At 28.0% G+C, this 98,330-nt stretch carries 101 protein-coding genes, 3 tRNA genes and 1 other RNA gene; 80 read left to right on the top strand and 25 right to left on the bottom strand.

Translation table 11 applies throughout. The features are described 5' to 3' along the window. The first annotated feature begins 101 nt into the window (after positions 1–101). Positions 102–176, top strand: a tRNA-Thr gene (locus J2Z25_RS15325). Positions 177–394: 218 nt separating this feature from the next. On the opposite strand, the gene J2Z25_RS15320 is transcribed toward J2Z25_RS15325, so the two are convergent. Together J2Z25_RS15320 and J2Z25_RS15315 are read right to left on the bottom strand one after the other, a co-directional pair. Further along, positions 395–1,369, bottom strand: a complete 975-nt coding sequence (locus J2Z25_RS15320; RefSeq protein WP_209741198.1) for an ATP-binding protein — start codon at positions 1,367–1,369, stop codon at positions 395–397. Next, the gene (locus tag J2Z25_RS15315) at positions 1,362–2,366 is read right to left on the bottom strand and encodes a DnaD domain protein (protein WP_209741195.1); all 1,005 of its coding nucleotides are present in this window, start codon (positions 2,364–2,366) and stop codon (positions 1,362–1,364) included. Before J2Z25_RS15315 ends, J2Z25_RS15320 begins: the two co-directional genes overlap by 8 nt. Before the next feature lie 164 nt (positions 2,367–2,530). On the opposite strand from J2Z25_RS15315, the gene J2Z25_RS15310 reads away from it, so the two are divergent. Beyond that, positions 2,531–3,619: a peptidoglycan DD-metalloendopeptidase family protein gene (locus J2Z25_RS15310; protein ID WP_209741194.1), complete on the top strand. Its 1,089-nt coding sequence runs from the start codon at positions 2,531–2,533 to the stop codon at positions 3,617–3,619. A 47-nt stretch (positions 3,620–3,666) separates the two neighbouring features. Here J2Z25_RS15310 and J2Z25_RS15305 read toward each other — a convergent pair whose 3' ends face one another. The 4 genes from J2Z25_RS15305 to J2Z25_RS15290 all read right to left on the bottom strand — a co-directional run bounded on the left by J2Z25_RS15305 (position 3,667) and on the right by J2Z25_RS15290 (position 6,625). After that, positions 3,667–4,860 (bottom strand): S8 family serine peptidase, encoded by a 1,194-nt coding sequence (locus J2Z25_RS15305; protein ID WP_008676109.1) that lies wholly within the window; start codon positions 4,858–4,860, stop codon positions 3,667–3,669. Positions 4,861–4,952: 92 nt separating this feature from the next. Continuing rightward, entirely contained in the window at positions 4,953–5,384 is a 432-nt protein-coding gene (locus tag J2Z25_RS15300) for a DMT family transporter (RefSeq protein WP_209741193.1), read from the bottom strand. 89 nt (positions 5,385–5,473) lie between these two features. Further along, positions 5,474–5,923: a dUTP diphosphatase gene (locus J2Z25_RS15295; protein ID WP_008676107.1), complete on the bottom strand. Its 450-nt coding sequence runs from the start codon at positions 5,921–5,923 to the stop codon at positions 5,474–5,476. Between the two features lie 159 nt (positions 5,924–6,082). Continuing rightward, positions 6,083–6,625, bottom strand: a complete 543-nt coding sequence (locus tag J2Z25_RS15290; protein WP_209741192.1) for a hypothetical protein — start codon at positions 6,623–6,625, stop codon at positions 6,083–6,085. A gap of 330 nt (positions 6,626–6,955) precedes the next feature. Here J2Z25_RS15290 and J2Z25_RS15285 point away from each other — a divergent pair, with 330 nt between their 5' ends. The 9 genes from J2Z25_RS15285 to J2Z25_RS15245 all read left to right on the top strand — a co-directional run bounded on the left by J2Z25_RS15285 (position 6,956) and on the right by J2Z25_RS15245 (position 13,556). Next, a complete protein-coding gene (locus J2Z25_RS15285; RefSeq protein ID WP_008676105.1) occupies positions 6,956–8,215 on the top strand; it encodes a UDP-N-acetylglucosamine 1-carboxyvinyltransferase in 1,260 nt (419 codons plus the stop codon). A 22-nt stretch (positions 8,216–8,237) separates the two neighbouring features. Then, positions 8,238–9,029: an MBL fold metallo-hydrolase gene (locus J2Z25_RS15280; protein ID WP_209741191.1), complete on the top strand. Its 792-nt coding sequence runs from the start codon at positions 8,238–8,240 to the stop codon at positions 9,027–9,029. A 24-nt stretch (positions 9,030–9,053) separates the two neighbouring features. Beyond that, complete coding sequence (locus tag J2Z25_RS15275) at positions 9,054–9,215, top strand: CxxH/CxxC protein (RefSeq protein WP_209741190.1); 162 nt, start codon at positions 9,054–9,056, stop codon at positions 9,213–9,215. A 46-nt stretch (positions 9,216–9,261) separates the two neighbouring features. Further along, positions 9,262–9,759 (top strand): SEC-C metal-binding domain-containing protein, encoded by a 498-nt coding sequence (locus J2Z25_RS15270; protein ID WP_209741189.1) that lies wholly within the window; start codon positions 9,262–9,264, stop codon positions 9,757–9,759. Positions 9,760–9,907: 148 nt separating this feature from the next. Next, positions 9,908–10,549 carry a lactate utilization protein gene (locus J2Z25_RS15265; protein WP_209741188.1) on the top strand — a complete coding sequence of 214 codons (642 nt, stop codon included), beginning with the start codon at positions 9,908–9,910 and terminating at the stop codon, positions 10,547–10,549. A gap of 226 nt (positions 10,550–10,775) precedes the next feature. Beyond that, positions 10,776–11,432: an Hsp20/alpha crystallin family protein gene (locus tag J2Z25_RS15260; RefSeq protein WP_209741187.1), complete on the top strand. Its 657-nt coding sequence runs from the start codon at positions 10,776–10,778 to the stop codon at positions 11,430–11,432. Between the two features lie 31 nt (positions 11,433–11,463). After that, positions 11,464–11,943 carry a 23S rRNA (pseudouridine(1915)-N(3))-methyltransferase RlmH gene (gene rlmH, locus J2Z25_RS15255; protein WP_209741186.1) on the top strand — a complete coding sequence of 160 codons (480 nt, stop codon included), beginning with the start codon at positions 11,464–11,466 and terminating at the stop codon, positions 11,941–11,943. Positions 11,944–12,005: 62 nt separating this feature from the next. Further along, complete coding sequence (locus J2Z25_RS15250) at positions 12,006–12,881, top strand: hypothetical protein (protein ID WP_209741185.1); 876 nt, start codon at positions 12,006–12,008, stop codon at positions 12,879–12,881. Then, positions 12,882–13,556, top strand: a complete 675-nt coding sequence (locus tag J2Z25_RS15245) for an HNH endonuclease (RefSeq protein WP_209741184.1) — start codon at positions 12,882–12,884, stop codon at positions 13,554–13,556. A gap of 40 nt (positions 13,557–13,596) precedes the next feature. Here the strand turns inward: J2Z25_RS15245 and J2Z25_RS15240 are convergent, their stop codons facing one another. Beyond that, complete coding sequence (locus tag J2Z25_RS15240; RefSeq protein WP_209741183.1) at positions 13,597–14,205, bottom strand: BglII/BstYI family type II restriction endonuclease; 609 nt, start codon at positions 14,203–14,205, stop codon at positions 13,597–13,599. A gap of 144 nt (positions 14,206–14,349) precedes the next feature. Between J2Z25_RS15240 and dcm the strand changes: the two genes are divergently transcribed. The 19 genes from dcm to J2Z25_RS15150 all read left to right on the top strand — a co-directional run bounded on the left by dcm (position 14,350) and on the right by J2Z25_RS15150 (position 29,407). Further along, a complete protein-coding gene (dcm, locus tag J2Z25_RS15235; RefSeq protein WP_209741182.1) occupies positions 14,350–15,594 on the top strand; it encodes a DNA (cytosine-5-)-methyltransferase in 1,245 nt (414 codons plus the stop codon). A 72-nt stretch (positions 15,595–15,666) separates the two neighbouring features. After that, on the top strand, positions 15,667–15,975 hold the full coding sequence (locus J2Z25_RS15230) for a hypothetical protein (RefSeq protein WP_209741197.1): 309 nt from the start codon (positions 15,667–15,669) through the stop codon (positions 15,973–15,975). Between the two features lie 65 nt (positions 15,976–16,040). After that, entirely contained in the window at positions 16,041–16,379 is a 339-nt protein-coding gene (locus tag J2Z25_RS15225; protein WP_209741181.1) for a hypothetical protein, read from the top strand. 19 nt (positions 16,380–16,398) lie between these two features. Beyond that, a complete protein-coding gene (locus J2Z25_RS15220; RefSeq protein WP_209741180.1) occupies positions 16,399–16,704 on the top strand; it encodes a hypothetical protein in 306 nt (101 codons plus the stop codon). A gap of 74 nt (positions 16,705–16,778) precedes the next feature. Continuing rightward, positions 16,779–17,405, top strand: a complete 627-nt coding sequence (locus J2Z25_RS15215) for a hypothetical protein (RefSeq protein ID WP_209741179.1) — start codon at positions 16,779–16,781, stop codon at positions 17,403–17,405. Between the two features lie 83 nt (positions 17,406–17,488). Beyond that, a complete protein-coding gene (locus tag J2Z25_RS15210) occupies positions 17,489–17,800 on the top strand; it encodes a DUF960 family protein (protein WP_209741178.1) in 312 nt (103 codons plus the stop codon). A 16-nt stretch (positions 17,801–17,816) separates the two neighbouring features. Then, entirely contained in the window at positions 17,817–18,173 is a 357-nt protein-coding gene (locus tag J2Z25_RS15205) for a hypothetical protein (protein ID WP_209741177.1), read from the top strand. Next, positions 18,174–18,311 carry a hypothetical protein gene (locus J2Z25_RS15200; protein WP_209741176.1) on the top strand — a complete coding sequence of 46 codons (138 nt, stop codon included), beginning with the start codon at positions 18,174–18,176 and terminating at the stop codon, positions 18,309–18,311. It begins immediately after the preceding gene. Positions 18,312–19,691: 1,380 nt separating this feature from the next. Then, a complete protein-coding gene (locus tag J2Z25_RS15195) occupies positions 19,692–20,003 on the top strand; it encodes a Mor transcription activator family protein (protein WP_342451352.1) in 312 nt (103 codons plus the stop codon). A gap of 2 nt (positions 20,004–20,005) precedes the next feature. Next, positions 20,006–20,284, top strand: coding sequence for a hypothetical protein (locus J2Z25_RS15190; protein WP_245173420.1), 279 nt, complete (start codon positions 20,006–20,008; stop codon positions 20,282–20,284). Between the two features lie 29 nt (positions 20,285–20,313). After that, a complete protein-coding gene (locus J2Z25_RS15185) occupies positions 20,314–21,114 on the top strand; it encodes a hypothetical protein (RefSeq protein WP_209741175.1) in 801 nt (266 codons plus the stop codon). 149 nt (positions 21,115–21,263) lie between these two features. Beyond that, positions 21,264–22,313 carry a hypothetical protein gene (locus J2Z25_RS15180; RefSeq protein ID WP_209741174.1) on the top strand — a complete coding sequence of 350 codons (1,050 nt, stop codon included), beginning with the start codon at positions 21,264–21,266 and terminating at the stop codon, positions 22,311–22,313. Between the two features lie 145 nt (positions 22,314–22,458). Continuing rightward, positions 22,459–24,963, top strand: coding sequence for a hypothetical protein (locus tag J2Z25_RS15175; RefSeq protein WP_209741173.1), 2,505 nt, complete (start codon positions 22,459–22,461; stop codon positions 24,961–24,963). A gap of 71 nt (positions 24,964–25,034) precedes the next feature. After that, entirely contained in the window at positions 25,035–25,430 is a 396-nt protein-coding gene (locus J2Z25_RS15170; RefSeq protein WP_209741172.1) for a hypothetical protein, read from the top strand. A 12-nt stretch (positions 25,431–25,442) separates the two neighbouring features. Then, a complete protein-coding gene (locus J2Z25_RS18845) occupies positions 25,443–25,571 on the top strand; it encodes a hypothetical protein (RefSeq protein WP_280916673.1) in 129 nt (42 codons plus the stop codon). A gap of 36 nt (positions 25,572–25,607) precedes the next feature. Next, positions 25,608–25,877, top strand: coding sequence for a hypothetical protein (locus tag J2Z25_RS15165; protein ID WP_209741171.1), 270 nt, complete (start codon positions 25,608–25,610; stop codon positions 25,875–25,877). Between the two features lie 15 nt (positions 25,878–25,892). After that, complete coding sequence (locus J2Z25_RS15160) at positions 25,893–26,069, top strand: hypothetical protein (protein ID WP_209741170.1); 177 nt, start codon at positions 25,893–25,895, stop codon at positions 26,067–26,069. Between the two features lie 130 nt (positions 26,070–26,199). Then, a complete protein-coding gene (locus tag J2Z25_RS15155; RefSeq protein WP_245173419.1) occupies positions 26,200–27,864 on the top strand; it encodes a recombinase family protein in 1,665 nt (554 codons plus the stop codon). Positions 27,865–27,949: 85 nt separating this feature from the next. Then, a complete protein-coding gene (locus J2Z25_RS15150) occupies positions 27,950–29,407 on the top strand; it encodes a hypothetical protein (protein WP_209741168.1) in 1,458 nt (485 codons plus the stop codon). Positions 29,408–29,616: 209 nt separating this feature from the next. Here J2Z25_RS15150 and J2Z25_RS15145 read toward each other — a convergent pair whose 3' ends face one another. Together J2Z25_RS15145 and J2Z25_RS15140 are read right to left on the bottom strand one after the other, a co-directional pair. Continuing rightward, positions 29,617–31,038 (bottom strand): restriction endonuclease subunit S domain-containing protein, encoded by a 1,422-nt coding sequence (locus J2Z25_RS15145; RefSeq protein WP_209741167.1) that lies wholly within the window; start codon positions 31,036–31,038, stop codon positions 29,617–29,619. Further along, a complete protein-coding gene (locus J2Z25_RS15140) occupies positions 31,022–33,463 on the bottom strand; it encodes a type I restriction-modification system subunit M (RefSeq protein WP_209741166.1) in 2,442 nt (813 codons plus the stop codon). The genes J2Z25_RS15145 and J2Z25_RS15140 overlap by 17 nt, the downstream gene beginning before the upstream one ends. A 269-nt stretch (positions 33,464–33,732) precedes the next feature. Between J2Z25_RS15140 and J2Z25_RS15135 the strand changes: the two genes are divergently transcribed. From J2Z25_RS15135 to J2Z25_RS15120, 4 genes are all read left to right on the top strand, one after another. Further along, positions 33,733–34,071, top strand: a complete 339-nt coding sequence (locus tag J2Z25_RS15135) for a hypothetical protein (RefSeq protein WP_209741165.1) — start codon at positions 33,733–33,735, stop codon at positions 34,069–34,071. A gap of 20 nt (positions 34,072–34,091) precedes the next feature. After that, a complete protein-coding gene (locus tag J2Z25_RS15130) occupies positions 34,092–34,397 on the top strand; it encodes a hypothetical protein (protein ID WP_032116769.1) in 306 nt (101 codons plus the stop codon). Positions 34,398–34,471: 74 nt separating this feature from the next. Continuing rightward, positions 34,472–34,960 carry a hypothetical protein gene (locus J2Z25_RS15125; RefSeq protein ID WP_245173417.1) on the top strand — a complete coding sequence of 163 codons (489 nt, stop codon included), beginning with the start codon at positions 34,472–34,474 and terminating at the stop codon, positions 34,958–34,960. Next, entirely contained in the window at positions 34,932–35,084 is a 153-nt protein-coding gene (locus tag J2Z25_RS15120) for a nitroreductase family protein (RefSeq protein WP_209741164.1), read from the top strand. The genes J2Z25_RS15125 and J2Z25_RS15120 overlap by 29 nt, the downstream gene beginning before the upstream one ends. Before the next feature lie 441 nt (positions 35,085–35,525). On the opposite strand, the gene J2Z25_RS18660 is transcribed toward J2Z25_RS15120, so the two are convergent. Continuing rightward, entirely contained in the window at positions 35,526–35,705 is a 180-nt protein-coding gene (locus tag J2Z25_RS18660; RefSeq protein ID WP_342451353.1) for a hypothetical protein, read from the bottom strand. A gap of 82 nt (positions 35,706–35,787) precedes the next feature. Then, entirely contained in the window at positions 35,788–36,609 is an 822-nt protein-coding gene (locus J2Z25_RS15110) for a glycosyltransferase family 8 protein (protein WP_008676052.1), read from the bottom strand. A 752-nt stretch (positions 36,610–37,361) separates the two neighbouring features. Here J2Z25_RS15110 and J2Z25_RS15105 point away from each other — a divergent pair. Next, the gene (locus J2Z25_RS15105; protein ID WP_209741163.1) at positions 37,362–38,108 is read left to right on the top strand and encodes a hypothetical protein; all 747 of its coding nucleotides are present in this window, start codon (positions 37,362–37,364) and stop codon (positions 38,106–38,108) included. Between the two features lie 230 nt (positions 38,109–38,338). On the opposite strand, the gene cdd is transcribed toward J2Z25_RS15105, so the two are convergent. Beyond that, a complete protein-coding gene (cdd, locus tag J2Z25_RS15100; RefSeq protein ID WP_209741162.1) occupies positions 38,339–38,758 on the bottom strand; it encodes a cytidine deaminase in 420 nt (139 codons plus the stop codon). Between the two features lie 404 nt (positions 38,759–39,162). Here cdd and J2Z25_RS15095 point away from each other — a divergent pair, with 404 nt between their 5' ends. Then, positions 39,163–39,843: a YjgB family protein gene (locus tag J2Z25_RS15095; RefSeq protein WP_209741161.1), complete on the top strand. Its 681-nt coding sequence runs from the start codon at positions 39,163–39,165 to the stop codon at positions 39,841–39,843. A 103-nt stretch (positions 39,844–39,946) separates the two neighbouring features. Here the strand turns inward: J2Z25_RS15095 and J2Z25_RS15090 are convergent, their stop codons facing one another. Beyond that, complete coding sequence (locus J2Z25_RS15090) at positions 39,947–40,384, bottom strand: globin domain-containing protein (protein WP_008676044.1); 438 nt, start codon at positions 40,382–40,384, stop codon at positions 39,947–39,949. 252 nt (positions 40,385–40,636) lie between these two features. Here J2Z25_RS15090 and J2Z25_RS15085 point away from each other — a divergent pair, with 252 nt between their 5' ends. Then, positions 40,637–41,395 carry a MerR family transcriptional regulator gene (locus tag J2Z25_RS15085; RefSeq protein ID WP_209741160.1) on the top strand — a complete coding sequence of 253 codons (759 nt, stop codon included), beginning with the start codon at positions 40,637–40,639 and terminating at the stop codon, positions 41,393–41,395. Positions 41,396–41,644: 249 nt separating this feature from the next. Here the strand turns inward: J2Z25_RS15085 and J2Z25_RS15080 are convergent, their stop codons facing one another. Beyond that, positions 41,645–44,035 carry a GxGYxYP domain-containing protein gene (locus tag J2Z25_RS15080; protein ID WP_209741159.1) on the bottom strand — a complete coding sequence of 797 codons (2,391 nt, stop codon included), beginning with the start codon at positions 44,033–44,035 and terminating at the stop codon, positions 41,645–41,647. Positions 44,036–44,434: 399 nt separating this feature from the next. Between J2Z25_RS15080 and chbG the strand changes: the two genes are divergently transcribed. The 4 genes from chbG (at position 44,435) to J2Z25_RS18920 (ending at position 48,620) form a co-directional block, all read left to right on the top strand. Beyond that, the gene (gene chbG, locus J2Z25_RS15075; protein ID WP_209741158.1) at positions 44,435–45,172 is read left to right on the top strand and encodes a chitin disaccharide deacetylase; all 738 of its coding nucleotides are present in this window, start codon (positions 44,435–44,437) and stop codon (positions 45,170–45,172) included. A gap of 237 nt (positions 45,173–45,409) precedes the next feature. Beyond that, positions 45,410–46,900: a PTS transporter subunit EIIC gene (locus J2Z25_RS15070; RefSeq protein ID WP_008676039.1), complete on the top strand. Its 1,491-nt coding sequence runs from the start codon at positions 45,410–45,412 to the stop codon at positions 46,898–46,900. A 5-nt stretch (positions 46,901–46,905) separates the two neighbouring features. Next, complete coding sequence (locus tag J2Z25_RS15065) at positions 46,906–47,559, top strand: N-acetylmannosamine-6-phosphate 2-epimerase (protein ID WP_209741157.1); 654 nt, start codon at positions 46,906–46,908, stop codon at positions 47,557–47,559. Positions 47,560–47,819: 260 nt separating this feature from the next. Beyond that, positions 47,820–48,620: a MurR/RpiR family transcriptional regulator gene (locus J2Z25_RS18920; RefSeq protein WP_142691496.1), complete on the top strand. Its 801-nt coding sequence runs from the start codon at positions 47,820–47,822 to the stop codon at positions 48,618–48,620. A gap of 73 nt (positions 48,621–48,693) precedes the next feature. Here J2Z25_RS18920 and J2Z25_RS15055 read toward each other — a convergent pair whose 3' ends face one another. Further along, positions 48,694–49,452 carry a 3'-5' exonuclease gene (locus J2Z25_RS15055; RefSeq protein WP_209741156.1) on the bottom strand — a complete coding sequence of 253 codons (759 nt, stop codon included), beginning with the start codon at positions 49,450–49,452 and terminating at the stop codon, positions 48,694–48,696. 146 nt (positions 49,453–49,598) lie between these two features. Between J2Z25_RS15055 and J2Z25_RS15050 the strand changes: the two genes are divergently transcribed. From J2Z25_RS15050 to J2Z25_RS15025, 6 genes are all read left to right on the top strand, one after another. Further along, positions 49,599–50,285: a PHP domain-containing protein gene (locus J2Z25_RS15050; protein ID WP_209741155.1), complete on the top strand. Its 687-nt coding sequence runs from the start codon at positions 49,599–49,601 to the stop codon at positions 50,283–50,285. A gap of 107 nt (positions 50,286–50,392) precedes the next feature. Further along, positions 50,393–52,210: a peptidoglycan-binding domain-containing protein gene (locus J2Z25_RS15045; RefSeq protein WP_209741154.1), complete on the top strand. Its 1,818-nt coding sequence runs from the start codon at positions 50,393–50,395 to the stop codon at positions 52,208–52,210. Between the two features lie 203 nt (positions 52,211–52,413). Next, positions 52,414–53,730 (top strand): LysM peptidoglycan-binding domain-containing protein, encoded by a 1,317-nt coding sequence (locus J2Z25_RS15040; protein ID WP_209741153.1) that lies wholly within the window; start codon positions 52,414–52,416, stop codon positions 53,728–53,730. 303 nt (positions 53,731–54,033) lie between these two features. Next, the gene (locus tag J2Z25_RS15035) at positions 54,034–54,594 is read left to right on the top strand and encodes a hypothetical protein (protein ID WP_142691501.1); all 561 of its coding nucleotides are present in this window, start codon (positions 54,034–54,036) and stop codon (positions 54,592–54,594) included. A 136-nt stretch (positions 54,595–54,730) separates the two neighbouring features. Further along, positions 54,731–56,149, top strand: a complete 1,419-nt coding sequence (locus J2Z25_RS15030) for a potassium/proton antiporter (RefSeq protein ID WP_097034397.1) — start codon at positions 54,731–54,733, stop codon at positions 56,147–56,149. A 136-nt stretch (positions 56,150–56,285) separates the two neighbouring features. Continuing rightward, positions 56,286–57,764, top strand: coding sequence for an N-6 DNA methylase (locus J2Z25_RS15025; protein ID WP_209741152.1), 1,479 nt, complete (start codon positions 56,286–56,288; stop codon positions 57,762–57,764). Positions 57,765–57,797: 33 nt separating this feature from the next. Here J2Z25_RS15025 and rd read toward each other — a convergent pair whose 3' ends face one another. After that, positions 57,798–57,962, bottom strand: a complete 165-nt coding sequence (rd, locus tag J2Z25_RS15020; RefSeq protein ID WP_008676021.1) for a rubredoxin — start codon at positions 57,960–57,962, stop codon at positions 57,798–57,800. A 130-nt stretch (positions 57,963–58,092) separates the two neighbouring features. Here rd and J2Z25_RS15015 point away from each other — a divergent pair, with 130 nt between their 5' ends. Continuing rightward, the gene (locus tag J2Z25_RS15015; protein WP_008676020.1) at positions 58,093–58,395 is read left to right on the top strand and encodes a hypothetical protein; all 303 of its coding nucleotides are present in this window, start codon (positions 58,093–58,095) and stop codon (positions 58,393–58,395) included. Between the two features lie 56 nt (positions 58,396–58,451). On the opposite strand, the gene J2Z25_RS15010 is transcribed toward J2Z25_RS15015, so the two are convergent. Beyond that, a complete protein-coding gene (locus J2Z25_RS15010) occupies positions 58,452–60,032 on the bottom strand; it encodes a DEAD/DEAH box helicase (protein WP_008676018.1) in 1,581 nt (526 codons plus the stop codon). 309 nt (positions 60,033–60,341) lie between these two features. Between J2Z25_RS15010 and J2Z25_RS15005 the strand changes: the two genes are divergently transcribed. The 3 genes from J2Z25_RS15005 (at position 60,342) to J2Z25_RS14995 (ending at position 63,681) form a co-directional block, all read left to right on the top strand. After that, a complete protein-coding gene (locus tag J2Z25_RS15005; RefSeq protein ID WP_209741151.1) occupies positions 60,342–60,839 on the top strand; it encodes a methylated-DNA--[protein]-cysteine S-methyltransferase in 498 nt (165 codons plus the stop codon). A gap of 229 nt (positions 60,840–61,068) precedes the next feature. Beyond that, complete coding sequence (locus tag J2Z25_RS15000) at positions 61,069–62,175, top strand: Fic family protein (RefSeq protein ID WP_209741150.1); 1,107 nt, start codon at positions 61,069–61,071, stop codon at positions 62,173–62,175. Between the two features lie 135 nt (positions 62,176–62,310). Continuing rightward, complete coding sequence (locus J2Z25_RS14995; RefSeq protein ID WP_209741149.1) at positions 62,311–63,681, top strand: MATE family efflux transporter; 1,371 nt, start codon at positions 62,311–62,313, stop codon at positions 63,679–63,681. Positions 63,682–63,894: 213 nt separating this feature from the next. On the opposite strand, the gene J2Z25_RS14990 is transcribed toward J2Z25_RS14995, so the two are convergent. Next, positions 63,895–64,620: a lysophospholipid acyltransferase family protein gene (locus tag J2Z25_RS14990; protein ID WP_209741148.1), complete on the bottom strand. Its 726-nt coding sequence runs from the start codon at positions 64,618–64,620 to the stop codon at positions 63,895–63,897. Between the two features lie 316 nt (positions 64,621–64,936). On the opposite strand from J2Z25_RS14990, the gene J2Z25_RS14985 reads away from it, so the two are divergent. From J2Z25_RS14985 to ffs, 7 genes are all read left to right on the top strand, one after another. Continuing rightward, on the top strand, positions 64,937–65,752 hold the full coding sequence (locus J2Z25_RS14985; RefSeq protein ID WP_209741147.1) for a staygreen family protein: 816 nt from the start codon (positions 64,937–64,939) through the stop codon (positions 65,750–65,752). A gap of 82 nt (positions 65,753–65,834) precedes the next feature. Continuing rightward, positions 65,835–65,909, top strand: a tRNA-Arg gene (locus tag J2Z25_RS14980). A 475-nt stretch (positions 65,910–66,384) separates the two neighbouring features. After that, on the top strand, positions 66,385–67,629 hold the full coding sequence (locus tag J2Z25_RS14975; RefSeq protein WP_209741146.1) for an HlyC/CorC family transporter: 1,245 nt from the start codon (positions 66,385–66,387) through the stop codon (positions 67,627–67,629). Between the two features lie 87 nt (positions 67,630–67,716). Continuing rightward, on the top strand, positions 67,717–68,160 hold the full coding sequence (locus J2Z25_RS14970; RefSeq protein WP_209741145.1) for a nucleoside deaminase: 444 nt from the start codon (positions 67,717–67,719) through the stop codon (positions 68,158–68,160). A 100-nt stretch (positions 68,161–68,260) separates the two neighbouring features. Beyond that, on the top strand, positions 68,261–69,028 hold the full coding sequence (gene lgt, locus J2Z25_RS14965) for a prolipoprotein diacylglyceryl transferase (RefSeq protein ID WP_209741144.1): 768 nt from the start codon (positions 68,261–68,263) through the stop codon (positions 69,026–69,028). A gap of 97 nt (positions 69,029–69,125) precedes the next feature. Next, positions 69,126–69,215: transfer RNA gene (locus J2Z25_RS14960), tRNA-Ser, on the top strand. Positions 69,216–69,218: 3 nt separating this feature from the next. Continuing rightward, an RNA gene (gene ffs, locus J2Z25_RS14955) (signal recognition particle sRNA large type) lies at positions 69,219–69,480 on the top strand. Between the two features lie 262 nt (positions 69,481–69,742). Here ffs and J2Z25_RS14950 read toward each other — a convergent pair. Next, the gene (locus J2Z25_RS14950; protein ID WP_209741143.1) at positions 69,743–70,228 is read right to left on the bottom strand and encodes a dihydrofolate reductase; all 486 of its coding nucleotides are present in this window, start codon (positions 70,226–70,228) and stop codon (positions 69,743–69,745) included. A gap of 4 nt (positions 70,229–70,232) precedes the next feature. Continuing rightward, positions 70,233–71,075, bottom strand: a complete 843-nt coding sequence (locus J2Z25_RS14945; protein WP_209741142.1) for a thymidylate synthase — start codon at positions 71,073–71,075, stop codon at positions 70,233–70,235. 426 nt (positions 71,076–71,501) lie between these two features. On the opposite strand from J2Z25_RS14945, the gene dnaX reads away from it, so the two are divergent. The 13 genes from dnaX (at position 71,502) to J2Z25_RS14880 (ending at position 82,771) form a co-directional block, all read left to right on the top strand. Beyond that, a complete protein-coding gene (dnaX, locus tag J2Z25_RS14940; RefSeq protein ID WP_209741141.1) occupies positions 71,502–73,121 on the top strand; it encodes a DNA polymerase III subunit gamma/tau in 1,620 nt (539 codons plus the stop codon). Between the two features lie 147 nt (positions 73,122–73,268). Next, on the top strand, positions 73,269–73,613 hold the full coding sequence (locus tag J2Z25_RS14935; protein WP_008675995.1) for a YbaB/EbfC family nucleoid-associated protein: 345 nt from the start codon (positions 73,269–73,271) through the stop codon (positions 73,611–73,613). Positions 73,614–73,772: 159 nt separating this feature from the next. Continuing rightward, a complete protein-coding gene (recR, locus tag J2Z25_RS14930) occupies positions 73,773–74,369 on the top strand; it encodes a recombination mediator RecR (protein WP_008675993.1) in 597 nt (198 codons plus the stop codon). 21 nt (positions 74,370–74,390) lie between these two features. Beyond that, positions 74,391–75,926 carry a cardiolipin synthase gene (gene cls, locus J2Z25_RS14925; RefSeq protein ID WP_008675991.1) on the top strand — a complete coding sequence of 512 codons (1,536 nt, stop codon included), beginning with the start codon at positions 74,391–74,393 and terminating at the stop codon, positions 75,924–75,926. Positions 75,927–76,004: 78 nt separating this feature from the next. Continuing rightward, positions 76,005–76,262, top strand: a complete 258-nt coding sequence (locus tag J2Z25_RS14920; RefSeq protein WP_008675989.1) for a DUF2508 family protein — start codon at positions 76,005–76,007, stop codon at positions 76,260–76,262. A 60-nt stretch (positions 76,263–76,322) separates the two neighbouring features. After that, a complete protein-coding gene (locus J2Z25_RS14915; protein WP_097034409.1) occupies positions 76,323–76,571 on the top strand; it encodes a pro-sigmaK processing inhibitor BofA family protein in 249 nt (82 codons plus the stop codon). A gap of 282 nt (positions 76,572–76,853) precedes the next feature. Then, entirely contained in the window at positions 76,854–77,039 is a 186-nt protein-coding gene (locus J2Z25_RS14910; RefSeq protein WP_008675985.1) for a hypothetical protein, read from the top strand. Then, positions 77,040–77,480 carry a large-conductance mechanosensitive channel protein MscL gene (gene mscL / locus J2Z25_RS14905; protein ID WP_008675984.1) on the top strand — a complete coding sequence of 147 codons (441 nt, stop codon included), beginning with the start codon at positions 77,040–77,042 and terminating at the stop codon, positions 77,478–77,480. 313 nt (positions 77,481–77,793) lie between these two features. Next, complete coding sequence (locus J2Z25_RS14900) at positions 77,794–78,870, top strand: pyridoxal-phosphate-dependent aminotransferase family protein (RefSeq protein ID WP_209741140.1); 1,077 nt, start codon at positions 77,794–77,796, stop codon at positions 78,868–78,870. Positions 78,871–79,009: 139 nt separating this feature from the next. Then, the gene (locus tag J2Z25_RS14895) at positions 79,010–79,915 is read left to right on the top strand and encodes a D-2-hydroxyacid dehydrogenase (protein ID WP_008675979.1); all 906 of its coding nucleotides are present in this window, start codon (positions 79,010–79,012) and stop codon (positions 79,913–79,915) included. A gap of 24 nt (positions 79,916–79,939) precedes the next feature. Then, positions 79,940–81,175: a DUF1015 domain-containing protein gene (locus J2Z25_RS14890; protein ID WP_008675977.1), complete on the top strand. Its 1,236-nt coding sequence runs from the start codon at positions 79,940–79,942 to the stop codon at positions 81,173–81,175. Between the two features lie 394 nt (positions 81,176–81,569). Then, positions 81,570–82,124, top strand: a complete 555-nt coding sequence (locus tag J2Z25_RS14885; RefSeq protein WP_008675976.1) for a rubrerythrin family protein — start codon at positions 81,570–81,572, stop codon at positions 82,122–82,124. A gap of 233 nt (positions 82,125–82,357) precedes the next feature. Continuing rightward, positions 82,358–82,771: a hemerythrin domain-containing protein gene (locus J2Z25_RS14880; protein ID WP_008675974.1), complete on the top strand. Its 414-nt coding sequence runs from the start codon at positions 82,358–82,360 to the stop codon at positions 82,769–82,771. A 53-nt stretch (positions 82,772–82,824) separates the two neighbouring features. Here the strand turns inward: J2Z25_RS14880 and J2Z25_RS14875 are convergent, their stop codons facing one another. After that, positions 82,825–83,517, bottom strand: a complete 693-nt coding sequence (locus J2Z25_RS14875; protein WP_097034500.1) for a 5'-methylthioadenosine/adenosylhomocysteine nucleosidase — start codon at positions 83,515–83,517, stop codon at positions 82,825–82,827. 407 nt (positions 83,518–83,924) lie between these two features. Between J2Z25_RS14875 and J2Z25_RS14870 the strand changes: the two genes are divergently transcribed. Continuing rightward, the gene (locus J2Z25_RS14870; RefSeq protein WP_008675970.1) at positions 83,925–84,683 is read left to right on the top strand and encodes a tRNA threonylcarbamoyladenosine dehydratase; all 759 of its coding nucleotides are present in this window, start codon (positions 83,925–83,927) and stop codon (positions 84,681–84,683) included. A 171-nt stretch (positions 84,684–84,854) separates the two neighbouring features. Here the strand turns inward: J2Z25_RS14870 and J2Z25_RS14865 are convergent, their stop codons facing one another. After that, the gene (locus J2Z25_RS14865; RefSeq protein ID WP_008675968.1) at positions 84,855–85,724 is read right to left on the bottom strand and encodes a helix-turn-helix domain-containing protein; all 870 of its coding nucleotides are present in this window, start codon (positions 85,722–85,724) and stop codon (positions 84,855–84,857) included. 177 nt (positions 85,725–85,901) lie between these two features. Between J2Z25_RS14865 and J2Z25_RS14860 the strand changes: the two genes are divergently transcribed. The 5 genes from J2Z25_RS14860 to J2Z25_RS14840 all read left to right on the top strand — a co-directional run bounded on the left by J2Z25_RS14860 (position 85,902) and on the right by J2Z25_RS14840 (position 91,602). After that, positions 85,902–86,795, top strand: coding sequence for a carbohydrate ABC transporter permease (locus J2Z25_RS14860; protein ID WP_008675967.1), 894 nt, complete (start codon positions 85,902–85,904; stop codon positions 86,793–86,795). Between the two features lie 12 nt (positions 86,796–86,807). Next, on the top strand, positions 86,808–87,704 hold the full coding sequence (locus J2Z25_RS14855; RefSeq protein WP_008675965.1) for a carbohydrate ABC transporter permease: 897 nt from the start codon (positions 86,808–86,810) through the stop codon (positions 87,702–87,704). A 15-nt stretch (positions 87,705–87,719) separates the two neighbouring features. Further along, complete coding sequence (gnpA, locus tag J2Z25_RS14850) at positions 87,720–89,879, top strand: 1,3-beta-galactosyl-N-acetylhexosamine phosphorylase (protein ID WP_111928431.1); 2,160 nt, start codon at positions 87,720–87,722, stop codon at positions 89,877–89,879. Between the two features lie 77 nt (positions 89,880–89,956). Continuing rightward, a complete protein-coding gene (locus J2Z25_RS14845) occupies positions 89,957–90,115 on the top strand; it encodes a DUF6903 family protein (protein ID WP_209741139.1) in 159 nt (52 codons plus the stop codon). Positions 90,116–90,249: 134 nt separating this feature from the next. Then, positions 90,250–91,602, top strand: coding sequence for a carbohydrate ABC transporter substrate-binding protein (locus J2Z25_RS14840; protein ID WP_008675961.1), 1,353 nt, complete (start codon positions 90,250–90,252; stop codon positions 91,600–91,602). 138 nt (positions 91,603–91,740) lie between these two features. On the opposite strand, the gene msrA is transcribed toward J2Z25_RS14840, so the two are convergent. Together msrA and J2Z25_RS14830 are read right to left on the bottom strand one after the other, a co-directional pair. Then, positions 91,741–92,211: a peptide-methionine (S)-S-oxide reductase MsrA gene (gene msrA / locus J2Z25_RS14835; RefSeq protein ID WP_097034501.1), complete on the bottom strand. Its 471-nt coding sequence runs from the start codon at positions 92,209–92,211 to the stop codon at positions 91,741–91,743. 76 nt (positions 92,212–92,287) lie between these two features. Continuing rightward, positions 92,288–92,965 (bottom strand): DUF4230 domain-containing protein, encoded by a 678-nt coding sequence (locus J2Z25_RS14830; RefSeq protein WP_209741138.1) that lies wholly within the window; start codon positions 92,963–92,965, stop codon positions 92,288–92,290. Positions 92,966–93,143: 178 nt separating this feature from the next. On the opposite strand from J2Z25_RS14830, the gene J2Z25_RS14825 reads away from it, so the two are divergent. Both J2Z25_RS14825 and glcT read left to right on the top strand, forming a co-directional pair. After that, the gene (locus J2Z25_RS14825) at positions 93,144–94,079 is read left to right on the top strand and encodes a GNAT family N-acetyltransferase (RefSeq protein WP_008675955.1); all 936 of its coding nucleotides are present in this window, start codon (positions 93,144–93,146) and stop codon (positions 94,077–94,079) included. Between the two features lie 35 nt (positions 94,080–94,114). Next, the gene (glcT, locus tag J2Z25_RS14820) at positions 94,115–94,975 is read left to right on the top strand and encodes a glucose PTS transporter transcription antiterminator GlcT (RefSeq protein WP_008675953.1); all 861 of its coding nucleotides are present in this window, start codon (positions 94,115–94,117) and stop codon (positions 94,973–94,975) included. A 48-nt stretch (positions 94,976–95,023) separates the two neighbouring features. Here glcT and J2Z25_RS14815 read toward each other — a convergent pair whose 3' ends face one another. Next, positions 95,024–95,542, bottom strand: coding sequence for a PTS sugar transporter subunit IIA (locus tag J2Z25_RS14815; protein WP_008675950.1), 519 nt, complete (start codon positions 95,540–95,542; stop codon positions 95,024–95,026). Positions 95,543–96,082: 540 nt separating this feature from the next. Here J2Z25_RS14815 and nagE point away from each other — a divergent pair. Beyond that, complete coding sequence (nagE, locus tag J2Z25_RS14810) at positions 96,083–97,522, top strand: N-acetylglucosamine-specific PTS transporter subunit IIBC (protein WP_008675948.1); 1,440 nt, start codon at positions 96,083–96,085, stop codon at positions 97,520–97,522. The last annotated feature ends 808 nt before the right edge of the window (positions 97,523–98,330 follow it).

Genomic DNA, 98,330 nt, shown 5'->3' with positions numbered 1-98,330 from the left:
CAGTAGCTCAGTTGGTTAGAGTGCCGGCCTGTCACGCCGGAGGTCGAGGGTTCGAGCCCCTTCTGAGTCGCCACTTTAAAGTGCGATAAAAATTAACATGCGCTGGCATGGCTCAACGGTAGAGCAGCTGACTTGTAATCAGCAGGTTGTAGGTTCGATTCCTATTGCCAGCTCCAGAAGACTTTAGAATTATCTAGAGTCTTTTTTGTTTTTTTGTAAGGCTATAACGTTTCGTGAGCCTCTTTTAGACCATTGATTTTACTTGATTAAGGATGTTTTTAAGATTAAATAGAAGTTTTATTTATTATTTATATATGCTCAAAAAGGGAAGTTCGAATTCGAACTTCCCTTTTTATAGGCTAATATCAAAATTTATTTTGATACATCCCTCTTTTTATTTTTTCTTTAAATTTAATTGGATCCTTATATCTTCAGAATAAAACTTATATAACTTAAAATTTCCTAGGAGTCTAGAAGAAATTCTTTCAGAATAATTCTTACTTATATCAGGTAAAGATAAGTTTGTAGAAATTAGCATCTTTTTCTTTTTTAATAATTTCTTATTGAGAAAATTAAAGAATTCTGTTGCAGAGAATTCAGTAAGTTGTTCTGCACCTAAATCATCTATTATTAATAGATCACAGTTTATTAAAAGGTCTTCTAAATTATAATTATTTTCGAATCTTATTTCTCTTAAATTTTTAATAAGTTCATCTATACTTCTATAAACAACTAAATAACCTTTATCAAGTAGCTCTTTTGCTACACAGCAACTTAGGAAAGTCTTTCCGGTTCCTGAATCACCATAAAACAACATGTTGTCATTATTTTTAGAGAAGTTTGGTATAAAGTCTCCATTTATATATTCAAGAATATTTTCAATATTTTTTCTAGGAGTGTACTTATCATCGCTTATTTTATAATTAGAAAATAAGGATAAATCAAAGTTATTAAAATTATTTAGTCTTAGTGAATCTTGTAAATCAGAGTCCTTATAGTAAAGGTTAACTAATTTATTTTTATAGCAAATACACTTTGTACTGCCGATATATCCTTGATCTTTACATTTAGGGCATCTATGATGAAGTGTTAAATATTCTTGATCATATCCATTACCAACTAAAGCTTCATACTTTTTAAATCTAAGATCAACTATTTCTTCTTTTAGATTTTTGAGCTCTAATTCATTTAAACCCTTTAAAATTGACATAGCTAAATTAAGGGATTTTTTCTGAATTAAATTATCTAATTCTAATATATCTGGATGTTTTTGCTTTATTTCATTACGTCTTTTTTCTAAGTTTTTTTCCTCTTCAAGTCGTATATTTTCATATATTAATGTTAGTTCTTTTTCATATCCTTTAATCATCATTATCCCATCCTAATAATTTCTTTTCTAAATCGTCATAATCATAGTCACGGCCTTTAAAGTTATTGAATCTTAATTTAGGCTTTTCATATGAATTTGACTTTTGATTGTTAAAATTCTTTTTAGAAGATGAATTTTTATAAGAAACTTCTTTTTCTTCAATTTCTTTTAATGTTCTTAAGTTATCTTTATTCCAACTGGATAATATTCCATCTATATACTTAAAATCAGCCCTGTTTAACCTTTGGAAGCAAATATCGCATGCTTTCTTTATTATTTCTAATGAAAAGTTATAATTTGTAGTCCATTTTTCTAACATATCTTCTTGAGGTTTCATTATATCAGTATTTCTAATTCCTAAGAATTTTAAGATTTCTCTATAGGTACCCCATTTATCCTCTGTTTTTCTTATATAATTTTGAGCATCATCAATTGTTTTTATGCTCATTTCATGCCAAGCCAAGGCAACCTTTTCTATATATCTATGATTTGTTTTTCCCTTAGAAGCACAGTACTCTATAAGTAGTAGTATAAGCTCTGAAGAAAAATTAAAGTCCCTTTTCCAGCTTATATAAGTTGTGAACTCGCTAGGGGATAGTGGTCTGCCTAATAATTTTTCTATATCTTTTAGCATACCATTGTTAGATTCATCTGAAAGCTCAGCTAATATATTAATTTCGTTCTTATCAACAGTGTTTTCAGATGAAAGATCTATAAATTCTATATCAAAGTTTCCCATTTTATCTATTGGAACTAGTTTAATTACTCCTTCTTCATTCCAGTAGTTAAGGGCATTTATTATATCAGACTCTAATAAATTTAATGATGTAGCTAAAATTGATGCATTAACACCAATTTCGCCTGTAAAATTATATTTAAGCATAAGAAGATATACTTTAATAAATTCCCCTCTAGCTTTAGGCATATATTTTTCAATAAATGCATTACTGACAGGAGTAAATTTTAAAGGCTTTGATTTAAGCATAAAAGTGCTCATATTTACATCCACCTTTCTAAGATTAATTGTATAATAAGTTAATTATAGCAAAGTGCTGAAGTAGGCTCAACTAAACTACGGAATATATAAAAAGAATATTATTTCTAAATATGGGAAAACTAATAGATGTGTTGCTTAACATTATTAATCTGAAAGGAGATTTTATGGATATCAAAGGAGACACGAGAATAATAACTAGATATGTTGTATTACTGGTATTTAGTATTATTCTAGTTATAAATATTAATTCTATTAAAGTTAGTGCAAATACAAATGGGGCATTAAATAATATTGACTTAAATAGTTCAAGATATTCTCTATCTGATAACGTATTTGAAAATTTATTTGTTGCATTAACAGGTAAGATAGATGGGTATGAAGTTAAATTAGACAATAAAGTAATAGGATATACTTCAATGGAAGATAATATAGCTAGCATAAAAGATTTAATTCTGAAGAAAGTTATAGATGAAATGAATATCAATGAGGATTCAATATTATCATTTGAAATAGGTGGTAATATAGACTTACAAGAAAGTAGATTTGATGTAGGTTTATTACAGACAAATGATGAGCTAGCTAATTATATATATAAATTATCACACGAAGCGTCGAGTAAGATTAAGCTAAATGTGAAATATACTAGCGAGGAAAATATAAAGATTCAGCCTAATATAATAATAATACCAAGTGATTCAATGTACTTAGGAGAAAGTAAGGTTGAATATGGAGAGATTGGATTAAAGAAACAAGTTAAAGAAGTCACTTATGAAAATAACAAACTAATAAAAACTAAAGTTGTTAGTGAAGAAGTAATAAAGGAACAAGTTAGTAAAAAGATATATAGAGGAACAAAAAATCCCTATGACTATGGAGTTGCTTTTTTAAGTAGTCCAACTAGGGGGGGATACATGACCTCTGGATATGGAGAGAGATGGAACTCTTTTCATAAGGGAATAGATATTGCAGGTAATACAGGGGATGATGCATTAGTTGCAATGGATGGAGAGGTTATTTATGCACAATACAATGATGGCGGTTATGGAAATTTAATAATAGTTAAGCATGAAGATAATATGGTTACATATTATGGTCATTTAAGTGACTTTTATGTTAAGGTAGGAGATAAGGTTAAAAAGGGAGATATAATAGGGGCGATTGGAAGTACTGGATTTAGTACTGGACCTCATTTACATTTTGAACTTAGAGTAGATAATGAACCGGTAGATCCTACTAATTATATTGTACAATAGTTTAATATAAAAAATTATAAAATGAAAGGTGCTTAAATTAGTACCTTTCATTTTAATATAGAGTTTATATTTATTTTTCCGTCACCTTGGCAATTCTTTGGCATATCAAGTGGTTCACATGAGACTTTTAAAAGTGAAGTTACATCTTTTGGAGTTAAATTTTCATTGTTTTCATAAATTAAAGCACAAACACCAGTTACATAAGCGGCAGCTAAGGAAGTACCACTAAATGTTTTATATGAGCTATCAAGTTTTGATGGATAAAGCTTAGTACCATCTTTTTCAGAAATGTAATTAGTGTTAGAGTTTAAAGAAACTATATCAACACATGCTGCACATAAATTAGGTTTTAAATCTTTCTTTAATGATCCTATAGATGAATAAGTATAAGGCTTTACCTTGGACGTAGAGTCATATCCTGAAACTGTTATACAGTTAGGACATAAAGCAATTCCTGTAATCGACCCATCTAAATTTTTATTGCTACCACTTGGAACTATACAAGTTATGTTTTTACTATTTACTAACGAAACCATTATATCAAAACATTTTTGCAGAAATACATTATAATGTAGAAGCTCAAATGGCAAACATAACAGTTTAATATTATGTTTTTCAGACTCTTCGAAAATCATTTCCATAGAGTGAAGTATATCAGATATATAACCCTTACCACTCTTATCAAATGCTTTATAGCAATATATATTACATCCAGGAGCGACTCCGCGATACATACCATTTGATTTTTCACCATTTCCTGCAATTATTCCAGCGGTACAAGTACCGTGGCCATTATCATCATATGGATATTTTAGTCCATTTATCAAGTCAACAAACATAGATATCCTATTATATGGAGTAACTAAATCAGGATGAGGATAAACTCCAGTATCTATGATTGCAACACCTATACCATGACCAGTACTTTTAGTTTTGCTAGATAGTCTTACTTTATTTGCAGTACTAACGCTCATGCCACATAAAAATAAATATTCATCAAAGCAAATATATTCAACTTCAGGATATTCTAATAATCTTTGAATACCTCTAGTATTTAGTCTAGCGGATATTATATTGCAATGCTTTATATTGCTAATAACTTCCCCTTTATAAGATATAATCTTCTTTATAAGGTTATCCTGAAATCTTTTATATTTAATAAGTATCCTATAATTATTATAGGGCTTTGCTAACATACAACTCTTTAAATTTGTATCTAACTTTTTATTAGAAGAAAACATACTATGCTCCTAAAATTGATTACAATATATAGTATATTAAAAGTATCAATTTTGTTAATGTTATAATTTATTATATAAAAAAAGGAGAAGTATTAACTTCTCCATTTAAATATAACTATTCCTAATATCATTATAGCTATTCCAATAAACTCTTTAAGATGGAATGATATTTTTTCGGCTCCAAATAAGCCAAATGCATCTACAACTCCAGCAGAAGCTAACTGTGCAACTAGTATTACAGCAATTCCTAATGTTGCTCCCATTGCACCAATACTTCTCATAACAGTAAAAATAATTATTACACCAAGGACACCACCGAGTAAATAGAGTTTATTTACTTCCTTCACTGCTTTAAAGCTTCCTTTTCCAAAGAACATTACAATAATTAATGTTAAAGCTAATGCAGTGGCTTGAACTATGACGTTTGTTTCCCAGGTTCCAACCTTCTCTTCTAATTTAGTATTGAATACGCCTTGCAGTGTCATAGATATTCCTGATATTATTGCATATATAATTGCTAGCATATTAAATCACCTCAGGAGTAGTATTCCACTTAAAGAAGAGAAATATGAAAAAAACTCCCTATTAATTATAGAAAGTTTTTAATTATATATTAAATAAATGATTCTTTAATTTTAGATTCTGAATAACCTAAAGTAATTCCTAAGCTAATAAAATCTTCAACAAGTGTTATATAATGATCTTCAGAAGGTGATATTATTAAATCATTTAAATCTATAAATAGATTTAAGAATTGATCGCTTAAACAATAATCATTTGGTTTAATAAGGATTTCTTCGATATGATCGTAATGTCTGTCTAAACCAAGATTAATTATATGAGAAAAGCAATCTAAATATCTTTCAAATAATATTGACTTATCCATTGGTTCATCTTCTGATATCCAATATTTATAACATTTAGTTTCATCAGCTAGATAGCTTAATTTTGTATGTAATTCTAGATGTTTTCTAGCCCAGATTTTATAGTCGCTTAAGTTATTATCAATAATGATTTTTTTATTTTTTTCTTTTTGCGATTCAAAAAAAGATATAATATTCATAAATATCCTCCTGCTTTTAAGGATTTACTATAATATATTTTACAAAAATATTTTATAAATGAAAAGTGTGGTAAACGAATACAAAAAAATAAATTTTTTATATATTAAGAAAATAAAAAAAGTGCTTAGAATAATTAAGCACTTTTTGATATTTAATATTTATAAATAAAGATTCTTTTTTAAAGGATAACTCTTTATTAATGTTTCTTTTTTGTTAGTGGAGAATTTCCATAACTCTATTCTATCAACTTTAAGAGTTTCACAATTAGATTTAAAGTTAACTTCACCATCAAATTTTTTCATATCCTTTGGAAGGTAATTAAGATTAGCTAAAGATATATGCATTGATGGTTCGTTATTACAATTCTGTGTATTAAATCCATGTAGTTTTAATGTATCACTCATTAATCTTGTAAGTCTCTTTATATACCCTACATCTTCTATCTTCATATTTAAAGTTTTGTTTGTTTCTGAAACTGAAACTTCAGTAGATAGCTGAACCTTAAAATTTTTATAAGGTTTAACTATTTTATCTACAACAACATCCAATTTATCTATATTAGGATTTTCTATTATCTCTAATGGAATATAAGGAGTTGGAGAATTCCTATTAGCTCTAAATTTTTTAGATAGATTTCTTTGTATAGGATTTAAGTTTTTATAAGATTGTTCATCAAATAATGCCACTAAATAATATTTCATAGCTTTAGCCTCTCATATCAAATTAGTCTATATTTTCATTTTATTTTATGTATTTTAAATGAATACAAACTTTGTTATAAATTATAACATATTAAAATAAATTAAAAAAGATAATATAAAGAAAAGTTGAAATATTATAAAGGTTAGGGAAAATGCTAATTGGAATAAAAAACTCTATTTCCTAAAATTATTTTTATGTTATAATGAGTATTGTAAGTTTTTTAAGAATGTAAATTAATAATGTAATTTAAGTAAATAAGTTCAATAATGGATAATAATTGAAATAATAGGAAAGATTAATATATATAAATTATGATAAGGGTGAAATGGATGGAAAAATTAGTTATAAATGGAGGCAAAGTCTTAAAAGGATCAGTTGATATAAATGGTGCTAAAAATTCAGCTGTAGCCATACTGCCAGCAGCTATAATGGCTAGTGAAGGAAAGTGCATAATTGATAATGTACCTGATATAGAAGATGTACATTGTTTGGAAAGAATATTAACTAGTCTTGGTTGCTCAGTAAATAAGTTAGATAATAACACTTTAGAAATAGATGCTACTGATGTTAGAAGTGTAGAAGCATGCACTGATGATGTAAGAAGAATGAGAGCATCATATTACTTTATTGGAGCATTACTATCAAGGTTTAAGAAGGCTAGAGTAGAACTTCCTGGGGGATGCCCTATAGGAGTTAGACCAATAGACCAACATATAAAAGGATTTGAGGCATTAGGAGCAAAGGTTACTATAGAGCATGGTGCAGTAATTGTTGAGGCTGAGAACCTTCATGGAGCAAACATATTTTTTGATGTTGTTACAGTTGGAGCAACTATAAACGTTATGATAGCAGCGACTTTAGCAGAAGGAACAACTGTGCTTGAAAATGTTGCAAAGGAACCACATGTAGTAGATGTTGCAAATTTCTTAAACTCTATGGGAGCAGATATAAAGGGTGCTGGAACGGATGTAATTAGAGTAAAAGGTGTCGAAAAATTATCAGGATGTAATTATAGCGTTATACCAGATCAAATTGAAGCTGGTACATTTATGATAGCAGCAGCAGCAACTAAGGGTGATGTAACTATAAAGAATGTTATACCAAAGCACTTAGAATCAATTGCAGCAAAGCTTATAGAAATGGGAGCTATAGTTGAAGAAGGCGATGATAGCGTTAGAGTATACGTTGAAGGAGACCTAAAAGGAGTTAATGTAAAGACTGCTCCATATCCAGGATTTCCAACAGATGTTCAGCAGCCAATGTCAGCTCTATTAAGCATAGTGCCTGGTAAAAGTTTAATATCTGAAAGCATTTGGGAAAGTAGACATAAGCATATAGATGAATTAAAGAAAATGGGTGCAACTATAAAAGTAGAAGAAAGAACAGCAATAATAGAAGGATGTAAAAATCTAGTGGGAGCTAAGGTTATAGCTACTGATTTAAGAGCTGGAGCAGCCATGGTAATAGCAGGATTAGTTGCAGAGGGCGTAACTGAAATATTAGAAATAGAACATATAGATAGAGGATATCCGCATATTGAAAATAAGTTTACTGCATTAGGTGCAGATATAATGAGAGTAGAGGAATAATATCTGCATGGGGGATGGTAAAATGAAGTTTTGCTCATTATATAGTGGGAGCAGTGGCAATAGTATATTTGTTGCTTCAGAACATGCAAAGATATTAATAGATGCGGGTTTACCAGGAAAAAAAATAGATGATGCGTTAAAAAGTATTGGAGAAAATCCAAGTGATATAGATGGGATATTTGTTACTCATGAACACTCAGATCACATAAAAGGAATAGGTGTATTATCCCGTAAATATGATATTCCTATATATAGCAATGCAGATACATGGATGGCTATGGATGGAAGTATAGGTAAAATAAAAGAGCATAATATGAGAATAATGGATAGAAGATCAACACTATCTATAAAGGATTTAGATATAATATCATTTAATATACCTCATGATGCTGTTGCTCCAGTTGGATATACTATGCATCATAATGGCAAAAAAGTTAGTGTTATAACAGACTTTGGAATATATACAGAAGAAATACGAGATAATATAAAAGATTCAGAAGTTATGTTATTAGAAAGTAACCATGATGTAAATATGCTAAAGTTTGGGCCATATCCTTATACTTTAAAAAGAAGAATACTAAGTGAAGTTGGGCATTTATCTAATGAAGATTGTGGCAAAGCAATAGTAGACTTAATTAGATATAAGCCAAATAAAAAAATAATACTAGGGCACTTAAGTGGAACTAATAATCATCCAGATTTAGCTTTAGAAACAGTTAGTTCTGTATTGAAGGAGCATGGTATAGTACCTAAAGAGGATATTGACTTAACTATGGCTAATAGGCATAGCCCAAGTAACATAATAGAAGTTTAGTTATAAGGAAGAGGATGAGTTATTATGAATAGTAAGGAAATATATGCATGTAAAGTTCATATTGATGATGCAATGGATGATTTAATCAACTATGAAGAAACCTTTCCTATTATGGAAAAGGCTAAAGAGATGAAATGTAGTTATTGTAGTGAAAATGCAGAGTACATAATTAAAGTGAATGAGTAAAAAATAATAAATTTAATATAAAACCATTAAAAAGGAGAAGGAACATATGAGTTTATATAAACAATGGACAGATATGGTAGTTGAATATGTTAAAACAAAGGGAGAACAAGCCTTTTGGAATGAGTATATGGAAATTGAAAAGGCTATATACAGAGATATATTATCAAAGCATAAGGAAAATTATACTTTTACAATTAATGATTTAGCTAATAAGCATAATACAACTCCAGAATTTATTATGGGATTCGTTGACGGAATAAACGATAGTTTAAAGAATGATCTTGATTTAGAAGCTTTAACAGATACTGATGAAATAGCATTAGATGTAGATTTAGAGAAATTATATTACAATATGTTAGATGCTAAAGCAGAATATCTATACACTTTACCACAATGGGAAGGAATCTTCTCACCTGAAAAGAGAAAAGAAATTCAAAAGAAATATAGAGAATCTATAATAGTAAGAAATGAAAATAAGATAGGAAGAAACGATCCTTGTACATGTGGAAGTGGAAAGAAATATAAAAAGTGCTGTGGAAAATAATTAAAAATTAAAGAGGCCTATATTTAAATAGGTCTTTTTTTGCTACAAATAAGTATATTTGAATATCTATTTAATAAGTTTATATTAGTTATAAAAAACACTTAATCTATTATGAATAATCTATATTATAAATATTGGGGGCAAATATATGGACAGTAATTTGAAATGGGTTAATGAGCAAAAGATAAATAGAACCATAGAAGCATTAAATAATAATAATATGAACGGATATTTAGTAAATACAAAGGAAGAATTAATAGAAAAAATAAATGAAATTGTTAAAGAAGGATCAGTAGTGTCTTGTGGTGGATCTATGTCTCTTTTTGAATATGGAGTTATTGATTATTTAAGAAGTGGAAGATATGAATTCTTAGATAGGTATAAAGAGGGATTAACTTCAGAAGAGATTACTAGAATCTTTAAAGAAAGCTTTCTAGTAGATGCATACTTTGCAAGTAGTAATGCAGTAACTGAAGATGGTAAGTTATATAATGTTGATGGTAATGGAAATAGAGTTGCAGCAATGTTATATGGACCTGATAAGGTTATTCTTTTAGTTGGAGTAAATAAGATAGTTAAGGATATTGATGAAGCTATTAAAAGAAACAGAGAAATATGTGCACCAGCTAATGCAAAGAGATTAAATAAGAAGACACCATGTGCTAAGGTAGGATATTGCATGGATTGTAAAAGTAACGAAAAAATATGTAGAGAGTTTACTGTTATAGCAAGCCAAGGTAAAAAAGATAGAATGCATGTGATATTTATTAATGAAAATATAGGATATTAGAATAATTAACAATTAGGAATTTACAATGAGATTTAAAAATAAAGATATTTATTTAAGCAGCTTATAAAATATTGATTAACTAAGAATAAATAAGTTGAAAAATTAAGAAGTGAAGGTGTATGTTGAAAAAAGTAAATTTAAATGCCGTCATTTCTTAATTTTTGTGTCAAAAATTCTTGTATTAAATAATTATATTATATAAGAATTTATAAGGCAGGAGATATATATGTTTGAGATGTTCCCTTTTTTAATTAGCAACATGATGGGTGGCATGTTCAATGGAGCTGTGAATAATAGAAATAATAATATGAATAATGGCTTCAATAATAGTTATCAATATAGTAGCTTTAATAGTGGAAGTGATATGGTTGGAATTTTTGGAGGAACATTTAGTAGTGTATTCAATCAAGTTTTTACAACTCTAATAACAAATGAAAATTTAATAAATAATATAGTTGACACAGTTTTAAATAATGACGTTGTAAATTCTGTTTTAGAAAGCATAGATGATGAATTAGATTTAGATTTTATTGACTATGGTGATAGATACCTAATAGAAGGTAAGTTAGTTGGATTTGATAAGAAAGATATAGATATAGATTATGAAGAGGATCATATAAGAATTAAAGTTAAGAGAAATCAAGTTTTTAATAATGAAAATTCAATGATTGCAGTTTTTCAAGAAGGATCTAATCTAGAAAAGAGCTTTTATGTACCAAATATTGAAGCTAATAAAATTCAAGCTGTTTATAATGCAGATGTTCTAAGAGTTTATTTAAAGAAAAGACCAGCTGTAGATAAGGATACGACAATCATAGACGTAGAAAGTTTTTCTGATGCAGATGATATTAGAGAGATAGATACCTATATAGATTTGAAATAATAAAATATATAACATATGAGGAGAAAATGGAATGAATATAACGATAATTTCAGTAGGTAAATTAAAAGAAAAATATCTAAAGCAAGCTATTGATGAATATTCAAAAAGACTAAGTAGATACTGTAAATTAGATATAATAGAACTTCAAGATGAAAAAACTCCAGATAATGCATCTGAGAAAGAAGAGTTACAAATAAAAGATAAAGAAGGAGAACTTATATTATCCAAAATAAAAGATAATATGTTTGTAATTGCAATGGATTTAAAGGGAGAAAATTTAACTTCAGAGCAATTTGCAAACTACATAGAAAGTTGTGGAGTTATGGGTAACTCTAATATTGCTTTTATAATAGGAGGAAGTTTAGGGCTATCACAAAGCGTTATAAAAAGAGCAAATTATAAGCTTTGCTTCTCTAAGATGACGTTTCCTCATCAATTATTTAGGGTTATGTTGTTGGAGCAAATTTATAGAGCATTTAGGATAATGAAGAATGAACCGTACCATAAATAAGTGAGGTTTTTACTGAAATTGTAAATATGATTTTATTAGAGATTAAGAGAGGTTATATTAATATGAATATTAAAATTGAAAAAACAATTGAATTTGAAGAATTATCTCAATCTAATTTAATTGTTGATGCAGTATATAAAAGTGGGAATAATGGTAATATGTCTGATGAAGTATTAAGTAAATTAATGATGTGTGAAAATTCAGGCGGTTTTAGAAAAAGGGGAAGTATAAATCCATTTAATTTAAATTATGTTGTATTATACTCAACTAATAAAAATAAAAATTGGATTAATAACATAGATTGGGATAATAAACGTGTTTATTATTATGGTGATAACTTAAACAATGAGACCAATATGCTTGATACTCCTAAAAAGGGAAATCTTATATTAAAAAATGTATTTAGTTATCTTAATGAAAATAATAGGGATAGAATACCACCATTTTTTATATTCACAAGTGAAAAGGGAAGAGATGTAAAGTTTAGGGGATTACTAGTTCCGGGTGACGATAGATTAGTTGAAAATAACAAATTAGTTGAAGTAGTTAATAAAGTAAATGGAAAAAAAATAAAAAATTACAAAGCTGTTTTTACTATATTAGATATTAAAGAAATAGATAGAAGGTGGATTGAAGACTTAGTAAAAGGTTATAAAAATAGTATATATGCACCATATTTATGGAATGAATGGGTAAAAAATAATAAGCAAAAGTTGAGTTGTGAAATGATTATAAATAAGAATATAGTATTAGATAATAATGATAAAGTAGTTAAGGCTAAATCACATACTAATTTTTATGAACATGAAATAATAACAATACCTGCTTCTGGAACAATAGATTTAATATATAAATATAGAATCCACGCTCACCCAATAAACGGTAATTATCCGTATAAAAAATCATTATACTATACATTTAGAGAAAAATATGGGTGAATGAAAAATATATATACTCTAAAGGGTACAGTAGAAATTTATCCACAAAATATTGATTCTATAAAAATAATAGAAAATGAAGAAATAACACTTAGAATCAAAGGATATATTGAAGAAAGATATAAATTATTTGGTTTTTCTAATGAGGGAAAATATAAGTTTTATATATTAGAAAATCAGATAGAATTACCTAATAAAATAAGAATAGCTAATCAAAATAATCATTCATATATAACTATTTCAGAGGCGTATAGCGGAAATATAGATGTAAAGCGTAGTAATAAAGATAAAATTATAAAAAAAGATGAAATAGATAATAAGATAGAAATAAAAAACATAGATAATTTTATAGAAATAGAAAATGAACAAGATTTTATTGAAGGTCAGAAATTTACAAAGCTAATAGAGAGTAAGAAAAGAAATTCTAGTATTAGACAGATAAAGCTAGATATTGCAAGAAAACAGTTAGGACAAGCTGCTTGTGAAATATGTGGGGAGAATGATGAAGTAGTTTTAGATATACATCATGAAAAAGTTAAGGTAGCAGAAATGGAAGAAAATCATACTACAAAATTATCTGATTTAAAAATTCTTTGTGCTAATTGTCATAGAAGGATTCATGGATATAAATTAACATTTACTGAATTAGTCGAAAAAAATCAATATAAAAAATAAGCTATACTTAAAATAAGTATAGCCTGTTTTGTTTTAGTATCTAAATATACTCAACAGTTTTACTAGTAGAATTTATTTTAAATGTTTCTGGAGCCTCTAACCCTATTATAATCATAGGAACTGTTAGTATATTTCTAAATGGATCTAAATACTGTAAAAACTTTTCATATGAGCCACATGAATTATCAAAATTACCAGCTGTTTTCATTGAATCTGTCGCAGTTATTATGATTCCTGCATGAGTCTGAATTGCTTTCTCTACATGATTTAGCTCGCTTGATAATACAGGTTTAATTAGATTCCAAGCAGTAGCTTCACCATGATTAAAAGCAACTTCTATGGCTATAGACTCTTTAGCAAAATCTAATGTCCACCAGTGATTTCTACCTTGGGGTCTATATATAGAGTCATTAAAAATAGCACTTTGGCGATTCCAGTTCAGTTGAACTAATCTTTGATCAATAAGTCTATTTATATCATCAGAGATGCTTTTCTTAGATTTTCTATTGTTATCATTATATGATTCTATAATATCTTGGTCAGATATGGAGTTTAACGTGTCCTTAACTTCTTCCCATAAATGAGAAAATTGTTGATCATTTTCAAAAATCGTTTGGGCATTTCTAAATGAAAATATTCTATAACGCATAATTTAATCCTCCTAGTAAAAAAAAGTTGATCTTTTCCAGTAATTAAATTATAATATAATCATAATTATTTAATCAATGTATATAGAAAGTTATTAAGGGAATAATTCGAAAAGATAAATAGCAATAGAAAGAGAGAGATGTAGATGAATAAAACAGTATGTGAATTATTTGCTGGAGTTGGGGGATTCCATTTAGGATTGAGTAAGGCTGGTGAATGGCAGGTTATATGGGCTAACCAATGGGAACCTAATAAAAGTAGGCAATATGCATATGAATGTTATACATCTCATTTTCCAGAGACTACGACATTAAATATCGATATTGCAAAAGTAAATGATGATGAAGAAAACTATCCTATTCCCAATCATACATTATTGGTTGGTGGATTCCCTTGCCAGGATTACTCAGTTGCTTCTACTTTAGCAAAAGGAATACAAGGAAAGAAAGGTGTATTATGGTGGGAAATTCAAAAGATGATTAAAAGGAAAAGACCACCATTTATTTTATTAGAAAATGTTGATAGATTACTTAAGTCACCAGCTAAGCAAAGAGGAAGAGATTTTGGAATAATGTTAACTTGTTTAAAGGAGTTAGGATATAATGTTGAGTGGCGAGTAATTAATGCTGCAGATTATGGGTTCTCTCAAAGAAGAAGAAGAGTGTTTATATTTGCTTATAGTAAAACAACAAAACTTTATAATAATGTAACAAAAAAAATATCTGATTTTGGAATAGATGACTATTTAATTAATGAAGGTTTTTTTAATAAAGAATTTAAAATTGAGGAAATTGTAAAGAAAACGAATTGTTTATTAGAGAAAGACATACTTGAGATATCAGATAATTTTTCATTTGATTTCTATGAAGCTGGAATTTTAAATAATAATGAAGTAGTATCATTTAAAATAAAGCCTAAGGTGACTCAAGCGACTAAGTTAAGAGATATATTAGAAGAAAATGTAGATGAACATTTTTATATAGGAAATGATTTAGAAAAGTGGAACTATATGAAAGGCGCTAAAGCAGAACCTAGGAAAAGTAGTACTGGACATGAGTATGTGTATAGAGAGGGAGCTGTTGCATTTCCAGATTCATTAGATTTACCTGCTAGAACTATGTTAACTAGTGAGTCAAGTAGAAATAGAAGTACACATGTAATAGAAGATCCAATAACAAAAAGATTAAGGGTACTTACACCTATTGAATGTGAGCGACTTAATGGATTTGATGATGATTGGACTAATACTGGAATGACAGAGAAATTTAGATATTTTTGCATGGGAAATGCCTTAGTAGTTGGTTTAATAGAAATAATGGGGAAAAAGATAAGTGAAATAGTTGATAATGAAAACAATGAATTGCAAGAAGTTGCAATAACTTCAAAGTAACTTATAAAAAATATAAATATATATTATAATATTGATTTATAGTAATATATTTAAGGGGATGGGAAATTGTATATAGAAAATCAACGTATAAAAATTATAGAATTTCTTCAATGGAATGATAGAAATGGTTGTTATACGGATGAGAATTGTGATTTAGAAGATATACCAAGAATGACTTATGAAGATGCAGTTAAGTATTTCTTTGGTGTAATGAATGATGATTTCTACTATAGTATAACAGATAATATTTTTGAATTATCTTATGAGGAAGTAATTAAATATGCTAAAGATAATAACTTCTATGATTTAACATATGAAAAGTTAAATCTATTAATAAATAATGATAAGCCAACAATAGAATTTTATAAAAGTTTAATTTAGGAAAACTCTTACTTGTATTTATATATACAGGTAAGAGTTTTTATATTTAGAAGGGAGAATATAGAGTGAAAAAGGTTTATAAAGAAAATCAACTACTAGAAGTAAACAATATACCATCAGAAGTAATTGAAAGTATGAAAGCAACAATATATATACTAAATGAAAACTATGGAGGGAATAGAGATATAGAATCTGACTTAGGTGGATATGTATTTATAGCAGAAAATATCGTAGATATCGAAATACTGAAACAAGATAAGTTACAAGGTTTAGTGTCAGAATATACTGATGTAATTGAGGTTATGAATGGAGAAAATTATACTTCAAGCTTATACTTGCTTTCTAGTGATTTTGCAATAGTAGTAGTAACAACAGAAGAACTTTCTAAGTTCCTACTAAAATAAGATGAGGAGAGTAAATAACATGAGTAAGAAGAGTGAAGAAAAGATAATCAAGGAAACTAAGTACTGCAAGATAATAAGCCAAGGAAAAGTTGGAGAAGGAGAGTACACATACTCAATAGAGAAAATCTACATCAAAGAACTAAAGAGAGACGAAGTAAGGTTCTGTGTCTACAAGGCAACTAGAAGAGGTGATGAAACATACATTCCAAGAAGTCTTGATGTAACAGAATTAGAACTAATAGAGTTAATAAAAGAATCAATAAACAGAAAAGTATTTTCAGAGGGATTCATTGAAATGTTAAAACAAGAAATAAGTAAAATCTAAAAGTCTTAATTACTATAAAGATAGTGATTAAGACTTTTTGCATTTAAATAAAAGTATAGAAAGAGGTAGTATAAATGTTTAATAAAGATAATGTGTTCATTACAGTTAATGAAGAAGTTTCTTCAATAATTCAGCAGTATATAATAAGAGAAATTAAGAAAGTATTAGATAAATACAAGAGTATAAAAATAGAAGAAGTAAGTAGCGTAGAAAAATTAATAAACAGTATAAGTAATAAAGAGTTAAAGGAGGAATTCCTAAATGATTGGAGTATGTCAGTAAAGATAGCAAAAGAAATTGGAGAAAATGAAGTTGATGACAGGATAATTTCTATGTACCAAAATCTAAAAGATAATGGATTAGAAGAATTATCAATAGGTCATGTTATCAATTGGTGTAATGAGTTAGATGAACAAGGCTATGTAATGATTGATGATTATAGCATAATTTATAAAAGTTCAGCTACTCTAAAAGATATTGCAATAGAATTATTAGATGATATGCTTGATGATGCGATTTATGTTGATTCATTAATAGATAAAGATTCATTAGTTGAATATTGGATAGAGCAAACGAGTAAAGAAGATGTAATAGATGACTTAATTAGAGGAAGTAATATTGAAGAGCTATTAGGACTTGCTCCAGAAACCATATATGAAGATGAATATAATAAATATTTATATTCTGAAATAGATTGTTAAGAGGTTATATCTTAGTTGATAAGGTATAGCCTTTTTACTTTTTAGATAAATATGAAAAACTAATAATAAGGAGAGAAATAAAGATGTTCAAGAAAGATAATAGATATGTAACTAGAGGTGTAAATGATGAAGTAGATATAAGATTACAACTTATAATGTGGAGTATGATTGATAAGCTAAAAGAAGAAGGAAATGTTGAACTGGATTACTTACAGGTTTTCAAGCTAAGAAAAGAAGGAAATAAGATTGTAATAAAGCAAAGTCAAGAAGTTCCTGAATACTCATGCACATATGAAATAGAGCTAGAAGATGTTCAGCTAGATGATGAGATTAAGGTGTATGTAATAGATAGTGGATCTGAAGGAAGTACTATGTTATTGCCTTGGGAGTATTGATTAGGAGATGGAGAAAATGAATACATTAAGTAAAGTAAAGACCTTTGCTTATGATAGTAAAGAACTTCTTGGAGTAATGAGGTTCGACTTCTATGATGGAAGGCTATCTAACCAATGGAATCCTAGAGAGTTAATAACTGAATTGAATAATAGAAGAGAAATAGATTTAAGAAAGTTACAACAAGAACTTAATTATATTCAATTCGAGTTGATAGATAATTTTAATAATGTAGTTAATCTATGTAATGGTACAGGTTATGATAAAGAAACTCTATTATATGTTGATTTAGAGTTAAGTAAATATGTAATCAAGCTTATACCAGTAAGAGATAGTTATTCATATATTTATACTTACTTAAAGGAGGGGAAATAGTTGAATCTTTTACTTATATTGAAGATAATAAGTGTAGTTTTAGAGCTTATAGCTTCTGGCTTATCAGAGGGAGAAGCTATAGGAACGGCATCAGCTATGTTCGGAGCGTCTAAGGATTTCATAAGAAAGTTTTTATAAATAAATTTTTATTAAGTATTCACTAGATTTTAAATAAATATTTAGTGAATGTTTTACAATTAAAAAATCTAAGAAGTTGTCTAATAATTAAGAAGTGCAAGAATTAATATATAATATCATCACAATTAAGAATAATAAATTTATTGTGATGATATTATAATAATAATAAGCTGATTTTTTTATAACAATAATAAATTACTAGAAAATATCGTTGTAATAGTAGTGTCGATGTAACGATAGTGACGATATTTTCAGAATAAATAAGATTGAGTAGAAAGAATAGAAGAAGCCTAAGTAAAGATGGAATTTATCTTGAACATAGGATAAAGAGAAAAAAGTGTAACTACAATCAATCTAACTACATCTAAAAAGCAACGATAACACATCAGAAAACAGAGATTTTAGAAAATGTGAAGAAATGTAGCCACAGGAATGAAAAACTGCGAAGAGATGGTAAATTGAATGTTTTCTAAATAAGATTGTAACAATAAAGAAAAATCAGTAAATAATAGCTCCATAACTATACAAGCTAGGATAACAAGGCATGAAAGACTATGAGATGTTGAAGGTACAGAAAATCCTAAGCTCAATAATTCCACTTAAAATCAAGGATAAGTCATAACAAATAATATGTACAGTGCAAATCTAAATTCACTCAAAAATAAAAAGAATTGAAATGATAAAACATAAAAATAATGAAACTTGGAACTAGGGAATAGGAACTAAGGACTTGGGACTTGGAAAGAGTAACGGGGGGATAGGGGGGCTAAAGCCTTATAATAAAATAAGAATTGAAATAGATTAATAAAAATCTATTTCAATAAAAAATAAAATAAATAATAAGAATGATAAGAATAAATATAATAAATAAAATTACAATAATAAGATAATTAAGAATAATACAAGTTAAAAATAATTGATTAAGAAATTTTAATAATATCAAGTAATAATTAATGATTATAACAATTAAAGTTACTGAATAATAAAGAAGATATAATAACTATATCAATTAATACTAATAGAATTAAGAAAGTCTAATAAAGTTACAATAGAGAATAAAATCATAACAATAGACAATAGATAAAAAATCTAATCTACCAATAAAGAGAAATACATCAGAAAGCAACAATAACATACTAGAAAACAGAAATTTCAGAAAGTGAAAATAAATAATAACACTCAAAATAAAAACAACAAAGAAATAGTAAATCAACTGTTTTAAATGATGTAGTCAAATATATATTATAAATCTGATTAAAGAGTTAATGTTTCTAATAAAAGAAGCATTAACTCTTTTTATATTAAATAAGTGATTTTAAAAGGAAAAATCACTTGTATTTTCAATATTATGAAAACTTTTTAAAGGAGGTAATATTTAATGTGAAAGAAAAGGAGATGATTGAAAAAGAATATATGAGTAGAAAAAGTGAAAATTATAGGGGTATCTATAAAGATATGGTTGAAGTTTTAGGACATGATATAACTCTAAAAGTATATGAGAATTATAAAGGTCAGCAGATAACATTTCCAATGAGATTATATTCAGATAAATATGTAATTGATTATTTAAATAAGAATTATGATGGAAAGAACTTAAAACAGATATCAAGAAAGTTAGGATACACGTGTAATTGGTTACAAAAAGTAATAAATAAAAATGGAATAAACAAAAATGTGAGAGGAGAGAAGTAATAATGAATATTTTTGATGCAGGGGGAATAACTACAGCTATTGCAGTAATAGCAACAATAATAATAGGAACAGGAATATTTGCATTGATAAATACGATATTTGAAATATGGTATCTAGGATTTGGTGCAATGGTTGGAGAATGGTTAGTATGTTGTGTAATAAGTGCATTTATAGTTAACTTGGTTTTCAGGAATAATACTAGGATTCTTTTCAGTCTTATGGTTCTTAATAAAAGTAGGAGCAGTAATTGCAGCTGTAATATTTATTTATCAAAAATTTAAATCTAAAAAGGATGAAGGAGATACAAAAGTTGAAGAAGGTCAATAAGATAATAATAGGAATAGTAGCAATATTAGCTTTCATAGTAATAGGGTCAATAGGTAAGTCTAATAATGAAGTAAAAGTTATTATAAATAAGGCTAAAGAGTATTTAAATAATGGAGAGATAAGCGAGGCTGAAAATGTACTTAGAGATAAAGCTGGCGAAACTAATAACAGAGAGTTTGAAAAATTATGGAGTATAGCTTATGGGTATGAGCAAGTTTCTAATAAGCTTAATCTATATGATAATATAGAGTGGGCAGAAGAAATGTTAGATAAAATTGATAATAGCTATAAAGACTATGAGCCAACAAGAGAAAAAATAGATAATTTAAAAGAAGAATTATCAGATGTAAAAAATACTAGAGAAGAATTTAAAGAAAGAATTGATGAGGTACAAAGGCTAATTGATGAAGGGAGTTATGAGAAAGCTATGGAGTTAAGTAAGGAGACTCCAGATTGGAAAAAATTAAGTCAAAAAGATAAGAATACTATGATGGATTTAGAGCTACGAGCTAGAGATTTATATTATGGACAAAAAAAGAGTGAAAAGGAAGATGAGAGAAAGAAACAAGATGAAGAATTTACTGTAGAAAAAGCAATTGAGTATGCAGAAGACTATAGTCTTAGAACTGGTTTAGATACACTTAGAGTAGAAGTTGATAAGACACCACAATATGATGAAGAGGGAAGAAAATATTATAATGTAGGAGTTTACATAATAGAGTTAGATGAATTAAATGATGCTTATAGAGTATACTCAGATGGTTCAATAAAGCGCTTAGATTAAAAAGGGGGAAACCTCTTTTTTTTTACAGAAAATATCGTCATAATCGACATTACGGTAATGTCGATATTTTTCAGTAGAAATTTGGAGCTATAAATAAGTAAGTGCTATAATCACATAGTAGCTGATGATAAGGGGGAATTTTAATAAAAATGATAAAATCAAGGCATACAGATGAAGAAAAACAACAATGTGTAAATGAATATCTAAATGGTAAAGATAAATACTATTTATCTGGTAAATATTCTACATCAATTAGAACTATTGATAGATGGATAAAGAGCAGTAACATAGATAGACTAAAATTAAGAATGATTAAAAGAGCTAAGACTATACCTGTAAAAATACAGGAAGAAATATTAAATGTTTTAAATAGTAATCCTATATGTGTTGGATTCAATATTTCTTACTGGAAAGAGTTTATGATAATTGACTATATAAAGAATAAGTACAATATTGCTATAAATAGAAGGATGGCTAAAGGTTTAATAGAAGATTCCCAAGAAGTTAATGTACTTTCATATGAAGATAAGGTAATTAACGATATAGAAGAACTAGCAGACTTAGGATATAGTATAGTGCTAGTAGATTATATAAAAATAGGTAAGATTGCAAGTCAAGAAATAGAATATAAAGATTACAAAGAAGAGATGGTAGATGTAAATCTTGTAATAGCTAGGGCTGGAGAAGATATGTATTTAGATGTAATTTTTTCAGACTTAGACATTGTAGATACAATTAATGAAGTGGTTCTAACTAAAAAGGATAAGGCAAAAAGAAGAATAATTGCTAATGATAAGTTTGAGGTATTGAAGAAGGTGTGCAATGAGGAGCAAAATGACAGAGTTGTATTTATGACAATATATGATAGAGATATGCCAAAGGTAATAAAGAAAGATAACACTATAAAATGGTATATTGTAGAAAGTGAGCTTTATAAGACTTTGACACATCCAGTTTATGAGGGTGAACATGGAAAAACAGTCATAGAATATATTGATGATAAGAATAATAGAGGAAGAGTATATAGACGATTTACAGATATAGATAATACGATAAGAGGTAAGATTGACAAATATGTCTCAAATGTAACTAGTGATAAAATAAAGTATGAAAAAAGTAGGGGAAATAATGATTATAAAAAATATAATTGTAAGAATAATGAAGAAAAGATGAGAAAATACATAAAAATACTAAAGTAAAATTATGTAAATAACATTTAAGACAGAGAAGTTCCTTCTCTGTCTTTATTTATTTCATTAATACTATGGACAATGACAATATATATGATTTAGTACATAATAATTCTTGTAGCGAGGAGAAAAAAACACTTAGGAGGACATGAAAATGAACAAGAATTATGAAGAATTTAGAAAAGAGTGCATTAAAGCTATAGAAGTTTTAGGAATCAATAATAGAGCAGTTGAAATAAGAATGCTTAAAACTAAAAAAGGTACAATCAGTGGTTACTATGAAAATAAAGAAAAACTTCTAAAAGATATTTTTAGATATGATGGAGTTAATAATATCTTCTTTACACTAAATGTATTCTCAGAAGATTTACTTGCAAGAGGAAAGGAAAGGTTAATAGAGTATGCAAGTCATACAACATCAGATTCAGAAATTACAAGAAGAGAATTCTTACTAATAGATGTAGACCCTAAAAGACCAGCAGGAGTATCTTCAACAGGTGAAGAGTTGCAATCATCAGAAATAGTATTAAGGGAGGTAGTAAGCTATTTAAGAAGTGAAGGATTTCCTGAACCAGTAATAGCTTGTAGTGGTAATGGATATCATGCCTTATATAAGGTAGATTTAGATAATACTAAAGAATCAACCCAATTACATAAGGATTTTCTTTATGCCTTGGATAGTAAGTTCAGTAATGATAAAGCTCAAGTAGATAAAACAACATACAATGCAGCAAGAATAACTAAAATGTATGGAACTATGGCTTGTAAAGGTGATAGTACTGAAAGTAGACCTCATAGAAGGTCAAGAATAGTACAAGCTCCAGATAAACTTGAAGTAGTTAATGAGGTTCTGTTAAAGAAAGTAGCAGACCTTCATATCAAGAAAAATGATAATGATAAGAAAGTAAAAAAGGTATATAGTAAGTCAATTGTGAAAGGAAGTATTAATATGGAAGAGTGGTTAAGAGATAATGGATTAAATATTTCAAAGGTAAAGGAGGAAGTTGATAGAACTGTCTACGTTCTTGAAACATGTCCTTGGAATTCTAACCATATAGATAAATCGGCTTCGATAACACAATTTCATAATGGAGCTATTAGTGCTAAATGTCATCATGATAGTTGTTCGCATGAAAATTGGAGAACGCTAAAGGAGCTCTATGAGCCGAAGGCATCTAAAAATAAATCAGAATATTCTGAAAAAGGTGAAGAAGAAGCTAAAAAGAGTCATGCAGATATAGCTATAGAACAGGCTTTAGGATATGAGGATATATTTTTTCATAACTCTGTCGAAGAAACTTTTGTAGCAGTAGATAAGGGGAATGTTTACGAAGTTCATAGATTAGAAGATAAAAAGTATCAAATGCTTTTAAGAAAGAGATTTTATGATGAACTTGGAAAAGCTATTTCTAAAGATAATATAAATCAAGCTATAGGAGTACTAGAAGCGAAGGCTTTATATGAGGGAGCTGAATTAGAAGTTTATAAGAGATGTGCAGAAGTTGATGGAGTTACTTATTATGATTTATGTGATAAGGAATCTACAATAATAAGAATTGATGAAAATGGATGGGGAGTTGATGATACTAAACAAATGTTGTTTATAAGAAAAAATAACATGGGTGAACAAGTAATGCCTATACATTATGATGATTTATTTGGGTTACTAAATAAGTATTTTAGATTTAAATCTAAAGAGGACAGAATATTACATGCAGTAAGTTTAGTAACTAGATTAATAGCAGATATTCCACATCCAATTGAAGTAATTCATGGAGAAAAAGGAGCTTCTAAAACAACTACAATGAGAATGAATAAGAGTTTAATAGACCCGTCTCCAAGAGATGTAACTTCAATGCCTAAGGCAATACAAGACTTAGCAATATCAATTAATAACACTTATATGGCTTGTTATGATAACTTAGATATTATTTCATCGGAGAGAAGTGATTTACTTTGTATTGCTTCAACTGGTGGTGTGTATCCTAAAAGAAAACTTTATACCAATGATGAGGAATCAATGATGTCTCTGAAAAGTAAGATTACCCTAAATGGAATTAATGTTGTAGCTATAAAAGCAGACTTAATAGATAGATGTATACTTCTTGCATTAGAGAGAATATCCGAAAGTGAAAGAATGGAAGAAAGGTTACTGTGGAGTAGTTTTAATGAGGACAAGCCTAAAATATTGGGAGCTATTTTAACTGCACTATCAAGAGCAAAGAGAATATATCCAACATTAAAATTAACTAAATTAGGTAGAATGGCAGATTTTACTATGTGGGGATATGCAGTAGCTGAGGCTTTAGAAATTGGAGGAGAAGAGTTTTTAAAAGCATATTTAAATAATCAAAAGAAAGCGAATCAAGAAGCTGTGGAATCTAATCCAGTAGCAACAGCATTAATTAAGTACATGGAAGAAAATTCGAACTTTACAGGTACAGTAACTAATCTATTAACAGTTCTAAATCAAGTTGCAGAAGTAGAGCAGATAGATACAACATCTAAGCTATGGGCAAAAGAACCTAATGTGTTAAGTAGAAGATTAAATGAAATGAAATCTAATCTTGAATTAGAAGGCATTTACTATGAAATAACCCAAAGAAATCATGGAAGAATAATTGATATTGTGAAAGTTCCTAAGGATATAGCAGCTTAGTTAAATATGACATTATCGGAGTTCATACTTCGATAATGTCGATAAATTCAAGATGAAAAGGAGTAAAAGTAATGGAAACTTTAAATATGATAACTGATAAGACAATAGCTTTATACATAAGAAAAAAACATAATGGAGAAAATCTTTCAACAGGATATGGTAGATTACAGTGGTTAAGATATGAACTTGAAGAACATGAAGGGAGGATAAAAACTTTTATAGATGATACTAATGAACCCTTAAAGTTAGCTAGGTTATTAGAAGAAATATTAATAGGTAACATAGATGTAGTTTTGATATGGTCTATTGAAGATATTGATGAATATATGTTTAAACACTTAGCTTTACAGTGTAAAGAAAAGAAAGTATCAATTATAAGTTTTTGTGAATCATATGAATGGATTAATGAGCAAGTGGAAATTATTGCAGAAAAATCAAAATCATTTAAAGATAAGAAAGTTGGATAAGGAGAGATAAACATGACTAAAGATAAGCAAGTAAATGAGGTAATAGATTTAATTTCAGAGATGATAATCAAGTATATGGTAGAAGAAAAGATGATTCAATTTAAAGAAACTAATAATTTAAAAAATATAGATAGAATATAGTATTAAAAATAAATATAGAAAAAGGAGTAGATATTTATGAAAAGAATACAAGTACAATTTACATGTGAAGCAAGCAGATATAATGAGTTAAAGGATAAAGCTGTATGGTTGGATTATAAGAAACAAATAGTAATTGAAAAGAATAAGAGAAGTAAAAGAAAAGAAGGATGGATTGAAAAGTTAGTAATGGAAATTGCTAATGCTACGCAATGTGATGATATAGTTTTTAATGAAACAGAGGAAAGTATAATAATAGAGTTTTATGATTGTGTATTTTTAGGAGGTATGCAAGGTGAATTTCAATAAAAATGTTATCAATCATTGAGCTATAGGGCAGAGTTAGTAGATAAAGTTATGAGAAAATTTAGAATTAAAAACTATAGCTTAACTCATATTTTTGAACCACTAGGATTAATAAAAGAAGATGAGGAAAAAACAATTTTGGATGAAAAAGATATAGTATATTCAGGAAATGATAATTTTGTTCTTCCGTTTTAGATAATACGAGTAAATAATAACGGAAATTATCGAAGTATTGATATGACAATAACAACGATATTTTCCGTTATAAAAGTAGAAGTTAAGTATATATTATAAATTTGATGATAAGTAAATGGAGGTAGTTAAAATGTTAAGTAAGAAAACATTAGTTGCAATTTATTCAAGGGTAAGTACTATTGAACAAGCTGAGGAAGGTTACAGTATAGATGAACAAGAAAGACTACTAATAGAGTGGTGTAAGAAGATGGGCTATGAAGTCTACAAGTGTTATGCAGATAGAGGAATTAGTGGGAAGAATATCAAGAGTAGACCAGCTTTAAAAGAGTTACTTAGTGATGCAGAGGAAAAGAAATTCCAGATGGTTCTAAGTTGGAAGATTAATCGTATCAGTAGAAAGCTGGAAGATGTACTAAAGATAGTTAATCTTCTAGAGAATAACAACATTTCTTTTAAGTCTTATTCTGAACCATTTGAGACTAATACTCCAGCAGGAAAAATGCAATTTCAAATAATGGCATTAATTGGAGAATTTGAGAGAGGTACTATAGCTCAAAACGTAAAAATGGGGATGTGTGCAAAAGCTAGAGCTGGTGAATGGTGTGGTGGACGAGTTTTAGGATATGATTTAGTTCAAATGGAAAAGCAACCAGGAGCTAAAAGAACTAAAACTAAACTTGTTATAAATGAAAAGGAAGCAGAAGCAGTTAGATTTATTTTTAATGAATATGGTAATGGAAAAGGGTACAAGGCTATAACGAATCAGCTAAACAAACTTGGCTATAAAACTAAACTTGGAAACACTTTTTCAGTAGGTTCTATAAGAGAAATCTTAACTAATCCTGTATATATAGGAAAGATTAGATACAATGTTAGACAGAATTGGTCAGAGAAAAGAAGAAGAAATATTAATGCTAATCCTATAATAACAGATGGAATTCATGAAGGAATAATTGATGAAAAACTATGGGATAAAGCACAAGCTATTTTAAGTTCTAAACAAGGTAAACCGTCAAGAGTTCATGATGGAGAATTTCCTCTAACAGGAATACTAAAATGTCCTAAGTGTGGAGCTGGGATGGTTATTTCAAGAACTACTAACAAGATGGCAGATGGTAGTAAAAAAAGAATAGCTTACTATGCTTGTGGTAATTGGAAGAATAAAGGTACAGCAGTATGTAATAGTAATTCAGTTAGAGCAGATAAGGCTAATGAGTATGTATTCAATAAGTTATCAGAATTGTTAACTAATGAAAAGATGGTTAAGGCTATAGTAAAAAATGTTAACAATGAAAGAGTTAGAAAGATAAATCCAGCAAAGAAAGAGTTATCTAAAATAGATAATGAACTTGAAAATCTAGATAAGAAAAGAGCTAAGCTATTTGAAGCCTATGAAGATGAAATAATAACTAAAGAAGAGTTTAGAGAAAGAAAGGCTGAACTGACTAAGAGAGTTAAGGCTTTAGAGGAAGAAAAAGCTCCATTATTAGTAACTCTTTCAGATAATGTCAATGAGGAACTACCTTATGAGCTTATTAAGAGTGTTTTAGAAAACTTTAGTAAGGTATTAACTGAAAGCTCAACAAGAGAGCAACAAAAGAAGTTACTGCACATGATAATTTCAGAAATAACAGTTAATGAGCTAAGGGAAATTGATTCAATAAAGATTAATTTAGATGATAACTTAATAAACTATTTAAGTAATGAAGAAGGGGTATCTTTAAAAGGTACGCCTTCTTCTTTTATGTTAAGGAGTGTTGGTATAAGTACATTAAACTTAGATATTGCAATATAATTTAGGAAATAAAATGTAAATTACTATATAAAAAAATCTAATATTGTTATAATATTTACTATATACAAAATATTAGGAGGTTTTTATGGAGAAGGTTAATGAAATAACAGTAATTCAAAGCAAAGATATAGAAATAACGAACATAGGAAGTATTCAAAGTTCAATAACACAATACGAAGGTAATGTTATGACTTTATTAGAATGTTGTGGGCTACCATCAGCTAATGTGCTAGTAGATGTTAAACAAAGAAAGAATGTTCTAAAAAATATAGAAAGTCCATTAGAGTTATTGGATGAAAAAAAAAGAAGTCAGGCTATGTATTTATCAAAGTTTTTAGCAGCAGTTACGGCAGGTTTGTTTGATGCTGCATTAAATTATTTATGGGATGAAACGATATTACAATTGAGGTATAGAGTTGCACAATATGATATACAATACTTTTTTGATGTTGCAGTATCATCACCAGAAAGAAGAAAAAAGTTAAATGATGTAGAAGATTTAGTGAAAATTGATGATAGTGAGTTAATTTTAGCAGCAAAAGAAATTGATTTGATTTCAGATATAGGGTACAAGCATTTGGATTATATCAAGTATATGAGAAATTGGGCTAGTTCGGCACATCCCAATCAAGTACAATTAACAGGATTAAATCTTATTTCTTGGTTAGAAACATGTATAAGTGAAGTAATGAACTTACCAGAGTCTAATGTAACAATAGAAACTAGAAAGTTATTGAACAATATAAAAAGCAATAAAATATCTGAAGAAGATGCAAGAAAAATAGGAACATTTATGATAGATTTACCAAAAGAAAAGTTAAGTGCTTTAGTTAACGGTTTCTTTGGAATATATACTAGATTAGATACCAATCAAGATGTCAGAGAAAATATACATTTATTATTACCGTTAGTTTGGGAAATAGTTGATTATAACATAAAAAATGAATTTGGCATAAAATATGCAAGGTTTGAAGCAAATAATGATAGTGAGCAAGCTGCTTTAGCTAGAAATTTTTTAGAAATAGTAGATGGTCAACAATATTTACCAGAGCCTATAAGAGCGGCAGAAATAAAAGGTGCTCTTGAAAATCTAAAATTAGCACATCATTCACCTATAGATAATTTTTATAAAGAACCAACTCATGTAAGACAATTAAAGAGATTAATTGGTACACATGGAGTGCCAAAGCAGGTAGATTATGATTATGTTATTACAATAGTTGATGCGTATTTAACTAATGGTAATGCCGAATGTTGGGATGCAGAACCAATATATAAACAGTTAATAAGTGATTTTAATCAGCAACAATTAACAATAGCTGTATTATGTTTTGAAAGTCAAATAATAACAAGCAAATTACAATTTAGTTTATGTCAGAAAAAGTATAAGAATATGATTTCAATTGTAGAAACACGAATTACATCTCCAGCTGTAAAGGAATTAATAGAAGAGATTAAGAAATTTAATGGACCGCTTGAAAAGATGAGAGATGAAAGTAGAATGAAGAAGCTATTATCAACTATAAAGCCTCTTATTAGTTAAGTTTAATAAACCTCACTTACTGCCGATATGGAGAACCGTACCATAAATAAGTGAGGTTTTCACTAAAAATAGTAAATTTTTAATATTATACCAATATGCTAAATATAATTAATAAAGTGAGACTTCCTTTATTAAAATAAGTCTCACTTTATGATGATATTGAAAATTAAATAAGATTATTTTGATTAGTTAATTAGGATTTTAAATTATTAGATATCTATAATTTTATCTATAATAATATTTTTAATTTCAATAATTTTATTAGATATCTGTTGTTTAGTGATAGATATTTTCTCAATTTCAGTTTTAATTAAATTGACTAGCTCCACTTGTCTAACTTTATCAGGAACTGGTAGTAAAAAATCATTTAGTTCCTTGCTAGATATTTTAACCATAGATTGATTTTTTCCTTTTGAGACATATTTAAAATATAATCTTCCTATAATAGAGTTTATAATATAAGCTAAATATTCCTTATTTATATCATTGTTTAAATTAATTCTTATCATTAAATCAGAAAAAATATAATCATTATTTTTGTTCGGAAGCTTAGCAATTGAGGCTAATGATACTAAATCTGGAGTATTGCCTCTACTAACAAATAAGTCTCCATCTTTAATAAAATAGTTATCGATATTTTCTTTAGTTTCGTCTGAGTATTTTAATGTGTTAAATGTCATATAAGCATTAAGATTGATACTATCTATACCTAAAACTATATTGTTTGTTGCATTGTCATCACATGTAGGTGACCAGCCATTTTGAGTAGTGATTATATATCTACCAAGTTTTTCAACACAATCACAATTTGAAAACATTTTTTCTTGTAATAAAACAACTTTATTCCACCTATAACTATTTCTTAGATTGGAATTATTGAAAGATAAAGAGTGTAAATTAGTAGTAGCATATTTTTCGGTTTCTAGTTTTTCTAGTGATTGAAAATCTATTGAAAATTCTTTAGTGAAAACTTCATTAATTAAGTTTTTAACACTTTTACAACTTTTTTTCATATCTAATATTGAACTTTCATATTTTTGTATTAAGTTTAATAAGTAATTTTGCTCATCTTCATCAAGTAGTGGTATATCTAATGACATTAAGTCTTCAACTCTTAAAAAAGAATATCCAGATACTTTATATAAATCTTCAACCATTTCTTTAATTATTATTGAAAGTATATAGGTATATACTAAAGGGTTATATTCTTTTTTTAATTTGAGTGCAATATTATTTTGATTTAACAACATTTTTTCATTATTTCTAATGAGAGCTATTTTTCCGATACTACCAACTAAAGAAATTATTATTTCATTCTGTTTTACTTTAAATTTTTCAAATTTATGATTATTATAAAATTCGTTAGGTAAATATTCTACACTATCAAAATCAATTGAAAAGTCTTCTTGGAAATTAACCCCTTTCAGCACTACAATTTTTCCTTCTGTTATAAAATCTTTTGCTTCAAATGCATATCCTTTATATGAATAATCAATAAAATACTTTAGCTTTTTAGTATTTTTATACTTTTTAGAGAAATCAGTGAGCCATTGAAAATATTTAAAATCATTTCTTAAAATATTATGACCTGATATATCTTTAAGATTTAAAGTGTTAATTTTTAGTCCCATGAGTAGTACCTCCTGCCCAATGGATGTCTCTCATATAATCAAGTATAGTTTCTTTAATACCATCATCAACTAAAATAATTCCATCTTCATTTGTACGATAAAGGTCATTTATAGCTGTCTTTTCTCCTCTTTTAGACCTCTTATATCCTACATTATCAGCTTCAGCCATAAAAATAGAATAATTAAGTTCTTTTGAAACTTCTTCAAAAACCCACCAAGTATTAACATATCCAAATTCTTTTTCTGTATCTTTATTATATTTACATAGGTCTATTAGTTCATTTTTATACTTGCTTATTAAGTCATTAATTGATAAATGTAAGTCACTATCTTCAATATATGCTTTTAGAAATCTATGTAATATATCCATTTCTTCATTTTTTGATAAATTTCTAATAGAAGGTAATTTTGACTTTTCTTTGCCTTCAGAATAGACTTTTATTAGGTTATCAACTCTAGTTCTAAGTGTTGAATATTCTTTTGAGTATTTATTCCAAATAGTATTCCAATTTTTAATTTCTTTAGAAGTCTTCTTTTGTGCAAAGAGAATACTCGTTTTTGTTTTAGTAAATGGGTCGAAAGTTAATTGAGGTAAAGAAACAATTGATTTTATATTAAAGTATTTATATATGAATAGCCTAATATACTTATTTTCAGCTGTATCGAAAATACTTTCAGGAAGAACAACTGCCAATCTACCATTTTCTCTAAGTAATTGATAGTATCTTTCAATAAATAAGTTTTCAGAATTCTTTTTATCTCCAAAAATAAAGCATTTTCCAACTTTCTTTTTAGTATCATTATCTAAGTCTACTGAGAAAGGTGGATTAGTTAGTATGAGGTCAAACTGTGAATTTACTTTGTGACCATATATTTGGTCATCATGTTCTTTATTCAGTACATTAGGAGCAGATGGTTTTATGTATTCTGAAAAAGGTAATAATCCATCACCTTTTTGTGCTCCAACAAAAATATTAGTAGAGCCATCACCGTGCAAAATCATATTAACTTTTGTTGCTGTTCCCAAATTAAAGTTTAATTCGGAACCGTATATATATTCTCTTGCCCATTTGTTTTCTCTATAATCTGGATAAAACCAGTCTGAATATATTCTATCTTGAACACTTCTACTAGTATCTAATTTATTTTTGAATCTATATTTAATATTTTCAGTAATAAACTTCATGTATTCTATAAGGAATGTTCCACTTCCAGCAGATGGGTCAATCATATAAGGAATTTCCTTATCTTTATTAATTCTTTCAATTGCAAGTTTATCAGCCTGAACAGCCCAGAGCATAAACTTTACAATATTAGTATGAGTAAAGAATTGACCTTTAGTTTGTTTAAATCCTGTTCGTATAATTCCTTCAAAGAAATCTCCTAGAATATCTTTTCCTGATAGACTATTTTTACCATCAACAAAAGAGTATTTTTCTAATTGTTGAACTGTATATTTTAATTTAGATAAAGAGAATTTTTTAGTATCAATAACATAAGATTTATTTAATTCAATATCATCAGTAATATTAAGTTTTTCTGTTAAAGCTCTTTTATATAAAGCATTAATTCTATTAAACAAAACATCATTACTTTCAAATTCATCACTTGATGATTTATCAAAAGTAAGTGACTGAAAGTCATATATATCTCCATTACTTTTTTCATCTTCATCTTGAATTTTAGCTAATATAAGATTAGTAAGTGACGAAAATATTTCATTATCATCAGTACTACCACCACCCCATAAAACATTATGCAAGTCTTTTTGTAATTTATCTAATATTTCGTTTGAAAAATTTCTCTCTAAGTCTTTTGAGCTTCCCTTTTTATATGGAGTCTTTTGAGCCTTTCCATATCTTACAGGAATAGCATCTGTAAAATCTCTTGTCTTTTCCCAATCAGAGAAAGTAGGGAATTTTTCATTATCGATTACCACACATTCATCAATAATATTTTTTTCAATCATATTTAAAGTATAAAGTATTAAGTATTTAACATTATTTCCTTCTGTTTTTTCCATTCCAGAAACTTTGAATAGTTGTTCTTCAATAGTTAAGTCTTTGTCTAAAATAGAATAGTCCTTTGGTGATTTTAATTCAATAAATAAAAAAGCATTATTATTTTCATCTCTAACAATAATATCAATTCTACTTGTTATTGTGTGTGGTCTTCCTGCTGTATATTCATGCTCAATTTCGATTCTTTCAGGTTTATAACCATATTCATTTACTAACTTAGTTAATATATAAGCTCTAACAATTTCTTCATCGCCTGAAATAGAGTTAATATCTCTTCCTTTAATTTGAGATGAGTATTTAATAGTTTTCTCTTTAAAATTTAAATTTTCAACAACTTTAATAGGTTGTAGCTGGATGTATTCAGCTATGTACTGTTTTTGTATATCTGTTAATAAAGCGGTCACTTTTTTCTATCTCCTTTACAATTTACTTTTTATATAGAATTAAAGAATACATATTATTTAGTTTATTAGATTTACATAAATCATTAACTATATTATATCAGAGTATATACTTATAATTAAATATTTACATAATAAAGAAAAGGAATAAGTAAAAAATATTATTGTATAGAAATAATTTTATAAATATATATTATAAAAATAGTATTAACTCTTACTTGAATTAAAGATATAGGCAAGAGTTTTTTATTTTCAGAAGGGAGAAATATATAATGAAGAAGATTTATTTAAAGAAACATTTAGAAGAATTAAAAGATTATCCAGTAGAAGTTATTAGGAGTATATCTGAAATTATAGAAATACTAGATGATAATTATGGAATGAATAGAAATGTAGATAATGACTTAGGTGGATATATACTTATAGCAGAAAATATTGTTGTTATCGAAACTTTAAAGCAAGATAGGTTACGGGGTCTAGTCCCAGAGTGTACTGATGTAATTGAGATTTCAAATGGAGAAAATTACACTTCAAGTTTATACTTGCTTTCAAGTGATTTTTCAATTGTAGTAGTAACAACAGAAGAACTTTCTAAGTTCCTACTAGAATAAGATAAGGAGGTTGAATAAACATGAGTAAGAAGAGTGAAGAAAAGATAATCAAGGAAACTAAGTACTGCAAGATAAAAAGCCAAGGAAAAGTTGGAGAAGGAGAGTACACATACTCAATAGAGAAAATCTACATCAAAGAGCTAAAGCGAGATGAAGTAAGGTTCTGCGTCTACAAAGCTACTAGAAGAGGTGATGAAACATACATTCCAAGAAGTCTTGATGTAACAGAGCTAGAACTAATAGAGTTAATAAAAGAATCAATAAGTAGAAAAGTATTTTCAGAAGGATTCATTGAAATGTTAAAACAAGAAATAAATAAAATCTAAAAGTCTTAATTGCTATAAAGATAGTGATTAAGACTTTTTATATTTAAATAAAAGTATAGAAAGAGGGAGTATAAATGTTTAATAAAGATAATGTGTTCATTGCAGTTAATGAAGAAGTTTCTTCATTAATTCAGCAGTATATAATAAGAGAAATTAAGAAAGTATTAGATGAATACAAGAGTATAACAACAGAAGAAATAAGTAGTGTAGAAAAATTAATAAACAGTATAAGCAATGAAGAGTTAAAGGAGGAATTCCTAAATGATTGGAGCATGTCAGTAAAGATAGCAAAAGAAATTGGAGAAAATAAAGTTGATGATAGGATAATTTCTATGTACCAAAATCTAAAAAGTAATGGATTAGAAAAATTATCAATAGGTCATGTTATTAATTGGTGTAATGAGTTAGATGAACAAGGTTATATAATGATTGATGATTATAGCATAATTTATAAAAGTTCAGCCAATCTAAAAGATATTGCAATAGAGCTATTAGGACTTGTTCCAGAAGCAATTGAAGAAGTAAAAAAAGAAATTGAAGATACATTTAGTATCAAAAAATGAAATTAATGCGTCACTTTCAGCATTAAATATGTCACTAATGGCAGAGTCTTTTGGACTAGGTGTACTATATAGTGGATTTTTCTCAGAGGTAGTAAAGTACTCACCAAAATTACGAAAGCTTTAAAATTTAATATCTAATGGCCATGTAGTTACAAAATTAGTAATTGTATATCCGGATGTAAAATATAGACGTACTACATAAAAATAAGCTGAAATTGTTAATGTAAGTAGAGAAGGAAGAAAAAATTATTATTATCTTGATTCAAAGGAGTCTCAGTAAGAAACACTAACTGAGCTTATAAATTTTATATTTACTGGAGTACAGCATATTAGCAAAGATGATTCAAGAAAAAAGTAATAAACCAGTGGAATTCTAACAATAAATTAAATGCAATAATATTAGCTTAATATTTCTGTTTAAGCAATTAATATCATAGTAAAAGGCTAGTTTTAATTTTAATACGCAATTCAACTAGCCCTTATTTTAATAGGTAACTTAATATTTAAAAATCACATTTAAATATATTCTAAAAAAACAATTTTTAAATGAGCTTGAAAGATATATTTATTTTGGGCAAATATATCTTACTCTGCCATTAGTATTTTTACCATATTCAATAGCCTCTTTTTGACATCGACAAATGCATGCCATGCAATGGTTAAAATTGTTTCCCCAATTTGGCTTTCTATTTTCAAGATGAATGTTTCCTAGTGGATAAACATTTTCACATTTTCCGCAAGAAATACAAGCGTTTGTTGAATAAAAATTTTTTTAAATTAATAAGTATTGGGTAAAAAATAACATTTTATTGTTATGATCTTTATTTTTATCTAATGGAAATCTGCATATAATGTTTATATAGCATTGCAAATCGATTATTTTGAGAGTGCTTCCAAGGTTTACTCTTACCGCAGAAATGAAGTACTACTGTATTTCTAGTAATCCAATCCATATCATAATTACCGCCACTTCTTAGAAGATAATTAGAATACTTTCGAGCATCATAATTCCAGATAGCATCATCTAAAGGAAGAGTTTGTTTTCCATACAAATAATTAAAGATATCTTGGTCTGGAAGTAAAAGCTCTTCCTTATGCTCTCTTACGCATTGAAAAATTTCTTCTACATTAACAATGGAACGTGCCTTTGTTAAATCCATAAGCATAACACCGGAATTGTAGTAATCATGATCTACTCTTAATCGGACACGATTAATATCATTTATAACTCCGGTAACCCCTACATGGGATGCAGCGGCAAATATGTAGTTTCCAAGTTCAGTTTCCCATAAAGGGCGGATTGAATTAATAATAAGGATATCCGGATCAAGATAAAGAATTTTCTTTATTGATTTCGGAAGAATAAGCGGAGCTAGTAGGCGATAATACATTTCTTGTGGATATCTCTTTGAAACAGGAGCATTTTTAAACACGGAGCGTTCTACATTTATAGATGTCATAGCCGCCCCTTGCTTTGCACAATATTCTTCAACTTCCTGTAGCATCTCCAGTGGAATCTCGCTGTGCAGTAACCAAATATGAAATGTTTCTCTTGGATTATTTAACACTAGCGATTTCAGCATCGTCTGAAACGGTGGAATATAATTTTTATCAAAGGTAACAAGTAAATCTATTCTATTAGATGACATATCTTCAATTCTCTCCTTTATTAATTATAATAATAAAAACACATACTGCTGCATAAAGAGCACAGAATATGTCACTTCTCTTTAGTGGATGAATTTGATATTTAATAAAGTTTATTCTATATTATGTTAGACTAATTATTTTTAGAGCTTTATTGTTTTCTATTTGAGCAGCTTTAATTGAATAGAAACCACTTTTACAAAGACCTAAGGCTCCCATTTTATCTGTATCAACATATTATATATACCTCTCTATGATATAAATTATAGTGACTAATATTTTACTTTTCAATATAAAAGGATTAACACTTAAACTTAACTTTAAATCAAGGGAGTGAAGGAATTTTATTAAATAATTTTAAATGATAAAATTTAATATAGAAAAGTAGTATTTTATATTGCAAGATAATGAACAAAGAGAAGTTTGAGTATGATGAATACACATATGAAAATAAATTAAATAATCTGAGTAGCGATGTTTTTAGTTGTAGTTACTTGATTAGAAATTGTAGTAACTACACTATATATAGCAGAGTAAGAATAATATTAATTATAACTGATAGATAAATCTAGGATTAATAATAATTATTGTGAGGTTAGATTGTATATTGTAAGTATAGCTGTAAATAATTATAAGAAATAGTTGATATAAATAGTGAATCAAGATAAACATATATAATAAGTATATATTTTAGAAAAGCTCAAGAATTGAGTAAATATATATTTATAAAAGAATTTTGATTAGGAGAAAATATATGAAAGAGAACTTATATGAATATAAAGAAAAAATAATGAAGTTACCATTAAAAGATAAATACACTAAAGAAGAGTTATTAATTAAAGAATTTTTAGTAGATAGTGAAAATAGCATAGAGATATATTATGCACCACATAATGAGTATTTAAATCCAAGGGCAAAGATATTTATTATTGGAATAACTCCAGGATTTCAACAAATGAGTACAGCAATTGCAACAGCTAGAAAGGAATTTGAGTTAGGGAGTGATATTAAAAAAATTCAATATAAGTGTAAGGTGGCAGGAAGGTTTAGTGGAGTAATAAGAAAAAATATAATAAGTATGTTAGATGAAATAACCTTAAATAAGGCTTTAAATATAGATAGTTGTAGTGAATTATTTAATAAAAAGGATTATTTATTACATACAATTTCTTTAATTCCTTATCCTGTTTTTGTGAAAAAGCAAAATTATTCTGGTCATACTCCTAAATTAATAAAGAGTGAATTTTTAAGGAAGTATATTTATGAAAATTTTATTGATGAATTTAATAGTTTAGACAATCATGAAGAGATTTTATTAATACCATTAGGAAGGGCGGTAGAAGAAGTCTTACTTTGCCTAGAAAATAAGGGACTTATAAAAGAGGAACAAATACTAAAGGATTTTCCACATCCTTCAGGGGCTAACGTAAATAGAGTAAAACAGTTAAAAGAAAATAAAGATAATATGGTCAATTTTATTAATAATTTTAATTTTAAATAATTAAAAAGTAAAATAATAAATATAGTGGTATAAACGGGAGGATTTTTATGACAACACCTGCTAATAATGCATAGCAAGGCTATTGCATTAAGGATCTTGCTGAAAAATATTTCTTATCAAAAAAGAGTATAGATAGAATAATCTTAAAAGAAAAGTCTAAATGATATTAAGCCATAAACTATTTTATAGTTTATGGCTTAATCTTATTTAATAGAAATTAATCAAATGATTTATTTATTTAAGTCTTTTCCAGTAAAGCCTAAAGGTAAAAGTTCTTCTAATGTATATTCTTTAAATTCATCTTTATTTTTAGCAAGATAGATTTTAAAAGTTTTTGGATCACAAAATTCTGCAATTACTTGTCTACATACTCCACAAGGAGCACAGTATTCAGTTTCTTCAGCATCTGCCATATTACCTACTATAGCAATTGCTTGAAATTCATGTTGTCCTTCAGATACAGCTTTAAAAAAAGCAGTTCTTTCAGCACAGTTTGTTGGAGTAAAAGCCGCATTTTCTATATTACAACCTAAATATATTTTACCGTTTGTACCAAGTAATGCAGCACCAACATTAAAGTTAGAGTAAGGAGTATAAGCAAATTTTTGAGCTTCATAAGCCTTTTCAACTAATAATTTTGCATCAATCATAAATTTCACCTGACACTTTCCATAATAATTCATTTATTAGCACCTACAAATAATAGTATGTATCAATAAATGGATTATTATTATAGCATTTAAAATTTAGGATGTATATAACACTTTATAAATTGAACATTTTTGTTATATAAAAAGTCATATTTATACTGTGTTTTATAGGCATAAAATGCTCGGAATAGGAAGTTATTTGAATATTATATGGAATTTTTAATAGTTTATATGTTTAATTTTAAGACGATAAAGAATAGAGGGAATGATAATATAGTGAATTTTGCAAGTGATAGCTTAAGTGAATAATTATAGCATTAATATTAAGTTTTACATAGAAATGAAAATATATATTAAAAATAAGTATAATATAATAGATAATGATTTAATAAGGAGTAAATAGAATGAAGAAGAAAGTACTAATTATTACTATAATAGCAACTTTTATGATTTCGCTTACAGCATGTGGATATAATAAGTCATCTAATGATAATAAAAGTAATAGCAGTGAGTCTATAGAGATTGACAAAGATACAAGCAAAGACTCATCTAAAGAGGCTCAACCTAAGAGTACAGATAACTTAGGTGAAACTAATACTGAAAATGTAGATAACTATAAGGGTGACCTATTGAATAATATAAAAGACAAGTCTAAAAGTGGAATGGTTATAAATAGTGAATTTAAAGCAAAAGATGGTATTATTGATGAAGTTAATAATGCTTATGGCAAGGAAGATACTTCAAACTATATAGCTGAAGCTAAAGGACTTTATTATACTTTTGAAAGTAAAAATTTAGCATTTGGATGTAATAAAGGAGATCAAATATTTGAATTAAGATCTTTTGATAAATCATTAAAAGATTTAAATTTACAAGATATAATATCATATTTTGGAGAACCACAATATGAAGTTAAAACAGAGTTGAATGAAAGAATAATTGGATATGAGATAAATTATGATTTCAAATTATTATTTGTTTTTTCATATAGTAAAAATGAAAAGGAAGTTTTAGATCACTATTCAGTTTTATATCCTCATGGAACTGTTAATAGTATGGATGATGATCCAGGTAGAGAGTGGTAGTATATTAATCTTGGATTATATAGTAAATTAGATAAAAGGATTATGGACTACCATAATCCTTTTATCATAATATAAATATATAATAAATAAGTAAATGAGTAAGTTATTGTCTTGAAAGATAAATTTTCTTTTCTACATCTATAAAGATACCTGCTAGAACTCCATAAGTTTTTTCCCAAGCATCCATAATTTCATCTGTTGCAGCATCTCCTAAAACTTGTTTAATTGCAAATAATAAGTTGCTTCCTATTATTGGATAATGTTCTTCTTTAACGCCTGCATTACAGTGAATTTCTGCAATTCTATTTACTACAGGCATAATTGCTGGTAAGTTGTCTATATTTTGCGCTGATGATAAGATAGCCATAGCTAATGCCTTAGGCTGTTCACCTGACTCTTGTCTATCCATATTGAATAATGGTTTGATTTCAGGATTTTTTTCAAACATATTTTTATAAAAAGTTGTTGTTATTTCAACTCCATGAGTTTTTAATACTGGTACTGTACTTTTAATTATATCAATTGTTTTTTGATCTAACATATTAATTCACCTTCCTAAAAATGTTAATAATAAATATTAATAAATAATACTTATCGGTTAAATAAATTCTAGCATTATAAAAAGTTATATTCAAATACTATAAAAGCTTAATAAACTTAATATTTTTGTGAAAATTAATACTATATAGTTTAAGCTTTTTTATGCTTAAGATTACAAAATAAAAAATATAATATTTTTATTGACATTAACGCAACGTAATCATTTATCATTAAGTTGTCAGGAGGTAATGAGATGGAATATACAATTAAAAAGCTAGCTGAATTAGCAGGCGTAAGTACTAGAACTCTTAGATATTATGATGAAATAGGTTTACTAAAACCTTGTAGAGTTAATTCTTCAGGATATCGTATTTATGGTCAAAAAGAAGTAGATTTATTGCAACAGATATTACTGTATAGATCGTTAGATATGAAGCTGGAAGATATACAGGATATAATATCTAATCCTAATTTTGATATTTGCCAATCTTTAATTGAACATCGCCAAAGACTTATTTCTAGACGGAATCAACTTGATCAATTGATTTTAATTGTAGAAAAGACATTAGAATATAATAAAGGAGAGATAGATATGTCAAATAAGGAGAAGTTTGAAGGCTTTAAAAAGCAAAAATTACAAGAAAATGAAGCTAAATATGGAAAAGAAATTAGAGAAAAATATGGTTCAGAGACTGTAGAAGAATCTAACAAAAAGTTTATGAATATGACTGAACAAGATTTTAAAAAAATGCAAAGTATAGAAAATGATATGTTTGAAGATTTAATTGAGGTTTTCAATTCAGGAGATTTAGATTCGGAAAAAGCTAAGGGTGTTTACGAAAAACACAAAGCTTGGCTAAGTTTTTCATGGCCTAGTTATTCAAAAGAAGCTCATATTGGATTAGCAGAAATGTATGTAGCAGATGAAAGATTTGCAAAATACTATAATGATAGAGCTGGTAAGGAAGTAGTTGCTACACTAAGGGATATTATTGTGAAGTATGCAAGATAATTAGTATTAATATTGTAAAGTTAATTCAATATATAAATAGAAGTTTAAAGCCGTAGCTATGTTAATAGATACGGCTTTTGCCGTGTAAGCTAGTAGAATCAATGGCTTAAAAGGGGGGCGCGTTTCGTTATGTCCTTTAAAATTCTAGAAGATTATATAAAAAATATAATTTTGAATTTAAGTGAGATAATAGTGAAATAGTATCATGATTTATAGATTTAATTAAATTATCTTTAAAAAATAAATTTATCAATAAGTAGCAGGTATATTATTTTTAATCAATTTCATAAAAATATCAGGAATAACAATTCTAACTTGAGGATTGTTATTTAATTTATCAACTACATGTTGAACATTATCCATAGTTTTACTCCATACATGAACATAAACAAAGGTATATGATTCTGGGGTTTTAATATTTGTATAACCCAATTCAACTCTAGAATTAATATTTTTAATTAGTTCTTCTTCATCTTCTAGGTTGTTCCAAAGTAAATCACGACAAGATACTATAGGTTTGTCGTTGGACCAAACTATTTTACCTTCGTAATTATTATTTTTTTTATAATCAAGATAAAATAGACCTTCTATGTTTGGACAGGAAGTATATTTGTCCCATAAAGAATTATCGTATAAAGCATTATCATCGATTATTAATACATATTTTTGATCAACTTCCTTAATATAGTTATTTAATCTCTGTGTATAGCTATCCAATTTAGTTTTTGGAAATTTACTAGGATATATATAGCCATTTCCAGAAGGAGAAACAATGTAGTAATCAGAATACTTCGATGAGCTTGCACTTTCATAGTATTTGTTAAATACTGTAGGTGCTAAATAATAAAGAGATGGGCTTAATGTCCAACCTAAATTAAAGTTTCCTCTATTTTTAGAGCCATACCATTTTTCTGAACTATAATTGCTTCCTAGTAGCCATTGCTGATTATCCCCATCAGACATAATGAAGGTCACATAATGGATATTATCTTCAGCTGGAACGTCATTGCGGTGCTTTTGAGTTTGTACATTAATAGGAAATGAACTCAATACGGATAAATTATAGGACCAATCTGCAGCGATGGTATCTACGCCATATTTTGAAGCTATACTTACATTATTAAACTCATCAGGGCCCCATCCTAGGCAACGAGCAATATCATCCATAGAGCTGAATATATCCTTTCTTAATGAAAAATCATTTATATCATATTCATAGAATATAAGTGATTTTGACATTATTGCATAGTCTCTTAAAGCCATTGATTTTTCGGGAGATAGCTCTATAACTGTAGTATGATTTAATCCTGAATTCCATAAACTTTTATAGGCCCAGTGTTTATCTGTATTTCTACAATCTTTAATTAGATTAGTTATTTCGTAATTTTTAACTTTAGATTCTAGGGATTCATCAATAGGTAGGGAATTTTTTAGTGATGCAAGAGAGCAGGCGTTATTGATAGAGTAAGGATTTGAATTGCTATATAATATGTAACCATTGATATTATGTTTAAAGATATTTAATAGCTTCCAAGGGTCTGATATATTTTCATAGCTAATATTATAATTTTTATTTAAGTCATCTAGCCACAGTTTGTAATCAGGTTGATTAGAAGGAAGGATATAAATTTGAAAGTCAGATTTACTCGATATAATGCCTTGAAGAGCAGAAATCATAGTCTGCTCTTCTTTGTTCATATCAGTATCAGAAATTACATATAAATATTTAGGTAAAATGCAATTTTTAATGTAATAATCATTTAAGCTATTGATAGAATTTTGATAATTCATAGAATAAGTATTTTTAGCTGTATAACTATTATAAAAATCACTTAAAAACTTAAAATGATTTCCAGTATAAAAATCTTGAGCACTTTTATCACTTATTGTTGATAATACTACTTGGCGTTTAATAATATCATCCAAGCTTACGTCTTTATAATTTTTCATAATATCGTACATTATCATAAATGTAGTAGTTCTGCCTATTCCTTCTTTGCAATGAAAGTGAAGCCAAGTATCATTAGGTAACTTACTAACAAAATCAATGAAATATTTTACCATGTCATCTGTTGGTAAATTGCCATCTGTTACAGGAATACGAATATATTGCATTCCTTTTGATTTAGCAAGTTCTTCTTCGTTTTGAACAGATTCAGGAATTACAGTATCTTTAGTATTATAAAAAGTTATAGGAGTACCGATCTTAATAGATTCTAAAAGTTTATTTTCAATGGATAAGACTTCGGGTAAACTTAAACCTTTATTAGCACTATTATTTGAGTTTTCCCAACTTACAGCTATTCCATTTATAAATCCATGAGATTCTTGTCTTAAATCAACATCTATTATAGAAAATTTATTTGGTATAGAATTTTTTATTAAAGAAAGGCCAGATTCAGAAAATTGACCACTTCCAGAAATATTCAACTTGTCTAGCCCTTTTAAGTTAATATCTTGATTTTTTGCTAGATTAGTTTCAGCAGAAATCATTCGAAAGTGATGAGGTAAAGTATTATTATTTGCAGAGTTTTCTTTTAGATTCAATTCTGAAAATGCCTTAGGATAATAGCTAATGTGTGCAAGTGAGTAGAGTATAGTTAAAAGAATTATGGAACAAAGTTTAAGAGACTTTTTCATTAGTAAACACCTCACATATACAATTATTATTTGATATATATTAGGATTAGTAACAGTAGTTTAGTTTATTCATAATAGTAATCAGGTAGCATAGAAAGATAAATACAATATTGGAAGTATTTATACAATGATGCTATAATTTATAATGTATAATATATAGTTATTTTTAAATATTAAATAAATTAAGGAAAGACGTAAATTAAATAGAATTTTAATTTGCAAAACTTAGTTGCAGTTAGAATGCTTTTATTTAAGTTAATATGTGTTAAATGGAGATTAAAGTATTTACTTACTTTTATGATTTATAAAGAATATAATAGTTATAAATTTATTTAGGTATTTAGGTTAACTTTTAATTTGTTAAGATTATTTTATATAGAAAGGGAAAGGAGAAATAGTATGAGATTAATTATAAATGCGGATGACTTTGGGCTTAGCAGAGGCGCCAATTATGGAATAATTGATGCATATAGAAATGGGGCTGTAAGGAGTACTTCAATAATGGCTGGAATGCCAGGATTTGATCATGCAGTTGAATTATTAAAGGAATGCCCAGATCTAGGATGTGGGGTGCATCTAACTTTGTCGGCATATAAACCTGTATTAAATTCACATAAAACAATTATAGATGAAAATGGATTTTTTTACAAAAGGATAAATCCAGATAAGGATATGGAGAGGTTTAGTTTAGAAGAAATATACAACGAGTTTTGCGCTCAAATTGAAAAAGTTAAAAGTAGAGGAATTGAAATAACTCATTTAGATTCACATCATCATGTTCATACATTTGAATTTCTAAAACCGGTAATTGAAAGGTTAGTAGAAAGATATAATCTTCCTATAAGAGGGGGACTACAATATGAATTAGATTATGATAAAGTAATTCCTTATGAAGGGATTTTTTATGATAAAACAGTTAGTCTAGAGGCTTTTAAAAGCTTAGAAAATAAATTAGATAAATATGAAATTGTGGAAACTATGAGTCATCCTGCATATATTGATAGCTTTATTATGGAGACAAGTTCTTATAACATAAAAAGAGTAGAGGAGCTAAAGATACTTACATCTAAAGAACTTAAGGAGTTTATTGATTCTATAGGCATAGAACTCTGTAGTTATAGGAATATTTTAAAATAGAACTTAGAACCGTATCATTAAATGTGATGCGGTTTTATTTTTTTGAATAATAAACAGTGTAATATCAAAATATAATTATAAAGAGAAAATATGCACAATAATGTGTGAAAAAAATTTTAAAAAAAATACTTGAATAAAAATAATTTTCATGTTAATATGTAAATGTATTCAAAAGAAAAAGGTTTTCAACAATAAAAAAATATAAAAATAATTTTCAATAATAGAGGAGGCATATAAATGTTTAAACAGTTACAAAAAATTGGAAAAGCCTTTATGTTACCAATTGCTATATTACCAGCAGCTGGTTTATTACTTGGTATAGGGGGAGCTTTATCAAACCCTAATACCGTACAAGCTTATCCATTCTTAAATATTTCTTGGTTACAAGGAATTTTCTCAATTATGTCATCTGCAGGAGATGTAGTATTTTCTAACTTAGCACTTATTATGTGTATAGGTCTTTCTGTGGGTCTTGCTAAGAAAGATAAAGGTACTGCTGGTCTAGCAGGTGCAGTTTCATTCTTAGTTATGAATGCTTCAATAAAAGGAATGATTACAGCTTTTAACCCAGCAGTTGAATCAATAGATACTGGTGTTGTTGGAGCTATAGTAATTGGATTAACGGTATCATATCTTCATAATAAATATGGAAACATTCAATTACCAGCAGTTTTAGGATTCTTTGGAGGGTCAAGATTTGTACCAATAGTTTCTTCATTCTCAGCAATTTTTATTGGGGCAATATTCTTCTTAATATGGCCAACATTCCAAGGCTGGTTAGTTTCAGCAGGTAATGCAATAGCTGGATTAGGACCAATAGGAACTTTCTTATATGGATTCTTGCTAAGATTAACAGGAGCCGTTGGATTACATCATATGATTTACCCATTATTCTGGTACACAGAATTAGGTGGAATTGCAACAGTTGCAGGTCAAACTGTTACAGGAGCTCAGAATATATTCTTTGCACAATTAGCTGATCCAAACCATACTGGATTATTTACAGAAGGAACAAGATTCTTTGCAGGACGTTTTGCTACAATGATGTTTGGATTACCAGCAGCATGCTTAGCTATGTATCATTGTGTACCTAAAGCAAAGAGAAAATTAGTTGGTGGATTATTCTTAGGAGCAGCAATAACATCATTTGTTACAGGTATAACTGAGCCAATCGAGTTCATGTTCTTATTCGTTGCACCATGGTTATATGTAGTTCACGCATTCTTTGATGGATTATCATTCTTTATAGCGGATATACTAAATATATCAATTGGTAATACATTCTCTGGTGGATTAATAGACTTCACATTATTTGGAGTTCTTCAAGGCAATGATAAAACAAACTGGATATATGTATTAATAGTAGGAGTAATTTGGTTTGCATTATACTACTTCACATTTAGATTCTTAATAACTAAGTTTAATGTTATGACTCCAGGTAGAGAAGCAGATAGTGAAGAAGTTAAGGTTGTAACAAAAGATAGTATGAATGAAACAGCAACTCAAATTTTAGAAGCATTAGGCGGAGAAGAAAATTTAGATGATGTTGATGCATGTATAACAAGATTAAGAGTAGCTGTAAAAGATGTAAGTAAAGTAGATAAGGATAGAATTAAAGCTTTAGGAGCAACTGCTGTTTTAGAAGTTAAAGGCGGAATTCAAGCAATATTTGGAGCAAAAGCAGATCCATTAAAGCAAAAAATAAATGAAATTATAGGGAGAGAGTAATAAGAGTGAAAGTAATAGATAGAGGATTAATCGTATCATGTCAAGCACTAGAAAATGAACCACTACATAGCTCTTATATAATGAGTAGAATGGCTGTAGCAGCTAAGGAAGGTGGAGCTATAGGTATAAGAGCCAATAGTGTTCAAGATATTGTTGCTATAAAGAAAGAAGTTGATTTACCTGTAATAGGTATAATAAAAATAGATTATGAAAATATGAAGCCATATATAACTCCAACAATGAAGGAAGTTGATGAGCTTGTTGAAGCCGGAGCTGATGTTATAGCTTTAGATGCTACAATAAATCAAGATGAAGAATTTTTAAAGGAAATCTTTAAAAAGTATCCTTCTCAAAAATTTATGGCAGATATATCAACTATAGAAGAAGGCTTAAGAGCTGGAGAGTTAGGATTCCATTATGTTGGAACTACTTTAGTTGGATATACAGAACATTCTAAGGGAATGAATAATTTTGAAGTGTTAGAAGCTTTAATAAAAGATTGTAAATCAGAAGTAATAGCAGAAGGAAACTTCGATACTCCTGAAAAGGCAAGACTTGCTTTAGAAAAAGGAGCTTGTGCTGTTGTAGTTGGTAGTGCAATAACAAGACCACAATTAATTACAAAGAAATTCAATGATGAAATTTTAAAAGCATTATAATACTTGCGAGGTAGAGACATAAATCTCTACCTCTTTTATTTAGCTTATTTTAATGTTATTCTAATATATATACTTAAATTAATGTTTTAATATTATTAGTGCAAAAATAAATTGATTACTTCATACCTTTAGATGCAGTTATGTAATTGAAGTCATATATTTTATGGTTTGGGGTAATTACCTTAATTATGTTTAATTAAAATATAATATAAGTTATAGCATAAGAAGGCTAATATATATTAGATTATGGAGGATATTAAGTGGATATTTTATGCGAGGTACAAAGAAAATATAATGAGTTTTCCGATAAGGAAAAGGATATAGCAGATTATATTATGCAGCATGGCGATAAAATTAAAAATATAAATATTACTGATTTAGCTAAAGAAATAGGAACATCAGGAGCAACAATAACAAGGTTTGCTAAGAAAATTGGATGTGATAGCTTTGTAGATATGAAAATAAAGCTTGGATCAAATAAAGTAGAATTACCGATAAATGATGAAGATGGCATTTTCTCATATACATATCAATATTATAACGAAGTTATAGAAAGAACTAAAATGTTAATAGATAAAGAGGAAATATTCAAAGTGGTAAATGAAATAAAGAAAGCGAAGAATATTTATATTTACGGGGTTGGTAGTTCTGGATTAACATGTAAAGAAATGATGCAAAGGCTTTTAAGAATGGGATTTAATGTACACTGTATTTCAGATTCCCATATGATGATTATAAATAGTTCAATTGTGTCAGAAAATGATTTGGTGATAGGAATTTCTATATCTGGAGAAACACAGGAAGTAATACACTCTTTAAGAAAGTCTAAGGAAAATGGGGCAAAGACAGTATCTATTACAGGCTTTGAGGGGAGTACAGTAAGCAAGTATTCAGATATAAAGTTTATAGTGTATAATCCTAATTTTGTAGATAGGAGTAGATTCATTAATACACAGTTTTCTGCTATGTATCTCCTGGATTTAATATCTATGGTGTTGTTAAAGGATATTAATTTAAGTAACAAGATGCAAACTACTATTAATGCGATTATTAATAATTAATAAAAATCTGCTATAAGGATTTTATAGCAGATTTTTATTTTTTTTATAATTTAATATAGGCACTAATATAAAATTACTTTACAAACTGTCCAGTCCGTCCCATATTATATGCAGTTTTTATCATAGACTTTTCTTCAGCTGTTATTTCTTTATCATACATCTTACTAAATTGCTTAAATAAAGCATCAGTATCAATTTTAACTTTGGTTTTATGTGTTCTATTACTATCATTATATATCTTAGGTATTATGGATGGATTATAAATTTTTTTAAAGACTTTATATGTATAAAGCGCATCATAAAAAGCATTATGGAATTTATCTTCAAAATCTATGTTTAACATTTCAACAGCAGTCTTTAATCCAATTTGTTTTCCTTTCTGAATATTAAATAGTTTTGATGTGTGTTTTTGAACATCAATATATTTACTGGGAAATAGTGAAGTAGATAAGTTATTGAACTTTATATTTCTTAGAAATTCTTTTATATCTGACCTTCCCCATACACATAAAACTGCTTCATCATCACCTAGAAAATTTAAAAATCTTTTATAAACATTAGAAAAGGTTTCACAGCTTGATAACATATCTTTATTTATTTTAGTTATATTTTCTACATAAGGATTAATATCAGTATAGACGATAGGTCTTATTAGTTCATTAAAATTTGATGTTATTTCTAGATTTTCATTAATTTTTACAGCTCCAATTTGAATTATTTCAAAAGGAAGTTGTTTCATAGTACTATCAATTGATTCGTTATTATTTTTATCAGTAGTATTACTTGGTATATATTTTTGATTAAATTCTAAATCACAAACTATATAATTCATTAAAAATCCTTTCTAAATCTATAAGTATTCATATCTATATTGTAGCCATTTTATTATGTAGATTATATTAATTTCTATAAAGAGTATATCAAAAACTAATATATTTAGATATTATGAAGTACAATCAATTAAAAGGTATTAAGAAAATGTACAGAAAGGGAGATTTTCATATTCATTCAACAGAGTCAGATGGAGAACTAAAACCAGGAGAAATAGTATTGTTAGCAAAAGAAAGAAGAGTAGATATTATAGCATTAACAGATCATAATACTGTAAGTGGAAATAAGCAAGCAGTTAATGTTGGTCAAATACATGGTGTAAAAGTAATACCTGGGATAGAATTATCAACTAGATTTAAAGGTAATAAAGTTCATATACTAGGGTATTTTACTGATGATAAATATCAAAGTGATGAATTTAAAATGATTTTAAATAATTTATGTACAAGAAAATTCAAAGCATGTCAAATTTACTTTAAGGGAAAGCTAAGTTTTAAATCAGAGGGAGGTAAGATATCAACTTCAGCTGGAATAGACTTTTTACATCATTATAATGTAAAGGTAGTTTTAGCTCATCCTACATTACTTGATAGAGGGGTTTTTGAACAAATAATAAATTTAAATTTTGATGGAATAGAAGCAAAGTATTATAGAAATAAGGATAATGAGACAGAGTACTTTATAAATGTAGCTAAAAAGAAAAATATAATATACACAGCAGGATCTGACTTTCATTCATTAAAGAAAGTTGATTTAAAGCATGGAACATTAGGACAAATATATCTAGAAAATGAAGAGATAGATAACTTTTTAAATATACTAAACTTAAGCTAATTATAAGCGGAGTAGTGAGTTATGATCTTTATAACTAGCATTCTTTATAGCACATTTAAAATTTGATAGAGTAAAATATAGTAAGAATAATTTTAGAGGGTATTAGATTGGCAGAAGGAAATATATTAGTAAGATTGTTTAGAATAAAAGATTTGTTACCAATTACGAACGGTAGCATTAGAATTAGTAATTCAAAAATAGGGAATATTGTTTATGAAAAAGAAAATGCATTTGATATAAGTGGAAGAAGTGAAGTAATATCAGTAGTTACCTTAGATAGGAAGTTATCTCAGGAGCCTTATGAAGAAGGTGAAAATCCGTATTTATTATATAATATAGAGGTTAGAGCGGAAGGATATAAAGATGTTATTGTTGAAGGAGTAAGTGTATTTGATGGAATAACTTCAATACAAGATATAGAAATGGAAGAGGCAAGTATTGAATCAGGGGAAAAAAATCTCCAGGAGGAAATAATTATTCAAGATCAACAAGGTGTTGAGAAGTCAACTGAAAATATAGAAATGGGTTTCTCAATGGCTCCTTTTGTTCTTAGAAACGTATATGTACCTGAATTTATAACTGTACATTTAGGAAGTCCTACTTCATATGCAGAAAATGTTACAGTAAGATTTATAGATTATATTAAGAATGTTGCTTCTAGTGAGATATATCCTACTTGGCCAGAGGAAGCAATAAGAGCTAATGTATATTGTCAAATTTCCTTTGCATTAAATAGAGTTTATACAGAATGGTATAGGAATATGGGATATCCATTTCAAGTAACAAACTCAACAGCATATGATCAATATTTTGTAAAAGGTAGAAATATATTTGAGAATATAAGTAAGATAGTCGATGAAATTTTTAACGAGTACATTATAACAATTGGAAATCAAACACCATTTTTTGCCCAATATTGTAATGGAACAACTGTAAAGTGTGATGGGTTATCACAATGGGGTACTGTTGATTTAGCTAAGGCAGGGATGTCTGCTTTGGATATAATAAAATATTATTTTGGTTATGATAAAGTACTAGTTAGAGCAGAATATGTTGAAGGAGTACCTGAGTCATATCCTGGTTATTCATTAAGAATAGGTGATGTAAATGAAAATGTTAAAGCAATACAAGAACAATTAAATAGAGTATCTAAAAATTTTCCAGCTATTCCAAGGATTTATCCTGAAGATGGAAGATTTGGAAAGGAAACAGAAGACTCCGTTAAAGTGTTTCAAAGAGTATTCAATTTGACTCCAGATGGGGTTGTAGGTAGAGCTACTTGGTATAAGATATCTAATATTTATGTTGGGGTAAAGAGATTAGCAGAATTAAATCAAGAGCCAGAAATAGGTGAATCAGGTGGAAATGGAGGAGGAACTGGAAAACCAGAGGGTGATGGTAAGTATCCAGGATACTTATTGAAATATGGGGCAAGAGGAGAAAAGGTAAGAGAGCTTCAAGGTTATTTAAGTGAAATTTCTAAGTCTTATAATATACCTAATGTATCAGTAGATGGGATATTTGGTAATGGGACAAAGGACGCCATTATAAAATTTCAAAGATTATTTGGGTTATCTACAGATGGAATAGTAGGATTAGCTACTTGGAATAAAGTATTTGAAGTTTATAAAAATATAGACAATAGTAATCCAGGAGTACCTGATAATAAATTTGATGGAAAGTATCCAGGTTATTTATTAAAGTATGGCTCAAGAGGAGAAAAAGTAAAGGAAGTACAATACTATTTAGCAAGTATATCTAATCAAATTGGGATACCTACTGTTGCAGTAGATGGAATTTTTGGTAATGCAACTAGAGAAGCTGTTGTAGCATTTCAAAAATTATTTGCTTTATCACTAGATGGAATTATAGGACAATATACATGGAATAAAATATTAGAAGTATATAATGGTATGAAATACTAGAGTATTTAAATTATATATCGAAGTTTTATAATTGAATTCTAGCTATTAAGATGGTTAAATTTAAAAGATTATAAAGGAGATTAGGTAGATGTTTATAATTCTCATAAATATTTAAGTGACGTATCAATTACATTTATGAGAATGATAGCATATTATATTATATCTTAAAATATTTAAATTTTAACATTAGAGGAGAGGATGATATGCAATCAATAAGTGCTGGAAAATACAAAGGAATAGACATATCAAGTTGGCAAGGAGAGGTTAACTTTAATCAAGTTAGTAATAGTGGAGTTCAAGTTGTATATATAAAGGCAACAGAAGGTGACTATTATTTAAATCCTAGAGCCGATGAGTATTATTCAGGGGCTAGAAGTAATAATATGCTAATAGGGTTTTACCATTTCTTTAGGCCAAGAGTAGATGCAAAGACTCAAGCCAATTATTTTTCAAGCTATGTAAAGGGAAAAAGTTTTAATTGTAGATTAGCTTTAGATATTGAATTATCAGATGGATACGGAGCAGCTGAGATATCTAATATGTGCGTAACCTTTTTAGAAGAAGTTAAAAGGCTTACAGGGAAAGATGTTGTTGTATACACATATACTAACTTTGCTAGGACAAGTCTTACAAATATCTTATCAAAATATCCTTTATGGATAGCAAATTATGATGTTACAACACCTGGAGATAATCCTATATGGAATAGTTGGGTGGGATTTCAATATTCAGAATCAGGAACTGTACCAGGAATAAGTGGATACTGTCCTTTAGATGTATTTACAGATGGAATATTAATATCAGGAGGAAATACTAGTATTCCAAATATAAATCAAGGTGGAACAACTATAACTTATACAGTAAAAGAGGGAGATACTTTATCAGAAATAGCACAGAGGTATGGAACAACAACGGAAAGATTAGCACAAATAAATAATATAAGTGACCCTAATTTAATATACCCAGGACAAGTTTTGAAAATTAGTTCAAATAGTTCAGCAGGAAATACATCAGGTGGGACAACTATAACTTATACAGTAAAAGAGGGAGATACTTTATCAGAAATAGCACAAAGGTACGGAACAACAACAGAAAGATTAGCACAAATAAATAATATAAGTGACCCTAATTTAATATACCCAGGACAAGTTTTAAGAATTAGTTCAAATAGTTCAACAGGAAGCACCTCGGGTGGAGCAGCTACAACTTATACAGTAAAAGAGGGAGACACTTTATCAGAAATAGCACAAAGGTATGGAACAACAACAGAGAGATTAGCAGAAATAAATAATATAAGTAACCCAAACTTAATATACCCAGGACAAGTTTTGAAAATTAGTTCAAATAGTTCAGCAGGAAACACATCAGGTGGAACAGCTACAACTTATATAGTAAAAGAGGGAGACACTTTATCAGAAATAGCACAAAGGTATGGAACAACAACGGAAAGATTAGCGCAAATAAATAATATAAGTGACCCTAATTTAATATACCCAGGAGAAGTAATTAGAATAAATTAATAGTCAATAATAATTAAATAGAATGGACTTACTTTTAATATGAATTATTGGTAAGTCTATTTTTATGAATAGTGTTCATATAATTCGGAAAGTGAATTATAATAAAGATAAATTCATATAACAATAAATAATTACATATAAATGAGGTTCTCTAAAGAGATAATCTTAAAAATAAGCAGTATAATTAATTTAGAAATAGATATATTTAACGTTAAATATTTTGTTTAGAATATATTTCAAAAGAATATATAAAGATATAATGAAATATTAAGTTTTATTATTTAAATGTAGGGAGTGGTAACGTTGAAAAAGTTAGAACAGTTTATAGAAAATTTATGCGGAAGCTTTAATAATAATGGACAAATAGATAGAGAGCTTGCAGCTGGTGAAGTGATACACCCTAAGGCAAAGCATATAAATGGTGTATGTAATAATAAAATAAAGAATTTACCAAAGAATTTTAATGGATATTTTGTTATAGAAGAAAGTTATTATGAACAAGGAAAATTTACAAATATATTACCACATCTATTTTTATTTAATTTAAATGAAGAAAATGAAGTAGTGTTAACTTCTTATGAGTTACCAAAAGGAATAGGTAAAGAAGAATTCAAAAATAATAATGATAATTTAATAATGGATTATAATGAGTTAGAGATATCAAAGAAATTTACTCCAATGGTTTATAAAGAAAATGATGGGGTTTTTGAGGGAGAAAGTGTTAGTAATTTTACACCTGAAACTGAATTTACTTTAAAAGAAAAGATTGAAGATGAAAAGATGTATGTGAGTGAGGTTTTTAGGAAAAATGGGAAAATTACTTTTGGATTCGTAGATCCAATTATATATGAGAAAATAAAATAAGTAATTTCAAAAGTAGTGGATAACATATAGTTATTCATTACTTTTTTTATGAGAATGAACAAAATTGGTAGATTGGAATGATTATAAGTTTTAGTGTATAATTAATGGGTAAAATAAATATTTTTAAGGAGGTAATATGATTGAATTAATGATTATATGCGGATTAATATTATTGATTTGCATAACATCCAGTAAGATTTTATACAAATTTGGGGTTCCAATGCTTTTAATTTTTATAGTATTAGGAATGCTATTTGGCTCTGATGGAATTGTAGGAATATACTTTGATGATTATGAATTAACGAGTAAGCTATGTTCATTAGGGTTAGTATTTATAATGTTTTATGGAGGGTTCGGTACTAATTGGAAAACAGCTAAGGAATCAGCTGTCCCATCTATATTAATGTCAACCTTAGGGGTTATAATTACAGCAGGACTTACAGGATTATTTTGTTATTTTGTATTAGGTACGAGTTTATTAGAAGGGTTTCTTATAGGATCTGTTGTTGGTTCAACTGATGCAGCTTCAGTATTCTCAATACTACGTTCTCAAAAACTTAACTTAAAGGGCTCACTGGCACCTTTGTTAGAAATAGAAAGTGGTAGTAATGACCCTATTGCATATATGTTAACACTTATAGTTTTAACCTTCATGTCTAATACAGGGGTAGGCTCTATGGTTCCAATGATAATAAAGCAAATAGTATTTGGAATATTAATAGGAAGCATATTAGCTAAAGGGGCTGTTTATGTAATTAGACGTGCTAATTTTGAAGTAGAGGGTTTCTATACAATATTTATAACTGCCATTGCAATATTATCCTATGCAGTAAGTGAATGGCTTGGAGGAAATGGATATCTAAGCGTATATATGGCAGGGATTATAATAGGCAATAGTAAGATACCTCACAAGAAGAGTTTATTCCATTTCTTTGATGGAGTATCTTGGATAATGCAAATTGCTTTATTCTTTATTTTAGGTTTATTATCTTTCCCATCTAAATTACCACAAGTAGTTGGTATATCTATAGCGATATCGATATTTATGATAGTAATAGCAAGACCATTAGCGACATTTATAATTTTAAGTAAGTTTAATTATTCTGTTAAAGAAAAGATCTTCATATCATGGGTAGGTCTTAGAGGTGCTGCATCAATAGTTTTTGCAATATTTTCTATAACTTATGGAGTTAATATACAAAATGATATATTCCATATAGTGTTCTTTATAGCATTATTATCTGTAGCTATACAAGGAACGTTAATACCAAAAGTAGCACAAAAGTTAGATTTAGTTGATGATAGTACTCCTGTATTAAGAACATTTAATGACTATAAAGAAGACAAGAGTACAAAGCTTTTAGAAGTTAATATATTTGATGATAGCAAATGGGTTAATAAGACCATTATGGATTCTGATATCCCTGAGGATATATTAATAGTAATGATAAAACGTGGAGATGAAGTTATAGTTCCGAAAGGATCTACAATTATTAATAAGGGAGATATTCTAGTATTAAGTGCTAATAATTTTGATAATTTATTAAATAATTAGTATGAATTATTTAATTTGAAGATTTTATATAAATAGATTTCCCATTTAATAATAATCTTTTTAATTGTAGAGATTATTATATGAAAGATATGTGCTTTTGTAATATTTCATAAAATCAAATTTGGAGAGGGAATTTATGGGGAGAAAAGAAAAAGTTTTAAGAGAAAAAATAATAAATGATTTATCTATAGATAAAAGACAAATAGGTTATTATTCAACTCCAAGTTTTATATGTGATTATATTACAATGAGGGTAATGGAAGTAAATAATAATGGGAAGAGTGTTTTAGATCCATGCTGTGGAAGAGAAGAAATGCTTAATCCTTTTAATAAGTTTAATATAGAAACTTATGGTATAGATATCATTAAGTATAAAGAAGAGTATAATTGTAATTTTAAAAATACAGATTTTATAAAATACTATTATGAATTTGTTAGTGCAAATAATCAAATAAAAAACTTAAATTATGATTATTATGTTTTAAATCCACCTTATAATTGTCATGAAGTTCAATATATAAGGGATAATAAAAAGGAATTAAAAAAGCATTTCAATGATGTAGGTGTTCATAATATGTATGGACTTTTTATTTCGGCTGTAATAGATTTAGCAAAAGATGGTGCTGTTATAGGAATAATAACTCACGACTCATTTTTAACTTCTAAAAGTTATCAAGGTCTAAGAAAGAAAATATTGAACACCTGCTCTATACATGAAATAACTATGTGTCCAACTGATTTGTTTTTGGAGCAAGGTGCTGAAGTAAGGACTAGTATAGTTATATTACAAAAGGGATTAAGCTACCAAGAAAATGTAATTATAAACAATAGATGTAGAAGCATAGAAGAGCTAATTAATATTTTAGATTCATCTAATAATAATTTATACAATTTAAATGATATAGTATTGAATAATAAAATGGATAATAGTGAATTTATAATAGAGTGTCCTGAAAAGGTTAAAAGCTTATTTACACTTAATAGATTAGGGGAACAATTTAAATGTATAACGGGAATATCGACAGGTAATGATAAATTGTATTTATCAAAAGAAATGAATAATCCATATACAGTTCCATTTTATAAGAATCCAGGAAAAGATAAGTATTATACAAATAAAATCATGTATATAAATAAGGATTTTATAAATATATCTAAAAGTATTCCTAATTTTATAGTAAGAAATAAAGAACTTTTATATAAGTCAGGAATAATTTGCTCTTCAATGGGGGTACAATTTACAGCTTGCAAGTTACCAAAAGAAAGCACCTTTGGTGTAAATACTTGCATTATATGTGATGATAAAGATGCATTTTGGTTACTTGCGTATTTAAACTCTACTTTAGTGACTTATTTAGTTAGAGGTGTTTTAAATAGAAGCAATATGATAACATCAGGATATGTATCAAGAATACCACTTTTAAACTTTGACAATGAAGCAAAGGAGAGGTTATCTTATTTAGGGTGCTCAGTATATGATAAAGTTAAAAATGAAGAAGATATTAATGAAATATTAAATGAAATAGATGAGATAGTTAATGATACTGCTAACTTATCTAATGATACAATAGTATATATAAATAAGTTTAAAATTGATTTAATTAAGAGAACATAAAAAACAGTCGTTAAGACTGTTTTTTATTATAAATTATTCATCTAAAGGCTCAAATTCATCTTTAGAAGCACCACAAACTGGGCAAACCCAATCATCAGGTAAATCTTCAAAAGCTGTATCAGGATCTATTCCGTTATCTGGATCACCGTATTCTGGATCATAAACATAGGTACAAGGTACACAAATATATTTTTGCATTAATATAAACCTCCTAAAATTCCTTTATATTTTAAAATGTATTGGGTATATTATAAAAATATGATATAAATTATTATAAATGATAAAAAAATAATAAAATAAGAACAGATTTAGAGATAGAGGTGATTATATGGGAAGAAAAACTAGTAAAAATAATGATTTACTAAGTAGTGTAAGAAAGGATACATCTCCTAAAATATATTCTTTATTAGTTGATTTAGTAAATGATAATAGAGAAGATTTAGCAGAATTAGTATTAAAAATAGATTATTTATTAGAATATACAAGCACATGTATAAATCATAAGGATTTTGATGAAGCAAAGGAAACCATTAAGAGAGTAGAGGATAGAATAAGTATCCTTGAAAAAGAAGGTAAAAATATTGAGTATTTAAGGTATCTTTATGAAGGAATAAAAAAGAAATGTAAATAATACAAAAGGCTATTTAATGCTTGCCTCAAGCTTAAAATAGCCTTATTTTTATTTAATTATTTTCTTTTTCTATTTTTATTTGCGACTTCGATGTTTACTTTTCTCTTATTAAGCTTAACACCGATACATTTATCAAGAACTTTATCCTTAACGTCTGGAGATATATTAACAAATGAGAAGTTTTCTAATATATCTATATCACCTATTGAAGAAGCTCTTATTCTAGCTGTATCCTTAATAAAGTTAACTAGAGTTTTAGGATTTATGCCATCTCTTCTTCCTATAGATAAGAATAAACGGATATCTTCTGATTTAGGAGCTTCTAAAACATCAGATGTATAAGTTTCTAATAAATCATCATTGAATTTATTCTTTATTAATGCAGCAATAATTTCTACAGAATCATACTTTTGAGTTAATTCTGTTGCTACTGGGATAAACTTTGAGTAATCAGAATCATTAATAGTATTAGTTACATCTTCTAATATTGATTTTGATTTACTGTTAAATATATCATTAACTGTTGGGATATTTTTTCTAGATATATCGCTTTTAGTTACTGATTTTATTTGTTTTAACATTGAATACTCTTTTGGAGAAACTAATGAATAAGCTATACCTTCTCTATTTGCTCTTCCAGTTCTACCTATTCTATGAACATAGCTTTCAACGTCTTGAGGTAAATCATAGTTTATAACGTGTGTTATACCCTCTACATCTATACCTCTTGCAGCTACATCAGTTGCAACTAAATAGTTTAAAGAACCTTCTTTAAATTTCTTTAATGTTCTTAATCTATGAGCTTGAGACATATCTCCGTGCATACCTTCAACTACATATCCTCTTGATTGCATACCTTCAACTAGTTCATCTACGCCTTTTTTAGTTCTACAGAATATAATTGCAGATGATGGAGTATCAAAATCTAAAACTCTACAAAGTGCTTCAAATCTTGTCTTATGAGATACCTCAAAGAAGTTTTGACTTATCGTAGATACAGTCATAGAAGTTTTCTTTATAGATATATGCTTAGCATCAGGTTTCATATATCTTTTAGCTAATTTTCTTATTTGATCAGGCATAGTTGCTGAGAATAATAAAGTTTGTCTTTCACTTGGTAATTGTTTTATTATATCTTCTAAGTCATCTATGAAGCCCATATTCAACATTTCATCAGCTTCGTCTAAAACTAAAAACTTAATTTGATCTAGTTTTATAGTTCCTCTCTTTATATGATCTAAAACTCTACCAGGAGTACCAACTACTATATTAACATTTCTTTTTAATGCTCTTATTTGATTTGTTATTGGATCTCCACCGTAAACAGGTAGTATTGTTAAATCATCATATTTTGATAATCTTTTTAGCTCATCATTAACTTGTATTGCTAGTTCTCTTGTTGGAGCTAAAATTATAGCGCTAAGTCCACTTTTTTTAGAAATATGATTAATAATTCCACATCCAAAAGCGGCAGTTTTACCAGTACCAGTTTGAGCTTGACCTATAAGGTCATATCCTTGTATAGCCACAGGTATTGCCTCAGCTTGTATTTGTGATGGTTTTTCAAAACCTAAATCATTAATAGATTTCAAAAGGGTATCCTTAAGCCCTAAGTTACTAAATTTTATTTCGTTCATTCAAAATCCTCTTTCTTTTAGTATTTAAAATAATATATAATTAAATATATATAATATATTTTTTATTTTATATTAGCTATATAATTTAAATAACATATCTTAAATCATAACTATAGTATGTACTATAACAGGTCATATTATGATTTTAAGTACTATTAAATTTTTGCTATAATGTAATATTATTTTTTCTTAACTAACTTAGTATACACTATAATTCAGAAATATGCTCGTATTATTTATTAGTAAAATAAGTTATTTTGCAATAAATATTAAAAAAACAATCAGTAAACGTTTGAATGGAGGAATAATATGGAGAATTGTAGAGAAAAATTATATTTTTACAAAATAGATAGCATAATAGGTTCTATATATATTGTAAAAAGTTTAAAAGGATTAAGAGGAATTGAATTAATAGAAGAAGAGTGGATCAAATTTAAGGGGAAAAATAATTTAATAGAAGATAAAAAGATATGCTTGGATGTAATTACTCAATTAAATGAATATTTTGCAGGAGAAAGAAGAGACTTTGATTTAAAATTAGATATAGAAGGAACTGAATTTAGAAAACTAGTATGGAATGAATTAATAAAAATTCCATATGGAGAAATAAAAAGTTATAGTTATATAGCAAAAGCAATTGGTAACGAAAAGGCTGTAAGAGCAATAGGGCAAGCAAATAGAGCAAATCCTATTCCTATAGTAATACCTTGTCATAGAGTTGCTGGTAAAAATGGAAAGTTAATAGGATATGCTGGCAATCATACAGATATTCAAGAAAAACTTATTAAATTTGAAAAAAAGATTTAATAAAAAGAAAATAAAAAGGAAAATATAAATTTTACATATTATGGGATAGGTTAAGCCTCTCCCTTTTTTATTTGTATAAAAATATCATTGAAATATAACTATAAGTATTTTAATATATAATTATAAAGTAAATTAATAGTATATAATTAGTAAAATTATAGTATTTGAATAAAATAATGAATAGTATTTTTATATTAATATATTTAGTAATAAAAGTGAGGAAAAAGTTATGGATGCTCAAATTATTCAAGATTTTAACAATTTATATTTTAGTAAGAAACAAATTTCAAGAAGAATATTTGACAAAGAAGAATTGGAAAGTATATGGAAAATAATTGAAGATGATAGAATGAAAATATCTTTTGAAAGTAATTTTAATTTCAAACCATTTGTAAATTATTGGTTTAATAATACAGAGGATATTATTAGTAATACAGAATTTATTAATGAAGCAAATAATTTAGGGGTATTTAATTATATATCTTCAAAGATAAGGGAGAAGATATATAATTCAGCTGAAGAGGCTGAGTTATTAGGATTGGCGAATTTAGAGAACATAGTTATTTCAGATGAAATACTAAAGAATTTAAAATTAGCTATTAGTAATGGCTGCAATATAGATGAAGAGTTTATATGTAATTTGTATAGTATTGTTGATGGAGAAGGTATAAAAGATAATAAGAATGCTATAGAAGGAATTGTTAGAAATGAGTCAAATGCAGGTAATATAAAGACTTTAATTTCCTTAATAAATGAAGACGAAGGGAAAAATGCATTAACAGTAGCTGCAACAATATATTTGTATATAATAGTCAACAAGCCTTTTAGAAGATATAACTCTATAATTTCAGAGCTTTTATCATATAAATATCTATTGATTAATGGGTATGAAGTTATAAAATACTGTTCATTATCAACACTTATAAATTCAAAATTAAAAAAATATAAAGCTGCAATCGAAAATAGTATATATTCAAATGGTGATATAACTTATTTTATAAGATTTTACATAAGTGCATTAAGAGAGGCTGTTGAAGTTTTGAATAATGAATTAAACTGTAAATTTGGTAAAAAGATATTAAAGGAACTAATTGAAAGAAATAATGTAAAATTAGAAGAAAGACATATTAAATTTATAAACAGCATTTTATCATCTAAGGATAATGTTGTAACTATTGACAACTATAAAAATAAATTAGATATTTCATATGAAACTGCTAGAAGCGATTTAAATTATTTAGTCACATTAGGGTTTTTTAAGATTGCTAAGTCAGGAAAAAGATATGAATATTACAAGAATGATATATCTACAATTGTGGATAACTTTGAAGAATAATGTTGACAAATTCAAATAATTATTAGAAAATAACTAAGGAAAAAATTAAGTGTTAAAGAGCAGATGGGCGGCCAGACTACCCATATGCTCTTTTTTTATGCATTAAATTAAATAAATAAAAGTTGGAGGAACTAGATGAAAAAGATACTAAAGGATAAAACATTTTTAAAGACCATGCTTACGCTAGCTTTACCAATAACATTTCAAAATTTTATTACTTCATCATTAAACCTTGTGGATAATTTAATGGTTGGTAGGTTAGGAGAAGAAGCTATTGCAGCTGTAGGATTAGCAAATCAGTACTTTTTTATTTTTATGCTATGTATTTCTGGGATAAATGCAGGAGCTAGTGTATTTATGTCTCAATATTGGGGAAGAAAAGATATAGTTAGCATTAAAAAGGTATTGGGATTAGATATTACTATTGGGTTTATAGCTTCATTAATATTTGGAGGAGCTGCATTTATTATAGCGGAACCAATAATGAAAATTTTATCAAGGGATATTCAAGTTATAGAATTAGGCGTTCAATATTTAAGAATTATTGCAATAAGCTTTATATTTACTAATTTTACGCAAGGTTTTTCTTCAGCTCTTAGAAGTTCTGAGCAACCAAAAGCACCGATGTATGCAAGTTTAATAGGTGTATTAAGCAATGCATTTTTAAACTGGGTATTTATTTTTGGAAATTTAGGTGTAAAACCAATGGGGGTAGTAGGAGCTGCTTTAGCTACAACTATAGCACGTACTATAGAAATGATTTATATAATTGTAATAATATATGGTAAAAAGAATATTATATCCTCAAAGGTTAAGGAGCTATTTGCCTTTGATATAAACTTTGTGAAAATATACTTTAATACATCAACAGCTGTTATAGCAAACGAATTATTATGGTCATTAGGGATGACTGCATATTCAATTGCTTATGCTCAAATAGGAACAAGCGCTGTTGCCACAATGCAAATTGCAACTACTTTAAATAATATGTTTATGGTACTGTGCATTGGACTAGCCTCTGCAGCAGCTATTATGGTTGGTAATAAGATAGGTGCAAATGAAGAAGATGTTGCAGTTGATTACTCACATAAAATAGGAAAAGTTGCACCGGTTCTTGGATTAATAATAGGAGTTTTAGTTTGGGTTTTAGCTCCTCAAATAGTTAAGCCATTTAATGTAGAAGCAGGAACATTTAATGATACTGTAGTAGTTTTAAGAGTAATGGCTTTGATATGTCCTATAAGATCTTATAATGTAGTTATGATTGTAGGTATATTTAGAGGTGGTGGAGATACCCTTTATTCTACATTAGTACAACTAGGAACAGTTTGGTTTTATGCAGTTCCAATGGCATTTTTAGCAGCTATAGTCTTTAAGTTACCAATAACATTTGTATACTTACTAATATGCACAGAGGAATTTATTAAAATTTGTTTTGAGAGAAGAAGATTGAAATCAGGAAAGTGGATTAAGAATGTAATAGCAGAGAACGAGTTAGCTACTTAGATGAGAATTAAAATCAATGGTGAAAAGGGAAAAAAGTGAAAGGATTTTTGAATAGAAGGTACTTTGAATCTTTAATAAAAAAGATAGTAGATAGATTTGTTTTACATAATCCATCTACTATCTTTTTTATTAGCTATTTCATTTTCATAATTCAACAAAGTTGAATTATCTCTTCAATTTTTCAACTCTTTAATTCTTTCATTTTTCACTTTTTTAATTAGGTAATTTGCTTTTAATTATTTCATAAACTTTTTTAGGTAAAGCATCTTGTTCTTCTTTGGTTAAATTAGCAGTTTCTATAGCTGGGTGGATATATAAATCTACATGAGCAGGTTGTACAATCCATTTTTTCTTGTTAGATTCCATTATTTTATAAGATCCGCTCATTGTAACAGGTACTATAGGAACTTTAGATTTTGTAGCTAATTTAAAACTACCAGCTTTAAATTCGCCCATTTTATCACTTTTACTTCTTGTACCTTCTGGGAATATAACTAATGAATGACCATTTTTCAATACTTTAACGCCTTGAATTATAGCTTCACCAGCTTTTCTTAAATTACTTCTATCCATAAAGATACAATGCATGTATTCCATCCATGTACTAACTCCAGGAATTTTTTTTACCTCTATTTTAGATACAAATCCTTTTAATCCAGGAATTTTAGTTATATATATTGGAATATCAAAATTCCCTTGATGATTTCCTATAAACAATACATTTTGATCCTTAGGCAGATTTTCTAGTCCGTGAACTGTAACCTTAACTCCGGCAACTTTTAAAAGACTATTAGCCCAAGCTGTAGTTGCTTTATGAACAAGTTTTTCCTTTTCATTTTCTAAACCTTTTTTATCAAGTCTTTTAGTTTTTATCATACTAGGCATACTAAGTAGTAACCCTACAAAGAAGACTATATACCAAGCAATGGATCTAAGCATGTAAATCAAATCCTTTCAATATTTATTAAAAATTTCATAAATAAAGTATATAACAAAGTTAAAGCATATAAAAGTATATAAATAGATAACTTTAAAAGATGAATTTAATATTTATAGAGGGATAACGAAACAGTAGAGACTAAATAACTATAATTATATGGATAATTAGTTTGATGATATACAATTGAAGCTATATGGGAGTTTTATAATATAATGTAATAATATTCATATGTAAATGCAATTAATAATTTAAGTAACTATATAAGTAAAATAAACATATAGTAAGTAATAAAAAGTATTTTAGAGGTGAAAGGTTTTGAATAAACTAGACCCAAATAAACTTATAATTGATTTTAAGAAGGGGATATCTCAAGATGGTCCAATAAGTCCCCGTAACTATACAGTTACTCATTCAGATGATACAGGAGATATATTAATAACAGTTGCGAAAGATTATAATAAGGATCATGTGACTGATAAAAGAGATGAGGTATATGGTAGATGGTGCGAAAATGGTAATAATTATGTTTTATGTCTTTATCTAAATGTAGATGGAAATGAAAGAGATAAAAATAAAGTAATACAAAGAAATAGAATATTTAGAGATGCTTTACCATTGATAATTACAGCTATAAGGCAGGCGGATTTAGGATTAATAAAAAAACACACTAAATTAAATGAATCAGACATATTTGTAAAATTCAATTCAAGATTTGATGAATTTTACAAAGTTGAGAATTGGGGAAAATTAAAAAATTATAAGTATATAGAAGATGATTGTGATGAATATGAACTTAAATCACCAGAAGAAGGTGGATTAATTGAGCAAACAAGATCTGCAATACTTAGAAAAAAGAAATTTAAAATTAGCATGGAAGAAGGCGTTATACTTAATCTTTTAAATCCATATATAGAAAATCAGTTGTGTATTGCATATGGGAAAAATATAAGGTATTGTATTCAAAAATGTGAAATAATTGATATTGATGAAATAAAATCATTAGATGGATGTGGAAGAATATATGAGGTATCATTATCAGTCAAAATTAATATTAAATCTAAGATTAGAGAGGTATCTATGGATTTTATTATAAAGCCAAATGGTGTAATAATTAAAAGAACGGAAGAATAAATAATTGCTATGGAGGATATTATAGAAGTAGGATAATATTGACATATACCTAATATTATTATACAATTTATTTGGTAATCATGTCTCCATAGTTCAATGGATAGAACAGTCCCCTCCTAAGGGACAGATACAGGTTCGATCCCTGTTGGGGATACCAAGTAAAACCCTCAAGCCTTAATTTTATTAGGCTTGAGGGTTTTATGTTTTTTTATAATACTAAGAATACAAATGAAAGTATTAAAGTAAGATATATTTTTATAAGGTTTATTTATATGGTGTAGTTACTAAAAAATAAATTACGGTAACTACTAATTGTGTAGTTACTAAGAAATATATTAAAGTAACTACAAAATGGGTGCTCACTAAGAAATATATTAAAATATGTAGTTACCAAGAAAGACTTTAAGGTAACTACAAAAAAAGGAATATAAAATTAGTTATAGTCCTTTTTATGTGTACAAGTGAGATAAATAATTATATAATTTTAAATTTTTAATTATATAAAGCTTATGTGGTAAATATTATATATTATAGAAAGATATTTAAATTTTTTATTAAAATCATTATATTGATTTTAAGATATGATATAATATAAAATAAAAAAATTATTTAATTTAGGAGTGTGAATAAATTTGGAGAGTTATACGTGGCAGATAGTATTATTAGTAATATTATTGTTGATGTCAGGATTTTTCTCTATGTCAGAAACTGCCTTAATGGCACTAAGTAAAATTAGAATAAGACATATGGTAGAAGAAGGAGTTAAAGGGGCAAAGCTAGTTGAAAAGCTTGCTGAAGATCCAAGTAGGTTATTAGGAGCAATATTGATAGGAAATAACATTGTTAATATAGGGGCATCTGCACTTGCAACATCAGTTGCTGTTAAGGCTTTTGGAGAAGGTGCAGTAGGTGTTGTAACTATTGTAATGACTATATTAGTATTGATATTTGGTGAAATAACTCCAAAATCTATAGCAAAGCAAAATTCAGAAAGTGTTGCTTTAAAGGTTAGTAAAATTATAAATATTGTAGTTAAGTTATTTAGACCATTTATAGCTATATTTACAGCTATATCTGGATTATTTATAAGACTTTTAGGTGGAGATCCAAAGGCAACAGAACCATTTATAACAGAAGAAGAGCTAAAGACGATGGTAGGTGTTAGTGAAGAAGAGGGAGTACTTGAGGATGTAGAAAAAGAAATGATATTCAATGTCTTCGAATTTGCAGATTCTCAAGTCAAGGATGTTATGGTTCAAAGAGTTGATGTAGTGGCGGTAGATATAAATGCTACCTATGATGAAGTTATAAATATTATTAAAACTGAGCAATTCTCAAGAATACCAGTTTATAATCAAAACATAGATGATGTTATAGGAATATTAAATGTCAAGGACTTAATAATAGCTTCTCAAAGTAAGGAGAATTTTAAAATTTCAGATTACATGAGAGATCCTTATTATACTTTTGAGTTCAAGAAAATTACAGAGTTATTTAATGAAATGAAAAAAACTAGAAATCACATGTCCGTTGTATTAGATGAATATGGTGGAAATGTTGGTATAGTTACTATAGAAGATCTAATTGAAGAAGTAGTTGGAGAAATTGAAGACGAATATGATGATGAAGAAGATAACGATATAATAGTTGTTAAAGAAGATGAATATATCGTTGATGGAAGTGCTAGATTAGATCATATTGGTGATTTAATAGGTGTTACTATGGAATCAGAAGAGTTTGATTCTGTAGGTGGATTAGTAATTGGTGAATTAGGAAGATTTCCTGAGCAATCAGAAGAAGTTAATCTTAATAATATCAGATTTGTAGTTGAAGAAGTGGATAAAAATAGAATTAAGAAAGTTAGAATATACACTTAATTTAAAGATAAGATGGAGAACTATGTAAAATTAAGTTCTCCATTTTTATTTTATAATGGAAAGATTCTTAATAAGAAGGTGTATTTTATGGATTATATGGATCTGGCAATAAATGAAGCTAAAAATGCATATAACATAGGAGAGGTTCCAGTTGGAGTAGTTGTTGTTAAGGATGGAGAAGTTATAGCAAGTCAACATAACTTAAAAGAAAAATTAAAGTTAACAACAGCTCATGCAGAGATATTAGCAATAGAAGAGGCCTGTAAAAAGTTAAATAATTGGAGGCTATCAGGTTGTGAGATGTATGTAACATTAGAACCTTGTCCTATGTGTGCAGCAGCAATAGCACAAAGTAGAATATCAAGATTATTTATAGGAACTTTTAATAAGGATATGGGAGCTTGTGGCTCTACTATAAATTTAATAGACTATAATATATTTAATTGGCATGTAGATGTTAAGTGGTGTTACAATCAAGAATGTAGTGATTTGTTAAAGTCTTTTTTTATAAAACAAAGAAGTAAGGTATAAAATTTATAAGTATGTCTTTATAAATAATTCATATTTATTTGGTATAATTATCTAAAAAGTTATATAATTAAAAATAATTACTATAAGAGGAGGAAATGAAATGAATCCAGTAGCTTTTGAATTATTTGGCTTAGAAATAAGATGGTATGGAATAATAATATCACTTGGAGTATTAGCTGCTATGTTGTTAATATATATGTTAGCGAAGAAGAAAAACTTAGATTATGATATAATAATAGATGCGTTTTTAATAACTTTTCCAATATCAATAATTGGAGCAAGGTTATACTATGTAGCTTTTGAATATCAAAATTATCATTCATTCATGGATGTAATTAACATAAGAAATGGTGGAATGGCAATCCATGGAGGAGTTATAGCTGCATTATTATCAGGTTACATATTTGCAAGGTATAGAAAAATAAACTTCTTAAGATATGTAGATGTTATAATGCCAGGAGTTATATTAGCCCAAGCAATTGGTAGATGGGGTAACTTTATGAATCAAGAAGCTCATGGAGGCCCAGTATCTAAAGAGTTTATAAGTAAGTTCCCAGAGTTTATACAAACTGGGATGCATATTAATGGAGTTTATTATCATCCAACATTTTTATATGAATCAATATGGAATTTATTAGTTTGTGCAATTTTGGTTTATATTATTTATAAGAAAAAAGAAGCAAATGATGGTATAGTTCTTGGTGGATACATGATCTTATATTCAATAGGAAGATTCTTTATAGAAGGATTAAGAACTGATAGTTTAATGTTTATGGGACTAAGAACAGCTCAAATGGTAAGCTTACTTGGAATATTACTAGGAATAGTTTTAATTGTTTGGATAAATAAGAAAAATAAGGCTGCTTAGGTAATATAGTTACATCAAGTTTTAAATGTTGCAATATGAATTAGTATGTGATAATATATAGCAGTAGTTAAAATTAAATAGCTATATATTATTTTATGGAGAGATGTCCGAGTGGTCGAAGGAGCACGCCTGGAAAGCGTGTATAGGGGAAACTCTATCAGGGGTTCAAATCCCCTTCTCTCCGCCATAGCCGTGCTAGATGGGGAGTCAGCGGTGCCCTGTAACCCGCAATCCGCTATAGCGGGGTTGAATTCCTAGCCTAGGCTTTAATCTGTAGGGTCTGCCTATGCAAGTGGTGTTGATGGCAAGGTCCCATACGACGTAAGTGCGTGAACCTCGTCAGGTCCGGAAGGAAGCAGCGATAAGCGATTACTGCGTGTGATATGGATCAATCTTGTCAGAGCTAACTACATAGTAACGCTTATAGATTACTGTCAAAGCTAGGTGCACGGTTTTAATTTTAGGCCTTTCTAACCAAAAGAAGGGTTTTTTTAATGTAAAAGGTAGAAAATAAATGTTTAAGTATTACATAGAATATTTATTTAATCAAAGGTTACTCTTCAATAGGATTAACATACAATAGGACAAAGAAAGCGAGGGCATTCCTTATGGGATACCCTCGTTTTCTTTATCTTTATTTCATAATATAGTTATAATTATTTGAGTAAATAACTATTTATTTTAAAAGATGGATTTATAAAAGTAAAATTTATTTTAATCAAGGCTTTTTGTATAAATCGTAAATATATGAGGATGCTTATGATTTATATTTTCTTTATGACAGAAGCTTTCTGATATTTCCCACTCATCTGTAATTTCTGGAAAATATGTATCAGCTTCAAATTCATCAAAAATATGAGTTATATAAAGCTTATCTGCATATGGAAGCATTTGATTATATATACTAGAACCACCACATATAAATGTTTCTTCTTCAGTATTTAATAATTTTAATAATTTCTCTATAGAATTAACTACTACAGCACCTTCTAATTTTATGTCTTTAGTAGTAAGAACAATATTCCTTCTATTAGGTAATGGCCTTTTAGGTAATGACATATAAGTGTTATATCCCATAACTATTGTATTACCATCAGTTACTCTTTTAAAATACCTTAAGTCTTCAGAAATATGAGCAAGTAGCTTATTTTTATTTCCAATGCCATTATTTTTATCCATGGCAACTATTAAACTTATCATAATATTATATCCCCAATTCAAATTTTAGTTGTGGTTTAACTGGCTCGTAATCCACCATTTCAAAATCATCAATAGTAAAGTCATAGAAATTTGTTTTACCTTCTTTAAGTATTAATTTAGGTTGTTTATCACTAGGAGTTCTTTCTATTAATTCTTTTGCTTGTTCTACATGTCTATCATAAATATGTAAATTATCTACAACGTGCATAAACACTCCAGGCTTTAGGCCAACATGTCTTGCTACCATCATCATTAAAGCAACATATTGAGTTTTATTTATATGTCCAGCTGTACAATAGTCTGAGCTTCTTTGATGAAGTGTTACATCAAGATACTTATCTCTAACAGACCAAACAGTAAGAAATGCACAAGGGTTTAATCCTGGTGTTTCTTCAAAGTCTGCATATTGATATAAGTCTATAATATGTCTTCTAGTATAAGGCTCATTTTTTAATCCATCTAATAGCTTATTCATTAAATTATATTTTTTTACAGTAGCACCATATCTTTGACCAATTGTTCCTGTACCATTAACTTCCCAATCTCCCCACCAAGTAATTCCCATTTCTTCAAGTACTGATAGTTCATTTGAAGCTTTTTGATATATCCATAAAATTTCTTTAATGCCTGATTTCCATGCAACAGGTCTTAGTGTAGTAATAGGAAATTCACCTTTAGAGATATCATACTTTTCCACAACTTGATTTATATATATTGTGTGTGCAGGAGTGCCATCTTTATATTTTGGTCTTACTTTATGACCTTCTGTACTTACTCCACTTGTAAGAATATTATTTAATGTATCTTTAAATAATTTATCTGTTTTTGATATAAAATTTGTTGTCATAGGTTCACCTCTATATCTTAATTTCACCCCAAGGGATGAACAAGTTATATTATACCATAAGGGTAAGTTAATATGATTTATTTTAGCCTATTTTTTAAATCTGTTAATAGATATTACTGAGCATAATAAATGATTCATTATAAAAGTAATTTATTTAGATTATTTAATTTAAGGTTATGTAAAGAAAAAATAATGTGGAAATTAGAAGAAGATGGGGTTGTTCAATGTTTAACGAAAAATAATTACAACATTTGTAAGTTGTGTCATGGGAGTGATTGTAGAAAAATAAAATGAAAGTTTTTATTGTAGGACTTGCATGTTGAAAAAATAAATATGAAGGATTTGAAATTAAAACTTTCAATCCTTCATTAATTTTCATCTTTAGTTTATAATATAAGTAAATAATTAAATTTAAGGAATGATTTTATGGGATATACAGCTTTATATAGAGAATGGAGACCACAAAACTTTTACGATATTGTTGGTCAGGAACATATAACAACAACAGTTAAAAATCAAATATTAAATGACAGAATTGCTCATGCATATCTTTTTTGTGGAACAAGAGGAACAGGGAAAACAACAACAGCTAAAGTATTTGCTAAGGCTTTAAATTGTTTAGATTTAAAAGATGAGGAACCATGCAATGAATGCGAGATGTGCAGAAAAATAAATGATGGTTTAGCAATTGATGTTACTGAATTAGATGCAGCTTCTAACAATGGTGTTGATAAAATTAGAGATATTATAGATGATGTAAAATATCCTCCTCAAGAAGCTAGATTCAAGGTTTATATAATGGATGAGGTTCATATGTTATCTACTGGTGCTGTTAATGCATTTTTAAAGACCTTAGAAGAGCCTCCAAATAACGTAATATTTATTTTGGCAACAACAGATCCTCAAAAACTTCCTATTACTATTCTTTCAAGGTGTCAAAGATTTGACTTTAAAAGAATAAATAATAATGAAATTACGGAACGTCTTAGAAAAATAGTTAATGAGCAAAATGCTCTTGCAGATGATAAAAGTTTAAATTTAATCGCAAGAGTATCAGATGGGGCTATGAGAGATGCATTAAGTATATTGGATCAAGCTATATCAATGGGAAATGGAGCAGTAGAATATGATGTTCTTATAAATATGCTTGGGCTTGTTACTAATGATCATTTATTTAATCTTACTAATTCTGTAATACAAAGAAATGTAGAAAAATCAATTGGTATAATAGATGAAGTTGTTTATGCAGGAAAAGATATTTATCTATTTATTAAAGATTTAATAGCTCATTATAGAAATATATTAATGGCTAAAGTTACTAATAATCCTGAAGAAGTATTAGATATGTCAGAGGAAAATATAGCTCTAATAAAAGAGCAAGCTAGCAAAATTAGAGCAGAAGAAGTAATGAGATATATAAGAATTCTTCAAGAAACTGAATCTAATGCAAAGATAAGCAAGCAAGCTAGATTATATTTAGAATTAGCTGTTATTAAAATGTGCAAAATAGAATATGATACTTCAAATGAGGTCATTTTAACTAGAATAAATAAGCTTGAAGAAGGATTAAAAAATGGTAGTCTTAAAGTAGTAAGTGCAGCATCTACTAATAAAGGCGATTCAAAAAAAGAAGTTGTTACTAATAAACCTAGTAGAGAACAACCAAAGCTTAGAAGTAATGATATTGTAGCAAATGAAAATTCTAAGGTAACTTTAAATGATATCCAAAGATCATGGAAGGATATTTTAGAAAGATTTAAAGCAAGAAGAGCTATGATAGTATATGCATCAATGCTTACTGGAAAGCCAGTGGAATGTAAAAATGGTGTTTTAACTATTGAATATGAAGATCAATTTAAATTTAATAAAGATAGATTAGAAAAGCCAGAATATAGGGCTATAATTCAAGAAGTATTAGCTGAAATTTTTAGAGAGGATATAAAAATTGCCTTTGAAGTTGAAGAAGTATCAAACAATGAAAAATCTACTGCTGATATGCTTTTAGAAACTTTAGGATCTGATATGGTAGATATTTTAGATGAATAAAAGTAAGTTATAATATATGCACATAAACGAAATAAAAAATAAGAATAATAAGAATGAAAATTAATACAAATAGTAGCTTTAATATAGTAAAATAAATAAAAATACTATATAATAAAGAATAGATTTTTATAAAAGGAGGATGTTTTTATGGCAAGAGGAGGATTTCCAGGCGGATTTGGTGGAGGAAATATGAACAACCTAATGAAGCAAGCGCAAAAACTTCAAAAAGATATGGAGCAAATGCAAAAGGACCTTGAAACTAAGGAGTTTGAAGCTTCAGTTGGTGGTGGTGCTGTAGTTGTAAAAGCAAATGGTAAAAAAGAAGTAGTTTCAATTAACATAAAGCCAGAAGTAGTTGATGCAGATGATGTTGAAATGCTAGAAGATTTAGTTCTTAGTGCAGTAAATGAAGCATTAAGAAAAGCAGAAGAAGAAAGCGCAAATAAGATGGGTAAATTAACTGGTGGAATGAATATACCAGGACTTTTCTAATAAATAATAATTTACATTGTTTTTAGCTTTTTAATTAAAAATCATAAATTAACAATTGATGTTTAATTAGTTATAAACAATTCATAATTATAGTTAAGACATAAAGGGCGAATTTATTTCGCCTTTTTATATATTCAAATTACAGAAAGGATGGATTTTATGGATTTTTATCCAGTTGCTATAGAGAAGCTTATTGAGGAATTTGCCAAACTACCTAGTGTTGGGCAAAAGACGGCTCAAAGATTAGCATTGCATGTATTAAATCTTCCAGAAGATGAAGTTAAAGAATTTGCAGATGCTTTAGTTAAGGCAAGAGGAACAATAAAGTATTGTTCAATATGTGGTAATTTTACAGACAAGGATCCTTGTTCAATATGTTCTAATCCAAGTAGAGACAAGGATATAATTTGCGTTGTAGAACAGCCTAAAGATATAATGACTATGGAAAAAGTTAAAGAATATAATGGAGCATATCATGTATTGCATGGGAATTTATCACCGATGCAAGGAAGAGGCCCACAAGATATAAGAATAAGAGAATTAGTTGCTAGAATGAGTGCTGATGTTAAAGAAGTAATAATAGCAACAAATCCTAATATCGAAGGGGAAGCAACAGCAATGTACATATCAAGAATTTTGAAGCCTTTAGATATTAAAGTTACTAGAATTGCATCAGGAATACCGGTAGGAGGAGACTTGGAGTATGCTGATGAAGTAACGCTTTCAAAGGCACTAGAAGGTAGAAAAGAGATATAAATATAACTGAAAGGTGGATATATGAGTAAAATATTAAAATTTCTATTTAGTAGAATGGCAATTATTGGACTTCTTATTTGTCTTCAATTAGCAATTCTTATTTTCGCTATATGGAAGCTTACAGAATCTTTTGTATATCTATATGTATTATTTTCTCTAATAAGTATATTTGCAGTTATTTATATTGTTAGTACTAAGGATAATCCATCATACAAGCTTGCATGGACTATACCAGTATTGTTAGTTCCTGTATTTGGTGGATTGTTCTATTTACTATTTGGATTAAGAAAAACCACTAAGAAATTTAGGGCAAAAATGATTAATATACATAATGAAACTGCTAAATTATTAACCCAAGATAGAGATATACTTAATGAGATTGAAAAAGAGGATAAGGGTGTTGCAAACCAAGTAAAATATTTAAATAAGTATGCAGCAAGCCCTATATATAAGAATACTACCACGAAATATTTATCACCTGGAGAGGATTTTTTTGAAAAACTAAAGGAAGAATTAAAAAAAGCAAAACATTATATCTTTATGGAATATTTTATAATTCAAGAAGGAGTAATGTGGGATAGTATATTAGAAATACTAGAGGAAAAAGTAAAAGAAGGCGTAGATGTAAGATTAATATATGATGACATGGGATGCTTAAGAACCCTTCCGTATAAGTATGATGAAAAATTAAGACAAAAGGGAATAAGATGCTTATCATTTAATCCATTTGTACCATTTTTATCAGTTATAATGAACAATAGAGATCATAGAAAAATTACAATAATAGATGGTCATACTGCATTTACAGGTGGTATAAATTTAGCTGATGAATATATAAATGAAATAGTTAGATTTGGTCATTGGAAAGATTCTTCGATTATGATAAGAGGAGAGGCTGTCTGGAATTTAACTATGATGTTCCTTGAATCATGGCAATTTAATTGTGGTCAAAAAGAAGACTATGAAAAATATAAGCCATATGTAAATTACGATAAGGAGTTTAAGGGGGATGGATATGTTCAACCTTATGGTGATAGCCCTCTTGATGATGAAACAGTAGGAGAAAATGTATACTTAAATATTATAAATAAAGCAAAAGAATATGTTTATATAAACACTCCATATTTAATAGTTGACAATGAATTAGTAACTGCTTTAACTTTAGCAGCGAAAAGTGGTGTAGAGGTTATAATAGTTACTCCACATATAGAAGATAAGTGGTATGTTCATATGGTTACAAGAGCATATTATGCTCAGCTTATTGAAGCAGGAGTAAAGATATATGAGTATACACCTGGATTTATACATTCTAAGACATTTGTATCAGATGATGAAATAGGTGTTGTAGGAACTATAAATATGGATTATAGAAGTCTTTATTTGCATTTTGAATGTGGGGTTCTACTTTATAAAACAAAATCATTGATGGAAATTAAAAATGATTTTATGGAAACATTAGAAGTTTGTAAGTTAATAACAATAGAAGATTGCCATAGAATTAAATGGTCAAATAAATTTATAACTGCTATATTAAGAGTTTTTGCACCATTAATGTAAGAAAAATTAATTATACCTGAATATTTATGTTAAAAATTGGATAATAATTTAATATATAAATTATTTGGGAGGATAATAATGGATAAGAGGGTAATTTTAGATTTATTAATGCAAAGTGCAGAAAGAAATAGGACAGAGTACAGTGAGGACGACTTAGAATTATTAAGTGCTATAAAAGATGCTATAACAGAAATGGAAGTAGCGAGATCACTATTCAATTCAGTAAGTGATCCTCAGTTAATTGAATTAGCTATCCATGCAGAAGATGTGGCCAAGACTAGATACAATTACTTAATAACTATGGCTAAAAAAAGAGAATTAAAAAGAATAAATTAATATATTAATAAATTAATATTATTGTTGGATAATACATAATATTAATCGGAGGGAATTTATATGGATTTAAATATTATTTTATATGGGTTAATAGGGCTAGTTTTATTATATTTATTAATAAAATTTTTGAAATGGCCATTAAAAATCTTAATAAATGGTGTTATAGGAATAGTTTTATTATACCTAACAAATATTGTAGGTTCTTATTTTGGATTTTCTATAGGAATAAATGCAATAACAGCATTAATAGCAGGATTTTTAGGAGTTCCTGGTGTTATATTTTTAGTAATATTTCAAATGTTTTTATAAAAATGAAAGAGATTCAGTTTTAATTGAATCTCTTTTATTTTAATGAGAGAGGGAACGTATAGTTCCCAAAAGTTTATATAGATGGGAGTTAGAAGTTTTTTTCAATCTATTATGAGTGAAAAGCCTCTTATGAGATCAGTATATGGAGGTTGTAAAAATTCGTTACTATAATTTTTTTATTCCTTCATTTCTTCATTTTTTTGATTTGCAAAATATTACTAAGCCTATATATTGACTCATGTGATAAAATAAATATAAATTAATTTTAATGGGGGGATTGTTATGCCAGCAGGTAATGGAATAAATTGCAACTATTGTCCAGAGTATAAAAGGGGTTGTAATGGTGATGATAAAGGATGTCTATGCTATAAGTGTCCTAGGCATTTGGGACAATGTATGTGTGTAAAATATTGTAGGGAAACGGAGTCGATTCTAACATTTGACAATTATTATGAAGGGACTGATTAGATGAAGGAAAAAGGAAAGAAGTTTATAAGTGAATTTAAAGACTTTGCGATGAAAGGAAATGTGTTAGATCTAGCAATTGGGGTAATTATAGGTGGAGCTTTTAATAAAATAGTTTCATCATTAGTTAAGGATATTATAATGCCGCCAATTGGACTTATTACTGGAGGAGTTAACTTTTCAGAGCTTGCATATGTATTAAAGCCAGGAGAAGGTGGAAGTGATCCAGTTACATTGAATTATGGATTGTTTATTCAAAATATAGTTGATTTTTTAATCATAGCACTATCAATATTTATATTTATAAAAATAGTTAAAAAATTAAATAGTAAGAGTGAAGAGGAAGCTAAAAAAGAAGAAGAGGAAAAAGAGAAAAAATTAACAGTGGAACAAGAACTGTTAACAGAAATAAGAGATTTATTAAAGAATGAACAAAAGGCTTAAAAAGAATAGTTGCTACATATTTTACATAATAAATATAATTTAAATTATAGGTTATAGCATTTTTAGAGAATATAAATGATGCTATAACCTATTTTATTAATAAAAATAGTGTTTAAAAATATTATTATTGCATAATATGATAATAAAAATTATTATTTTAATAATTGAAAAGTGATTGTAGTAGCATTATGTCTACAAAGCAATATTATTATAAAAAGGTTAATAAAATAGTTGTTAATGGTGTAAAAAAGTAGTAAAATTAACAATAATTAAATAAGCAATAAAAATAAAGATTATATGGGGGAGTGGAACGATGCATAAAAAGCTATTTATTCCTGGGCCAGTTGAGGTAAGACCAGATGTTTTAGAACAGATGGCAAAGCCTATGATTGGTCATAGAAGCAAAGAAGCTTCAGAGCTTCAAAGAAGAATTAGTAATAACTTAAAAAAGTTGTTTTTCACAGAAAGTGAAATACTACTTTCAACTACATCAGGTAGTGGACTTATGGAGGGAGCTATAAGATGCTGTACAGCAAAGAGGGCTGCTGTATTTTCCGTTGGGGCATTCGGAAAGAGATGGTATGAAATGGCAACCTCGAATAACGTTCCTGCTGACTTATTTGAAGTAGAAATGGGAAAAGCAATTAAGCCTGAAATGGTTGATGAAGCATTAGCAACAGGTAAATATGATTTAGTGGCAGTAACTCATAATGAAACATCTACAGGGGTAATGAATCCAATTGAAAGTATTGGTAAAGTTGTAAAGAAATATCCAGATGTAGTTTTTATAGTAGATACAGTTAGTTCTGCTGCAGGAACAAAAATTGAAGTTGATAAATGGGGAATAGACATTTGCTTAACTTCAACTCAAAAAGCAATTGGATTGCCACCAGGTATGGCAATATGTACTTTTTCAAATAAAGCAAAGGAAAGAGCAGAAAAGGTACCAAATAGAGGATTTTATTTAGATTTATTATCTTTATATAAATATATTCAAAAGAAGGATTACCAATATCCATCAACACCATCTATACCACATATGTATGCACTTGATTATCAATTAGATTATATATTAAATAAAGAAGGTCTAGAAAATAGATTTAAAAGGCATATAGAAATGGCTAAAGTTGTTAGGGAATGGGCAAAAAAATATTTTGAAATTTTCCCTGATGAAAATTATTTATCTAATACTTTAACTACTATTAAGAACAATAGAGGCATAGATGTTTCTGCATTAAATAAAGAATTAGGTAAAAGAGGATTTCAAATATCAAATGGATATGGAAGTTTAAAAGATAAAACATTTAGAATAGCTCATATGGCAGATTGCCAAATGGAAGATGTAAATGAGCTTTTAAGAAATATAAATGAAATTTTGGGGTTAGAGTAATAATTATAAAGTGTGAATATAATGGCTATGATGAATTAGTCATTATTAATGATATAAAAATCGGGAAAATAATATATATCATTAAGTTTTAATTTGTAATTTATAATAATTATGAGTAATGAGAACAGGGGGCAAAGAGATGTTCAGAATATTAGTAAGTGATGGTTTGCAGGAAAATGCAATTAATAAATTATTAGAATTAGGTTTTGAAGTTATAGATGAACATTATGATAAAGAAGTTTTAGGAGAGAAGCTTAAAGATTTCGAAGCTTTAGTAGTAAGGTCTGCAACAAAAGTAACTAAAGATGTATTAGAAAAAGCTTCAGGCGGAAAATTAAAACTTATAATAAGAGCTGGGGTCGGAATAGATAATATAGATATATATACAGCTCATGAAAAAGGAATAACAGTTAAAAATACTCCAAATGCAAGTTCAGACTCTGTTGCAGAGTTAGCACTAGCTCATATGTTTGCTGTAGCAAGATTTGTTGGAACTTCAAATTACACTATGAGAAATGGTGAATGGAATAAGAAGAAGTATGAGGGAATTGAACTTGGGGGTAAAACATTAGGAATAATAGGTATGGGTAGAATAGGTAAGGCACTTGCTAATAAAGCTACAGCTCTAGGTATGAATGTAGTTTATAATGATGTATTTGGTAAGCAAGATGATATAAAATATGAATTTTTAGAATTAAATGATCTACTTAAAAAATCAGATTTTATTTCCTTACATGTTCCTTATGATAAAGAAAATGGATCTTTAATTAGAAAAGAAGAGTTAGAGCTTATGAAAGATGGGGCTTATATAATAAATTGTGCAAGAGGGAAAGTAGTAGATGAAAAAGCTCTATTAGAAGCATTAGATAGCGGTAAAATTGCAGGAGCAGGGATAGACGTGTTTGCAGTAGAACCAAATACAAATGAAGCATTAGTTAATCATCCAAGAGTTAGCTGTACTCCACATATTGGTGCATCAACAATGGAAGCACAAGATAGAATTGGAGAAGAGGTAGTGTCAGTTATACAGGAGTTTTTTAGCTAGGTGATAGATTTAGGAGGAATTTTAATGGCAGTCATAAGACCTTTTAAAGGTATAAGACCTATAAAAGAATTAGCAAATAAAATAGCAGCACTTCCGTATGATGTAATGGATAGTGATGAAGCTAGAGAGATGGTAAAAGGTAATCCTTATTCATTTTTACATGTAGATAAAGCTGAGATAGACTTACCAAATGATATTGATGCATATGATGATAGGGTTTATGAAAAAGCAAAAGAAAATTTAGATAAAATGATTGAAAAGGGATATTATATAGAGGATGAAAAACCTAAATTCTATATTTATAGACAAGTTATGAAGGGAAGAAGTCAAGTTGGACTTGTTGGTTGTGCTTCAATAGATGATTATACTAACAATATAATAAAAAAGCATGAGCTAACAAGAGAAGATAAAGAAATTGATAGAATTAATCATGTTTATAAATGTGAGGCTCATACAGGTCCTATATTTTTAACTTATAGGGCAAACAAAAATATTTCAAATATAATAAATGAATGGATGAAAAAAGAGCCAGTCTATGATTTTAAGTCAGAAGATGGAGTATCACATACTGTATGGATCATAGAGGATGAATGTATAGTAAATAAAATAAGTGAATTATTTAAATCTGTAGAATATTTGTATATTGCTGATGGACATCATAGATCAGCATCAGCAGTAAAGGTTGGACATATAAAGAGGGCAGAGAATGAAGAGTATACTGGAGACGAGGAATTCAATTATTTCTTATCAATTTCATATCCAGATAGCGAGTTAGAGGTATTGGACTATAATAGAACTGTTAAAGATTTAAATGGACTTTCAAAAGAAGAGTTTTTAAATAAGGTAAGTGAAAATTTTATAGTTACTAAAAGTAATGAACAAGTTAAACCAAAAGAAAAGCATACTTTTGGAATGTATTTAGAAAAACAATGGTATTTGCTAGAAGCTAGAAATGGAATATTTAATCCAGATGATCCAGTAGATCAACTAGATGTTTCAATACTTCAAAATAATCTTTTAAAACCGATATTAGGAATAGATGATCCAAGAAAATCTAAAAGAATTAAATTTGTTGGAGGAATTAGAGGATTAAGAGAACTAGAAAGAAGAGCAGATACAGATATGAAAGTTAGTTTTTCTATGTATGCTACGACTACTGATGATATTATGGATATAGCAGATAGCGGAAGGATAATGCCTCCAAAATCAACATGGTTTGAGCCAAAGCCTAGAAGTGGACTTTTTATTCATAAATTTTAGGGTTTACTAGAATAAAATATTAAGAAGATAATAAAAAAGTATCATTATGAATATAAAGTTAATTAAAAAATAAGATAAAAGAGTTATAAAAATCTAAGATATAAAGATTAAAAAGATTATATCTAAGCTTATAACTCTTTTTTATGAAAATAAAAAGCTGAATTTAGAAATATGTTTATATAAAGGCCTAAGAACGCAATACCATAAAATTGATTAATTAATATAGATTCGAAATATTTTTATATAGTTATATGTATAATTTTAGGGGGGAGGACATAGTTTATAATTGGGCATCAAATGCATTTATTATTATATTTAAAAGACTTTAATGAATTATTATTTGTATATTTGGAATAATAATAATGTTATTTAGTAGAAGGGATGTGTTTAAATTATGTCAGTAAAAAATGCAATGACAGTAGATTTTTTAAGTTCGGCATATGGTGGAGAAAGTATGGCTCATATGCGTTACACAATTTGGGGTGACTCAGCTGAAAAGGATGGTTATCCAAATATAGCAAGACTTTTTAGAGGAATTGCGTATGCAGAATGGTGTCATGCTAAGAATCACTTTAATGTATTAAATGAGCAGTTGGGAGATAAAACAGTTGCAGCTGGAGCTATATTTGGTCATACAAATATAGTTGAAAACCTACAAGGTGCAATCGATGGTGAATTACACGAAATAGATCAAATGTACCCTGTTTATTTAGAAACTGCAAAATTCCAAAATGAAAGTGATGCTCAAAGATCTTTCCATTATGCTTTAGAAGCAGAAAAAATACATGCTAAAATGTTTAAAGACGCTCAAGATATGGCTAAGCAACAAAAAGATATAAGTGATGAAACTATTTATGTATGTCCAATTTGTGGATTCACTGAAATTGGAGATAATGTAGAAAACTGCCCAGTTTGTGGTGCAAAAAAAGATATATTCAAATCTTTCTAACATCAAGATTATTTCAAATAATTATATGATAAATAAAGACATATGCATTTTATTTGCGTATGTTTTTATTTATTTAGTGGTTATAAAAAATTTATTCTATTTATAATGTTTTGCTATTATGTTAGTTTTTATAATAAGTAAAATTGTGACTTCAATCACATAAAATGGGACAAGTTTGTTTTATAATTTAGTTAAGTTAAAAATAGATAAAAGTAAGGATAGGAGTTACATATATGAATATAGATAACCTAGAAAGACAACATTTAGATATAAAAGGATTATTAAAAAAAATTAATAGCATTTTAAGCATAAGAAATATGGAAGATAGTTTGGATGAATTAGTTTGGGATATAAACACACTTGCTGGAAAGTTAAATATTCATATGAAAACAGAGGACAAGTTTTTGTATCCAGAATTAATTAATAGTAGTAATACTAATTTAAGAAATATATCTAAAGAATATAGCGAAGAAATGGGAAGTATTCACATAATATTTACTGAGTTTAAAAATCAATTTAATACTAAAAATAAGATATTAAATGATAAAGATAAATTTTTGATAGAAAGCAAAAAAGTATTGAAACTATTAGAAAATAGAATAGAGAAAGAAGATAAAAGCTTATATCCTAAAATTAAATCTCTATAATAAAATGAAAACAGATAGACTATTAAATTCCATTGCCTATCTGTTTTATTTTATTATAGTTTTTCTAACATACTCTTTAAAATTATAGTTGAATTTCTAACTGCTATAGGAATAAACTTTTCATAATCCATATGAGCTCCATTATTAGCATTATCAGATATTGATCTAATAACAACACATGGAATATTATTTAAATAACATACATGGGCAATACTTGCACCTTCCATTTCACAAGATATTGCATTAAATTCCTTTTCAAACCATTGAATTTTTTCAACACTTGATATAAATTGATCTCCAGATACGATTCTACCAGAGAATGTATTAATTTCTTTAATATCTTCACATGCAGCTAAAGCAGCGTTAACTAATTTATCGTCGCATTTAAAAGAAAAAGTATCTAACCTTGGAATTTGACCATGGGGATCACCAAATACAGTTGTATCCATATCATGTTGAACTAAGTCTATTCCAACAACAACATCTCCAGGATAAATATCTTTACCAATTCCGCCTGCAACTCCTACATTTATTATAGAAGATACTCTATATTCAGATATTAATATTTGAGTACAAATAGCAGCATTTACCTTACCAATACCACAAACAACTGCAATTATATTTTTATCCCCTAGAGTTCCTTTATAAAAAGTCATATTTGCTTTCTTTGTTTCTTCTTCAATAGACATATCTTTTAGAAGTAATTCTAATTCCTCAGTCATTGCACTTATAATTCCTAAAATCATGACTAACCTCCTTGAAATATATTTGCAAAGCAAAATAATTAAGAAATGAAATAATGAAGTAATGAACAAATTAAGGTGAAAATCCTTGGTAGATCTTTGAATATAAAGTACTTCGCACTTATAATTTAATTTTTGCGTAGCAAAATAACCTTAATTCTTTTACTTTTTCATTTTTTTATTCTTTCATTATTAAATAGTCTTGCAATTTATAACTTATATTATCATATAATAAAATTCGTTTAAATAAAACATATAATTTTATTATTAGAAATTATGTTAAGTTATACTATTTTTATTATATGGAAAATAATATTATTGTATATAAATAAATAATAGTCTAAAATAAGATATAAATTAAAATTATTCTTTGGTGAAATATACATAAGATATAAAAAGGAGAGAAGTGAATGTTACAACATCCATTATCTAGAACAGAATTACTTATAGGAAATGATGGACTAGAAAAACTAAAAAATTCAAAAGTAATGGTATTTGGAGTTGGTGGAGTAGGAAGCTTTGCTGTTGAAGCGTTAACAAGAGCTGGAGTTGGAACCTTAATATTAGTTGATGATGATACTGTTTGCTTAACTAATTTAAATAGACAAATACATGCTACATATGGAACTATAAGCAAAGTAAAAGTTGAAGTTATGAAAGAAAGAATACTTACTATTAATAGAAAGTGTAATGTTATTACTCACCAAGTATTTGTTACTCCAGAGAATTTGGCAGAATTAATTCCTGATGATGTTGATTATGTAATAGATGCAATTGATACTGTATCTGCTAAAATAGCTTTAGCAAAGTACTGCTACGAAAAGAATATTAACATAATTGCATCAATGGGAACAGGAAACAAGCTTGATCCAACACAATTTAAAGTTGCTGACATATATGATACGAAAGTTTGTCCTTTAGCTAAGGTTATGAGATATGAATTAAGAAAAAAAGGCGTGAAAAATCTTAAAGTTGTGTATTCAGAAGAAAAGCCAAGAAGACCGAAAGATGAAGATGTGGTTACTTGTAAGACTGGTTGTGTTTGTACAGGTGGTACTAAAAAATGTGCAATTAAAAGACAAATACCAGGAAGTATATCATTTGTTCCTCCAGTTGCAGGTATGATCCTTGGTGGAGAAGTTATAAAATCTATTATAGGTGAAATTTAATTGATATATAAGTTATGTGAAAGACGAAAGAACTAGCGGTTAAATAAAATTGTTTTATATCATTTAAATAAAGCTAGTATTTTATTGTATTATATAAAATTTAAGTAATAAATATTTAAAATTCAGGAGTAAGATTTGTTATTTTTTATAATGAATCTTACTCCTGAATTTTTAAATATCTTTATCTTTTGAATTTTTTACTCTATAACTTTTAGGAGAAATTCCAGTTACTTTTTTAAACATTTGGCTGAAGTAAGAGGAGTTTCCAAAGCCAACGATGGAAGCAATATCTCTAATTGAATAGCTAGTAGTGGCTAGTAAATTTTTAGCTTCCTGAATACGCTTGTTTATAACATAGTTTATAGGAGAAACCCCTATATGTTTAGTGAATGTATGAACTAAATGAAATTTATTCATATAAGACAAATCAGATAAAAAGTCTAAAGTTATATTTTGAGCATAGTGGGAATCAATATAATTTTTTATTTTTACACATTCTAAGTTTAATTTTTCTTGAGATTCTTCTATAAATTGTAGCGATGTTGTGCTGCGTATGATGTGAGTTATGAATAGTGTTAAGATACTTTTACATGCATGTTCATAATTAAATTCTTTATTTTCTACTTCATTAATTAATTGATTAAAGTAATTAAGTATCAAATCTTTATCTTTAGAAAAGTTCATTATTTTATATAGATTAATTTGTTGTTCATTATTAGTCAAACTATAGGATTCAGGAAAATTTAACAACAGGTTGTCTACCCCGAGAACGATATATTCTAAAGGGGAATCTGATAAAGATGATTTTTCTGTATGTAAACAGTTAGGATTAATTACAATTAGGTCCCATTTATTAACATTAACAATAGCATCATCTAAATGAAACGCTCCTTTTCCATCAGTTATAAAAAATATTTCTGTGAACGGATGAAAATGAGCTGTGCTATGCCAATCGTTTTCAAATTTTGATTTACTGATATAAAGTAGTTCATAATTTGGATCATAGTTCTTTTTATTGATTAAATATCTTGTATTACCCATGATACACCTCCAATCTACATATTGTTTTATTTATTATAACACAATATATATAAATTTTTAATAATATTTAGATAGCAATATTACAATAAAACTGAGCAACAATATTATTGTGTAAAAGGTTTCATGAAGGTAGAATAAATATATGTAGAGAGAGAAATGAGGGGAGGAATTATAAAAATGCGCAAGAAAAGCACTGTAAATAAAGTGTTTATAGGATTTTCAGTAATCCCGGCACTAATACTTTTTATATTATTCATGGTAATTCCAACTATAAATGTATTCTGGATGTCATTATTTAAATGGGGGGGATTATCAAATAACAAGAAATTTGTAGGATTGGACAACTTTACAATATTATTTAAAGATAGCAATTTTATTAAAGCGTTTCAAAATACAATATTTCTATTAGTAATAGTAACGGTTGTAACTATGATTTTAGCAATAGCTTCAGCCGCAGTATTAACTAGAAAAGATACTAAATTCAAAAATTTCTTCAGAGTAGTTTTCTATTTTCCTAATATTTTATCAGTTGTAGTTATATCAGCTATATTTTCAGCAATTTTAGATCCTGAAAAAGGGATAATAAATGCAAGTCTTGGTTCGCTCGGTTTAGAAAATTTAAAACGAATGTGGCTTGGTGATCAAAAGGTAGTTATATGGTGTATAGCTATTGCAATGATATGGCAAGCAGTAGGTTATTATATGGTAATGTATATGGCAAGTATGAGTAGTATTCCGGAAAGCCTTTATGAAGCAGCAGAATTAGAAGGGGCATCAAGATGGAATCAATTTTTACAAATAACATTACCTTTAATTTGGAATGTTATAAGAACTACTTTAACATTCTTTATAATCAGTACAATAAATTTAAGCTTCTTATTTGTAAAGGTTATGACTGCTGGTGGACCTGATGGATCATCAGAAGTTTTCCTAAGTTATATGTACAAGCAGGCGTATTCTAACTCATCATATGGGTACGGTATGGCTATAGGAGTAATAATATTTATTTTCTCTTTTGGATTATCACTAGTAATAAGTAAAGCAACAAAAAGAGATGTAATAGAATTCTAAGGAGGGATTGATATGGAAAAATCATATAAAAAGGCATCAACAGAAAAGTTAATGAAAATTTTTACTTATTTATGTTTAACTATATTTGCTTTAAGCATATTAATTCCTTTGGGATGGGCTGTATTAGCATCATTTAAGCATAAATCGGAGTTTTATGGTAATCCATGGGCATTACCAAAAGGATTTTACTTAGAAAATTTCCGTAAAGCATTTATTGAAGCAAACATGGGTGAATATTTTATTAATTCAGTAATAGTAACTGGACTAGCGTTAATAATTTTATTGGTTGTATCTATACCTGCAGCCTATGTTTTATCAAGATTTGAATTTAAAAGCAAAAAGGTATTAAATTTACTATTTTCAGCTGGGTTATTTATAAATGTAAATTATATTGTTGTACCTATATTCTTATTGGTATTAGATGGAGAAAAGTTAGTAAGAAATATCTTTGCAATACCAGCAAGTATGACAGTATTTTTAGATAGCAGAATAGTAGTTAGTATTATTTATGCATCAACAGCTTTACCTTTCACTATATACTTACTTATGACATTTTTTAAATCATTACCTAAGGCATATGAAGAGGCAGCTTACGTAGATGGATGTAGTAATTTAAAAACTTTAATTCACGTTATAATGCCAATGGCCAAGCCTAGTATCATAACAGTTATATTATTTAATTTCTTAGCTTTTTGGAACGAATATATAATTGCACTAACTATGCTTCCTAATAAAGCAAAAACATTACCATTAGGATTAATAAATTTAATGCAAGTTCAAAAAACAGCAACTGATTACGGAGCTCTATATGCTGGTTTAGTTATAGTTATGATTCCAACAATAATTTTATATATATTAGTTCAAAAGAAACTTACAGAAGGTATGACAGTAGGCGGAATAAAAGAATAATAGAGGAGGACAAAAATGAATAAAGGGAGAGTTACAATTCCAACGGATGATAATTTTATAAAAGAGACAATGGAGATAGCAGAAAAGTGGGGGGCAGATGCAATACGTGATTGTGATGGATTTAAGCTACCAAGAGAAATAAAGGGATTAGCAGAAAAGATATATTCTACTTATTTTGTTGCACGTGGTGATAATAAGTGGGCAGAGCAAAATATGGAAGAATTACAACAAACTTATTTAATGACTAAGCATCATTTAGCTACTAGTGAAACATTAGTAATAAAAATAATGGAAGGATATTTTGATCAGCAAGTAAAGCCGGATTCTTATCATGATGTTAAAGAATTTTGGGAAGTAATAGATAGGACAACTGGAGAAGTTGTTGATTTAAATAAATGGAGCTATAACGAAGAAACACAAGAAGTAATAATAAATGATACAAAAGCCTGGCATGAATACACAGTATCATTCTTAGCATATTGCATATGGGATCCTACCCAAATGTATAATCATATAACTAATAATTGGGGAGATAGACCTCATGAAATGCCATTTGATGCAAGAAAACCAAAGACAAACAAGTATATTTTTGAGGCAATGCATAAATGGTTAGATGAGCATCCTGAAACTGATGTAGTTAGATTCACAACATTTTTTTATCACTTTACATTAGTATTTAATGATAGAGCAAAGGAAAAGTATGTTGATTGGTTTGGATATAGTTCAAGTGTAAGTGCTGAGGCCTTAAGAGAGTTTGAAAAAGTAAAGGGATATAAGCTAAGACCAGAGGATATTATAGACCAAGGATACTACAATAGTTCATTTAGAGTTCCAAGCAAAAAGTTCTTAGATTACATGGATTTTCAACAAGAATTCGTAGCTAATAATGTTAAAAAGCTTGTTGATATTACTCATGAACATGGAAGAGAAGCAATGATGTTCCTTGGTGATAACTGGATAGGAACAGAGCCTTATGGTAAATATTTTGAGAATATAGGATTAGATGCAGTAGTTGGATCTGTTGGTAGCGGTGCTACTCTTAGAATGATATCAGATATTCCAGGGGTTAAATATACTGAAGGACGTTTTCTACCATACTTTTTCCCAGATACATTTTATGAAGGAAATGATCCTACTATAGAAGCTAGAGAAAACTGGATAACAGCTAGACGTGCAATAATGAGAAAACCAGTAGATAGAATAGGATATGGAGGATATTTATCATTAGCATATAAGTTCCCTAATTTTGTTGATTATATAGAGAGTGTATGCAATGAATTTAGAGAAATATATGATACTATAAATGGAAATAAGCCTCATTGCGGATTAAAAGTTGCAGTTCTTAATTGTTGGGGTAAATTACGTACATGGCAAACACATATGGTTGCACATGCTCTATGGTATAAGCAAATATATTCATATCTAGGAGTGATAGAATCTTTAAGTGGTATGAGTGTAGATGTAAGCTTTATAAGTTTTGATGATATAAAAAATCAAGGAGTTCCAGATGGCATTGATGTAATTATAAATGCTGGAGATGCAGGCACTGCATTTAGTGGTGGAGAAAAATGGCTTGATGAGGAAATTGTTACTAAAATTAGAGAGTGGATATATAACGGCGGAGGATTCATAGGAATTGGAGAGCCTTCTGCTGTACTAAATGGAGGACATTACTTCCAACTTTCAGATGCTTTAGGAATAGATAAGGAATTAGGATTCTCATTAAGTACAGATAAATACTTCAAGCAAGAGTTGGATAAGCATTTTATAACAGAAGATATATTTGAAGAGTTAAACTTTGGAGAAGGTCAAAAAAATATTTATTCAGTAAAAGAATCAACTGAAATAATAAAGTACACAAATGGCGATTTATTAATGGCTGCAAATAGTTATGGAAAAGGTCGTACTGTATATATAGCTGGATTACCATATTCAATTCAAAACACACGTATTCTAACAAGAGCTTGTTATTATGCAGCAAATAAAGAAAGTGAAATGAAGAGATGGTATTCAGATAATCCTTATTGCGAAGTATCGGCTTATTTGGAATCAAATAGATATGCGGTTATAAATAATTCTAATGAAAAGCAAACATCAAATATTTATGATGGCGAAGGTAAATTAATTGTTATGGAATTAGATCCTGCAGAAATAAAATGGATTGATATAAAATAATATTAAATTGAATGTGAATGATGAGTAGGTTGATTTTCTGCTAAAGTTTTTATCACATCCTTAAAGGAGGAAGCAAGATGGTAAAAAATATAATTTTAACTGTGATATTTTTTCTATCCATGTTTTTGGTTATTAAAGGTAATGCCATTAATGGTTATTTAGGATTATTAATAATATTTATAGGTATGGCAGGGATTCTAGGAGAACTATATATCTATAATAAAAAGTATCAATAAAACAATATTGAGAATATAAGCAATATTAATAAAATAATAAGCAAAAATATTATATAAATAACGTTTACAAAGTAATAGAATTAAAATATAAATTATTAATTGGTATATTAAAAAGGGGAAAGGGAGGAAATGTAATGAAAAAGAGAACATTAGCCTTATTATTAAGCTCACTTATGGTAATGACTAGCTTAACTGGATGTGGAGGAAAAGGAGATAGTACAGGAGCCTCTGCTGGTGAAACAAAGACTTTAAAAATTGCTGCTTTTGAAGGTGGATATGGAAAGGTTTATTGGGAAAAATTAAAGGAAAACTTTGAAAAATCCCATGAAGGCGTAACCGTTGAATTAACAGTTGCTTCTAATATAGAAGAAGTTATTCGTCCTCAAATTCAAGCAGGAAATGTTCCGGACTTTATATATTTAGCAACTGGAAGACCAGATGCATTAACTGAAACATTTACTAAGGAACAAGGATTACAGGATTTATCAAATGTACTAAATATGAAAGTTCCAGGAGAAGATGTAACAGTAAAGGATAAATTACTACCTGGATTTACAGATAGCTATGCTACAAATCCATATGGAGATGGAAAGACATATTTATTGCCATTATTCTATAGTCCAACAGGTTTATTCTATAATAAAACTTTATTTGCTGAAAAAGGGTACGAGCTTCCAAAGACTTGGGATCAAATGTTTGCTTTAGGTGACAAGGCAAAGGCTGATGGAATATCATTATGGTCATATCCAACTGCTGGTTATTTAGATTGTATGATTCCACCAATGCTTGCAGCAGCAGGTGGAGAAGAGGCATTTAAGGATGCTATGAATTATAAAGAAGGTTTCTGGACTTCTGAACCAGCAACTAAAGCATTAGAAACAGTAGGAAAACTTAAGGATTACTTAGATCCAACAGTTGTAGCAAATGCTAATAATCAAAGTTTTAAAAATAATCAACAGTTAGTTTTAGATAATAAAGCGTTATTTATACCAAATGGAACTTGGTTACCAGATGAAATGAAGGATGCTCCAAAGGCAGATGGCTTTGAATGGGGATTCATGGCTTATCCAGCATTTAAGGATGGTGGAGACCAATATTCTGTAAGCTTTATAGAACAAATGTATATTCCAAAAGATGCTAAAAATAAAGAATTAGCTGAAGAGTTTATGGCTTATATCTATAGTGATGAAGCAGTTAAGATTATAGCTGAAAATGCTAAGGGAGTTGTTCCTGTTAAGGGATCTATGGAAATTGCAAATCAATATTTAGAGCCATTACAAGTTGAGTTATTAAAGATGTATGATAACGGTGCTAAAGCTTTACTTGGAGTTTTTGCAGCAACTGAACCAGTAGAAGGATTAACATATTCTGATATATATGTTGGTACAGTTGATTCAGTAATGACTGGAGATAAATCAGTTAAAGATTGGCAAACATCATTACAAGAAGCTACAGATAAGATGAGGGCAAATATAATAAAAAATTAATCATAAATAATATGGTGTAAAAATTTAACAAGGGGTATTTTTCTAAACTTAAATTTTTATAATTCTTACTCTATAAAACAATAAAAAAACTCAGCTCTAGCTGAGTTTTTTATTGTTTTATTTGTTACTATATTCCTACTATAATTTTATATGACAATATCCATTTGGATTTTTCTTTAAATATTTTTGATGATACTCTTCAGCTTTATAATAATTAACTAACGGTTTTACCTCTGTAACAATTTTTTTATCATATTTTTTTTGTTCTTCTTCCTTGCTTTTAAGAAGTGTATCCAAGTCATTTTCATCTAAATAATACATGCCTGTTCGATATTGACTTCCGACGTCTGGTCCTTGTCTATTTAATACAGTGGGGTCAATTATTGACCAATATTCATTTAATATATGTTCCAATGATGTTTTGTTTTCATCATATTCAACTAAACAAGCTTCAGCAAAATAAGTATTTTTATTGCATACATCCTCATAAGTTGGATTTTCAGTTCTTCCATTTGCATATCCTACTTCTGTAGATACTACACCATTTAATCTAGATAGAAATTCTTCTACTCCCCAAAAGCATCCACCTGCTAAAACTATTCTCTTCATTTTATCACTCCTTTATAAATTTAATTGTATAAATTATTTAAATATATTATACATCTATAAAGAAAATAAGCTATATTTATTTAAAAGATATGTTGATATTCATTTTGTCTTCTGTTATTTGATCTAATAGTTTTTCTAAAGAAATTTTAGTGTTAGAGATAACCTTATTATATATTTCATCACTTTTCATAGTTTCCTCAAAACCTTTATTCACTTCTTCTTGAATTAAATCGAACTCTTCAGAAGTTAATTTTATTTCTCCAAATCTAAGTAAACCATTAGAGGATTCTTCATACTCTGTTTTTTTTCTATTAATATTAATGCTAAAGATTTCAGGCTTAGTTAATATTATATTTAGTTCTTTATTTTTATTATCAATGTTTATATCGTCAGTAGTAATTTGGGATAAATCTATAGAATATGAGCAGTTAGCAAAGAATCTTATTCTTTTATATTTCTTTAATATTTCAAGTTCGCCCCAACTTTTATCTATTGTTACCGTTTTTGAAAGTTCTACTTCTAGAGGAATTATTTTATTGACATTTTTAATTTCTTTAACTAAACTTTCCTCAGAAATTATTTTTATATTATTAATATTTGAATGGTTTGAACTATTTGCTTGTGATCTACAATTTAAAAATAATTTACAGACTAGTAGGGTTAATGATAGTATTAGAAAAAACTTAAAAAAACTTTTTACACTATTCTTTTTATTATTATTTCTATTTTTTTTGAAAAGCTTTAAAATAAGCATATAAACTCCTAAGATACTTAATAGTAATTAATTATATGAAAGTTTATTTGTAATAATGAACATTAATTCAATTTCGAATATTGATTAATTAGTCGAATATAATATGTTGTGCATAATGTACGTTTATCGTTATAATATAATTATTGGTATGAATATATACAACTTAGGAGATTTTGTTATGAGCGAAAACAGAGGAATAAGTATAGATTTAGTTAAAGGGACATTTAGCGATTATATTATAAAAGATAAAAATAATATATTTATAGGAAGATTTACTATAGTTGAGCTAGATAAGGACAATAAAAAATGTACCGTTAAACTAAAGTTTTATAAAGAAAATAAATATGAGTTATTAAAAGAAACTGTAGAAAGTATATTAAGAGCTATATTTAAAGATATAAATATATATAAGACCAATGTTTTAGTAGATGAAAATATTGATTATAAAGTATTTTTAGATTTAGGATTTACATTAGAAGGGATATTTACTGAAAATCTTTTTTCTAATGGAGTATTTTTAGATGAATTAAGCTTTGGAATAAATAGAAATGAGTATAACAATACTCAAAGGAGTTTCCTAATTAATTTAGTTGGAGAAAATGTAACTGTAAGAAATTTGACTCCTGATTGTGCAGAAGCTTTATTAGAATATAACATAAGAAATAAAGATCATTTAAGTAATTTTGAGCCAAGTAGGGATAATAACTTTTACACATATGAGGTTCAAAGAGATATTTTATTAGAAGGTTATAAACATCTAATGAGTGGTACTGGAATAGACTTTGGAATATATATAGGTGAAAAACTAATTGGTAAGATTAAGATATCTAATATAGTTTATGGAGTTTTTAAAAGTGGAATAATAGGATACTCTATTGATAAGGACTTTCAAGGTAGAGGGTACATGAAAGAAGCATTAAGATTAGTTATAGATTATGCAAGAGATGAGTTAGAGTTGCATAGATTAGAAGCTTCTGTTTTAACAAATAATGAAAAATCAAAAGCCGTACTTAATGGATGTGGGTTTGAAAAAATTGGGTTAAATGAAAAATACTTATTTATAAATGGGGCCTGGAAGGATCATATAACCTTTTTTAAGATATTAGAAAAATAATATTAATTATTATACGTGATAAGAGGAAGGTGTTTATGAAAGAGATTATATTAAATAGAAATACAACTGTAGTGAAATCTTTTAATAACAACATATTACTTGTAAGGGAAAAAGGAAAGGAAAAGATACTTTTTCAAAAAGGAATAGGATTTGGCAAAAAAACAGGAGATATTATAAAAAAAGGGACTTCAGTAGAGAAGGTGTTCATAATTGAAGATAAGGAAAATCAAAGAAATTTTAAAGAAATCTTAAATAGGGTAGATACAAAATTAATTGCATTAGTTGAAGAGGTAATTGCTGAAATAACGGATGAATTGGGAGAGGATCTTAATGAGAATATTCATGTAGGATTAGTAGATCATTTATTTTATGCAATAAAAAGGCTAGAAGATAACGAAGAGATACAAAATCCTTTCTTAGTAGAAATAGAAACCTTATATAATAAAGAGTTTGAAATGGCTAGTAGATTGGCAAATAGAATAAGTGAGGAATTAAAATTAGATATACCTGAAGGAGAAAAAGGATTTATTGCCTTACATATTCATTCAGCCAGAAATAATGGAAAGTTATCTAATACTATAAAATATAGCTTTTTAAGTAATTCTATAATTGAGCATGTTGAAGATAGATTAAATATAGAAATAGATAGAAGATCTTTAGATTATGCAAGGTTCCTAACTCATATAAGATTTGCCATAGAAAGAATAATTACTGATACACCGATAAAAAATGATTTGATTGATATTATAAAAGAAAAATATGGGGTATCATATGAAATTGCAGAAGAGACAAAAAAAATAATCTGTAGAACTTTAGAGATTCCGACTATATCAGAAGATGAAGTTGCATATTTAGCAATGCATATAGAGAGATTTAGAGTTTCAATTATAAAATAAAAATCAGCCATTATAAAATATGGCTGATTTTTATTTTATAAAAAATTATTATACTTCGAAGTTAACAACTACAGTTTTGCCTGCAACAGCATCTCCACTTTCAACTGGAGTTATTGACTTAGTTGCATCAACATTAGTTATTAATACTGGTGTAGCAAGAGATAATCCTTTGCTTAAGATTAATTCTCTGTTTATTTTAATTAATGGTGTACCAGCTTTAACTTTTGTACCTTGTTCAACTAATTGTTCAAAACCTTCTCCATCAAGAGAAACAGTTTCTAATCCTATGTGAATAAGTAACTCTAATCCATTTTCTAAAGTCATAGCAAATGCATGCTTAGTTTTAAAAATAAGAGTAACTTCTCCATCAGCAGGAGCAACAATAGTATCTCCTTCAGCTATTATAGCCATTCCATCTCCAGCTAGTTTTTCAGCGAAAACTGGGTCTGGAACTTCTGATAAAGGAATAATCTTACCAGAAACAGGAGCAACAAGTGCGTTAGGATTAACTACAGCATTTTCATTGTTTGAGTCTGACTTAAATAAGTTCTTAATAAAATTAAACATAGTATTTCCTGAATAATCAGGAATCCACATCCTTTCTACTTCAAATTTTAATGAGTGTATAAATTAATACTTATAGTATTTATAAATATCTAAGAATAAATACATAAATATTATATACAAAATGTTAAAAACAAAAGGCATAAGCCCTAAAATTATAGATGGACTCATGCCTGATTAAACAGTAACACGTCTAGTATGATTATATATATAGTTATTAATAGTTGTCAATAAACTAAATAAAAAAAAACTAATGAAATCGTTAGCAAAGATGAGCATATTTAATATAATTAATGAAATCTTAAGAAAATCATCAAAAAATAATAAAAAAGGATATTGAAAACAATAACAACAGATGATACAATAATATTGTAAATAAAATATGTGTACAAATTTAGGCGTGTTATCAATTAGTTGAGCATGAGCCGAAGAGGATTTATATATCTATAATATCCTTTTCGGCTTTTTTTATTTCTTACTCGGAATTATATTATACAGCTGCTTAAATTTGTATATAAAAAAATTTAAGGAGGATTTATTATTATGATGAAGTATCTTCAAAGATTAGGAAAATCTTTAATGCTTCCAGTAGCAGCATTACCTGTTGCAAGTATATTAATGGGTATTGGTTATTGGATTGACCCTACAGGTTGGGGTGCTAACAATGTTATGGCAGCTTTCTTATTAAAAGCTGGTGGAGCTCTAATTGATAATATGGCTATTCTTTTTGCAATTGGTGTAGCAGTTGGAATGTCAGACGATAATGATGGTACAGCAGGACTTGCTGGTTTAGTTTCATGGCTTATGATCACAACTTTATTAAGCCCAGCAGTTGTTGGAATGTTTAAAGGAATAGATGTTGCAGAAGTACCAGCAGCATTCTCAAAAATTCAAACTCAATTCGTTGGTATTGTTGCAGGTTTAATCGGGGCAACATGTTACAACAAGTTTAAAAATACTAAATTACCAGATGCTTTAGGTTTCTTCAGTGGTAAGAGATCAGTTGCAATTATGACAGCATTAGCATCATTAGTTGCAGCACTTGTATTATTCTTTGTATGGCCAGTAGTTTACAATGCACTAGTATCATTTGGTAAGGCAATTGTTTCTACAGGAGCTGTTGGATCAGGTATATATGCATTCTTTAATAGATTATTAATACCTACAGGACTTCACCATGCACTTAACTCAGTATTCTGGTTTGATGTTGCAGGAATTAATGATATCGGAAACTTCTGGGCAGGAACAGGTACTCAAGGTGTAACTGGAATGTACATGACTGGATTCTTCCCAGTAATGATGTTTGGTTTACCAGCAGGAGCTTTAGCTATGTATCATACTGCTAAAGATAATAAGAAGAAAGCTGTATATGGATTATTATTAGCAGCTGCATTATCTTCATTCTTTACAGGAGTTACAGAACCATTAGAATTCGCATTCATGTTCTTAGCACCAGGACTATATGTAGTTCATGCTGCTTTAACAGGTGTTTCAGCTATAGTTTGTACATTATTACCAGTAAGAGCTGGATTTAACTTCAGTGCTGGATTTGTTGATTGGATCTTAAGCTTTAAGGCTCCAATGGCTGAAAATCCACTTTGGTTAATACCAATTGGTTTAGTATTTGCAATTTTATACTATGTAGTATTTAGATTCGTAATCACTAAATTCAACTTAAAGACTCCAGGTAGAGAAGACGACGATGATGAATTAAGTGAAAATGTAGCAGTTAGTGGAGATATGAATGAATTAGCTAAAGCATATATCCAAGCTTTAGGTGGAAAAGAAAATATAGTATCAGTAGACAACTGTGTTACTAGATTAAGACTTGGTGTTAAAGATAACGCTATAATTAAAGATAAAAGTTTAACAGCTCTAGGAGCTAGAGGGGTTATAAGACCTGGAAAAGGAAATATCCAAGTAATAGTTGGAACAAATGTGCAATTTGTTGCTGATGCAATAAAAGCAGAATTAAAGAGATAATAAATAAAATAAAATAAAATAAAATAAAGTAAATAGAAATAGAAGGTGTACGAAAGTGTGCCTTCTATTTCTATTTATATAATAAAAGTTATAAATAAACATTAAATAGATAGATTACTTCAATTATATTAATTAACTGGTTATATTCATACAATATATAAAATATTACATTAAAGCACTATATCTTATCTAAATTTAGATTTTATATAAACTCAGTTTTATTATTCATAAGCTTAGTGTTGTTATTTTGTTTAAAAAAGTAAGTTAACTTTATAATGTATTATTAATTTTAATTATGAAGATTATTAAAATAATCATATAAACCATACAATTATATATAGATTGTAAAATTAAAATCCTATATATAATTGTATATAAATATAGGATTAAACAAACAGAAATATCTATATATATAAGGATATACACAATGTACACTGGTGTTAACATAAAAATATATAATTAACCTATCCTGGTGTATCAGTAATTAAAAAAATAAGAAAATAGAAGAAAAGTATAGAGAAATCAATATAATTTATAAAAATAAGATTATTTCATAAAGAGTAGGGGGAATCTAACATGATATTATGTAAATCGTCACTTATTAACGAATTGATTGCAGCAAGATAACTTGAAAAAAGTTAAAAAACATTGTTGACAAGAAAGTGAATAAGTGATAAGATAAGAAAGTCGCTTGAGGGCGATGAAGAAAATGGTCTTTGAAAATTGAACAGAAAATAAGTTAAGTAAACAAACCAGCAATTCTTTTAGACGTCTTAACATTAAGACTCAAAGTAATTTGAGCAAAGAT

Origin of the sequence: Clostridium tertium, assembly GCF_017873245.1 — a bacterium.
GTDB lineage: Bacteria > Bacillota > Clostridia > Clostridiales > Clostridiaceae > Clostridium > Clostridium tertium.
Note: the sequence above shows the minus strand (reverse complement) of the source record. Positions and strands in the feature narration are given on the sequence as shown.

Bases quoted from the DNA above. Each gene is read 5' to 3' on its own strand.
- J2Z25_RS15070 (WP_008676039.1), top strand. From the start codon at position 45,410: ATGTTTAAACAGTTACAAAAAATTGGAAAAGCCTTTATGTTACCAATT.
- J2Z25_RS15105 (WP_209741163.1), top strand. From the start codon at position 37,362: ATGAAAGAGAACTTATATGAATATAAAGAAAAAATAATGAAGTTACCA.
- J2Z25_RS14995 (WP_209741149.1), top strand. From the start codon at position 62,311: ATGAAAAAGATACTAAAGGATAAAACATTTTTAAAGACCATGCTTACG.
- J2Z25_RS14945 (WP_209741142.1), bottom strand. From the start codon at position 71,075: ATGACAACAAATTTTATATCAAAAACAGATAAATTATTTAAAGATACA.
- J2Z25_RS15170 (WP_209741172.1), top strand. From the start codon at position 25,035: ATGGAAACTTTAAATATGATAACTGATAAGACAATAGCTTTATACATA.
- J2Z25_RS14950 (WP_209741143.1), bottom strand. From the start codon at position 70,228: ATGATAAGTTTAATAGTTGCCATGGATAAAAATAATGGCATTGGAAAT.
- J2Z25_RS15040 (WP_209741153.1), top strand. From the start codon at position 52,414: ATGCAATCAATAAGTGCTGGAAAATACAAAGGAATAGACATATCAAGT.
- J2Z25_RS18845 (WP_280916673.1), top strand. From the start codon at position 25,443: ATGACTAAAGATAAGCAAGTAAATGAGGTAATAGATTTAATTTCAGAG.
- J2Z25_RS15180 (WP_209741174.1), top strand. From the start codon at position 21,264: ATGATAAAATCAAGGCATACAGATGAAGAAAAACAACAATGTGTAAAT.
- J2Z25_RS14870 (WP_008675970.1), top strand. From the start codon at position 83,925: ATGTTACAACATCCATTATCTAGAACAGAATTACTTATAGGAAATGAT.
- J2Z25_RS15310 (WP_209741194.1), top strand. From the start codon at position 2,531: ATGGATATCAAAGGAGACACGAGAATAATAACTAGATATGTTGTATTA.
- J2Z25_RS15320 (WP_209741198.1), bottom strand. From the start codon at position 1,369: ATGATTAAAGGATATGAAAAAGAACTAACATTAATATATGAAAATATA.
- J2Z25_RS15280 (WP_209741191.1), top strand. From the start codon at position 8,238: ATGAAGTTTTGCTCATTATATAGTGGGAGCAGTGGCAATAGTATATTT.
- J2Z25_RS14990 (WP_209741148.1), bottom strand. From the start codon at position 64,620: ATGCTTAGATCCATTGCTTGGTATATAGTCTTCTTTGTAGGGTTACTA.
- J2Z25_RS15240 (WP_209741183.1), bottom strand. From the start codon at position 14,205: ATGCGTTATAGAATATTTTCATTTAGAAATGCCCAAACGATTTTTGAA.
- J2Z25_RS14875 (WP_097034500.1), bottom strand. From the start codon at position 83,517: ATGATTTTAGGAATTATAAGTGCAATGACTGAGGAATTAGAATTACTT.
- J2Z25_RS15010 (WP_008676018.1), bottom strand. From the start codon at position 60,032: ATGAACGAAATAAAATTTAGTAACTTAGGGCTTAAGGATACCCTTTTG.
- dcm (WP_209741182.1), top strand. From the start codon at position 14,350: ATGAATAAAACAGTATGTGAATTATTTGCTGGAGTTGGGGGATTCCAT.
- rd (WP_008676021.1), bottom strand. From the start codon at position 57,962: ATGCAAAAATATATTTGTGTACCTTGTACCTATGTTTATGATCCAGAA.
- recR (WP_008675993.1), top strand. From the start codon at position 73,773: ATGGATTTTTATCCAGTTGCTATAGAGAAGCTTATTGAGGAATTTGCC.
- cls (WP_008675991.1), top strand. From the start codon at position 74,391: ATGAGTAAAATATTAAAATTTCTATTTAGTAGAATGGCAATTATTGGA.
- J2Z25_RS15265 (WP_209741188.1), top strand. From the start codon at position 9,908: ATGGACAGTAATTTGAAATGGGTTAATGAGCAAAAGATAAATAGAACC.
- J2Z25_RS15055 (WP_209741156.1), bottom strand. From the start codon at position 49,452: ATGAATTATATAGTTTGTGATTTAGAATTTAATCAAAAATATATACCA.
- J2Z25_RS15110 (WP_008676052.1), bottom strand. From the start codon at position 36,609: ATGTCATCTAATAGAATAGATTTACTTGTTACCTTTGATAAAAATTAT.
- J2Z25_RS14815 (WP_008675950.1), bottom strand. From the start codon at position 95,542: ATGTTTAATTTTATTAAGAACTTATTTAAGTCAGACTCAAACAATGAA.
- J2Z25_RS14970 (WP_209741145.1), top strand. From the start codon at position 67,717: ATGGATTATATGGATCTGGCAATAAATGAAGCTAAAAATGCATATAAC.
- J2Z25_RS15135 (WP_209741165.1), top strand. From the start codon at position 33,733: ATGAAGAAGATTTATTTAAAGAAACATTTAGAAGAATTAAAAGATTAT.
- J2Z25_RS15095 (WP_209741161.1), top strand. From the start codon at position 39,163: ATGAAGAAGAAAGTACTAATTATTACTATAATAGCAACTTTTATGATT.
- J2Z25_RS15260 (WP_209741187.1), top strand. From the start codon at position 10,776: ATGTTTGAGATGTTCCCTTTTTTAATTAGCAACATGATGGGTGGCATG.
- lgt (WP_209741144.1), top strand. From the start codon at position 68,261: ATGAATCCAGTAGCTTTTGAATTATTTGGCTTAGAAATAAGATGGTAT.
- mscL (WP_008675984.1), top strand. From the start codon at position 77,040: ATGAAGGAAAAAGGAAAGAAGTTTATAAGTGAATTTAAAGACTTTGCG.
- J2Z25_RS14840 (WP_008675961.1), top strand. From the start codon at position 90,250: ATGAAAAAGAGAACATTAGCCTTATTATTAAGCTCACTTATGGTAATG.
- J2Z25_RS15245 (WP_209741184.1), top strand. From the start codon at position 12,882: ATGAAAAATATATATACTCTAAAGGGTACAGTAGAAATTTATCCACAA.
- J2Z25_RS15130 (WP_032116769.1), top strand. From the start codon at position 34,092: ATGAGTAAGAAGAGTGAAGAAAAGATAATCAAGGAAACTAAGTACTGC.
- J2Z25_RS15155 (WP_245173419.1), top strand. From the start codon at position 26,200: ATGTTAAGTAAGAAAACATTAGTTGCAATTTATTCAAGGGTAAGTACT.
- J2Z25_RS14880 (WP_008675974.1), top strand. From the start codon at position 82,358: ATGAATATAGATAACCTAGAAAGACAACATTTAGATATAAAAGGATTA.
- J2Z25_RS14920 (WP_008675989.1), top strand. From the start codon at position 76,005: ATGGATAAGAGGGTAATTTTAGATTTATTAATGCAAAGTGCAGAAAGA.
- J2Z25_RS15220 (WP_209741180.1), top strand. From the start codon at position 16,399: ATGAGTAAGAAGAGTGAAGAAAAGATAATCAAGGAAACTAAGTACTGC.
- nagE (WP_008675948.1), top strand. From the start codon at position 96,083: ATGATGAAGTATCTTCAAAGATTAGGAAAATCTTTAATGCTTCCAGTA.
- J2Z25_RS14935 (WP_008675995.1), top strand. From the start codon at position 73,269: ATGGCAAGAGGAGGATTTCCAGGCGGATTTGGTGGAGGAAATATGAAC.
- J2Z25_RS15145 (WP_209741167.1), bottom strand. From the start codon at position 31,038: ATGGGACTAAAAATTAACACTTTAAATCTTAAAGATATATCAGGTCAT.
- J2Z25_RS15205 (WP_209741177.1), top strand. From the start codon at position 17,817: ATGAATACATTAAGTAAAGTAAAGACCTTTGCTTATGATAGTAAAGAA.
- J2Z25_RS15190 (WP_245173420.1), top strand. From the start codon at position 20,006: ATGAATATTTTTGATGCAGGGGGAATAACTACAGCTATTGCAGTAATA.
- J2Z25_RS15215 (WP_209741179.1), top strand. From the start codon at position 16,779: ATGTTTAATAAAGATAATGTGTTCATTACAGTTAATGAAGAAGTTTCT.
- J2Z25_RS15270 (WP_209741189.1), top strand. From the start codon at position 9,262: ATGAGTTTATATAAACAATGGACAGATATGGTAGTTGAATATGTTAAA.
- J2Z25_RS15175 (WP_209741173.1), top strand. From the start codon at position 22,459: ATGAACAAGAATTATGAAGAATTTAGAAAAGAGTGCATTAAAGCTATA.
- J2Z25_RS15300 (WP_209741193.1), bottom strand. From the start codon at position 5,384: ATGCTAGCAATTATATATGCAATAATATCAGGAATATCTATGACACTG.
- gnpA (WP_111928431.1), top strand. From the start codon at position 87,720: ATGAATAAAGGGAGAGTTACAATTCCAACGGATGATAATTTTATAAAA.
- J2Z25_RS14895 (WP_008675979.1), top strand. From the start codon at position 79,010: ATGTTCAGAATATTAGTAAGTGATGGTTTGCAGGAAAATGCAATTAAT.
- J2Z25_RS15090 (WP_008676044.1), bottom strand. From the start codon at position 40,384: ATGTTAGATCAAAAAACAATTGATATAATTAAAAGTACAGTACCAGTA.
- J2Z25_RS14845 (WP_209741139.1), top strand. From the start codon at position 89,957: ATGGTAAAAAATATAATTTTAACTGTGATATTTTTTCTATCCATGTTT.
- J2Z25_RS14890 (WP_008675977.1), top strand. From the start codon at position 79,940: ATGGCAGTCATAAGACCTTTTAAAGGTATAAGACCTATAAAAGAATTA.
- J2Z25_RS14855 (WP_008675965.1), top strand. From the start codon at position 86,808: ATGGAAAAATCATATAAAAAGGCATCAACAGAAAAGTTAATGAAAATT.
- chbG (WP_209741158.1), top strand. From the start codon at position 44,435: ATGAGATTAATTATAAATGCGGATGACTTTGGGCTTAGCAGAGGCGCC.
- J2Z25_RS15250 (WP_209741185.1), top strand. From the start codon at position 12,006: ATGAATATTAAAATTGAAAAAACAATTGAATTTGAAGAATTATCTCAA.
- msrA (WP_097034501.1), bottom strand. From the start codon at position 92,211: ATGAAGAGAATAGTTTTAGCAGGTGGATGCTTTTGGGGAGTAGAAGAA.
- J2Z25_RS15295 (WP_008676107.1), bottom strand. From the start codon at position 5,923: ATGAATATTATATCTTTTTTTGAATCGCAAAAAGAAAAAAATAAAAAA.
- J2Z25_RS14830 (WP_209741138.1), bottom strand. From the start codon at position 92,965: ATGCTTATTTTAAAGCTTTTCAAAAAAAATAGAAATAATAATAAAAAG.
- rlmH (WP_209741186.1), top strand. From the start codon at position 11,464: ATGAATATAACGATAATTTCAGTAGGTAAATTAAAAGAAAAATATCTA.
- J2Z25_RS15080 (WP_209741159.1), bottom strand. From the start codon at position 44,035: ATGAAAAAGTCTCTTAAACTTTGTTCCATAATTCTTTTAACTATACTC.
- J2Z25_RS14825 (WP_008675955.1), top strand. From the start codon at position 93,144: ATGAGCGAAAACAGAGGAATAAGTATAGATTTAGTTAAAGGGACATTT.
- cdd (WP_209741162.1), bottom strand. From the start codon at position 38,758: ATGATTGATGCAAAATTATTAGTTGAAAAGGCTTATGAAGCTCAAAAA.
- J2Z25_RS15125 (WP_245173417.1), top strand. From the start codon at position 34,472: ATGTTTAATAAAGATAATGTGTTCATTGCAGTTAATGAAGAAGTTTCT.
- J2Z25_RS15015 (WP_008676020.1), top strand. From the start codon at position 58,093: ATGGGAAGAAAAACTAGTAAAAATAATGATTTACTAAGTAGTGTAAGA.
- J2Z25_RS15005 (WP_209741151.1), top strand. From the start codon at position 60,342: ATGGAGAATTGTAGAGAAAAATTATATTTTTACAAAATAGATAGCATA.
- J2Z25_RS14865 (WP_008675968.1), bottom strand. From the start codon at position 85,724: ATGGGTAATACAAGATATTTAATCAATAAAAAGAACTATGATCCAAAT.
- J2Z25_RS14860 (WP_008675967.1), top strand. From the start codon at position 85,902: ATGCGCAAGAAAAGCACTGTAAATAAAGTGTTTATAGGATTTTCAGTA.
- J2Z25_RS15305 (WP_008676109.1), bottom strand. From the start codon at position 4,860: ATGTTTTCTTCTAATAAAAAGTTAGATACAAATTTAAAGAGTTGTATG.
- J2Z25_RS15285 (WP_008676105.1), top strand. From the start codon at position 6,956: ATGGAAAAATTAGTTATAAATGGAGGCAAAGTCTTAAAAGGATCAGTT.
- J2Z25_RS15050 (WP_209741155.1), top strand. From the start codon at position 49,599: ATGTACAGAAAGGGAGATTTTCATATTCATTCAACAGAGTCAGATGGA.
- J2Z25_RS14910 (WP_008675985.1), top strand. From the start codon at position 76,854: ATGCCAGCAGGTAATGGAATAAATTGCAACTATTGTCCAGAGTATAAA.
- J2Z25_RS15165 (WP_209741171.1), top strand. From the start codon at position 25,608: ATGAAAAGAATACAAGTACAATTTACATGTGAAGCAAGCAGATATAAT.
- J2Z25_RS15315 (WP_209741195.1), bottom strand. From the start codon at position 2,366: ATGAGCACTTTTATGCTTAAATCAAAGCCTTTAAAATTTACTCCTGTC.
- J2Z25_RS14900 (WP_209741140.1), top strand. From the start codon at position 77,794: ATGCATAAAAAGCTATTTATTCCTGGGCCAGTTGAGGTAAGACCAGAT.
- dnaX (WP_209741141.1), top strand. From the start codon at position 71,502: ATGGGATATACAGCTTTATATAGAGAATGGAGACCACAAAACTTTTAC.
- glcT (WP_008675953.1), top strand. From the start codon at position 94,115: ATGAAAGAGATTATATTAAATAGAAATACAACTGTAGTGAAATCTTTT.
- J2Z25_RS14915 (WP_097034409.1), top strand. From the start codon at position 76,323: ATGGATTTAAATATTATTTTATATGGGTTAATAGGGCTAGTTTTATTA.
- J2Z25_RS15030 (WP_097034397.1), top strand. From the start codon at position 54,731: ATGATTGAATTAATGATTATATGCGGATTAATATTATTGATTTGCATA.
- J2Z25_RS15025 (WP_209741152.1), top strand. From the start codon at position 56,286: ATGGGGAGAAAAGAAAAAGTTTTAAGAGAAAAAATAATAAATGATTTA.
- J2Z25_RS15275 (WP_209741190.1), top strand. From the start codon at position 9,054: ATGAATAGTAAGGAAATATATGCATGTAAAGTTCATATTGATGATGCA.
- J2Z25_RS15150 (WP_209741168.1), top strand. From the start codon at position 27,950: ATGGAGAAGGTTAATGAAATAACAGTAATTCAAAGCAAAGATATAGAA.
- J2Z25_RS14885 (WP_008675976.1), top strand. From the start codon at position 81,570: ATGTCAGTAAAAAATGCAATGACAGTAGATTTTTTAAGTTCGGCATAT.
- J2Z25_RS15290 (WP_209741192.1), bottom strand. From the start codon at position 6,625: ATGAAATATTATTTAGTGGCATTATTTGATGAACAATCTTATAAAAAC.
- J2Z25_RS15085 (WP_209741160.1), top strand. From the start codon at position 40,637: ATGGAATATACAATTAAAAAGCTAGCTGAATTAGCAGGCGTAAGTACT.
- J2Z25_RS15000 (WP_209741150.1), top strand. From the start codon at position 61,069: ATGGATGCTCAAATTATTCAAGATTTTAACAATTTATATTTTAGTAAG.
- J2Z25_RS15210 (WP_209741178.1), top strand. From the start codon at position 17,489: ATGTTCAAGAAAGATAATAGATATGTAACTAGAGGTGTAAATGATGAA.